Source organism: Streptosporangium oxazolinicum (assembly GCF_039537505.1).
Lineage (GTDB): Bacteria > Actinomycetota > Actinomycetes > Streptosporangiales > Streptosporangiaceae > Streptosporangium > Streptosporangium oxazolinicum.
Genome location: NZ_BAABAQ010000012.1, coordinates 229,388 through 344,730 on the forward strand (window position 1 = coordinate 229,388; position 115,343 = coordinate 344,730).

General features: G+C 70.8%; 103 protein-coding genes and 2 tRNA genes (2 of these 105 running past the window's edge). 47 read left to right on the plus strand and 58 right to left on the minus strand.

The genetic code is table 11. From position 1 onward, the window contains the following. The 3 genes from ABD817_RS29050 to ABD817_RS29060 form a co-directional block, all read right to left on the minus strand. Positions 1-591 carry the 5' end (the start) of a C40 family peptidase gene (locus ABD817_RS29050; protein ID WP_344921384.1) on the minus strand. It extends 711 nt beyond the left edge of the window, so only the first 591 of its 1,302 coding nucleotides appear in the window; the start codon lies at positions 589-591; its stop codon lies off the left edge, out of view. A 199-nt stretch (positions 592-790) separates the two neighbouring features. Beyond that, positions 791-1,291, minus strand: coding sequence for a transcription elongation factor GreA (gene greA / locus ABD817_RS29055; RefSeq protein ID WP_344750139.1), 501 nt, complete (start codon positions 1,289-1,291; stop codon positions 791-793). Positions 1,292-1,402: 111 nt separating this feature from the next. Then, positions 1,403-1,831: a DUF4307 domain-containing protein gene (locus ABD817_RS29060; protein WP_344921385.1), complete on the minus strand. Its 429-nt coding sequence runs from the start codon at positions 1,829-1,831 to the stop codon at positions 1,403-1,405. A 223-nt stretch (positions 1,832-2,054) separates the two neighbouring features. Here ABD817_RS29060 and mca point away from each other — a divergent pair, with 223 nt between their 5' ends. The 3 genes from mca (at position 2,055) to ABD817_RS29075 (ending at position 3,677) form a co-directional block, all read left to right on the plus strand. Beyond that, on the plus strand, positions 2,055-2,951 hold the full coding sequence (gene mca, locus ABD817_RS29065) for a mycothiol conjugate amidase Mca (RefSeq protein WP_344921386.1): 897 nt from the start codon (positions 2,055-2,057) through the stop codon (positions 2,949-2,951). A gap of 34 nt (positions 2,952-2,985) precedes the next feature. Further along, positions 2,986-3,216, plus strand: coding sequence for a hypothetical protein (locus ABD817_RS29070; RefSeq protein ID WP_344921387.1), 231 nt, complete (start codon positions 2,986-2,988; stop codon positions 3,214-3,216). A gap of 143 nt (positions 3,217-3,359) precedes the next feature. Next, positions 3,360-3,677: a GNAT family N-acetyltransferase gene (locus ABD817_RS29075; RefSeq protein WP_344921388.1), complete on the plus strand. Its 318-nt coding sequence runs from the start codon at positions 3,360-3,362 to the stop codon at positions 3,675-3,677. Positions 3,678-3,846: 169 nt separating this feature from the next. On the opposite strand, the gene ABD817_RS29080 is transcribed toward ABD817_RS29075, so the two are convergent. The 3 genes from ABD817_RS29080 to ABD817_RS29090 all read right to left on the minus strand — a co-directional run bounded on the left by ABD817_RS29080 (position 3,847) and on the right by ABD817_RS29090 (position 6,512). Beyond that, entirely contained in the window at positions 3,847-5,007 is a 1,161-nt protein-coding gene (locus tag ABD817_RS29080; RefSeq protein ID WP_344921389.1) for a hypothetical protein, read from the minus strand. 93 nt (positions 5,008-5,100) lie between these two features. Beyond that, a complete protein-coding gene (locus ABD817_RS29085; protein WP_344921390.1) occupies positions 5,101-5,949 on the minus strand; it encodes a cytochrome c oxidase assembly protein in 849 nt (282 codons plus the stop codon). Beyond that, entirely contained in the window at positions 5,946-6,512 is a 567-nt protein-coding gene (locus tag ABD817_RS29090) for a DUF2243 domain-containing protein (protein ID WP_344921391.1), read from the minus strand. Before ABD817_RS29090 ends, ABD817_RS29085 begins: the two co-directional genes overlap by 4 nt. Positions 6,513-6,875: 363 nt before the next feature. Between ABD817_RS29090 and ABD817_RS29095 the strand changes: the two genes are divergently transcribed. Next, entirely contained in the window at positions 6,876-9,050 is a 2,175-nt protein-coding gene (locus tag ABD817_RS29095; protein WP_344921392.1) for a thioredoxin domain-containing protein, read from the plus strand. A gap of 34 nt (positions 9,051-9,084) precedes the next feature. Here ABD817_RS29095 and ABD817_RS29100 read toward each other — a convergent pair whose 3' ends face one another. Together ABD817_RS29100 and ABD817_RS29105 are read right to left on the minus strand one after the other, a co-directional pair. Next, positions 9,085-11,271 carry a transglycosylase domain-containing protein gene (locus tag ABD817_RS29100; RefSeq protein WP_344921393.1) on the minus strand — a complete coding sequence of 729 codons (2,187 nt, stop codon included), beginning with the start codon at positions 11,269-11,271 and terminating at the stop codon, positions 9,085-9,087. A gap of 102 nt (positions 11,272-11,373) precedes the next feature. Further along, positions 11,374-11,853, minus strand: coding sequence for an Lrp/AsnC family transcriptional regulator (locus ABD817_RS29105; protein WP_344921494.1), 480 nt, complete (start codon positions 11,851-11,853; stop codon positions 11,374-11,376). A gap of 102 nt (positions 11,854-11,955) precedes the next feature. On the opposite strand from ABD817_RS29105, the gene hppD reads away from it, so the two are divergent. The 5 genes from hppD to ABD817_RS29130 all read left to right on the plus strand — a co-directional run bounded on the left by hppD (position 11,956) and on the right by ABD817_RS29130 (position 17,031). Continuing rightward, positions 11,956-13,065, plus strand: coding sequence for a 4-hydroxyphenylpyruvate dioxygenase (gene hppD / locus ABD817_RS29110; protein ID WP_344921394.1), 1,110 nt, complete (start codon positions 11,956-11,958; stop codon positions 13,063-13,065). 190 nt (positions 13,066-13,255) lie between these two features. Continuing rightward, the gene (locus ABD817_RS29115; RefSeq protein ID WP_344921395.1) at positions 13,256-13,987 is read left to right on the plus strand and encodes an RDD family protein; all 732 of its coding nucleotides are present in this window, start codon (positions 13,256-13,258) and stop codon (positions 13,985-13,987) included. Positions 13,988-14,059: 72 nt separating this feature from the next. Beyond that, the gene (locus ABD817_RS29120) at positions 14,060-15,559 is read left to right on the plus strand and encodes a M1 family metallopeptidase (protein ID WP_344921396.1); all 1,500 of its coding nucleotides are present in this window, start codon (positions 14,060-14,062) and stop codon (positions 15,557-15,559) included. A 216-nt stretch (positions 15,560-15,775) separates the two neighbouring features. Further along, complete coding sequence (locus ABD817_RS29125) at positions 15,776-16,117, plus strand: PadR family transcriptional regulator (RefSeq protein WP_344921398.1); 342 nt, start codon at positions 15,776-15,778, stop codon at positions 16,115-16,117. Next, entirely contained in the window at positions 16,114-17,031 is a 918-nt protein-coding gene (locus tag ABD817_RS29130; protein WP_344921399.1) for a hypothetical protein, read from the plus strand. Before ABD817_RS29125 ends, ABD817_RS29130 begins: the two co-directional genes overlap by 4 nt. Positions 17,032-17,108: 77 nt before the next feature. On the opposite strand, the gene ABD817_RS29135 is transcribed toward ABD817_RS29130, so the two are convergent. Next, positions 17,109-17,609 (minus strand): MarR family winged helix-turn-helix transcriptional regulator, encoded by a 501-nt coding sequence (locus ABD817_RS29135; RefSeq protein ID WP_344921401.1) that lies wholly within the window; start codon positions 17,607-17,609, stop codon positions 17,109-17,111. Positions 17,610-17,701: 92 nt separating this feature from the next. On the opposite strand from ABD817_RS29135, the gene ABD817_RS29140 reads away from it, so the two are divergent. After that, positions 17,702-18,160: a Rid family hydrolase gene (locus ABD817_RS29140; RefSeq protein WP_344921402.1), complete on the plus strand. Its 459-nt coding sequence runs from the start codon at positions 17,702-17,704 to the stop codon at positions 18,158-18,160. Between the two features lie 2 nt (positions 18,161-18,162). Here the strand turns inward: ABD817_RS29140 and ABD817_RS29145 are convergent, their stop codons facing one another. Beyond that, the gene (locus ABD817_RS29145; RefSeq protein ID WP_344921495.1) at positions 18,163-19,344 is read right to left on the minus strand and encodes an FIST signal transduction protein; all 1,182 of its coding nucleotides are present in this window, start codon (positions 19,342-19,344) and stop codon (positions 18,163-18,165) included. A gap of 349 nt (positions 19,345-19,693) precedes the next feature. Between ABD817_RS29145 and ABD817_RS29150 the strand changes: the two genes are divergently transcribed. Together ABD817_RS29150 and ABD817_RS29155 are read left to right on the plus strand one after the other, a co-directional pair. Beyond that, positions 19,694-21,091, plus strand: coding sequence for a sigma 54-interacting transcriptional regulator (locus ABD817_RS29150; RefSeq protein WP_344921403.1), 1,398 nt, complete (start codon positions 19,694-19,696; stop codon positions 21,089-21,091). Between the two features lie 9 nt (positions 21,092-21,100). Next, positions 21,101-23,047 (plus strand): vWA domain-containing protein, encoded by a 1,947-nt coding sequence (locus tag ABD817_RS29155; RefSeq protein WP_344921404.1) that lies wholly within the window; start codon positions 21,101-21,103, stop codon positions 23,045-23,047. Between the two features lie 12 nt (positions 23,048-23,059). On the opposite strand, the gene ABD817_RS29160 is transcribed toward ABD817_RS29155, so the two are convergent. Then, positions 23,060-23,482 carry a DUF6292 family protein gene (locus tag ABD817_RS29160; protein ID WP_344921405.1) on the minus strand — a complete coding sequence of 141 codons (423 nt, stop codon included), beginning with the start codon at positions 23,480-23,482 and terminating at the stop codon, positions 23,060-23,062. A gap of 610 nt (positions 23,483-24,092) precedes the next feature. Between ABD817_RS29160 and ABD817_RS29165 the strand changes: the two genes are divergently transcribed. Next, positions 24,093-24,518: a hypothetical protein gene (locus tag ABD817_RS29165; protein ID WP_344921406.1), complete on the plus strand. Its 426-nt coding sequence runs from the start codon at positions 24,093-24,095 to the stop codon at positions 24,516-24,518. A 142-nt stretch (positions 24,519-24,660) separates the two neighbouring features. On the opposite strand, the gene ABD817_RS29170 is transcribed toward ABD817_RS29165, so the two are convergent. Then, positions 24,661-25,800, minus strand: a complete 1,140-nt coding sequence (locus ABD817_RS29170) for a cystathionine gamma-synthase (protein ID WP_344921407.1) — start codon at positions 25,798-25,800, stop codon at positions 24,661-24,663. Between the two features lie 98 nt (positions 25,801-25,898). Further along, positions 25,899-26,057, minus strand: a complete 159-nt coding sequence (locus tag ABD817_RS29175) for a hypothetical protein (RefSeq protein WP_344921408.1) — start codon at positions 26,055-26,057, stop codon at positions 25,899-25,901. 48 nt (positions 26,058-26,105) lie between these two features. Between ABD817_RS29175 and ABD817_RS29180 the strand changes: the two genes are divergently transcribed. After that, positions 26,106-27,329, plus strand: coding sequence for an RNA-guided endonuclease InsQ/TnpB family protein (locus ABD817_RS29180; protein WP_344921409.1), 1,224 nt, complete (start codon positions 26,106-26,108; stop codon positions 27,327-27,329). 13 nt (positions 27,330-27,342) lie between these two features. Here the strand turns inward: ABD817_RS29180 and ABD817_RS29185 are convergent, their stop codons facing one another. Then, a complete protein-coding gene (locus ABD817_RS29185; protein ID WP_344921411.1) occupies positions 27,343-27,513 on the minus strand; it encodes a hypothetical protein in 171 nt (56 codons plus the stop codon). Positions 27,514-27,661: 148 nt separating this feature from the next. On the opposite strand from ABD817_RS29185, the gene ABD817_RS29190 reads away from it, so the two are divergent. Beyond that, the gene (locus ABD817_RS29190) at positions 27,662-28,948 is read left to right on the plus strand and encodes a sensor histidine kinase (protein WP_344921412.1); all 1,287 of its coding nucleotides are present in this window, start codon (positions 27,662-27,664) and stop codon (positions 28,946-28,948) included. Positions 28,949-29,029: 81 nt separating this feature from the next. Here the strand turns inward: ABD817_RS29190 and ABD817_RS29195 are convergent, their stop codons facing one another. Beyond that, positions 29,030-30,400 carry a cystathionine beta-synthase gene (locus ABD817_RS29195; protein WP_344921413.1) on the minus strand — a complete coding sequence of 457 codons (1,371 nt, stop codon included), beginning with the start codon at positions 30,398-30,400 and terminating at the stop codon, positions 29,030-29,032. Between the two features lie 133 nt (positions 30,401-30,533). On the opposite strand from ABD817_RS29195, the gene ABD817_RS29200 reads away from it, so the two are divergent. From ABD817_RS29200 to ABD817_RS29210, 3 genes are all read left to right on the plus strand, one after another. Continuing rightward, the gene (locus ABD817_RS29200) at positions 30,534-31,508 is read left to right on the plus strand and encodes an SGNH/GDSL hydrolase family protein (protein ID WP_344921414.1); all 975 of its coding nucleotides are present in this window, start codon (positions 30,534-30,536) and stop codon (positions 31,506-31,508) included. A 59-nt stretch (positions 31,509-31,567) separates the two neighbouring features. Continuing rightward, positions 31,568-32,911 (plus strand): outer membrane protein assembly factor BamB family protein, encoded by a 1,344-nt coding sequence (locus ABD817_RS29205; protein ID WP_344921415.1) that lies wholly within the window; start codon positions 31,568-31,570, stop codon positions 32,909-32,911. 144 nt (positions 32,912-33,055) lie between these two features. Beyond that, positions 33,056-34,276 (plus strand): acetyl-CoA C-acetyltransferase, encoded by a 1,221-nt coding sequence (locus tag ABD817_RS29210; RefSeq protein WP_344921416.1) that lies wholly within the window; start codon positions 33,056-33,058, stop codon positions 34,274-34,276. 95 nt (positions 34,277-34,371) lie between these two features. On the opposite strand, the gene ABD817_RS29215 is transcribed toward ABD817_RS29210, so the two are convergent. The 15 genes from ABD817_RS29215 to mfd all read right to left on the minus strand — a co-directional run bounded on the left by ABD817_RS29215 (position 34,372) and on the right by mfd (position 49,946). Next, positions 34,372-34,782, minus strand: coding sequence for a PPOX class F420-dependent oxidoreductase (locus tag ABD817_RS29215; RefSeq protein WP_344921417.1), 411 nt, complete (start codon positions 34,780-34,782; stop codon positions 34,372-34,374). A 70-nt stretch (positions 34,783-34,852) separates the two neighbouring features. Then, positions 34,853-35,080: a DUF4287 domain-containing protein gene (locus ABD817_RS29220; protein ID WP_329093696.1), complete on the minus strand. Its 228-nt coding sequence runs from the start codon at positions 35,078-35,080 to the stop codon at positions 34,853-34,855. Between the two features lie 186 nt (positions 35,081-35,266). Further along, entirely contained in the window at positions 35,267-36,052 is a 786-nt protein-coding gene (locus ABD817_RS29225; RefSeq protein WP_344921418.1) for a Bax inhibitor-1/YccA family protein, read from the minus strand. 148 nt (positions 36,053-36,200) lie between these two features. Continuing rightward, positions 36,201-36,584: a winged helix-turn-helix transcriptional regulator gene (locus ABD817_RS29230; protein WP_344921419.1), complete on the minus strand. Its 384-nt coding sequence runs from the start codon at positions 36,582-36,584 to the stop codon at positions 36,201-36,203. A gap of 516 nt (positions 36,585-37,100) precedes the next feature. After that, positions 37,101-37,173: transfer RNA gene (locus ABD817_RS29235), tRNA-Leu, on the minus strand. 202 nt (positions 37,174-37,375) lie between these two features. Then, complete coding sequence (locus ABD817_RS29240) at positions 37,376-38,716, minus strand: NAD(P)/FAD-dependent oxidoreductase (protein WP_344921420.1); 1,341 nt, start codon at positions 38,714-38,716, stop codon at positions 37,376-37,378. A 147-nt stretch (positions 38,717-38,863) separates the two neighbouring features. Further along, complete coding sequence (locus ABD817_RS29245; protein ID WP_344921421.1) at positions 38,864-39,664, minus strand: uracil-DNA glycosylase; 801 nt, start codon at positions 39,662-39,664, stop codon at positions 38,864-38,866. Between the two features lie 173 nt (positions 39,665-39,837). Then, entirely contained in the window at positions 39,838-40,923 is a 1,086-nt protein-coding gene (locus ABD817_RS29250) for a hypothetical protein (RefSeq protein WP_344921422.1), read from the minus strand. A 231-nt stretch (positions 40,924-41,154) separates the two neighbouring features. Then, positions 41,155-42,114: a Ppx/GppA phosphatase family protein gene (locus tag ABD817_RS29255; protein ID WP_344921423.1), complete on the minus strand. Its 960-nt coding sequence runs from the start codon at positions 42,112-42,114 to the stop codon at positions 41,155-41,157. Then, positions 42,111-42,683: a DUF501 domain-containing protein gene (locus ABD817_RS29260; RefSeq protein ID WP_344921424.1), complete on the minus strand. Its 573-nt coding sequence runs from the start codon at positions 42,681-42,683 to the stop codon at positions 42,111-42,113. The genes ABD817_RS29255 and ABD817_RS29260 overlap by 4 nt, the downstream gene beginning before the upstream one ends. Before the next feature lie 40 nt (positions 42,684-42,723). After that, positions 42,724-43,134, minus strand: coding sequence for an FtsB family cell division protein (locus ABD817_RS29265; RefSeq protein ID WP_344921425.1), 411 nt, complete (start codon positions 43,132-43,134; stop codon positions 42,724-42,726). Positions 43,135-43,347: 213 nt separating this feature from the next. Beyond that, positions 43,348-44,625, minus strand: a complete 1,278-nt coding sequence (gene eno / locus ABD817_RS29270; RefSeq protein ID WP_344921426.1) for a phosphopyruvate hydratase — start codon at positions 44,623-44,625, stop codon at positions 43,348-43,350. Between the two features lie 152 nt (positions 44,626-44,777). Then, a complete protein-coding gene (locus ABD817_RS29275) occupies positions 44,778-45,722 on the minus strand; it encodes a nucleoside triphosphate pyrophosphohydrolase (protein ID WP_344921427.1) in 945 nt (314 codons plus the stop codon). Positions 45,723-45,731: 9 nt separating this feature from the next. Further along, on the minus strand, positions 45,732-46,376 hold the full coding sequence (locus ABD817_RS29280) for a SurA N-terminal domain-containing protein (RefSeq protein WP_344921428.1): 645 nt from the start codon (positions 46,374-46,376) through the stop codon (positions 45,732-45,734). A gap of 27 nt (positions 46,377-46,403) precedes the next feature. Beyond that, positions 46,404-49,946 carry a transcription-repair coupling factor gene (gene mfd, locus ABD817_RS29285; protein WP_344921429.1) on the minus strand — a complete coding sequence of 1,181 codons (3,543 nt, stop codon included), beginning with the start codon at positions 49,944-49,946 and terminating at the stop codon, positions 46,404-46,406. A 152-nt stretch (positions 49,947-50,098) separates the two neighbouring features. Between mfd and ABD817_RS29290 the strand changes: the two genes are divergently transcribed. Beyond that, positions 50,099-50,827: a class I SAM-dependent methyltransferase gene (locus ABD817_RS29290; protein ID WP_344921430.1), complete on the plus strand. Its 729-nt coding sequence runs from the start codon at positions 50,099-50,101 to the stop codon at positions 50,825-50,827. Between the two features lie 137 nt (positions 50,828-50,964). Then, complete coding sequence (gene cysC / locus ABD817_RS29295) at positions 50,965-52,194, plus strand: adenylyl-sulfate kinase (RefSeq protein ID WP_344921431.1); 1,230 nt, start codon at positions 50,965-50,967, stop codon at positions 52,192-52,194. Between the two features lie 89 nt (positions 52,195-52,283). On the opposite strand, the gene ABD817_RS29300 is transcribed toward cysC, so the two are convergent. Then, positions 52,284-53,438 carry a glycoside hydrolase family 26 protein gene (locus ABD817_RS29300; protein WP_344921432.1) on the minus strand — a complete coding sequence of 385 codons (1,155 nt, stop codon included), beginning with the start codon at positions 53,436-53,438 and terminating at the stop codon, positions 52,284-52,286. Between the two features lie 341 nt (positions 53,439-53,779). On the opposite strand from ABD817_RS29300, the gene ABD817_RS29305 reads away from it, so the two are divergent. Genes ABD817_RS29305 through ABD817_RS29330 form a run of 6 tightly spaced genes read left to right on the plus strand, consistent with a single transcriptional unit; the run spans position 53,780 to position 60,719 of the window. Beyond that, positions 53,780-55,240: a Wzz/FepE/Etk N-terminal domain-containing protein gene (locus ABD817_RS29305; protein WP_344921433.1), complete on the plus strand. Its 1,461-nt coding sequence runs from the start codon at positions 53,780-53,782 to the stop codon at positions 55,238-55,240. Beyond that, positions 55,237-56,529, plus strand: a complete 1,293-nt coding sequence (locus ABD817_RS29310; RefSeq protein WP_344921434.1) for a hypothetical protein — start codon at positions 55,237-55,239, stop codon at positions 56,527-56,529. Before ABD817_RS29305 ends, ABD817_RS29310 begins: the two co-directional genes overlap by 4 nt. Further along, complete coding sequence (locus ABD817_RS29315) at positions 56,526-57,590, plus strand: hypothetical protein (RefSeq protein ID WP_344921435.1); 1,065 nt, start codon at positions 56,526-56,528, stop codon at positions 57,588-57,590. The genes ABD817_RS29310 and ABD817_RS29315 overlap by 4 nt, the downstream gene beginning before the upstream one ends. Positions 57,591-57,604: 14 nt before the next feature. Then, a complete protein-coding gene (locus tag ABD817_RS29320; protein ID WP_344921496.1) occupies positions 57,605-58,462 on the plus strand; it encodes a sulfotransferase domain-containing protein in 858 nt (285 codons plus the stop codon). After that, entirely contained in the window at positions 58,429-59,748 is a 1,320-nt protein-coding gene (locus tag ABD817_RS29325) for a lipopolysaccharide biosynthesis protein (protein WP_344921436.1), read from the plus strand. Before ABD817_RS29320 ends, ABD817_RS29325 begins: the two co-directional genes overlap by 34 nt. Next, on the plus strand, positions 59,745-60,719 hold the full coding sequence (locus ABD817_RS29330) for a sulfotransferase (protein WP_344921437.1): 975 nt from the start codon (positions 59,745-59,747) through the stop codon (positions 60,717-60,719). The genes ABD817_RS29325 and ABD817_RS29330 overlap by 4 nt, the downstream gene beginning before the upstream one ends. A 60-nt stretch (positions 60,720-60,779) precedes the next feature. On the opposite strand, the gene ABD817_RS29335 is transcribed toward ABD817_RS29330, so the two are convergent. The 7 genes from ABD817_RS29335 to ABD817_RS29365 all read right to left on the minus strand — a co-directional run bounded on the left by ABD817_RS29335 (position 60,780) and on the right by ABD817_RS29365 (position 68,768). Further along, on the minus strand, positions 60,780-61,877 hold the full coding sequence (locus ABD817_RS29335) for a WecB/TagA/CpsF family glycosyltransferase (RefSeq protein ID WP_344921438.1): 1,098 nt from the start codon (positions 61,875-61,877) through the stop codon (positions 60,780-60,782). After that, positions 61,877-62,818, minus strand: a complete 942-nt coding sequence (locus tag ABD817_RS29340; protein ID WP_344921440.1) for a glycosyltransferase family 2 protein — start codon at positions 62,816-62,818, stop codon at positions 61,877-61,879. The genes ABD817_RS29335 and ABD817_RS29340 overlap by 1 nt, the downstream gene beginning before the upstream one ends. Next, positions 62,815-63,774, minus strand: a complete 960-nt coding sequence (locus ABD817_RS29345; protein WP_344921441.1) for a sulfotransferase — start codon at positions 63,772-63,774, stop codon at positions 62,815-62,817. The genes ABD817_RS29340 and ABD817_RS29345 overlap by 4 nt, the downstream gene beginning before the upstream one ends. Positions 63,775-64,252: 478 nt before the next feature. Then, positions 64,253-65,515, minus strand: a complete 1,263-nt coding sequence (gene cysN, locus ABD817_RS29350; RefSeq protein WP_344921442.1) for a sulfate adenylyltransferase subunit CysN — start codon at positions 65,513-65,515, stop codon at positions 64,253-64,255. Between the two features lie 103 nt (positions 65,516-65,618). Continuing rightward, a complete protein-coding gene (cysD, locus tag ABD817_RS29355) occupies positions 65,619-66,533 on the minus strand; it encodes a sulfate adenylyltransferase subunit CysD (protein WP_344921443.1) in 915 nt (304 codons plus the stop codon). A 19-nt stretch (positions 66,534-66,552) separates the two neighbouring features. Then, positions 66,553-67,320 (minus strand): 3'(2'),5'-bisphosphate nucleotidase CysQ, encoded by a 768-nt coding sequence (locus tag ABD817_RS29360; protein WP_344921444.1) that lies wholly within the window; start codon positions 67,318-67,320, stop codon positions 66,553-66,555. Beyond that, the gene (locus ABD817_RS29365; protein WP_425583422.1) at positions 67,320-68,768 is read right to left on the minus strand and encodes a sugar transferase; all 1,449 of its coding nucleotides are present in this window, start codon (positions 68,766-68,768) and stop codon (positions 67,320-67,322) included. Before ABD817_RS29365 ends, ABD817_RS29360 begins: the two co-directional genes overlap by 1 nt. Positions 68,769-68,972: 204 nt before the next feature. Between ABD817_RS29365 and ABD817_RS29370 the strand changes: the two genes are divergently transcribed. Further along, complete coding sequence (locus ABD817_RS29370) at positions 68,973-69,425, plus strand: 3'-5' exonuclease family protein (RefSeq protein WP_344921445.1); 453 nt, start codon at positions 68,973-68,975, stop codon at positions 69,423-69,425. Between the two features lie 84 nt (positions 69,426-69,509). Here the strand turns inward: ABD817_RS29370 and pth are convergent, their stop codons facing one another. The 5 genes from pth to ABD817_RS29395 all read right to left on the minus strand — a co-directional run bounded on the left by pth (position 69,510) and on the right by ABD817_RS29395 (position 73,901). Then, on the minus strand, positions 69,510-70,115 hold the full coding sequence (gene pth, locus ABD817_RS29375) for an aminoacyl-tRNA hydrolase (RefSeq protein WP_344921446.1): 606 nt from the start codon (positions 70,113-70,115) through the stop codon (positions 69,510-69,512). Between the two features lie 63 nt (positions 70,116-70,178). Then, complete coding sequence (locus ABD817_RS29380) at positions 70,179-70,787, minus strand: 50S ribosomal protein L25/general stress protein Ctc (RefSeq protein WP_344921447.1); 609 nt, start codon at positions 70,785-70,787, stop codon at positions 70,179-70,181. A 371-nt stretch (positions 70,788-71,158) separates the two neighbouring features. Further along, entirely contained in the window at positions 71,159-72,136 is a 978-nt protein-coding gene (locus tag ABD817_RS29385; protein ID WP_344921448.1) for a ribose-phosphate diphosphokinase, read from the minus strand. Positions 72,137-72,212: 76 nt separating this feature from the next. After that, entirely contained in the window at positions 72,213-73,664 is a 1,452-nt protein-coding gene (gene glmU, locus ABD817_RS29390; protein ID WP_344921449.1) for a bifunctional UDP-N-acetylglucosamine diphosphorylase/glucosamine-1-phosphate N-acetyltransferase GlmU, read from the minus strand. A 162-nt stretch (positions 73,665-73,826) separates the two neighbouring features. Next, positions 73,827-73,901: transfer RNA gene (locus ABD817_RS29395), tRNA-Gln, on the minus strand. A 505-nt stretch (positions 73,902-74,406) separates the two neighbouring features. On the opposite strand from ABD817_RS29395, the gene ABD817_RS29400 reads away from it, so the two are divergent. The 17 genes from ABD817_RS29400 to ABD817_RS29480 all read left to right on the plus strand — a co-directional run bounded on the left by ABD817_RS29400 (position 74,407) and on the right by ABD817_RS29480 (position 94,169). Beyond that, a complete protein-coding gene (locus ABD817_RS29400) occupies positions 74,407-75,348 on the plus strand; it encodes an acyl-CoA desaturase (protein ID WP_344921450.1) in 942 nt (313 codons plus the stop codon). 50 nt (positions 75,349-75,398) lie between these two features. Continuing rightward, positions 75,399-76,529 (plus strand): TetR family transcriptional regulator, encoded by a 1,131-nt coding sequence (locus tag ABD817_RS29405; RefSeq protein ID WP_344921451.1) that lies wholly within the window; start codon positions 75,399-75,401, stop codon positions 76,527-76,529. A 62-nt stretch (positions 76,530-76,591) separates the two neighbouring features. Beyond that, on the plus strand, positions 76,592-78,655 hold the full coding sequence (locus ABD817_RS29410) for an RNA degradosome polyphosphate kinase (protein ID WP_344921452.1): 2,064 nt from the start codon (positions 76,592-76,594) through the stop codon (positions 78,653-78,655). After that, on the plus strand, positions 78,648-79,526 hold the full coding sequence (locus ABD817_RS29415) for an NUDIX hydrolase (RefSeq protein WP_344921453.1): 879 nt from the start codon (positions 78,648-78,650) through the stop codon (positions 79,524-79,526). Before ABD817_RS29410 ends, ABD817_RS29415 begins: the two co-directional genes overlap by 8 nt. 716 nt (positions 79,527-80,242) lie before the next feature. Beyond that, a complete protein-coding gene (locus ABD817_RS29420; protein ID WP_344921454.1) occupies positions 80,243-81,286 on the plus strand; it encodes a UDP-glucuronic acid decarboxylase family protein in 1,044 nt (347 codons plus the stop codon). Positions 81,287-81,294: 8 nt separating this feature from the next. Beyond that, positions 81,295-82,848: a nucleotidyl transferase family protein gene (locus ABD817_RS29425; protein ID WP_344921455.1), complete on the plus strand. Its 1,554-nt coding sequence runs from the start codon at positions 81,295-81,297 to the stop codon at positions 82,846-82,848. After that, on the plus strand, positions 82,838-83,827 hold the full coding sequence (locus ABD817_RS29430; protein WP_344921456.1) for a hypothetical protein: 990 nt from the start codon (positions 82,838-82,840) through the stop codon (positions 83,825-83,827). Before ABD817_RS29425 ends, ABD817_RS29430 begins: the two co-directional genes overlap by 11 nt. Positions 83,828-83,847: 20 nt before the next feature. Then, a complete protein-coding gene (locus ABD817_RS29435) occupies positions 83,848-84,210 on the plus strand; it encodes a YybH family protein (protein WP_344921457.1) in 363 nt (120 codons plus the stop codon). A 41-nt stretch (positions 84,211-84,251) separates the two neighbouring features. Next, entirely contained in the window at positions 84,252-85,151 is a 900-nt protein-coding gene (locus ABD817_RS29440) for a hypothetical protein (protein ID WP_344921458.1), read from the plus strand. Between the two features lie 121 nt (positions 85,152-85,272). Next, on the plus strand, positions 85,273-86,055 hold the full coding sequence (locus ABD817_RS29445; protein WP_344921459.1) for a HalD/BesD family halogenase: 783 nt from the start codon (positions 85,273-85,275) through the stop codon (positions 86,053-86,055). Positions 86,056-86,125: 70 nt separating this feature from the next. Continuing rightward, positions 86,126-87,106 carry a glycosyltransferase family 2 protein gene (locus tag ABD817_RS29450; RefSeq protein WP_344921460.1) on the plus strand — a complete coding sequence of 327 codons (981 nt, stop codon included), beginning with the start codon at positions 86,126-86,128 and terminating at the stop codon, positions 87,104-87,106. Next, on the plus strand, positions 87,103-88,317 hold the full coding sequence (locus ABD817_RS29455) for an ATP-grasp domain-containing protein (RefSeq protein WP_344921461.1): 1,215 nt from the start codon (positions 87,103-87,105) through the stop codon (positions 88,315-88,317). Before ABD817_RS29450 ends, ABD817_RS29455 begins: the two co-directional genes overlap by 4 nt. After that, positions 88,314-89,123 (plus strand): hypothetical protein, encoded by an 810-nt coding sequence (locus ABD817_RS29460; protein WP_344921462.1) that lies wholly within the window; start codon positions 88,314-88,316, stop codon positions 89,121-89,123. Before ABD817_RS29455 ends, ABD817_RS29460 begins: the two co-directional genes overlap by 4 nt. Positions 89,124-89,126: 3 nt before the next feature. Beyond that, entirely contained in the window at positions 89,127-90,425 is a 1,299-nt protein-coding gene (locus tag ABD817_RS29465; RefSeq protein WP_344921463.1) for a phenylacetate--CoA ligase family protein, read from the plus strand. Further along, complete coding sequence (locus tag ABD817_RS29470; protein ID WP_344921464.1) at positions 90,422-91,681, plus strand: hypothetical protein; 1,260 nt, start codon at positions 90,422-90,424, stop codon at positions 91,679-91,681. The genes ABD817_RS29465 and ABD817_RS29470 overlap by 4 nt, the downstream gene beginning before the upstream one ends. A gap of 2 nt (positions 91,682-91,683) precedes the next feature. After that, on the plus strand, positions 91,684-93,156 hold the full coding sequence (locus tag ABD817_RS29475; protein WP_344921465.1) for a cation:proton antiporter: 1,473 nt from the start codon (positions 91,684-91,686) through the stop codon (positions 93,154-93,156). Beyond that, on the plus strand, positions 93,153-94,169 hold the full coding sequence (locus ABD817_RS29480) for an NAD-dependent epimerase/dehydratase family protein (protein ID WP_344921466.1): 1,017 nt from the start codon (positions 93,153-93,155) through the stop codon (positions 94,167-94,169). The genes ABD817_RS29475 and ABD817_RS29480 overlap by 4 nt, the downstream gene beginning before the upstream one ends. A gap of 201 nt (positions 94,170-94,370) precedes the next feature. Here ABD817_RS29480 and ABD817_RS29485 read toward each other — a convergent pair whose 3' ends face one another. The 11 genes from ABD817_RS29485 to ABD817_RS29535 all read right to left on the minus strand — a co-directional run bounded on the left by ABD817_RS29485 (position 94,371) and on the right by ABD817_RS29535 (position 107,423). Continuing rightward, the gene (locus ABD817_RS29485; RefSeq protein WP_344921467.1) at positions 94,371-95,849 is read right to left on the minus strand and encodes a CYTH and CHAD domain-containing protein; all 1,479 of its coding nucleotides are present in this window, start codon (positions 95,847-95,849) and stop codon (positions 94,371-94,373) included. A 137-nt stretch (positions 95,850-95,986) separates the two neighbouring features. Further along, complete coding sequence (locus tag ABD817_RS29490; protein ID WP_344921468.1) at positions 95,987-97,216, minus strand: MFS transporter; 1,230 nt, start codon at positions 97,214-97,216, stop codon at positions 95,987-95,989. 195 nt (positions 97,217-97,411) lie between these two features. After that, complete coding sequence (locus tag ABD817_RS29495; RefSeq protein WP_344921499.1) at positions 97,412-100,129, minus strand: hypothetical protein; 2,718 nt, start codon at positions 100,127-100,129, stop codon at positions 97,412-97,414. Between the two features lie 70 nt (positions 100,130-100,199). After that, positions 100,200-102,464 carry a phosphotransferase gene (locus ABD817_RS29500; protein ID WP_344921469.1) on the minus strand — a complete coding sequence of 755 codons (2,265 nt, stop codon included), beginning with the start codon at positions 102,462-102,464 and terminating at the stop codon, positions 100,200-100,202. Continuing rightward, positions 102,461-103,258, minus strand: coding sequence for a sugar phosphate isomerase/epimerase family protein (locus ABD817_RS29505; protein WP_344921470.1), 798 nt, complete (start codon positions 103,256-103,258; stop codon positions 102,461-102,463). The genes ABD817_RS29500 and ABD817_RS29505 overlap by 4 nt, the downstream gene beginning before the upstream one ends. Before the next feature lie 4 nt (positions 103,259-103,262). After that, positions 103,263-103,919: a hypothetical protein gene (locus ABD817_RS29510; protein WP_344921471.1), complete on the minus strand. Its 657-nt coding sequence runs from the start codon at positions 103,917-103,919 to the stop codon at positions 103,263-103,265. Next, positions 103,877-104,167, minus strand: coding sequence for a hypothetical protein (locus ABD817_RS29515; RefSeq protein ID WP_344921472.1), 291 nt, complete (start codon positions 104,165-104,167; stop codon positions 103,877-103,879). Before ABD817_RS29515 ends, ABD817_RS29510 begins: the two co-directional genes overlap by 43 nt. Beyond that, on the minus strand, positions 104,157-104,876 hold the full coding sequence (locus tag ABD817_RS29520; protein WP_344921500.1) for an HAD family hydrolase: 720 nt from the start codon (positions 104,874-104,876) through the stop codon (positions 104,157-104,159). Before ABD817_RS29520 ends, ABD817_RS29515 begins: the two co-directional genes overlap by 11 nt. Continuing rightward, positions 104,873-105,742, minus strand: a complete 870-nt coding sequence (locus ABD817_RS29525; RefSeq protein WP_344921473.1) for a hypothetical protein — start codon at positions 105,740-105,742, stop codon at positions 104,873-104,875. Before ABD817_RS29525 ends, ABD817_RS29520 begins: the two co-directional genes overlap by 4 nt. After that, positions 105,739-106,824: a hypothetical protein gene (locus tag ABD817_RS29530; RefSeq protein ID WP_344921474.1), complete on the minus strand. Its 1,086-nt coding sequence runs from the start codon at positions 106,822-106,824 to the stop codon at positions 105,739-105,741. Before ABD817_RS29530 ends, ABD817_RS29525 begins: the two co-directional genes overlap by 4 nt. A gap of 50 nt (positions 106,825-106,874) precedes the next feature. After that, a complete protein-coding gene (locus ABD817_RS29535; protein ID WP_344921475.1) occupies positions 106,875-107,423 on the minus strand; it encodes an ATP-binding protein in 549 nt (182 codons plus the stop codon). Positions 107,424-107,754: 331 nt separating this feature from the next. On the opposite strand from ABD817_RS29535, the gene ABD817_RS29540 reads away from it, so the two are divergent. Then, positions 107,755-108,540 (plus strand): GntR family transcriptional regulator, encoded by a 786-nt coding sequence (locus ABD817_RS29540; protein WP_344921476.1) that lies wholly within the window; start codon positions 107,755-107,757, stop codon positions 108,538-108,540. Positions 108,541-108,695: 155 nt separating this feature from the next. Here ABD817_RS29540 and ABD817_RS29545 read toward each other — a convergent pair whose 3' ends face one another. Continuing rightward, positions 108,696-109,460, minus strand: coding sequence for a trans-aconitate 2-methyltransferase (locus ABD817_RS29545; RefSeq protein WP_344921477.1), 765 nt, complete (start codon positions 109,458-109,460; stop codon positions 108,696-108,698). 56 nt (positions 109,461-109,516) lie between these two features. On the opposite strand from ABD817_RS29545, the gene ABD817_RS29550 reads away from it, so the two are divergent. After that, positions 109,517-110,116, plus strand: coding sequence for a MarR family winged helix-turn-helix transcriptional regulator (locus tag ABD817_RS29550; RefSeq protein WP_344921478.1), 600 nt, complete (start codon positions 109,517-109,519; stop codon positions 110,114-110,116). A 58-nt stretch (positions 110,117-110,174) separates the two neighbouring features. Here ABD817_RS29550 and ABD817_RS29555 read toward each other — a convergent pair whose 3' ends face one another. The 3 genes from ABD817_RS29555 to rsmA form a co-directional block, all read right to left on the minus strand. After that, positions 110,175-111,986: an ABC-F family ATP-binding cassette domain-containing protein gene (locus ABD817_RS29555; RefSeq protein ID WP_344921479.1), complete on the minus strand. Its 1,812-nt coding sequence runs from the start codon at positions 111,984-111,986 to the stop codon at positions 110,175-110,177. Between the two features lie 264 nt (positions 111,987-112,250). Next, on the minus strand, positions 112,251-113,153 hold the full coding sequence (locus tag ABD817_RS29560) for a 4-(cytidine 5'-diphospho)-2-C-methyl-D-erythritol kinase (protein ID WP_344921480.1): 903 nt from the start codon (positions 113,151-113,153) through the stop codon (positions 112,251-112,253). Positions 113,154-113,243: 90 nt separating this feature from the next. Next, entirely contained in the window at positions 113,244-114,116 is an 873-nt protein-coding gene (gene rsmA, locus ABD817_RS29565) for a 16S rRNA (adenine(1518)-N(6)/adenine(1519)-N(6))-dimethyltransferase RsmA (protein WP_344921481.1), read from the minus strand. A gap of 225 nt (positions 114,117-114,341) precedes the next feature. On the opposite strand from rsmA, the gene ABD817_RS29570 reads away from it, so the two are divergent. Continuing rightward, positions 114,342-115,343, plus strand: partial view of a protein kinase domain-containing protein gene (locus ABD817_RS29570; RefSeq protein ID WP_344921482.1) — the start only. 1,041 nt of this gene lie beyond the right edge of the window; the window shows 1,002 of its 2,043 coding nt (coding positions 1-1,002); it begins with the start codon at positions 114,342-114,344; its stop codon lies off the right edge, out of view.

Here is a 115,343-nt window from a genome sequence, read left to right on the forward strand (position 1 = left end):
CGGCATGCCCCCGTCGTTGCCCAGGACGAAGGAGACGGCGACCTCCCCCGCCGAGACGTTCCGCCAGAGCCTGTCGGAGCGCGCGGTCGGCTTGGGGGTGTACGCGCGGAACGTCGAGGGGTTCACCCCGAGCGTCTGCACCGGCTTGCCGTCCAGGACCACCTCGGCGGCGTCGGCGCGCTCCACCGCCCGTACCCCGGAGAGCTGGGCGACCTTGGCGACCACGGTCGCGCTGAGCGGCCTGTTCGCGACGACGAACAGGTGCGGCTGCCGCATCGAGGTGAGCGGCGCCACCGGCTCCGGCGCGGTCCCGCCCCGGGTGGGCGTCGCCACCTGGGTCGGCACGGTGGCGACGGACTTGCGCATCGTGACCGTCTCCGCCTCCGCCTCCGCCCCCGGGTCGGCCTTCGGCATCTGGGTGAAGACCATCAGGCCGGTGGCCAGCACGCCGACGAGCAGGACGGCCAGGATCGGTACGGCCCGCCTCATCAGGCGGGCGGTGCGGTAGCTGTAGCGGAGCCGGGGGCGGTAGGCGAGGTCATGCCGTGCCTCCCGGATCAGGTCGGAGACACGTGGCCGCCGCTCGAACACGACATCTCCCCTTCCCCACGGACTCCAGTCCTACGAGGGTGCCGTAGACCGCCCCCCGATGCACGCGAACCCACTGAAAAGCGCCCTATCTGCAATACGACCGCAAGACTTGCGAAACCCTGCCAAATCCTCTGACACACGGCGATCCGCCGGGACACCCGTCCCGGCGGATCAGCGAATCGATCGAAGTGCGCGAAGGTCAGTTGCCGATGTACGGCACCGCCTCAAGGATCTCGACCGTGTTGGAACGGCCGTTCGGCATCGTGTAGGTGGCCTTCTCCCCGATCTTCTTGCCGTTGATCGCCGCGCCGAGCGGCGACTTGGGCGAGTAGACGTCGATCGGGGCGCCGCTCTCCTCACGCGAGGCCAGCAGGAAGGCGACCTCCTCGTCGTCGCCCTCGAAGCGGACGGTGACCGTCATGCCGGGGCCGACCACGCCTTCGGTGCGGGGCGCCTCGCCGACCTTGGCGCTGTCCAGGATCTGGCGGAGGTGGAAGATGCGGGCCTCCATCTTGCCCTGCTCGTCCTTGGCGGCGTGGTAGCCGCCGTTCTCCTTCAGGTCGCCCTCTTCACGTGCGGCTTCGATCTTCTTGGCGATGTCGACGCGCCCGGGCCCCGAGAGGTGCTCAAACTCAGCCTTCAGGCGGTCGTACGCCTCCTGAGTGAGCCAGGTGACGCTCTCGCTGTGGGAGTCGGCCACGGGTTCTCCTTGCTTCCTCGGGGGCTTCGTGCTTGGTGCCTGGGGTTGCGGTCGGTTCGAATCTCGAAAGGCTAACAAGTTAGCCCCCCGACCGCCTCCCCAAATGTCTCACTATACGAGATAGCAGTACTGGACATGGCCTGAAGTGGCCGGAGCACTGGTCTCTAGCCGTTCGGTAAGCCGAACATATCCCTCACCAGCCGGAATATTGACCTCCTTGCTGCCGACCTCGACGTGGCTGACATCGGTGGCCCGCAGGCGGCAGAGCGCCGCGCGATCGGATGGTTTGTACACCTCGAAGGTGATCTGCAGAGAATCGCCGCGAGTGGCGTCGAACGCGATGACCTGGTCGATCACTTCCGTGTCCCCCTTCGCCGCCCACATCACGTAACCCCATCCCCCCGCGCACACGGCGCAGAGGATCGCGATCACGGCGTGCACGACGAAGCGCCCCCTGCGCTCCGGGCGGTCGGGAAAGTCGCCCGGGGTGCCGAGGACGGGACCGTCCTGACGGCCCTTCTCGGCTTCGCTGGTGGCCATGACGGAATCTCCCTGCACTACCTCGGTGTTATCCGAGACAATTGTCCCCTGCGGGGGCCTCGCCCTCGCGACCGCCCAAGAGAAACTAACCTCTCCCTAGAGTGACGTAAGCCGAGGGCGCGCGGGACACCCCGTCGAGCGGAGCGGAACATCCGGCCAGGCAGGCCGTCCGCGAGGCGACCGACGATCCGAAGCGCGACCGACATAAGGAGACACCGAGCCAGTGAGTGCACCGCTCAGGCTGATGGCCGTTCACGCGCATCCCGACGACGAGTCGAGCAAAGGCGCCGCCACGATGGCGCGCTACGTGGCGGAGGGCGTGGACGTGCTGGTCTGTACGCTCACCGGAGGCGAGCGCGGGTCGATCCTGAACCCCAAGATGGAGCGCCCGGAGATCCTGGAGAACATCGGCGAGGTCCGGCGCCTGGAGATGGAGCGCGCCCGCGAGATCCTCGGCGTGGAGCAGCGCTTCATGGGGTTCGTCGACTCCGGCCTGCCCGAGGACGAGAGCGAGCCGCTGCCCGAGGGCTGCTTCGCCCTGCAGCCGCTGGAGATCGCCTCGGCGCCGCTGGTGGCGGCCGTCCGCGAGTTCAGGCCGCACGTGATCCTGACCTACGACGACGACGGCGGCTACCCGCACCCCGACCACATCATGACCAACCGCGTCTCGGTCGAGGCCTTCGAGGCGGCCGGAGACCCCGACCGCTACCCGGGCACCGGCGAGCCCTGGCAGCCCCTGAAGCTCTACTACCACATGGGCTTCACCAAGGACCGGTTCGAGGCGCTGCACGAGGCGATGAACGCCCGGGGCATCGGCTCCCCGTACGCCGAGTGGATCTCCCGCTGGGAGGACCGCCCGCAGAAGTGGCCGGTGACCACCCGGATCCCCTGCGGCGACTACTTCGAGCTCCGCGACGAGGCGCTGCTCGCGCACGCCACGCAGGTCGACCCGGACGGATTCTGGTTCGTCTGCCCGCGCGACCTGCAGCGCGAGGTCTGGCCGACCGAGGACTACCACCTGGCCCGATCGCTCGTGGACGTCGAGCTTCCCGAGGACGACCTGTTCACGGGCGTCCACACGGAGGTCCCCGCCGACAAGGTCTCGCACGCCTGCCACTGACACGACCGTGGGGTGGCGGTGGCAAACTTGACATGTGATTGCTTTTGACCCCGTCACCAAGGGTGACGTCAGCCCGGGGCTCCTGGGTTTCCTCGTCGTGGCCGCCATGGGGTTCGCCCTCTACGTGCTGGTCAAGTCGATGAGGAAGCAGATCTCCAGGATCGAGGTCCCCTCGGAGGCCGAGCTGAGGGAGCGGAACGGCACCGCCGGCACCACTGGCACCACCAACACCACCGGCACCACCACGACGCCGACCGCTCCCTGACCCACCGGCCTCACCCACTCCCCCCGGCCCGCCCGGGTGGCCTGCCCATGTCACCGAACCCGCGGCCCGACCGGCTACCGCGCGACACGCGCGGGAGATCGGGACCGGCCGAGCCGAACCCCCGAGAACGAGCGAGGACGAACATGGCCGACGACATCGAGGTCTCCGACAACCCCGGAGCCTCCCGCTTCGAGATCCTGCTGAACGGCGAGGTGGCCGGGTTCGCCGCGTACCGCCTCCGCGCCGGGAAGATCATTTTCACCCACACCGAGATCCTCCCCGAGCACGAGGGCAAGGGCCTGGGCGGCAGGCTGGCCGCCGCGGCCCTCGACGCGAGCCGCTCGTCCGGCCGGTCGGTCGTGCCGCTCTGCCCGTTCGTCGCCCGCTACATCCGGCGCCACCCCGAGTACAAGGATCTGGTGCCCGAGGGCTACCTCGACCTCCTCGACGAGGAGGCCTGACCTCCAGGTCGGCCCCACGTCCAAGCCCGTCACCCTGCCCTACCTCGACCTCCTCGACGAGGAGGCTTGGCCCTGCGCCTCCCGCCGGAGGCCGCACGGGCGCGCCGCCGATCGCGGTCGTCAGTACACCTCGGCCGAGCTCCCGCCGGGAACCGTACGGGAGCGCCCGTCAGTCGCCGAGGGTGTCGGTCGAGGACCAGGCGCGCTCCAGCGCCTTGGGCAGCCCCCATCGGCCCAGCGAGGTGAGCACCTCGGTCCTGTCGACGATCCCGAGGCACGCCCAGAGGGGGGTGACCGAGCTGAAGAGCGTCTCGGCCGCCTCCAGGTCCTCCGGCTCGTCCAGATCGACGTCGATGTCCTCCGACTCGGCGATGAGCCTGGCGATCCGCTCGGGCGACGCCAGCACCCCGGGGCCGCGCCTGGCCAGGGCGGCGACCACGGCCAGCCAGTCGGCGTGGTGGATCGCGCACAGGGCGGCCAGCACCGAGTCCTCGTGGCTGAGCTCCCTGTCCAGGTCGGAGAAGACCTCCAGCCGGTCCTCCTCCTCGGGCAGGTCGGAGATCGGCCCCGCGATGCCCGCCGTGACGGTCAGCCAGAGCTCCTCGTCGTCGGCCGGCAGCGGCTCCCCCTCGTACCCGGCGCAGGCCCGCAGCACGTTACCGGGATAGCCGGGCCTGCCCAGCACCTCGCGCAGCCGGGTGGCCGCGGCCCGCAGCTCCCTGACGGGCCGCTCGGGGGCGGGCAGCTCGGCCAGGATGCGCCGCAGCTCGCCCAGGGCGAACGCCTCCTCCTCGTCCCAGGCGGCGAACAGCTCCTCGTCCTGCTCGTCGGAGACCGCGGTCCCCGGAACCCGCCCGTCGGGCAGCGGGCCGGTGAGCCAGCGCTCCTGGAGGTCCGCGTAGGCCTCCCTGGCCCCCTCGTCGCCCCGGGCGAGCGCGTCGGGGTCGATCTCCCCCGCGGCGACCCGTTCCTCCAGGTAGGCGACGAGCCCGCTGAACATCTCCTCGCCGACCGGCCCCCGCTCGTCCTCCTCCGGCCAGACGAAGAAGCTCGGGGTGAGCAGGAGCGGCTCGGTGCCCGTGGACTCCATCCAGCGCTGCACGTCCCCCACGGTCGCGGCACCGGACTCGATCGCGCTGAGCGTCGCCTTCGCGGAGTCCCAGAAGGGCGGCGACAGCGGGTTGCCCGCCGCCAGCATCGCCCGCCTCAGATCGGGCAGCGCCACCAGGGCCACCCCTGACGGCACGGCGAGCAGCGCGCGGGCAACATCACGCCGGGTCAGCTCGGAGGCCGCCCTTCCGGCGTGCACACAGACGAAGTCGAGATCCACGCCCAGTGAGCCTACGCCCGAAGCGCGGCGAACACACCTTCCCGCCCGGTGTCACCTCCCGCACCTGAGATAACGGGGCCGTCCGGGGCACGCTCACGGGAGGGAGCGGGAGAGGCCGGACGCGGTCGCCGGGGCGGGCGCCCGGCGCGGGGCGGCCCGCACCGGACGCCAGGTGCTCACCAGCGCGAACGCCAGCAGCAGCTCGGCGATGTCGCCGCCGTAGTACATGATCTCCGCGGCTCCACGCAGCTGCTCGACCGGTACCGGCACGTCGACGGCGAGCCCGGCGTACATCAGCTGCGACAACGTGGCGTGTACGGCGATCGCCACCCCCAGCACGACCAGCCGGAGGGGTACCGGCGGGCGCCGCGGCGCCGGGTCGGGACCGGCGATCACCCAGGCGAACAGGCACCCGGCCAGCAGGAAGTGCGCGTGCACCAGGTGGTGCGGCAGCGCGCCGCCGGAGACGAGCCGGTACAGCGGGGTGCAGTACAGCGCCACCATGGCTCCCACGCTGAGCAGCAGCGCGATCCACGGACCGGCCAGCAGGTGTGCCGCCCGGCAGCGCAGCACGGCGCCCACACGCCGCCGGTGGACCGGCGGCAGCGAGCGCAGCAGCAGGGTCACCGGGGCGCCCAGCACCAGGCCCAGCGGCGCCAGCATGCCGATCAGCAGGTGCTGCAGCATGTGCCCGCGAAAGTCCACCTCGGCGAACGCGGCGACCGGCCCGGTCACGGCGGCGGCGACCAGCGCGACGCCCGCGAGGAAACCAGCCGTCCGCCACCGGTTCCAGCCCCTGGGCTCGCGACCGCGCCGCGCCGCCAGCAGCGCGTATCCGCCCGCCACCACGGCCAGGGCCACCGGCGCCAGCACCGCCACCGGGTCACCGCCGTGCCCATGGACCCCGTGGACCTCGTGGACCCCGTACGTCAGGACGATCATGACATTGGCACGGCGGGGCCGCGTCCGCGTCCGCGCTCGTCCTCGTCGCACAGCTCGACCGGGCCGCCACCACGCCGCAGCAGCCACCCTCCGGCCACCAGCAGCGCGCCCAGGAGCAGGAATCCCAGATCCCACCAGGTCTGGTACGGACCGGTCCGCACGTGGTGGATGCCCAGCAGGTGGTGATCGATGACGCCCTCCACCAGGTTGAACACCCCCCATCCGAGGAGGATCCAGCCCCACAGTTCCCGCGATCTCCACACCCGCCCCCGGGAGTGCAGGACCCGCGAGTACAGCAGGCTGAGACCGATCAGCACCGCCAGCCAGGTGAACGCGTGGAACAGGCCGTCCCACAGCGTGTTCATCCGCAGCCCGGGAACGGTATCCACCGGGTAGTACCTCACCCCGATGTTGTCGGTGTTCGTGCTGGACAGCATGTGGTGCCACTGCAGGATCTGGTGCAGCAGGATGCCGTCGACGAACCCGCCCAGCCCGATGCCCAGCACCGTGCCGGGCACGGCGATCCGCCCGGCGTCGATCTTCCTCGCCGACCCGCTCGTCATCGCGGCCCCCTTCCTCCCGGCTCCGGCCCGGCGGGTCCGGCCGGTTCGGAGCCACCTGTCGCCCGCCGGTGAAAGGACGACCCCGCCGGCGGCTCTCTGCCGGGGTCCCCGGCAAACCCCACCAGAGCCACCGGCGGACGTACGGGAGCGACGCACCCTCGCGTGTCATCGGCGGCCTAAAATCTCCGGCATCCCCGTCCCCCACGGTCGCGGCGCCGAACCTCGAAGCATCCCGCCCGCGCTCGCGGCCTCGTCCCCCGCCCGGTTTAGTGTGAGAGGGATCGTGCGGAAAGAACCATGACGCGCGACCTCCGCGCACCTCACGAGGAGAACGCACGCACCGCGTACGCAGGAAAGGTCTTCATGAACCGCTTGAAGGACGCGACGAGCCCCTATCTGCTGCAGCATGCGGACAATCCCGTCGACTGGTTCGAATGGGGTGAGGAGGCGTTCGCCGAGGCCGCCCGGCGGAACGTGCCGCTGCTGATCAGCGTCGGCTACTCCGCGTGCCACTGGTGCCACGTGATGGCTCACGAGTCCTTCGAGGACCGGGCCACGGCCGCGCTGATGAACGAGCACTTCGTCAACGTGAAGGTCGACCGTGAGGAGCGGCCGGACGTCGACGCGGTGTACATGGCGGCCACCCAGGCCATGACCGGTCAGGGCGGGTGGCCGATGACGGTCTTCGCCACCCCGGAGGGCCACCCCTTCTACACCGGCACCTACTTCCCCAGGCAGCAGTTCCAGCGGCTGCTCGCCGGGGTGTCGAACGCCTGGACCGGCGAGCGGGAGGCCGTGCTGGAGCAGGGCTCGAAGATCGTGGAGGCGCTGAACGAGCGGTCGGCGCTGCCGTCCGGGCCGCTGCCCACCCCGGACACGCTCACGCGGGCCGTACACAGCCTGGCCGAGTCCTTCGACCCGGTCCGCGGCGGTTTCGGCGGGGCGCCCAAGTTCCCGCCGTCGATGGCCCTGGAGTTTTTGCTGCGGTACGGCGCGGCGGCCATCGGAGACACGGAGGACACGGAGGACACGGAGCGGCGGGCGACCGCCGCGGCGGCGACGTCCATGGCCGGGCGGACGCTGGAGGCCATGGCCCGGGGCGGCATCTACGACCAGCTCGCCGGGGGGTTCGCCCGCTACAGCGTGGACGCCGACTGGGTGGTCCCGCACTTCGAGAAGATGCTCTACGACAACGCCCTGCTCCTGCGGGTCTACGCGCACTGGTGGCGCTCCACCGGCTCCGCCCTGGGCAGGCGGGTGGCGCTGGAGACGGCCGACTGGCTGCTCGCCGAGATGCGCACCCCGGAGGGGGGCTTCGCCTCCGCCCTGGACGCCGACAGCGAGGGCGTGGAGGGCAAGTTCTACGCCTGGACCCGCGAGGAGCTCCGCGAGGTCCTCGGCGAGGAGGACGGGCTCTGGGCGATCGAGCTGTTCGAGGTGACCGGGACGTTCGAGCACGGCACCTCGGTGCTGCAGTTGCTCGCCGACCCCGACCCCGGCGAGGCCGAGCGGTTCGCCCGGGTGCGCTCCGCGCTGCTGGCCGCGCGGGCCCGCCGGGTGCGGCCGGGACGGGACGACAAGGTGGTGGCCGCCTGGAACGGCCTGGCCGTCGCCGCCCTCGCGGAGACCGGCGCCCTGTTCGAGCGGCCGGACCTCGTCGAGGCGGCGCGCGAGGCGGCCACGCTGGTCGACGAGCTCCACCTGGACGGCGACCGGCTGCTGCGCACCTCCCGCGACGGCCGGCCCGGCACCAACGCCGGAGTCCTGGAGGACTACGGCGACCTCGCCGAGGGCCTGCTCGCCCTGTACGGGGTGACCGGGGAGGCCCGCTGGTTCCGGCGGGCCGAGGCGCTGCTCGACGCCGTCCTGGAGCGGTTCTCCGACGGCTCCGGCGGGTTCTACGACACCGCCGACGACGCCGAGCCGCTCTTCCAGCGCCCCCGGGACGCGACCGACAACGCCACCCCGTCCGGCCAGTTCGCCGCCGCGGGCGCGCTGCTCTCGTACGCCGCGCTGACCGGCTCGGCCCGGCACCGCGAGGCGGCCGAGGCGGCCCTGGGCACGGTCACCGTGCTGGCCGACAGGCACGCGCGGTTCGCCGGGTGGGGGCTGGCCGTGGCCCAGGCGGCGGTGTCCGGTCCGGTCGAGGTCGCGGTCGTGGGCCCGGCGGGCGATCCGGCGACGGCCGCCCTGCTCAGGACCGCCCTGCTGTCACCCCTGCCCGGTCTGGTCCTGGCACTCGGCGAGCCCGGCCCCGCCACCGGTTCCGACGCCGCTCCCGGTTCCGCCACCACCACCGCCACCACCACCACCGGCTCCGGCTCCGGCTCCGGCTCTGGCTCCGGCTCCGGCTCCGGCTCTGGCTCCGGCTCCGGCTCCGGCTCTGGCTCCGGTTCTGGCTCCGGGGAGGTCCCGCTCCTGGTCGGCCGGGGTCTGGTGGGCGGCGAGCCCGCGGCCTACGTGTGCCGAGGCTTCACCTGCAGGATGCCCGTCACCACCCCCGAGGCCCTGCGCGCCGAACTGGCGGGCGAGGTGTAACGGACCGTCCGGGGGTCGCCGCCCCCGGACGGGGTCACTCGCGTGACAGGGGGTCGCCGAGCCTGTGTCCCAGGCCGTCGACCCCGAAGTCGCCGCCCCTGTCGCCTCTGTCGCTCCTGCCGCCCGCGCCGTCGTCGCCACCGCGCCCGCCGGGGTTCTCCTCCTGGAGGGGCCCGGGGATGTCGTCGGGGCCGCCCGGCCCCCCGTCGGCGTCCTCGGGGGCCGAGGTCTGGTCGGGAGCCGGGGTCTCCTGGCCGGGGGTGGCGCTCTGGTCGGGGCCGGGGGTGACCAACTCGTCGGGGCCGGGCGTGGCCGTCTCGTCCCCGTCGCCCTGCTCGTCGTAGTCGTATTCGTACGGGGAGTAGCCGTAGTTGGACGGCTCCTTGAACTCCTTGACCGGCTTGCCCTCCATCGCCTCGGTCATGAAGGCCCGCCAGATCTGCGCGGGGTAGGAACCGCCGTACAGGGCGCTGCCGTTCACCGTCACCGGCTTGTTGTCGTCGCGGAACATGTCGACCGCCACGGCCAGCTGCGGGGTGAACCCGGCGAACCACACGGCCGCGGACTCGTCGGTGGTGCCCGTCTTGCCCGCCACGGGACGGTCGTAGAGGCGGGCGCCGGAGCCGGTTCCCGCCTCGACGACCTGGCTCAGCGCGTAGGTGGCGTCGATGGCGGCCTGCTCACTGAAGGCGCGCTTGCCCTTGGTGGAGCTCTTGACGACCTCGCCCTCGGCGTTGGTGACCGAGCGGATCACGTGGGCCTCGCGGTGGACGCCTTCGGCGGCGAAGGAGGCGAAACCGGAGGCGTTCTGGACGGCGCTCACCGAGGCCACGCCGAGCGGGAGCGTGGCGGCGCCCCGGTGCGGGTCGAGCTGCTCGCCGGGAATGCCGACCTCCTCGGCGACCTTGACGACCTTGTTCAGGCCGACCTTCTGGGCGAGGTCGACGAACGCGGTGTTCACCGAGCTCTGGGTCGCCTTGACGAGGTTGACCTCGCCGTAGGAGTAGCCGCCCGAGTTGGGGATGTCGGCGGAGGCGATCCGCAGCGGGGAGTTGCCGTCGACCCTGGTGTCGAGGCCGAAGCCGTTGTCCAGGGCCGCGGCCAGCGTGTAGGCCTTGAACGTCGATCCGGCCTGCACCTTGGCCGAGAAGGAGTTGTCGAACTTGTTGGCGGCGTAGCTGCGGCCACCGTAGAAGGCTACGACCTCACCGGTGGCGGGGTCGACGGCGGCGAGCCCGGTGCGGACCTTCTTGGGGGTGTCGTCCGGCAGGACCGAGGTGACGGCGCGCTCGGCGGCGGCCATCAGGTTCTTGTCGAAGGTCGAGACGATCTTCAGTCCGCCCTGGTTGATGACCTCGTCGGTGTAGCCCCTGCTCTTGAGCTCGGCCGTCACCTGGTCGAGCATGTAGCCCTCCTGCCCCGTGAGGGAGAAGACCGCCTTGGGCTTGCGGAGGCTGGGGAAGGTCACCGTGGCGGCCTGCTGGGAGGTGATGGCCCCGGTGTCCACCATCCCGTCGATCACCGACCGCCAGCGGTCCCTCGCCGCGGAGAGGTCGGGGCCGCGCGGGTCGGCGAACCTGGAGGGCTGCTGGATCACCGCGGCGAGGTAGGCGCCCTCGGCGAGGGTCAGCTTGCCCACGTCCTTGCCGAAGTATGCTCCGGCCGCCGCCTGGACCCCGTCGGCGCCTCGGCCGAAGTAGATCGTGTTGAGATACTGCTCCAGCACCCAGTCCTTCGACTTCGACTGGTCCACCTTCAAGGAGATCATGACCTCCTTGAGTTTCCGGATTATGGAACGTTCCTGGCTGAGGCCGCTGTAGTAGTTGCGGACCATCTGCTGGGTGATCGTGGAGCCGCCCTGGAGCTGCTGGCCGCTGACCGTGGACCACATGGCGCGGAAGGTGCCGGAGAGGGAGACGCCCCGGTCCTCGTAGAAGGAGCGGTTCTCCGCCGCGATGACCGCGTTCCGCAGGCTCAGCGGCACCTTGTCGAGGGTGACGCTCTTGCGGTTGACACCCTGCCTGGCCAGCACGGTCTTGCCGTCGCGGTAGTAGATCACCGAACCCTGCGCGGTGGCCCTTGGTTGCGTGCTGTCGGGAATGGGGGTGATCGCCCACACCACCCCGAGCAGGCCGATCGCCGAGATGATCCCGACGCCGAAGACGATGAGTGAGATCCTCAGGAACTTCCTCCTGAGACTGCTCGTCCCGCCCTTTAACACGCGTGACCCCCCGATAGGACCCGCCGCTGACCCCCGACGGTTGCGGACCGTTAAGGGTAAACGATGGATAACGGTGTCTGGCCCCTGCTTGGCATGGTACGGCTAGCCCTTCCCCTTGCGAGGGACATCGGCCACCAAAGGCAGAACACGGTATGGCACAGGGGTGTCCAAGGCGATCACCGACGAGGTCCTGACCACGCCCCGGACGTCAACGATCAGGTCAATTACCCGCTGCAGGTCGGCATTGCTGCGCGCCACCACCCGGCAGTGCATGTCGTCGCCGCCGGTGATGGTGTGCACCTCCAGCACCTCGGGGATGGCGGCGAGCTGGTCGGCGACCGGGTCGTACCCGCTGACCTGGCGGATCTGCAGGGTCACGAACGCGGTCACGTCGTAGCCGAGCGCGGCCGGGTCGACGTCGGGGCCGAACCCGGTGACCACCCCCCGGGAGGCGAGCCGGTCGAGGCGCGCCTGCACGGTCCCCCTGGCCACCCCGAGCCGCCGCGAGCACTCCAGCACCCCGAGCCGGGGCTCCGCCGCCAGCAGGGCGATGAGCCGGGCGTCGAGCTGGTCGATCGTCATGATGTACAGATACTCCGCGATGACCGGTGAGTAGCTGCGCATAGTGCACAGTCTTTGAAGACAGTGTTGCACAAACAGTCCAGAAAAACCGACAGTATTCGCATGAGCGACATTTTCCCTGTGAACGGTATGGACTGCGTGGTCTTCGCGGTGGGCAACGCCAAGCAGGCCGCCCACTACTACTCCAGCGCGTTCGGCATGCGGCTCGTGGCCTACCGGGGCCCGGAGAACGGCAGCCGGGACGAGGTGGCGTACGTCCTCACCTCGGGCTCCGCCAGGTTCGAGTTCCGGGGAGCGGTGCGCCCCGGCACCGGCGTCGCCCGCCACGTGGCCGAGCACGGCGACGGCGTGATCGACCTCGCCATCGAGGTCCCCGACGTGGAGGCCGCCTACGCCCACGCGCTCGCCCAGGGCGCGCGGGGGCTGGCGGAGCCGCACGTCATGGAGGACGACCTCGGCAAGGTGGTGACGGCGGCGATCGCGACCTACGGCGAGACCCGGCACACCCTGGTCGACAGGTCCAACTACAGCGGCCCGTACCTGCCCGGCTACGTCGCGGCGGAGCCCCTGGTGGCGGCCCCCGACGTGCGCAACGGCCGGCTGTTCCAGGCCGTCGACCACTGCGTCGGCAACGTGGAGCTCGGCAAGATGGACGAGTGGGTGGAGTTCTACCGGCGGGTCATGGGCTTCACCAACATGGCGGAGTTCATCGGCGACGACATCGCCACCGAGTACTCGGCGCTGATGTCCAAGGTGGTCGCGGACGGCACCCGCAAGGTGAAGTTCCCGCTCAACGAGCCGGCGATCTCCAGGAAGAAGTCGCAGATCGACGAGTACCTGGAGTTCTACGGCGGCCCCGGCGTGCAGCACATCGCGCTGGCCACCAACGACATCCTCGCCACCGTCGACCACATGCGCGAGGCCGGGGTGAGCTTCCTGGACACCCCCGCCTCCTACTACGACGACCCCGAGCTGCGCGCCCGCATCGGCAAGGTCCGCGCGCCGATCGAGGAGCTGAAGAAGCGCGGGATCCTGGTCGACAGGGACGAGGACGGCTACCTGCTGCAGATCTTCACCAAGCCGGTACAGGACCGCCCGACGGTGTTCTTCGAGCTGATCGAGCGGCACGGCTCGCTCGGTTTCGGCAAGGGCAACTTCAAGGCGCTCTTCGAGGCGATCGAGCGCGAGCAGGACCTGCGGGGCAACCTGTGATCGAGGCCCGGCTCAGGGGTGACCGGTAACCGAGGACCGGCTCAGGAGCAGCCAGTAACCGAGGCCCGGCTCAGGGGCAACCAGTAATCGAGAACCGGCTCGGGAACAACCTGTGGTCGGGGACCGGCTCGGGGGCAACCCATAACCCCCCTTGGCTTTGCGGTGGCGGCCTTGTGGTGATCACCCTTGAATGGGATCAGCACCGCCACCGCCGGACGACCGGGGATCGAACCCCCGGTCCGATCCCGCACCGCCCGGACCGGGCTACGAGGGTCCGGGCCCCGGCCCCGATCCCTCGCACGGCCACGGGCCCGACCCCGATCCCGGCCCACGTCCCCGGCCCGGCCACAGGCCGAGTCCCGGCCCCGGCCCAGGTCGCGGATCGGGTCACGGGCCCGGCCCCGGTCCCGGCCCACGTCACAGCCCGGGTCACGGTCTCGTCTTCGGTCGCGCGTCCGAGGGAGAGCCGCCCGGCGGTTTTCCCTGGCCGGGCGGCATAAGGCTGGGCGGGCGCTGGCGCCGCCTCTTCGCCGGAATCCTCGACCTTCTCGTCATCGGATTCGTCTCCTCGCCCTTCACCTACCGGACCGTCACCACCGTCACGGGCGCGGAGAGTGGTCTGTCGGTGCAGGTACCCTACGCGGAGACTCTCCTGGTGGCGGTCATCGGCTTCCTGTACTACTGGCTGCTGACCACCTTTTGGAACGGTCAGACGCTCGGCAAGAAGATCTTCCGGCTGCGCGTGGCGGACATCAGCGGGAAGAAGGCCGGTGTCGGACAGGTCGCGCTCCGTGAACTGGTCACGTGGCTGATGTACTCCACCTGCTGCCTGGGCTGGATAGATGTGGCTTTCATCCTTTTCCACTCGCGCAAGCAGGCCGTACACGACATCGCGGCCAGGACGCTTGTCATAGACGCCTGATCGGCGCAGGTCAGTCGCGTAGTGTGCCATTTCACGGGCTCGGCCGTCCGGCCGGGAAAGGGGCTTTAACGTATGGCGTCCAAACGGCTGGCCACCACGGCGACCGCCGCTCTTCTCAGCACGCTCGGGACCGTCGGCACGGTCGCCTGCTCGACGTCGAGCGGGGAGAGCGTCCCGTCGGTGAGCTCCGTGAAGCCGGACACCTCCACCGTGAGCCCCCTGAAGCCGGTCGCCTCCGCCTCCGACGTCGTCGCCGGTCGCGGAGCCCTGCCCGGCGCCCCGGGGATCGGTGACGCCGACTTCCCCACCGACGGCAACGGCGGCTACGACGTCGGCCACTACGGGCTCACGCTGAGCTACGACCCGCCCTCCAAGCACCTCTCGGGAGTGACCCGGATCGAGGCGCGGGCCACCCAGGACCTGTCGCGCTTCAACCTCGACCTCTCCGGCTTCACCGTGAGCCGGATCACCGTGGACGGCAAGCCCGCGAAATTCGACAGGGCCGGGACCGAGCTCAGCGTCACCCCGGCCTCGGCCATCCCGAACGCCGCCGCGTTCAACGTCGAGGTCGCGTACGCCGGCGAACCCAAGCCGGTCCGGGGCTCCTCCAACCTGGGCACGTACGGCTTCATCCCGACCCGGGACGGCGCGTTCGTCACCTGCCAGCCCAACGGCGCCAAGACCTGGTTCCCCGGCAACGACCACCCCTCGGACAAGGCGAGCTACGACTTCGATGTCACCGTGCCCGCCGGGCTGACCGCCCTGGCCAACGGCGAGCTCGTCGGCACGCCGAAGACGGCCGGGGGCAAGACGACCTTCCGGTGGCGGGAGAGCCACCCGATGGCCAGTTACCTCGCCACCATGACGCTGGGCAAGTTCGAGATGCTCCAGGGCACGACCCCCGGCGGCCTGAAGAACATCGCGGCCGTCGACCCGAGGTTCCGCAGCTCGCTGCGGAAGCTGTACGACGTGTCGGGAAGGGTCACCGACTACTGGAGCACGATCTTCGGCCCCTACCCCTTCTCCTCCACCGGGGGCGTGGTCGACGACTTCCCCGCCGGTTACGCGCTGGAGAACCAGACCAAGCCCATGTACGGCGGGTTCGCCCCCGGCGACGACATCATCGCCCACGAGCTGGCCCACCAGTGGTTCGGTGACAGCCTCAGCATCACGCGGTGGAAGGACCTGTGGCTCAACGAGGGCTTCGCGACCTACGCCGAGTGGCTCTGGTCGGAGCACGAGGGCCAGGCCACCGCCGAGCAGCTCTTCCGCAGGCAGTACGCCGCCGCGGCCGACGACCCCATCTGGAGCTACGCCCCCGGCCGGGCGAGGCCGGACGACCTGTTCAACAACTCCGTCTACACCCGGGGCGGCATGGCGCTCCACGCGCTCAGGCAGCGGATCGGCGACCCGGCGTTCTTCAGGCTCCTGAAGGAGTGGAACTCCACGCACAGGTACGGGAACGTCACGACCCCGGAGTTCGTCGCGATGGCCGAGAAGATCTCCGGCAAGAAGCTCGGCCCCCTCTTCGACGCCTGGCTGTTCACCCCGAAGAAGCCCACCACCTGGTAGGAAGGCCGTCCGCCTGTCTGCGTGACCGGCCCCGGTGACGCGGCGGCGGCTCACGCGACGATGATCTTGTATCCCTCGACGCGCGGGGAGCCCGGTACTTCCGAGGCGGAGCACCAGTGCCCGTGGACCGGATCGGACCCGGCCGGGGTGAGCCTTCCGGGCCTCTTGGGCCTCTCGGGTTGACCATACTTCGTGTGACGAAGTATGGTTCCTCGCATGGCTAAAGGATCATCCACGGTCAGCGAGCCCACCTACTTCATCCTCGCCTCGCTACTCGACGGCCCGCTGCACGGGCACGCCATCATCAAGCAGACCCTGGAGCTGTCGGAGAACCGGGTGAGACTGCCGGTCGGCACGCTCTACGGCGCGCTGGACCGGCTCGCCACCAACGGGCTGATCTCGGTCGACCGGGAGGAGGTCGTCGAGGGACGGCCGAGGAGATACTTCGTCCTCACCGACCAGGGCCGCACCCTGGTCGGCTCCGAGGCCCTGCGGATGCAACAGGCCGCCTCGGTGGTGACGGCACGGATCCTTCGTACGGGATCGGCGTTCTCGTGACCGTCGCCCCCACGGGCCGCCGCGTCGGCGCGGGAGTCCTGGAGCGGCGATACCGGTGGCTGCTGCGGGCCTACCCCCGCGCCTACCGGAAAGGGTACGAAGGCGAGCTCGTCGCGATCCTGCTCGCCACCGCCGAGCCGGGGCGGACCGTGCCCTCGGCCCGCGAGTCCCTCGCCCTGCTCCTCGGCGGGCTGCGGGCACGGGTGATCGGCACCACGGAGCGGCCGGCCTGGGCCGACGATCGGCTCAGATCGGCGGGGGACTACCAAGCGATGATGAAATATCGCGAAAAGTACGGCTTCGGGATGTTCGCCAAGTACGTCTACCCCGATGACCCCCAGGCGCGGGCCGGAAGCACGAGCGAGCTGGTGTCCAGCCCACGTGTGCAGGCGGACCTGAAGCTCCAGAGGTCGATGTCCGAGACCCAGCGCGCGCAGTGGGTGATCGCGAACGAGACCTGCTACTCGGAGGCGATCAAGGAGCTCACCGGCAGGACGGTCACCGGCGAGCAGGACCTGTGGCGGCAGATGGGCGAGATCTCCAAGCGGTTCAGGGCCGGGGAGATCGACGGCGATCCCGAGCTCGTCCGGCTCGCTCGCGACTACGGCGACTGCCTGCGAGACAGGGGCGTCCGGGTCACCTCCCTCAAGCCGACCGAGGTCGAGATGAGCGCCCCGTCGCACTTCGAGGCCGGGCTCGGAGCCGCCGCCCAACTCCGCGACAGCGTCAAGGGCGGGATCTACACCCCCGCCTTCTCCGCCGAGGAGGCCGCGCCCCACCTCGCGAGGGAGGTGAAGGCCGCGATCGAGGACCTGGAGTGCGGCAAGGACTTCTACGCCGCCCATCGCCCGAAGGACGACGAGGTCTCGAAGAAGGTGTCGCGCGAGCTGGGCGTGAGCGAGGCACTCCTGTAAGGACCTCCACCACTTCCCGGTCGCGTTTCCGGCCGTGAGAAAAGGATCCCGACCGTCGTGCCGGAGGCGCGGAGCGTCTAGGCCAGGTCGACGGGCCGTATCCGCAGTTTGGCGGCGATGCGGGCCAGGGCCTGCCGGTCGTCGGCGGTGAGCGGGTCGAGCACGAACTTCCGCACCGAGCGTACGTGCGTGGGCGCGGCGGCGACGACCACCTCGTAGCCGGCGTCGGTGAGGGCGGCGACGGTGTATCGGCCGTCCTCGGGGTCGGGCGAACGCTCCACCCAGCCCCGCTGCTCGAACCGCTTGACGACGTTGGACAGGCGCGAGAGGGAGCCGTTGGCCAGGTAGGCCAGCTCGCTCATCCGCAGGCGGCGCTCCGGGGCCTCCGAGATGTGACTGAGGGTCAGGTACTCGAAGAGGGTCAGGCCGGCCCCCTGCTGCAGCGGCGACTCCAGCCGCCCCGGCAGCAGCAGGACCAGCGAGACGAGCCCGGTCCAGGCATCCTTCTCGTCCGCGGTCAGCCACAGCGTCTCGTCGGAGGTGTCCTCCCCGGGGTCCGGGGGCTCGGTGATGGCCATGAGGGCACCATATCGAGCGGTCATGACTTTACGTGTGAAGTGAAAACCTGATACGTTCACTTCACACGTGAAGTCAACCTGAAGGGGCCACCATGAGCAAGCCGGAGTTCTTCGCCACGCCCGGGTACGGCGAGACGCAGCTGACCAATATGCACTACAACCAGGCGGTTCGGATCGGCGACCGCGTCGAGACCTCGGGGCAGGGAGGATGGGACGACGACTGGAACTTCCCCGAGGCCCTCGAAGACGAGATCGTCCAGGCCTTCGATAACGTCGAGCGGACCCTGGCCCAGGCCGGTGCCACGTGGCGTGACGTCATCTCCGTGGACTCCTACCACGTCCCCGCCTCCACCGACTCCATCGGAGAGGCCCACAACCGCGTCATGGTGGAGCAGTTCCGAAAGCGCATGGGCGACCGCGCCCCCATCTGGACCGAGCTCGGTGTCACGGCGCTCGGTGCCCCGAAGATGCGCGTCGAGATCCGCGTCACCGCCGTCGTCGGCCACGACGGCTGGCCGGCACGCCTCAGGCCGGTCGACGTCGCCGGTTGACGTCACGGATGGCCGGCCGGCTGGTGGGAGGAGAAGACCAGGACCGAGGCGGTGAAGCCGTGGACGTGGTTGTGGCCGCCCACCGGCCCCACCTCCCCGGCGGCGAAGAACCCGGCCACCCCGATGGGGCCCAGGGTCTCGCGGACGGCGACGGCGTCGTGGTCGGCGCTGCCGAACATGGCCGAGCCCCGGCCGTTGCAGGAGAACAGCAGGGCGCCGTCCACCCGGCCGAACTCCTCGCGGTGCGCGTCCAGCAGCTCGTACAGGTCCTCGTCGGCGGTGGCGGCGTCGCGGACCTGGAAGCGGACGGTACGGCCGATCTCGACGACGTCGCCGATGGCCACGGCCTCCCGCTCGGGGTCGATGCCGAGCACGCCCCGGATCAGGAAGTCCCCGCGCTCGTGCTTCTCGGCGTACTCGTCCATCGCGATGCCGATCTGCAGGCCCGAGGCGACCAGGTCGCGGTCGTCCTCGTCCAGGGCGCTGACGATCTCCTCCAGCCGCGCCAGGGCGGGCTGCCCGGCGAGTTCGAGCAGGAGATTGTCCTCGACGGAGGTGACGGCCATCGTCGGGCCGATCGGGCGGCAGCCCTGGCTGACCACGGTGCTGACGTTGAGGGCGCCGCTGAGCATCACCCCGACGGCTCCCTCGGTGTGGATCTCCCCGTTCACGAACAGCCGGACCGCGCCGCGGCCCTGGATCGCGTTGGCCAGGCCGCCGATCAGGGGAAGGTTCCCCATGACCTCCTCGGAACGCTCGACGAAGCCGTCGGTGGGGAAGCTGTAGGGGTCGGCGAGCAGGATGGCCGCGTGGTCGTCGGGGGCGCGGTCGGGCAGGCCGACCACGACGAAGCGGTCACCGGTCCTCAGCGTGTCGAGCGCGAAGGTCGTCAGCCGGGCCCCGCCGAGGGAGGCGGCCCAGGCGCTCACCGCGGGGGTGACCTCGACCCCCTGCCCGTCGCCGATGACCCCGGTGGCGCTGCACCCGAGGACGGCGGCTCCGGGGGCCATGCTCATCGCGCGCAGCCCGGCGCGGGAGACGTCGTCGGGATCGTCCCCGCAGATGAAGAAGCAGAGCAGGTCGGCCGGTCCGGACAGGCCGGACAGGGCTTGGCGCACCGCGGACTCGGCCGCGGAGACCAGATCGGACCCCACCGCGAGGCCGTCGGCGAAACGACTCGTCATCAGCGCCACTCGTCTCGCCTCTCCTTCTTGTCCCATGTCCGGTGGCTCCAAGGGAGCGTCCGAAGCTCGCCCTGAAGCCCTGGAACCTGTCGTGAACTGCCGTGAACCGTCGTGCGGCGAGGCCGTGAGGCCCGTCGGTGCCGTGAAAGCGCGGACGCTGGAGACCCCACGTGGCGACCCCTTTCAAGATCGCCCCGGCTCCCCGGTCAGGGAGCAGTCCGATGCCTTGTCTTGGAGCGATTCTCCCCACTGCCGAGACAAGCACTCACGTTGACCGCCACGCAATAGTCAAGATCCGAAAGAGGGATGAGAGTGCCGGATCGGGCGTTGTGGACGTAGGCTCGACCCCGTGCCTCAAATCCCAGAGCCACGTACTCTGCGCGAGCTTCGCGCGAGCGGCCATATTCACCGTACGGTAAAGGCCGAGATCCGTGAGAATCTCCTGACCCGCCTGCGGGCGGGGGAGTCGCGGTTCCCCGGCATCGTGGGCTTCGACGACACCGTCCTGCCATACCTGGAGCGAGCGCTGCTCGCCGGGCACGACCTGGTCCTGCTCGGTGAGCGGGGTCAGGGCAAGACCCGGTTGATCCGCACCGTGACCGGGCTCCTCGACGAGTGGACCCCCGTCGTCGAGGGCTGTGAGATCAACGACCATCCCTACGAACCCTCGTGCGTCCGCTGCCGCCGCCTGGCCGACGAGGCGGGCGAGGAGCTGCCGATCTCCTGGAAGCACCGGGACGAGCGGTACGGCGAGAAGCTCGCCACCCCCGACACCTCCGTCGGCGACCTGATCGGCGACATCGACCCGATCAAGATCGCCGAGGGGCGCACGCTCGGCGACCCGGAGACCGTCCACTACGGCCTGGTCCCCAGGAGCAACCGAGGGGTGTTCTCCGTCAACGAGCTGCCCGACCTGGCCGAGCGCATCCAGGTCTCGCTGCTCAACGTGCTGGAGGAGCGCGACATCCAGGTCAGGGGCTACAACCTGCGCCTGCCGCTGGACATCCTGCTGATCGCGAGCGCCAACCCCGAGGACTACACCAACCGCGGCCGGATCATCACCCCGCTGAAGGACCGCTTCGGCGCCGAGATCCGCACCCACTACCCGCTCTCTATCGAGACCGAGCTGGTCCTGATCCGCCAGGAGGCCGCGCTCGGCCAGGTGGGCGCCGACCTGCCCGACCACCTGATCGAGGTGATCGCCCGCTTCACCCGGCTGGTCCGCGAGTCCACCGCGGTGGACGCGCGCTCGGGGGTCTCGGCCCGCTTCTCCATCGCCGCCGCCGAGACCGCGGCGGCCTCCGCCGTACGACGGGCGGCGCTGACCGGCGAGGACCACGCGGTGGCCAGGGTCGCCGACCTGCCGGGAATCGTGCACACGCTGCGCGGCAAGGTGGAGTTCGAGGTCAGCGAGGAGGGCCGGGAGACCGAGGTGCTCTCGCACCTGCTGCGCAGGGCGGTGGCCGAGACGTTCCGCGGCACGCTCGGCGGCATCGACCTGAACCCGCTGCTGGAGAAGTTCTCCGAGGGCATCCAGGTCGAGTCGGGGGTGGCGGTCCCCGCGGCCGAGTTGCTGCGCAGGATCGGCCCCGTTCCGGGGCTGGCAAGGATCATGTCCCAGCTCGGCATCGGCGACGAGTCCCCCGGGCACGCCGCCGCCGCGCTGGAATTCGCCATGGAGGGCCTTTACCTCCTGCGCCGGCTGTCCAAGGACGAGGTGGACGGCACGACGGTCTACCGCACCTGAGGTGTCTGCATGAGCTATCGCTATGGCGAATACCGGGACGGGCCCGACCCGCTCGCCCCGCCGTACGACGTCCGTTCGGCGCTGGACCGGATGGGCGACGCGATCCTGTCCGGTTCCAACCCCGCGCACGCCCTGCGTGACCTGCTCAAGGAGGGCCTGCCGGGGGCGGGAGACCGTCGCGGCCTTGAGGATCTCCTCCGCGAGGTGCGGCGGCGGCGCCGCGAGGTGCGCGAGCGTGGCCGTCTCGACGGCACGCTGGAGCGGGCCAGGGCACTGCTGGACAAGGCGATCGGCCAGGAGCGGGCCGAGTTGTTCCCCGACCCCTCGGACGAGGCCCGGCTGCGCGAGGCGGAGCTGGCCGCCCTCCCCGACGACACGGCGAGCGCCATCCGGGAGCTGGGCGGCTATCAGTGGCGCTCGGCCGCCGCCCAGCGGACCTTCGAGGAGCTGCGCGACCTGCTGCGCAGGGAGGTGCTCGACAGCCAGTTCCGCGGCATGCGGCAGTCCCTGGCCAACCCCGACCCGGCCGCCATGGAGCGGGTCAGGGAGATGATGTCCGATCTGAACGACATGCTCGACCGGGATTCCCGGGGGGAGCACACCCAGGCGGACTTCGAGCAGTTCATGTCGAAATATGGGGACATGTTCCCGGAGGCGCCGCAGAACCTGGAGGAGCTGGTCGACACCCTGGCCCGGCGGGCCGCGGCCACCCAGCGCCTGCTGGCCTCCCTCACCCCGGCCCAGCGCGAGGAGCTCGACCAGCTGATCGAGCAGACCCTCCGGCAGGCCGGGCTGGACGAGCAGATGCGCCGCCTGGGCGAGTCCCTCTACGCCCGCCGCCCCGACCTGGCCTGGAACACCCCGGAGCGGCTGAGCGGCGACGAGCCGATGGGGATGTCCGACGCCGTGGGCGCCCTGGACGAGCTCGCCGACCTGACCCAGCTGGAGGCCGCGCTCCGCCAGGACTACCCCGGCGCCCGGATGGACGACATCGACGAGGCGGCGATCCGGCGCGCCCTGGGCCGGTCGGCCGTCGACGACCTGGAGGCACTCAAGCAGGTCGAGCGCGAGCTGGAGCAGCAGGGCTACCTCCTCCGCCGGCGCGGCAAGCTGGAGCTCACCCCCAAGGCCGTACGGCGCCTGGGGGAGACCGCGCTGCGCCGCGTCTTCGCCTCCCTGGAGAGCGGGCGCCGCGGTGACCACGACCAGGTGGACGCGGGCTCGGCCGGTGAGCTCACCGGCTCCTCACGGCCCTGGCGGTTCGGCGACGAGCAGCCGATCGACGTGGTCCGTACGGTGATCAACGGGGTCCGGCGCGGCGGGAGCGGCGGCGCGGTCACCCTGTCGGTCGACGACTTCGAGGTGGCCGAGACCGAGCGGCGCACGGCGGCGGCGGTGTGCCTGCTGGTCGACCTCTCCTACTCGATGGCGCTGCGCGGCACCTGGGCCGCCGCCAAGCAGACGGCGATGGCGCTGCAGGCGCTGGTGGCCTCGAAGTTCCCCCAGGACTCGGTGCAGATCATCGGCTTCTCCAACTACGCCCGGGTGCTGCAGCCCGACGAGCTGGCGGGCCTGGAGTGGGACATGGTCCAGGGGACGAACCTGCACCACGCCCTGCTGATCGCCGGACGTCATCTGGACCGCCACCCCGACTTCGAACCGGTCGTGCTCGTGGTCACCGACGGCGAGCCCACCGCCCACCTGCGGCGCAACGGCTCGGCGGCCTTCGAGTGGCCGCCGACCCAGGAGACGCTGGAGCTGACCCTCGCCGAGGTCGACAAGATGACCCGGCGCCGGGCGACGCTCAACGTCTTCATGCTCGCCGACGACGAGCGCCTGAAGGAGTTCGTGAACGAGGTCGGACGGCGCAACGGCGGCCGGGTCTTCTCCCCCGGCGCCGACCGCCTGGGAGAGTACGTCGTGAGCGACTTCCTGCGGACCCGCCGCACCCGCTGAGCCCTGCGGGGCTCAGGCGTTGACGTAGGCGACGTAGCCGTCGAGCGCCAGGTCGAAGCCGTCGCGATAGTGGCGGTAGGAGCGGTAGCAGGGCCGCCACGCCGTGCTGTTGCCGACGCCCGCGCGGGCGTCGGCGATCGCGGAGGGGACCCGCTCCGGGGAGAGCAGGAGGCCGCCGCCGAGATAGCGGTCGTCGGTGAGGACCGTGGGGGTGGCGGGGTCGCCGCTCGCGTAGCGGCCACGGCGCCAGCCGCTCTCCTCGTCCCAGACCAGCGCGTCGCCGCCGGTCAGGCGGACGGTGACGGTGCGCGGGTCGCAGGGGCCCTGCCACCAGCTCTCGACCTGGTCACCCAGCGCCTCGACGACGAGGCCGACGTAGCGGCACGGCTGGTCGCGCCACTCCTCGGTATACGGCTCAACATGTTTGACACCCACGGCGGGCACTCCCTTGTGCCGTCTCAATCTGTCCGATGGAACGCCCGCCCGGCACGACCACGGCTTCACCGCCGCCGGTCTCATCACACGGGAACGAGCTCGCCCACGATCCTACTCACCTCCCGGAGGTGCTCCGAGCGGAATGCGAAGATCGACAATCTCGTACGGCCGATATCGCCGCCCCCCAAACCGTGACCTCTCTGTAACAACCGCGTTGAAGCAGGGCTCGTCTACCCAGTAAAGGAAAACACGGTCCGGGAGGGAGAGGAAGTGAGCCCGATGCTCGCGGGAATTCTCGTGGCGCTGATGCTCATCGTCTGCGTCTGTTTCGAGTTGTGCGTGATGCCGCACACCCGCGACAGGCACGACACCGTCGAAGGCGAGTGACCCGGCCCTGTCGTGAACGTCGTGAACGTCATGAACGGCGCCTCGAACAGTGCCCTGAACGGCGGCTTGAACGGTGTCTTGAACGGCGGCGGCGAAGGATCCGGAGCACGTCCGCCCGCTGTGCCGGAATGTCCTTCGAACGATCGTCAGGGAAGACCTCTCCGGAGAGTGACCCCGCGCGAGGCGTACCCAGACGAGATCACCGGATACTAATGTCTGGCGCATGACAGACCTGCTGCTCTGGCTGCACATCGGTTTTGCGATCTTCGCCCTGGGGCCGATCACCGCCGCCACGATGTCCACTCCCAGATTCATCCGCGCCAAGAACGTCGACGTCCTGCGCTATCTGCACAAGACCACGCGCATCTACGGTTTCGCGTCCGTCGGGATCTTCCTGTTCGGGCTGCTGCTGGGCCGCGAATTCCTCGGAAAGCCGTATCTGTCGGTATCCATGACGCTTTTCATCGTCGCGGCGGTGCTGCTGATCATGGTGGACCGGGACCAGAGCACCGCCATCCGGGTCCTCGCCAGCGAGAGCCCGGACGACGACGCCAAGGTGCAGGTCGGCCGGATCGCCGCGCTCTCCGGCGTGATCGTGCTGATCTGGGTGGTCATCCTGGCGCTGATGGTCTGGGGCAACCCGACCTGAGCCGCCCGGCGGCCCGGCCCCATCGTGGCCCGTCTGAAGCCACAGCACCCGGCCGCGAACTCATCGCGGCCCGCCCGGACCCGCGGCCCGGCCGAACCCACAGCGGCCCGGACGCGCCCATGGCGACGCCCGGTGCCCTCTCCTACCCCAGCGCCTGGGTGAGGTCGGCCAGCAGGTCGTCGATCGACTCGATGCCGACCGACAGGCGTACCAGGTCGCCGGGAACCTCCAGCGGCGAGCCCGCCACGGAGGCGTGGGTCATCCGGCCGGGGTGCTCGATCAGCGACTCCACGCCGCCGAGCGACTCGCCCAGGGTGAACAGCCTGGTCCTGTCGCACAGCTCGACGGCCTCGGCCTCCCCTCCGGCCATCCGGAAGGAGACCATGCCCCCGAAACGCCTCATCTGCTTGGCCGCCACCTCGTGGCCCGGGTGGTCGGCCAGGCCCGGGTAGAGCACCGAGGTCACCCGAGGATGGGCGAGCAGCAGGTCCACCACCCGCTCGGCGTTCTCGCAGTGGCGGTCCATCCTCACCCCGAGCGTCTTGAGGCCGCGCAGCGTCAGCCAGGCGTCGAACGGCCCGGCCACCGCGCCCATCGCGTTCTGGTGGTAGGCGAGCTCCTCGCCCACTCCGGCGTCCCGCGCGACGAGCGCGCCGCCGACCACGTCGGAGTGGCCGCCCACGTACTTGGTGGTGGAGTGCACGACGATGTCCGCGCCCAGTGCCAGCGGCTGCTGAAGGTACGGGGAGGCGAAGGTGTTGTCCACCACGAGCAGCGCGCCGCACTCGGTCGCGAGCTGGGCCAGGGCCGCGATGTCCGCGATGCCGAGCAGCGGGTTGGTGGGCGTCTCCACCCAGATGATCTTGGTCTTCTGGGTCACGGCGGCCGCCACCGCCGTCAGGTCGCCCAGCGGCACCGGGTCGTAGTGCAGCCCCCAGCGCTCGTGGACCTTCGCGAACAGGCGGTAGGTGCCGCCGTAGGCGTCGTTCGGGATGACCACGTGGTCACCCGGCCTGCAGATCGTGCGGAGCACCGTGTCCTCGGCCGCCAGACCGGAGGCGAAGGCGAGGCCACGGCTGCCGCCCTCGACGGCGGCCATGGCCTCCTCCAGCGCTTTCCTGGTCGGGTTGGCCGACCGGCTGTACTCATATCCGGCGCGCAGCCCGCCCACGCCGTCCTGCTTGTAGGTGGACACCGCGTAGATCGGCGGCACCACGGCCCCCGTGTGGGGGTCGGGCTCCTGACCTGCGTGGATGGCCAACGTCTCGAATCCATGGTTCATGAGGCCAACGCTACCGAAATGCGGGCCAGTGCTCCGGCCTTCAGGCCGGGGGTGAAGGCCCACGCGGGGGCCGCCAAGGTCCGAGCGTGCTTTAACGATCAGTGTTCGTCTTGTACCTGCTCGGTGGACTCGGCGACGTGCATGGACGCCACGGCAGCGATCTTTCCCCCACGGTTGGTGACGCGGGTGACACGCCCCCGCACCGCTGCGTTGTTGAGCACGTCGGTGAAGCGGCTGCGCGCTTCGGCGACGCTCATCTTTCCGGATTCCCCGCACGCTGTGGCGCCTGGACGCACAATTGATCGGTGCAGCTCAGGTACAACTTCCGCCTTTACCCGTCGCCGGGTCAGTGTCACGCTTTGGCGCGGGCGTTCGGGTGCGCGCGGACGGTGTTCAACGACGGGCTGCGCCTGAGGCAGGACGCCCGGAAGCGGGGCCTGCCGTACATCTCCGATGGAGACCTGTCCAAGCACGTCATCACACGGGCCAAGGCGACGCCGCAGCGGGCGTGGCTGGGCGAGGTGTCGGCGGTGCTCTTGCAGCAGGCGCTCGCGGATCTGAACACCGCCTACCGCAACTTCTTCGCCTCCCTGTCCGGCAAACGCAAGGGCCGCACGGTCGCCCCGCCCCGGTTCCGATCCCGCAAGGACTCCCGCCAGGCGATCCGGTTCACGAAGAACGCCCGGTTCACGGTCACGGCGGGCGGCAAACTCCGGCTGCCGAAGATCGGCGACGTGGAGGTGCGCTGGTCACGGACCCTGCCCTCGGACCCGTCATCGGTGACGGTGGTCAAGGACTCGGCGGGCCGGTACTTCGCGTCGTTCGTCGTCGAGACCTCAAACGAGCCGTTGCCCCAGACGGGTCCCGAGATCGGTATCGACCTGGGTTTAACGCACTTCGCGATCACCTCTGATGGCCGGAAGATCGCCAACCCGCGCATCCTGCGCCGGGCAGCCAAGCGGCTGCGCAAGGCACAGAAGGCGTTGAGCCGAAAGAAGAAGGGATCGGCGAACCGGGCCAAGGCCAAGTTGAAGGTCGCCAAGGTTCACGCCAAGGTGGCCGACACGCGCCGCGACTGGGCACACAAGCTCTCCACCATGGTGATCCGCGATAACCAAGCGGTGTACGTGGAGGATCTCGCCGTGTCCGGTCTCGCGCGTACGAGGCTGGCCAAGAGCGTGCACGATGCGGGCTGGTCACAGTTCGTCGCCATGCTGGAGTACAAGGCCGTCCGATATGGCCGCCACTTCGGCAGGATCGACCGCTGGTTTCCGTCGTCGAAGCTGTGCTCGGCCTGCGGGACCATCGCCACCTCGATGCCGTTGAACGTCCGGTCCTGGACCTGCCCGTGCGGGGCCGGCAACGACCGGGACGTCAACGCCGCGATCAACATCCTCGCCGCCGGGCAGGCGGAGAGACCAAACGACTGTCGAGCGAGGGTAAGACCGGGAGCGATCCCGGCACCGCGCGAAGAAGCAGTAACCCACCAGGAGCCGCACATGCGGCAGACCGGAATCGCCGTCCTTTAGGACGGAGTGGATGTCAATCGTAACAGCGGGGACTCCAGGGGCGAGGGAGCCGCTCCCCACGCCCCTCCGCCCCCTCCTCGGCGCGCTCCCCGTTGATCCGCGAGAGCAGAACCGGGTCGGCGAGCGTCAAAGCCGCCCCGACCACGAGCCCGGCGACCAGTAGCACGATCCCGATGACGGTCATCTCTTTCCCCCTTCGACCTCTCCTCGACCTCTCAAGGGTCGGTGACGGGTCCCCGGTGCCGCCTCCGCTGAAGGGCCGGTTCCCCTCGGAACGGTTCGGCCGAACGGCCGATATGACATATCCCCCCCGAGGCTTAGGCTCGGGGACCGTGGGAGAGACGAACCGGCTGATCTACTGGGTCAAACGACTCAGCGAGATCGCGTTGATCGGCTGGCTCCTCCTGCTCCTGCTGATCGACGTGGTGGCGGCGGCGAGCCACCCCAACCCGGCGATACTGCTGAGCCCCGTGTGCGGCCTGGTCGGCGTCGTGGCGGTGGTGCGACGCCGTCGCCGGCGGATCGGCGGGCTCGTCACCCTGCTGACGGTGTCGTTCCTGTCCTCCCTGCTCATCGGGATCACCAAGGGCGACGGCAGTCCCGGCGCGGCCGAGATCGGGTCGCTGCTGGTCCTCACCGTCGGCGGGCTGCGCGCGATCGAGCCGGTACGGCGGGCCGCGCTGTTCTCCCTGGCGGCGATGGTCGTGCTCGAAGCCTCCGCCGCCCGCCTGAACTCCACCGGCCCGGAGCCGTCGCTGGCCGTCGGCTTCCTGCTCTTCGTCTGCTGGTCCTTCGCCACAGGTATCGGCGCCTACCTCCGCTTCCAGCTGGAGCGCCGCCGGGAGGCCGTCGACACGGTACGGCGGTCCGAGCGCCTGGAGCTGGCCAGGGAACTGCACGACCTGGTCGCCCACCACATCACCGGGATCGTGGTGCAGGCGCAGGCCGCCAAGGTCGTCGCCGAGCAGAAGCCCGAGGCCGTGGTCCCCTCCCTGGAGGCGATCGCCAACGCCGGGGCCGACGCGCTGACCTCGATGCGCCGCCTGGTCAGCGTGCTGCGCGCGGAGGACGAGGCCGCCCGCTCACCGGGCAGCACGCTCATGGACATGCGCACGATGGTCGAGCGCTTCTCCGCCGCGGGCCCCCAGGTCACCTTCGACATCGGCCAGGGCATCACCGACGGCACCGTGGCCCCGGAGGTGATGACCACCCTGCACCGGGTCCTCCAGGAGTCGCTGACCAACGTCCGCAGGCACGCCCCCGGCACCGGCTGGGTCGAGGCGGACCTGAAGCTCACCGACGGCTCCGACCTGCGCGCCTGGGCCGGGAGCGTAGGCGCGAGGACGAGAACCGGCCAGGCCCCTCGGGCCCGGCGTACCGCCTACGCCTCCGCGGGCACCTCGACCGGCGACGTCTCCGCGAACGCCTCGGCCACCGGGAGCGCCGTACGGCTGCGGGTGCGCAACTACGGCTCGACGGCCGACGTCAGGATCTCCCGCCTCGGTGGCGGGTTCGGCCTGGTGGGCATGGCCGAGCGCGTCGAGGCTCTCGGCGGCCGCCTCGTGGCCGGGCCCACTCCCTCCGGGGCCTGGGAGGTGATGGCGGAGTTTCCGCTCTGAGCCCCGCGCCGTACCCCCTCCGCACCCCTCTGCCGCGAAGAGACGACCCCGGAGACGCGGAGAACCCGTGGGTAAGCCGGGCTAGTGGCTGGCGAGGAAGGCGAGCAGGTCCTGGCGGGTGATCAGGCCGACCGGCTTGCCGTCGTCGAGGACGACCGCGGCGTCGGCCTTCTCCAGTGCCTCGACGGCGATGGAGACCGGCTCCCCCGCGCCGATCGTCGGCAGCGGCTGCGACATGTGGCCGGCCAGCGGGTCGGTCGGCCGCACCCGGCCCCGGTAGAGGGCGTCGAGCAGGTCGCGCTCCAGGATCGAGCCGACCACCTCGGCGGCCATGACCGGCGGCTCCTCCTTCATCACCGGAAGCTGCGACACCCCGTACTCGCGCATGATCGAGATGGCCGTGTCGACCGACTCGTGCGGGTGGGTGTGCACGAACTCCGGCATGCCGGACCTCTTCTGGGTCAGCACGTCCTTGACCAGGCCCTCCTCACTGGAGGTGGTCAGGAAGCCGTAGTCGGCCATCCACTCGTCGTTGAAGATCTTCGACAGGTAGCCCCGGCCGCCGTCGGGCAGCAGCACCACGATCACGTCGTCCGGCCCGGCCCGCTCGGCCACCCGCAGCGCCGCGACCGTCGCCATGCCGCAGGAGCCGCCCACCAGCAGCGCCTCCTCGCGGGCGAGGCGGCGGGTCATATTGAAGGAGTCCTTGTCGGAGATCGCGATGACCTCGTCGCAGATCGTGGTGTCGTAGTTGGCGGGCCAGATGTCCTCGCCGACGCCCTCCACCAGGTACGGCCGCCCGGTGCCGCCGGAGTAGACGGAGCCCTCGGGGTCGGCCCCGATGACCCTGACCCGGCCGCCGGAGACCTCCTTGAGGTAGCGGCCGGTGCCGCTGATCGTGCCCCCGGTGCCCACGCCCGCCACGAAGTGGGTGATCCTGCCCTCGGTCTGGTCCCAGATCTCCGGGCCCGTGGAGTGGTAGTGGCTCTCGGTGTTGCGCGGGTTGGAGTACTGGTCCGGCTTCCAGGCGTTCGGCGTCTCCCTGGCCAGCCGGTCGGAGACCGAGTAGTAGGAGTCGGGATGCTCGGGAGAGACCGCCGTCGGGCAGACCACGACCTCGGCGCCGTAGGCGCGCAGGACCGAGATCTTGTCCTGGGCCACCTTGTCGGGCACCACGAACAGGCAACGATATCCCCGCTGCTGGGCCACGATGGCGAGGCCGATCCCGGTGTTGCCCGAGGTGGGCTCCACGATCGTGCCCCCCGGCCGCAGCTCCCCCGACTGCTCGGCGGCGTCGATCATCCGGACCGCGATGCGGTCCTTCACCGACCCTCCGGGGTTGAAGTACTCCACCTTCGCCAGCACCTGGGCGGAGACTCCCTCCGTCACCCTGTTCAGCCGGACGAGAGGGGTGTTGCCCATCAGCTCGACGAGCGAGTCATGTACGCGCACCGGGATATCACCTCGAAATACCAAAGCTCGGTCAGCTTGTTGTTGCGATCGCCGTGATCCCATGGGGGTGGCGGGGACGCGGCTGTGTTACCAAAGGCAACGCTACCGCCCCGTACGGAGGGAGCGACGCCACGTGATCTGGACACCGGGGACGGCGAGGGTCGCCCGCCGCGTCGCCGCGGCGGCGGCGCTGGGCGGAGGGGGCCTCACCGCGCTCGGCGCGGCGACCTACGGCCTGCTACTGGCCGAGGCCCTGGTGGCCCGCCGCGCCGTCGGCCGCCCGCACGGCATGGACGGGCCGCCGTCGGACGGGGTGTACGGGGCCTTCGGCGGCGAGCCCGTCCGGATGGTCATGCTCGGCGACTCCACCTCCGTCGGCCTGGGCACCTCCGACCCCGCGGAGACGCCCGCCGTGCTGATCGCCAACGGGCTGGCGGTGATCGCCGAGCGGCCGGTGCGGCTGACCGTGGCGGGCAGGTCCGGGGCGACCTCCGCGGAGCTGGGCGAGCAGGTGGACGAGGCGCTGAGGGCCCGGCCCGAGATCGCGGTCGTCTTCATCGGGGCCAACGACGTCACCTCGCAGAGCAGGCCGGCCCATGCCGTACGGCACCTGCAGAAGGCGGTGAGGCGGCTGCGGGAGGCGGGGGCGCAGGTGGTCGTGGGCACCTGCCCCGACCTGGGCACGGTCCGGCCGATCGCGCAGCCGCTGCGCTGGGTGACGCGGCGGTGGAGCCGCCAGCTGGCCGCCGCGCAGACCGTCGCCGTGGTCGAGGCGGGCGGGCGGACGGTGGCCTTCGCCGACCTGCTGGGGCCGGAGTTCGACGCCAACCCCGCGGAGATGTTCGGCCTTGATCGTTATCACCCATCTGCTCAAGGTTATCTCCAGATTGCTTACGCGGTGCTACCTTCCGTATGCAGTGCGTTGGAACTCTGGCCCGAGCCCCGGGCCCGGCGCGCTGAGTCGATCTACCTCGCGGCGGCCAAGGCCGCGGAGGAGCCCGGCGCCGAGGTCTCCGCGACCCGTGTCGCCGGACGAGCGACCGGACCTCACGGACGGTGGGTGACCATGCTCGGCCGCAGGCCGTGGATGCGGCCCAACGACGCCTGAACACGGTCACCCTCCGCTGCGAAGCCGTAACGCCTCGCCCGCATTGGAGTGGAATACCCGTGATCCGGCCCCTCGCGAAACCGGCCCTGGTGCTCGCCGGAGCTTTGACCCTGGGCGGCTGCTCCGGCACTGAAGCGGCCACCCCTGACCATCCCACCTGGCACAACACCGAGGTGAACGCGGTCAGCCGCACCACCACCGCCGGTGGCGTCGCCACGACGACCTCCATGAAACCCGACGGCACGCTGGAGACGGTGGCCCTCGACCTCGCCACGGGCAGGAGGCTGTGGGCCCATCCTTCGACCATGGCGGGCCGCCTGCCGGGGATGGGGGTGCCCGCCCCCGCGATCGTCGAGACCTCCGCGGGGCAGGCCGTCGCGGTGACGATCGACCCCGCCAGGCGGGGCCGCTGGAAGGCCACGCTCGTCGGCCTGGACGCCAGGACCGGGGAGCGCAGATGGAGCCGTCCGGTGCACTCCACCTTCGGCCCGCAGCGGTGCGGGGCGTTCGTGTGCGTGTCCGAGAACACCGCGCTCGCGAGCGCCCGCGTCGTCGTCCTCGATCCGGCCACCGGCAAGGCCAGGTGGAAGATCCCCGGTATCGCCGAGGCCGAGTGGTCCGACGCCTCGCGCGTGGTGTTCCTCCGCCTTGCCCGGCACCCCGTCCTGGCGGCGCACGACCTGAGGACCGGCAAGGTCGTCTGGCGTCTCCCCGTCGAACAGCCCCTCGGCGCCGGGGTGGACCTGTCGGGGGGCTGGTCCTTCGGCGCGACGGGGGGAAACCTCGTCGGATACGTCGCCCCCTACACCAACCCGAAGACGAGCAAGGTGTCCGCCTTCGGGCTGTTCTCCGTCAAGCTGGCCGACGGCACGGTCAACTGGATGCGCCCGTCGGTGGTCCGCGTCTACCCCAGCGGCAGCCCCGGCTTCGCGCCGGTGGTCCGCCCGGTCGACCAGGAGGGCCGGTACGGCGGGTTCGCCCGGCTGGAGGCCGGCAGCGGCCGGGTGCTCGGCCAGATCTCCGCCGAGCAGGTTCCCGAGTCGGGCTGGTGGCTGGCCTTCCCGCCCCGCATGGAGAAGATCGGTTTCCTGCGGCACGACAAGCCGGGCAACGTCTTCGACCTGCCCACCGGTCGCAACGCCGACGTCAAGGACGAGCGCGCCTGGTCCTTCTGCGTGACCGACCCCAAGCCGCTCCCCCTCAAGGGCCAGAACCCCGGCTTCTACTCGGTGGCCTCGCTGTGCGAGTACAGGCTGGCCGACGGCAAGCGGGTGTCCGGCTCCGGCGCCCCGCCCCTGTGGTTCACCGGCAGCCAGAACGGCTGGCGGATGTGGCGTGACGAGAAGGGCGGCCTGCACGGGATCAAGGACGGCGACGGCACCTCTCCCGGCATGTACGGCTGACGTCCGGGCCCCGTCCCGTCCGGGGATGGGAGGGGGCCTCGCACGTCCCGTACGAAGTTCTGTCACCGTGCCCCTGTCCGCGGCGTCGGGCATACCGCGCGGTACGCTCCGCTGGAGGAGCAGACACGAACCCAGGAGAGCCACATGCCCGAGGCAGTCATCGTCGCGACCGCGCGCTCGCCCATCGGACGCGCCTTCAAGGGGTCCCTCAAGGACATCCGCCCCGACGACCTGACCGTACAGATCGTCCAGGCCGCGCTCGCCAAGGTCCCCCAGCTCGACCCGGCCACGATCGACGACCTCATGCTGGGCTGCGGCCTGCCGGGTGGCGAGCAGGGCTTCAACATGGGCCGGGTGGTCGCCACCCTGCTCGGCCTGGACGGCGTGCCGGGCACCACCGTGACCCGCTACTGCGCGTCCTCGCTGCAGACCACCCGGATGGCCCTGCACGCGATCAGGGCGGGCGAGGGTGACGTGTTCGTCTCCGCGGGCGTGGAGTGCGTCTCCCGCTTCGCCAAGGGCAGTTCCGACTCGCTGCCCGACACGACGAACCTGCTGTTCGGCGAGGCCCGCGCCCGCTCGCTCGGTGCCGCCGAGGGGGGCAAGGGGGTCTGGCACGACCCGCGCGAGGACGGCCGGGTGCCCGACGTCTACGTGGAGATGGGCCAGACGGCGGAGAACCTCGCCGGGCTGAAGGGCGTCTCCCGGCAGGAGCAGGACGAGTTCGGCGTCCGCTCCCAGAACCTGGCGGAGAAGGCCATCGCCAACGGCTTCTGGGAGCGGGACATCACCCCGGTGACCCTCCCCGACGGGACCGTGGTGAGCAGGGACGACGGTCCCCGCGCGGGAACCACCTACGAGGCGGTCTCCCAGCTCAAGCCGGCCTTCCGGCCCGACGGCACGGTCACCGCGGGCAACTGCTGCCCGCTGAACGACGGCGCCGCCGCCGTGATCGTGATGAGCGACGTCAGGGCCGCCGAACTCGGCATCACCCCGCTCGCCCGGATCGTCTCCACCGGGGTGACCGGCCTGTCTCCCGAGATCATGGGCCTGGGCCCGGTCGAGGCCTCGAAGCAGGCCCTGACCAGGGCGGGCATGGCCATCGGCGACGTGGACCTCGTCGAGATCAACGAGGCGTTCGCCGCCCAGGTGATCCCGTCCTACCGGGACCTCGGGATCGACATCGACCGGCTCAACGTCAACGGCGGCGCCATCGCGGTCGGCCACCCCTTCGGGATGACCGGTGCCCGCATCACCTCCACGCTGATCAACGGCCTCGCCTTCCACGACGGGGCGATCGGCCTGGAGACCATGTGCGTCGGCGGGGGCCAGGGCATGGCGATGGTCCTGGAGCGCCTCAGCTGAGCCCGGCCGGGCACCCGGGCACCCGGGTGCCCGGGTGCCCGGGTGCCCGGCCTCGGCGTCCCCGCGCCGGAGATGCCGGAGGTGCCGGAGTCCGGTCAGCCGTGCACGTCGGGGCCGGCGCGGGTGATCGCGATCCTCAGGACCACCCGCCGCTCCCGCTCCATGGCGGCCCGGTAGTCGTCCCAGTCGGGGTGCTCGCCGGAGATGTCGCGGTAGTAGCCGACCAGGAGATCCATCGCCTCGGGCAGGGAGACGATCTCCGCGACGCCGTCGATCTGGATCCACCCGCCGAAGAAGGCGTCGGTCGTCACGCAGAGCGAGACCTGCGGATTCCTGCGGAGATTGCGGACCTTCGCCGCGGTCTCCCGGGTGCTGACGATCGCGTTCCCCTCCGCGTCGAGCCCCACGACGACCGGGGAGAGCTGCGGGCGGCCGTCGGCGTGCGAGGTCAGCATGATCGCGCGGTGGTTGGCGCGAAGGAATTCGCGTGCCTTGTCGTGGTCCATGACCCCATCATGGCCCGCACGTCAAAGCCCGCACCACCGGGGCGGCGCGGGCTTCATGGAGATAGGCGACTTACAGGTAACGGGTACGGCGGTGCCGCTCGTGCTCGTGCACGATGGCGGCGGCGTAGCCGTGAGTCAGCCCGTGCTCGTCGGCGAGCCAGGTGGCCCGCTCATCACAGCGAAGGAACGACGGGCCGTTGTCGATTGCTTGGAACCACTCTGGGAGTGCGCGTCCCGTGATGTCCGGGACCCTTGCGATCAGCTTGCTCTGCGTCTCCAGTGAGTGGTTCAACGACATGGGCACCTCCACGGATAGGCTCCTTTGCTCGACAGTGCATCACGAAAGCCCAGATGGCAAGCCCCGAGATGCTCTCTTCCGTCGCGGTTCGTCTATCCCCCGTCGCCTCCCGTTCACTCACCTGTACGCCCAGAAAAACGGGAGGCCCCGCCGGAACGAATCCGGCGGGGCCTCCCGGCGCTGTCGTCAGTCGCTACTGGAGAAGTAGCTCAGCAGGCGCAGGATCTCCAGGTAGATCCAGACCAGGGTGACGGTCAGGCCGAAGGCCATCAGCCACGAGTACTTCTCCGGGGCGCCGTTCCGCACCCCGCGCTCGACCTCGTCGAAGTCGAGGAGCAGGAAGAAGCAGCCGATGAGGATCGCGGCGATGCTGAACACGTAGGCCAGCACGCCGCCCGAACGGATGCCGATGCCGTCCTCGATGAAGAACCCGGCGACCAGGTTGATGAGCGCGAGGCCCATCAGGCCCAGGGCCGCGGCCACGACGAACTTGGTGAACTTCGGCGTCACGCGGATGATGCGCAGGGAGTAAACGGTCAGCATGGCGGCGAAGGCCAGAGCCGTACCGACCACCGCCTGGAAGACGATGCCGCTGTACAGATCGTTGTAGACGTGGCTGATCACACCGACGGCGACACCGTAGGCGACCGAGTAGCCGAGGATCAGCACGGGGTTGGTGCTGGACTTGAACGAGATGACCAAGGCGAGAATCAGGCCGACGATGACGCCGGCGATCGCCGCGACCATGCCGAGGTTGAGCACCCAGGCGACCGCCGCCGAGACGACAAGCGTGCCAAGCGTGATGAAACCACGCACGACCACGTCGTCAATCGTCATCGTCCGCTGCGCGGGCGGCGCGTATGACGGCGTGTTGTACATGCCCTGAAGCTGGTCAGGGGTGGGGGTCGGCACGCCCCAGCCTTGCTGCTGGCCCTTGGCCTGCCGACTGAATACGGGGTTCTTGCTCTCCATCGCTGCCTCCACGCTGCGACCTACGCGATCAGCGTATTAGATCGGTTGTCACACGGCCGTATCGTGCTGATATCTATGTTGTCCAAGTGACCGTACGGCTACCGCCGATATTGCCAACGAACGGGTGGCCGGGCCGGTTCCCCGGGTCTCACATCTGTTTCGCCGACCGCTCGTCGAAGAGCCGCTGCGACGCCTCGACCTCGTCGAGGTTGCGGCGCGCCCACTCGCAGATGCCGGTCACGGCCACCGACAGGTCGCGTCCCATCCGGGTGAGCACGTACTCCACCCTGGGCGGCGAGGTCGGATGGACGGTGCGCTCGACGATGCCGTCGCGCTCCAGGGCCCGCAGCGTCCGGGTCAGCATGCGCTGGTTGATCCCCTCGATCCGCGCCTTGAGCCGGGAGAACCGCTGGGCCCCGTGCCCCAGTGCCGCGATCACCAGCAGGGACCACTTGTCCCCGATATGGCCGATCACCTGCCGGGCGATCCCGTTCGCCCGGAGCACGAGCTCCAGGTTCCCCTCGTCCCTCATGGTTACTATTTTATACCGGGGAGCCGCCGAATCCCAGGGAGTGAGACAACTCGTCCCGCGACCGCATTCGCACCGGTCACGGAACGATTGCCGGTGCGACGTGATTGGGGAGGGGCGACCGTGGCGCGTTGGCGCGGCCACCTGATCCGCGACAAAGAGTCGCGGCCGAGGGATTCTTACCGACCGCATCACCGAGTTACGGCCAGGTCTTTCGGGAGAGGATGCCTAGCGAGCCGGACGGGCGGGGTACGGCGCCCCCGGCGCCCTCCCTTCAGCCCGTTCAGCCGACACCCCGCGCGAAGTGCGCCGGAGGGCGGGGAAGCCCCGCCCGGCGGCGAATCCCGAACGTCCCCCAAGGCGACTCATTACATTTAGGTAACTCCGAAAGTTCCGCGGGCGCATTTGGGATGGACAGCCGTGGCCGTTCGGCGCCGACCGTGCGCGGCCGGATAACGCGGAAAGGCCCATGACCGCGTTTTCACTGGTCACAGGCCTTGTTTGGCAAAGCACCATAGGTGCCCCCGGAGGGACTCGAACCCTCACTCGAACCCTTTTAAGGGGTTTGCCTCTGCCATTGGGCTACGGGGGCGCCGTAATCATACGTAACGGATCACTCATACGTAACTGCTCAAGGCAACCGTCGCATCACTTCCGCTGAGAATCAATGGATCGTTCTCCCTTCGGGGAACCCGGTCAAGGAATAGCACACCGCCGGGAACGGCGAACCCGGAGGTGGGCCTCGTCGCCCACCCCCGGGTTCGGAAGTTCGGTTCGCCTCCGGGACCGGAGGTTCAGTTCCCCGCGGCGGCACGGAACTCCGTGCGCGGCTCCTCGATCTCTCCCAGGGAGACGGTCTCGCGCTTGAAGAAGAGCGCCAGGGTCCAGTCGGCCGTCACACGGACCTTGCGGTTGACGGTGGGCACCCGCGACAGGTGGTAGGTGCGGTGCATGAACCACGCCGCGAGCCCGCGGAGCTTGATCCCGTAGACGTTGGCGACGCCCTTGTGAAGGCCGAGCCCGGCGACGGAGCCGACGTACTTGTGCCGGTAGTCGGTGAGTTCCCGCCCGTGCAGGCTCCGGGTGATGTTGTCGGCGAGGACCTTGGCCTGCCGTACGGCGTGCTGTGCGTTGGGGGCGCAGTACTCGCCGGGGTTGGTCAGGTCGGGCACCCCGGCCACGTCTCCGGCCGAGTAGGCGTCCTCGACGCCGGCCACGGTCAGGCGGGCGGTCGTCTTGATCCGGCCACGCTCGTCGAGGGGCAGGTCTCCGGCGTTCACCACCGGGCTGGGCTTCACCCCGGCGGTCCAGACGATCGTGGCGGCCTCGAACTCGTCGCCGTCGGAGAGCTTGACCCGCCCGCCCACGCAGGATTCGAGGCGGGTGTTCATCTTGACCTCGATGCCGCGCTCGCGCAGCTGCTCGGCGGTCCACGCGCCCATCTCGGGGCCGACCTCGGGGAGGATGCGGTCGGTGGCCTCGACGAGGATCCAGCGCATGTCCGCGCGGGAGATGTTGCGGTAGTAGCGGGTGGCGTCGACCGCCATGTCCTCCAGCTCGGCGAGGGCCTCGACCCCCGCGAAGCCCCCGCCGACCACGACGAACGTCAGGGCACGCCTGCGCAGGGCCTCGTCCTCGTCGCTCTCGGCCCGGTCGAGGAGCTCCAGCACCCGGTTGCGCAGCGCGATCGCCTCGCCGACCGTCTTGAAACCGATCGCGGAGTCGGCCAGGCCGGGGATGGGGAGCGTACGGGAGATCGATCCGGCGGCCATGACCACGATGTCGTAGTCGATCTCGTGCGGCGTGCCGACGTTGGGCGCGAAGGTGACGGACTTGGCCGCGTGGTTGACCTTGGAGACCTTGCCGTTGAGGATCGTCGCCTTCGAGAGGACGCGGCGGAGGGGGACGACCACGTGCCGGGGCGAGAGGTTTCCGGCGGCGGCCTCGGGGAGGAAGGGCTGGTAGGTCATGTGGGATTCGGGGGTCAGGACGGTGATGCGCACGCTTCCTTCGCGGAGTTCCCTGCGGAGGGTGTGCTGCAGGCGCAGCACGGTGTAGAGGCCGACGTAGCCTCCACCGACGACCACGATGTGCTTGGAGTTGCGGTTCACTTCGACGCCATCCTTAAGTTTCATAGCTTGTGAAACCTTTCACAAGCATACGCGGGGCGCCCCGATCGCGCCAGCCGCCCATCCGGCAAACCGGGCAGAATTTCCGCTATCGGCTAGAAACACTCGCTCTTCTCGGCAGAATTCCGAGAGATCTTCTCTTTGTGATCGAGTTCACAAGACGCGGAGCGCGTTCGCCCTGGTGAAGAGATCGTCGAGCATCCGCGCGGTCACCCGGCCGGTGAAGGTGTTCTGCTGGCTGGGGTGGTAGCAGCCGAGAAGACGCGCGGAACTTCCCCGGGGAGAGGTGATCTCCACCTCGGCGCCGTGCCCGAAGGGCGGTCTCGGCCGTGGCAGGGCGTACCCGGCGTCCTTCAGCGCGGGCCAGATCGCCTGCCAGGCGAACCCGCCGAGCGCGACGACCACCCGTACGTCCACCGAGATCAGGGCCACCTCGCGAGACAGCCAGGGCAGGCAGGCGGCCCGCTCGGCGGGCTCGGGCTTGTTGGCGGGCGGCGCGCACCGGACCGCCGCCACCATCCGCGCGCCGATGAGCCGCTGGCCGTCGTCCGCGCGGAGGCTGGTCTCCCGCGCGGCCAGGCCCGTCCGGTACAGCGAGGCGAACAGCCAGTCGCCGCTGCGGTCTCCGGTGAAGATCCTCCCGGTCCTGTTGCCGCCGTGCGCCGCCGGGGCCAGCCCGACGATGAGGACCTCGGGCCTCTCGTCGCCCCACCCGGCGATGGGCCTGCCCCAGTAGGTCTCCTCGGCGAACGCCCGCCTCTTGACCGTCGCCACCTCCTCGCGCCACCCCACCAGGCGCGGGCAGGCCCGGCAGACCGACTGCGCGGCCGTGAGCTCCGCGAGGGTACGGCTCTCCCTCGCGAGTTCCCGCACTTCGGCGGGGTCGTGGGCGACGGGGGTGCCGGGCCGGGCGGGATCACCGGGCCAGCCGGATCCGGGAGGAACGTAGGTCATGCCCTTGATGGTGCCCGACGCGGGAGAGTACGAGGTCCACACCCCGCAAGACGCGGGCCTGGGAAAGCGAGAAGCGGCGCCCGCCGGGTGCGGGCGCCGCCTGTCTCACTCGGGACGCGGCCCGGCGTGGCCGCCGGGCGCGCTACCTCGACCTACCGTGACCTACCGTGCCCTCAGGGGGCGAGGGTCACGGTGGGAGTGGGGGTCGGGGTGGGGGTGGGGGTAGGCGTGGGAGTCGGGGTCGGCGTCGGGGCGGGCTTGCAGAAGACCTTGCCCACCACGGTGCTGGTGGTCGGGCCACCGTAGATCTCGATCGCGCGCTTGGACTCACCGGAGGCCGAGGCGGTCCAGCTGTCGGACACGCTCTGACGCTGCGAGCCGTAACCGCTGAAGTGGGCGTACTTCCAGTCGCCCGCCACACCGTTGGTGAGCCAGCGGTACTTCACGGTGGTACGGCCGGTCGCGCTGATCGTGCCGGTGAACGTCCGGGTCGTCGGGCAGGTGCCGGCGTAGAAGGACGGGCCGTCGACGGACGCCCAGACCTTCGGCGCCTCGTCCTTGCAGTGGATCTTGAAGTAGGCGCGGTTGGAGGAGGCCTCCAGCGGGCCGACGATCTGCAGCGAGGCCCAGCCCCTGAAGTCGTCACGGGGCTTGATCACGTGGAAGACCTTGCGCGAGCCGTTGACACGGACGGCGTCACGCTCGACGACGCGGCCGTTCACGACCCAGCGGTAGTGCACCCAGCGGGTACCGGAAACGTTGATGCGGCCGATCAGGGTGGCCTTGCAGTTGCCCTCGTCGACCCACACCTGGGCGCTGGCGCGGGGGACCTTGATCTCCTCCTTGTCCCCACTGGAACCACAGGAGACCGAGAAGTAGCCCTTCGAGGAGGTCACGCCGCGCGGGGACAGGACCTGGATGGCCTGCCAGCCCTTGACATTGCCCTTGAAGGTGGCCTTCTCCTTGACCGTGAAGCTCTTGACGCCCTTGCCGCGGAAGGTGAAGGACTTCACCTTGCTCTTGGAGCCGTCTCCGTGCAGCCACCGGTAGGCGACCTTGGTCTTGCTCTTGACGGCCTTCACCTTGATCTTCGAGGAGAAGGTCACGTTGACGGGGCACTCACCCGCGTACTTCGCGGGCGACGCCTTGGGGGTTCCGGCAGAGACGGCGGGCCTCGGCTTGGCGACGGCCGAGGCCACCCCCGCCTGGCTCGACCCGCTGGCCGCCGCTGCGGGCGTGGCCAGCATTCCTACTGCCATGGTCGCCAGCATGGCCGAGCTGGCTCCTACCGCGGCTAGCTTTCTGGCTAGTCCGGACTTCATGAGGGGATGCTCCGTTCGTTGGGAGGCAAAATCGCTCAGGAGACGGTTGCCGCCCCGGCAACAGCTGTGCCGGGCCCCACGGCAAAGCCTCACTAAAGCTTCTTTACCTAACCATAAACAGGAAGCTTTCCTCAATACTCCCTAAACAGGTGAATTGTCTAGGTCTTGTTATGAGTCGGCGATCGACCACGCGATGCCGTCGAGGATGTCGTGCTCACTGGCGACCACATCGCCGAAGCCGTAGCGGGTCACTATCCGGTCCAGGATGAGCGCGCCCGCCCCGATCACATCGACCCTGCCGGGATGCATGATGGGAATCGCCGCTCGCCGTTCAACGGTCATTCCAAGCAAGCGCTCGGCGACACCATGCACTTGACCTGCCGAAATTCGCGAGTGGTGAATTTTCTTCGGATCGTATTCCGGCAGCTCAAGCGCTATTCCGGCGACGGTGGTGACAGATCCCGCGAGCCCGACCATCGTGAGCGCCCGCTCCACGGGCACCTCGGCCGCGACCCGGTCGAGGGCGTCGTCGATGTCGGCGGTCATCGCCTCGATCGCCTCCGCCGACGGAGGGTCGCCCGCGTCGCGCAGGTGACGCTCGGTCAGCCGGACGCACCCGATGTCGACCGACAGCGCGGCCTCCACGTGCGTCGAGCCGAGCACGAACTCGGTCGAGCCGCCGCCGATGTCGACCACGAGGTACGGGGGGCGGGTGCCGTCGGGGGCGGGCAGGCCCGTCTCGTGCGAGAACCGCACCAGATCGCGGGTGGCCCCGGAGAACGACAGCTCCGCCTCCTCCGCACCGGTGATCACCTCGGGCTCCACGCCGAAGATGTCGCGTACGCCGTCCACGAAGTCCTGCCGGTTGGCGGCGTCCCTCGTCGCGCTGGTGGCGACCACGCGGACCGAGGAGGCCCCGTGCCCGTCGATGAGCCCGGCGTAGCCGCGCATGGCGGTGAACGTGCGCTCCAGGGCCTCCGGCGCCAGCCTGCCGGTCCTGTCGACCCCCTGGCCCAGCCGGACGATCTCCATGCGGCGTTCCAGGTCGATCAGCCTGTCCCTGCCGACGTCCGCGACGAGCAGGCGGACGGAGTTGGTGCCACAGTCGATCGCGGCGACGCGGATCACTCGGTCTCCTTCGTGGTCGGTGCCACGGACTGGGCACACGGTGCTGTGGACTGGGCCGTGGACTGGGCTGTGGGCTGGGCGACGCAGGGCCCGGCGGACCACCAGTCGCCGAGCGCGTCGAGGGCCTCGCGGCCGAAGGGGTTGCCGCCCGGGACCGCGAGCTCGTGCCCGACCAGGGCGTGCAGGCACTTCACCCGGTTGGGCATGCCCCCGGTGCTCTGCATGTCGCGGGGCAGCGGCTCCAGGCCGTCCTCGGCGGCCGCCCGGTCGCGGCGCGCCACGTAGTCGTCGTGGGCGGCCCGGTACGCCTCGGCCAGCTCCGGATCGGCGGCGAGCCTGGCCTGCATGTCCCGCATCATCCCCGAGGTCTCCAGCGTGCCGATGGCCGAGGCGGCCCTGGGGCACGTGAGGTAGAACAGGGTCGGGAAGGGCGACCCGTCGGGCAGCCTCGGGGCGGTCTCGACGACGTCGGGAAGCCCGCACGGGCAGCGGTGCGCCACCCCCCGCAGTCCTCGTGGCGTCCGGCCGAGCTGTCGCTCCACCGCCGCCACGTCGCGGTCATCAACCATTCGTGACACCCCCTGAAAGACGACAACCAGGGTATCGGCGTCACCCGGCGGCCTTGGCCGCCTTCTGCCCCCCGCCGCTGTCGGCGGCCTTGACCGAGTCCCACAGCGTCTCGTACCACGGCGGCTTGGCGACGGCCTTCCGCTCACCGGTCGTGCCCCTGCCCGACGAGGGCGACTCCCCCATCACGACGTAGCACTTCTGCCCGGGATCGCAGTAGAAGAGCCGCTCCCTGCCCTGCCGCTTGATGAAACCGGGGTCGAGGAGCTGCTTGGAGCGGTCGTCCAGGGCCTTGATCGCGGCGATCTCCCTGGCCTTCTCCTGCTCCAGCTGGGCGATCTGGCGGCGCTGGGCGACGTACTCCCTGATGGGGTAGGCGAGGCTCATCGCGATCGCGCACACCACGATCGCGAGCACCGCGGCCCGTCCCGTCAGCTGCGGCCGTGCCGCCATGCGCCCTCCTCCGTCTCCACGCTCTCGTGGCGTCGTCCACCTGCCCCGCGCGGTGGTCGCGACACCGGCGGGGGCCGATCTCTCCGCGTCGGTCCGGCGCCGGTCCTCGCCGGTCTCCTCGATCGGGACCGGGGCGGGGTATCGGCGTTCGCCCGCGGGTGTGGCTCGCGGTGGGGCTCGCGCCCGGATCCGGGCGCGAGCCGCCAGACGAAACTACCGCCGGAAGCGCGGGAAGGCGGCGCGACCCGCGTAACGGGCCGCGTCGTCCAGAAGCTCCTCGATGCGGAGCAACTGGTTGTACTTGGCCACCCGGTCGGAGCGGGCCGGGGCGCCGGTCTTGATCTGGCCGCAGTTGGTGGCCACGGCGAGGTCGGCGATCGTGGTGTCCTCGGTCTCGCCGGAGCGGTGGCTCATCATGCAGCGGTAGCCGCTGCGGTGGGCCAGGTCCACGGCGTCGAGGGTCTCGGTGAGGGTGCCGATCTGGTTGACCTTGACCAGCAGCGCGTTGGCGGTGCCCTCGGCGATGCCTCGGCCCAGACGCTCGGGGTTGGTCACGAACAGGTCGTCGCCGACCAGCTGGACCTTGTCGCCCAGGGCGCGGGTGATGGCGTTCCAGCCCTCCCAGTCGCTCTCGTCCAGCGGGTCCTCGATGGAGACCAGCGGGTAGCTCGCGACCAGGTCCTCGTAGAAGGAGATCAGCTCGGCGGAGGACAGGCCCTTGCCGTCGATGGTGTAGACGCCGCCCGAGTGGAACTCCGAGGCGGCCACGTCGAGGGCGAGCCCGATGTCCTCACCCGCGACGTATCCGGCCTTCTCGATGGCGACCAGGATCAGGTCGAGCGCGTCGCGGTTGGAGGGCAGGCTCGGCGCGAAGCCGCCCTCGTCGCCGAGGCCGGTGGCGTAGCCCTTCTCCTTCAGCACGGCCTTGAGGGCGTGGTAGACCTCGGTGCCCATCCGCACGGCCTCGCGGAACGTCTCCGCCCCGATCGGGGCGATCATGAATTCCTGGATGTCGACGTTGCTGTCGGCGTGCGCGCCGCCGTTCAGGATGTTCATCATCGGCACCGGCAGCACGTGCGCGTTCGGCCCGCCGAGGTAGCGGAAGAGCGGCAGCTCGGCGCTCTCCGCGGCGGCCTTGGCCACGGCGAGCGAGACACCCAGGATCGCGTTGGCGCCCAGGCGTTCCTTGTTGGGCGTGCCGTCCAGGTCGATCATGACCTGGTCGACGCTGCGCTGCTCGGCGGCGTCGAACCCGAGGATCTCGTCGGCGATCTCGTCGGTCACGCCGAGAACGGCCTTCTCCACACCCTTGCCGCCGTAGCGCCCGTCGCCGTCACGCAGCTCGACGGCCTCGAACTGGCCGGTGGACGCGCCGCTGGGAACCGCGGCGCGCCCCTGGCTGCCGTCGTCCAGGAGGATGTCGACCTCAACCGTCGGGTTGCCCCGGGAGTCAAGGATCTCTCGGGCGGTAACGCCCTCGATGGAAGCCACGAAGCGCTCCTAAAGTCGCAAGACAGTTTGCCTCAGAAGCCTACCGAGACCTACTGGCGGGTACGGCGCCCAGGACGCTTCCCGGCGATGTTCGTGAAGGACTTGTGGCCGGGGGCCGGAGGGCGGAGACGACCGGGCGCGCAGGGCCGCCCTCAGAGCCGCTGGGCGCGGACCTGGTCGCGGTAGGCGCGGGCGACGGCACGCAGCTCGGCCTCCGGGTCGAGACCGGCCGCCTGCCCCTGCCGTACGAGCTCGAAGAGCCTGGCGCCCAGGCCGTCGGCGGGAACCCCCTCGGGGAGGGCGGTGGGGGCTCCGGCGCGCTCGGCGCGGCGCAGGAGCTGGGCGGCGAGGGAGAGCGCGGGCTGGCCCATCGGGACGCCGTCGACGGCCGAACCCGGGTCGCCGCCGTTCTTGGCCGCGCGCTCGGCGGCCTTGATGGTCTCCCAGTTGGCGCTGACCTCGCCCGCGCCCGCCACCTTGGTGTCGGCGAAGACGTGCGGGTGGCGGCGGACGAGCTTGGCGACGATGCCCTCGGCCACGTCGTCGACGTCGAACCCGTCGGGCCGCTCACCGGCGACCCGCGCGTGGAAGGCCACCTGCAAGAGCAGATCGCCCAGCTCCTCGCGCAGCGCCGCGTGGTCGCCCTCCTCGATGGTCTCCAGCACCTCGTACGCCTCCTCGATGAGGTACGGGGCGAGGGACTCGTGGGTCTGGCGGGCGTCCCACGGGCACTCGACCCGGAGCCGGTCCATCACCGCGACCAGGTCGAGCAGCCGCGCGCCCGGCAGGTCGTACGAGCCCGGCACGACCTCGATCACCGGCGGCTCGTCGAGCGCCACGGCGGCGTAGCCGATGGAGCGCATCAGCGCCTCGTCGGCCTCCAGCCACACGACGGTCGCCGACCCGGCCTCGCGGACCAGCGCGGCCGGGTCGGGCACGACCACCTCGACCTCGACCCCGGCCTCCACCAGATAGGGCAGGTGCGGGTGGTCCGCGGAGCCGGTGCGCACCGGCCCCTCCTGGAGGACCTGCCACGCGCGGCGGCTGAGCAGCCCCGGGGCGACCCGGGGCGAGGTGGTGACGACGATCAGCGGCATGCCCGGAGGCTACTGCTGCGGTGGCGCGGGCGGCGCCTCGGCGGGGCCGGGGGCGGCGGGGGCGCCGAAACGGCCGGCGTCGACGAAGACGCTCGGCTGCTGCTCGCTCCGCTGCTGGTTCAGCGTGCCGTACCGGGGGTTCCAGGTGATCGGCATGGCCTGCAGGTCCTTGATCGCCTGCTCCTGGCCGCGCTGGATGGCGGCCTCGTCCGTGCCGCCGCCGTACTTGGCGATGAGCTTGCTGATCATCACCTGCGACTTCATGAACTCGCGCGCGTGCGAGGGCGCCACGGCCTGCTGGAGCATCTGCTGCTCGAACTTCTCCTGGCCGCCCTGGCCCGCGATCACCTGGTCGACCTCGCCCTCGGTGACCGTGATGCCCTTGCTCGCCGCGACCTGCGCGTGCTGCTTGGCGTTGGCCAGCTGGAAGAGCACGAGCTGCGGGACGCTGTCCTTGAACTGCAGCTGGGAGGCGGAGACGTTGGCCTTGGCCAGCGCCGCCTCGTACTCGCGCACGTTCCTGTCCAGCTCAGCGGAGCTGATGCGCTCCCCGCCCACGACGGCGGCGGCACCGGCCTGGTTCGGAGAGCAGGCGGTCAGCGCGACACCGGCGGCGGCGACCGCCAGGATGACGCGAACTCGAGTCGACTTCACATGCGTTCCCTTCACGACAAACGCCGCTTACTCTACCCGCACGGTTTCGAGGAACATCGCCTCGACGAGATCACCGCACCACTTGAGCAGGTCCAGGTCGCGCAGCGGCTGGCCACCGAGGGGTCTGGTCTTGGGCACCGGCACCAGCAACGTACCGGCCGCCTGCTTCAGCAGTGCCTTCGGGTAGAGCCTTTGCAGCCTGACCTGCTGGGAGTCCTTCAGGTCCACCGGCGCGAACTTGATGTTCTGCCCCTGCAGGGTGACGTCGGTGAGCCCGGCGCGACGGGCGCGGACGCGGAAGCGGGCGACCTCCAGCAGGTTCTCCACCTGCTGGGGCGGCCGTCCGTACCGGTCGACGAGCTCGTCGCGCACCGCGCCGATGTCGGAGTCGGAGCCGATCGCGGCGATCCGCTTGTACGCCTCCAGGCGCAGCCGCTCGGAGGTGACGTAGTCGTGCGGGATGTGGGCGTTGATCGGCAGCTCGACCTTGACGTCGGGCCGCTCGTCCTCCCGGTAGGTGCCCGCCAGCTTGGCCTTCTGCTCCTGCACGGCCTCGGCCATCATCCGCACGTACAGGTCGAAGCCGACGCCCGCGATGAAGCCCGACTGCTCGGCGCCCAGGATGTTGCCCGCGCCGCGGATCTCCAGGTCCTTCATCGCCACGTACATGCCCGCGCCCATCTCGGTGTGCTGGGAGATGGTGGCCAGGCGCTCGTGGGCGGTCTCGGTGAGCGGCTTCTCCGGCGGGTACAGGAAGTAGGCGTAACCGCGCTCGCGGCCCCGGCCGACCCGGCCGCGCAGCTGGTGGAGCTGCGACAGGCCGTAGTTGTCGGCCCGGTCGACGATCAGGGTGTTGGCGTTGGGCACGTCCAGGCCCGACTCGACGATCGTGGTGCAGACGAGCACGTCGAAGTCGCGCTCCCAGAAGCCCACCATGATCTTCTCCAGCTGGTGCTCCTGCATCTGGCCGTGCGCGACGGCGATCCTGGCCTCGGGCACGAGCTCGCGCAGCATGGCCGAGACCTTGTTGATGCTGGCCACCCGGTTGTGGACGAAGAAGACCTGGCCGTCGCGCATCAGCTCGCGCCGGATCGCGGCGCCGATCTGCTTCTCGTCGTAGGGGCCGACGAAGGTGAGGATCGGGTGCCGCTCCTCCGGCGGGGTGAGGATCGTGGACATCTCCCTGATGCCGGTGAGGCCCATCTCCAGCGTGCGCGGGATCGGGGTGGCCGACATGGCCAGCACGTCGACCTGGGTGCGCAGGTGCTTCATCGCCTCCTTGTGCTCGACGCCGAACCGCTGCTCCTCGTCGATGATGATCAGGCCGAGATGCTTGAACCTGACCTCGGGCGAGAACAGCCGGTGCGTGCCGATCACGACGTCGACCGAGCCCTCCCGCAGGCCCTCCATGGTCGCCTTGACCTCGCCGTCGCTCTGGAAGCGCGACAGCGGCCTGACGTTCAGCGGGAACCCGGAGAACCGCTCGGCGAAGGTCGACATGTGCTGCTGCACCAGCAGTGTGGTCGGCACCAGGACCGCGACCTGCTTGCCGTCCTGCACCGCCTTGAACGCGGCCCGCACCGCGATCTCCGTCTTGCCGTAGCCCACGTCGCCGCAGATCAGCCGGTCCATCGGGATCGGGCGCTCCATGTCGCGCTTGACCTCGTCGATCGCCTCCAGCTGGTCGCCCGTCTCGGCGTACGGGAAGGCGTCCTCCATCTCCCGCTGCCAGGGGCTGTCGGGCGCGAAGGCGTGTCCCGGCGAGGCCATCCGGGCGGAGTAGAGGCGGATCAGCTCTCCGGCGATCTCCTTGACCGCCTTCTTCGCCTTGGTCTTGGCCTTGGCCCAGTCGGCGCCGCCCATCCGGTTGAGCGTGGGCGACTCCCCGCCGACGTAGCGGGTGACCTCGTCGAGCTGGTCGGTCGGCACGTAGAGCCGGTCGCCCTTGGCGTACTCGATCACCAGGTACTCGCGGGTGGCGCCCTGCACGGTCCGCTGCACCATCTCGACGTAGCGGCCCACGCCGTGCTGCTCGTGCACGACGTGGTCGCCGACCTTGAGCTGGAGCGGGTCGACCATGTTGCGGCGCCGGGAGGGCAGCCGCCGCATGTCCTTGGTCGACGCCTTCTGGCCGACCAGGTCGAGGTGGGTCAGCACGGCCAGCGCCGGGGTGACGAACCCGTGCTCGACCAGGCCCGTGGTGACGTGGACGACCTTCCTGTCGGGCACGGTGTCGAGGCCCGGCTCCAGGCGCGCGGGCAGGTCGACGCCCTTGAGCAGCTCGACCATGCGCTCGGCCGGGCCGTGGCCCTCGCTCAGCAGGACGACGACCCGGTCGGAGTCAAGCCAGCCCTTGATGTCGGACAGCGCCCGCTGGGTGTCGCCCCGGTAGGACTCCACCTCGCGCGCCCTCAGCGCCAGCCCCCCACCCGGGCCGGTCTCATCGGTGTCTGCGCCGAACGGCGCGAGCGACCACCAGGGCCGGCCGAGGCTTCGCGCGTGGTCGCGGACCTCCTCCAGGTCGCGGAAGGCCGCCGCGCCCAGGTCGATCGGCGCCTCGCCGCCGGACGCGGCGTTGATCCAGGACGCCTCCAGGAACTCCTGGCTGGTCCGCACCAGCTCGTCGGAGCGCCCGCGGATGCGCTCCGGGTCGCACACGAAGATCGCCGACTGGTCGGGCAGGTGGTCGACGAGCAGGTCCATCTCCCCGGCGAGCACCGGCGCGAACGCCTCCATGCCCTCCATCGGCACGCCCTCGGCCAGCTGCTCCAGGATCTCGCCCAGCGAGGGATGCGCCTCGGCGAGCTCCTTCGCCCGCTCCCTGACGTCGGCGGTGAGCAGCAGCTCCCGGCAGGGGGCGGCGAACAGACCGTCCTCGGCCACCTCCAGCGAGCGCTGGTCGGCGACCTTGAACCAGCGGATCTCCTCGACGGTGTCGCCCCAGAACTCCAGCCGGAGCGGGTGCTCCTCCGTGGGCGGGAAGACGTCGAGCAGGCCGCCCCTGACCGCGACCTCGCCGCGCTTCTCCACCATGTCGACCCGGTGGTAGCCGTTCTCCACGAGGCTGTGGACGACGTCGGCGAGATCGGCGTCGTCCCCGGCGCGCAGCCGCACCGGCCGCAGGTCGCCCAGCCCCCGGACGATCGGCTGGAGCAGCGCCCTGATCGGCGCGACGACCACGTGCAGCGGCCCCGCCGAGTGGTCGCCCTCGACCGGGTGGGCCAGCCTGCGCAGCACCGCCAGGCGCTGCCCCACGGTGTCGCTGCGCGGCGACAGGCGCTCGTGCGGGAGCGTCTCCCAGGCGGGGAAGACCGCGACGGTGCTCTCGCCCAGGAGGCTGGTGAGGGCCGAGGCGAGATCCTCGGCCTCGCGCCCGGTGGCGGTCACCGCGAGGACGGTCCTGGCCGCCCCCTCGGCTCCCTCCCTGGCCAGCGCCGCCACCGCGAAGGGGCGCAGCGCCGGCGGCGCGACCAGCGACACGTCGGACGAGTCGCCCCCGCGCACGTCCCGAAGAAGGGAAGCCAGCTCAGGCTCCCCGGCGACAAGGTCCAGAAGTCCGGAAAGACTCATCAGATTCGCCCACAGCCCCACGACGGCAACACGACAGCCCCGGGCCGGGAAGACACGGGGGTACCCGCCCAAGGCTACTTGCCCGGGCGCCCGCTCTCGCAAAGAGTGGTAAATGCGCGACTAATCGTGCTGAGATGACTACTCTCGGTTACATGTCAGAGGTGAGGTCGGTCGTCGATCGAGACGACCTGTTGAGTCAGCGGATCAGGGAGCAGTGGAGCGGCCAGCTCGGCCGGCGGCTCGACATCCTGATCGCCGGGTGCGGATGGCCCGAGCCGCTCGACCTGGCGCAGACGGAGTCCAGGGTCATCGGGATCGACGAGGACCTGCCCGTGTTGCGCACGAGCACGTCCGCCCGCAAGGACCTGGACTCCTGGGCGCTGGGCGACCTGCGCTCCGTGCCGGTGCCCCCGCGGGCTTTCGACATCGTCTACGTGCCGTTCCTGCTGGAGCGGATCGAGCACGCCGAGCTGGTGCTCGACCGGCTGCTCACCGGGCTGCGCCCCGGCGGGCTGCTGCTGGTCAGGATGCGTGACCGGGCTTCGGCGTACGGGGCGTGCGACCGGCTGACGCCGTCGAGGCTGCGACGGCTGATGTGGCGCAGGTTCGCCCCCGAGGGGACCGTGGGCCCGCTGCCCGCCGTCTACGAGCAGATCGCCTCACGCGAGGGGATGCACTCCTTCTGCCTGGTGCGCGGGCTGATGGTGACCGAGGACGTCTCCGCCGCGAGCGGTCCCGCGCTCCGCGGACCTCTCGGTAAGCTTGCCCGCGCCGCCTGCTCGGTGGTGGAGGCCCTCTCCAGGGGGAGCCGGCCCGCGTCTCACGACGAGATAACTTTGGTGATCCGCAAGCCCCAGAGTCACTTCGCCCGGTTGATCTGAGATCCACGTCGATCTGAGGTCCACCGGGCCGAGGCACCTGGGATTCACCGGGCGGCTGGATCCCAGGCTCGCCGGACAGGGGCGCCCATCGTGAGCGGGCGGGACGGGAAAGTCCGACGATCACGATGGTGGAGCAGATGACGGCGCCTTTCGAGTGGACCCCAGACGCCCGCGAGCTGGCCGACCTTGAGCTGCTGCTCTCCGGCGCCTTCAGGCCGCTGACGGGCTTCCTGAGCTCGGCCGACGCGCACGCCGTGGACGAGCGCGGCACGCTCGCCGACGGCACGCCGTGGCCCGCGCCGGTCACCCTCACCCTGCCGGACGACCACCCGGCCGCCCCGGGCGACCAGATCACCCTGCGCGACCCCGAGGGCGCGGCACTGGCCGTGCTCACCGTCACCGGGCGCGAGGACGGCTTCGTCGCCGGACCGGTCGAGGCCCTCGACGCCCCCGAGCACGGGCCGTTCGCCCGGCTCCGCCTCACCCCGGAGCGGGTCCGCGAGGAGCTGAAGGAGCGGGAGTCGGTCCTGGCCGTCACCATGCGCGGGCCGCTGGGCGACCTCGGCGAGATCGTGGCGACCGCGCGGGAGCTGGAGGCGTCGATCCTGCTGCTCCCGCTGGCGTACGGCGAGGGCGGGCCCGCGGTGGTCCGCGCCGCGCTCAGGGCCCGCGACGGACTGCCCGAGGACACGCTCGTGGCGGTGGTGCCGCTGGCGCCCAGGGAGCCCGCCATCGACCTGGAGCTGCGCGAGCGCCTGGCCGAGGCCTACGGCGCGACCGAGCACCTGGCGGGCCCCGAGCCCGTGACGCTCCCCGGTCCCCCGCACCGGCGGGGGCTGGTGGTCTTCTTCACCGGCCTGTCCGGCTCGGGCAAGTCGACCGTCGCCCGGGGGCTGCGCGACGCGCTGCTGGAGCGCGGCAGCCGCACGGTGACCTACCTCGACGGCGACGTGGTCCGCCACCTGCTGTCGGCGGGGCTGACCTTCTCCAAGAAGGACCGCGACCTCAACATCCGCCGCATCGGGTTCGTCGCCGCCGAGGCCGCCAGGCACGGCGGCCTGGCGATCTGCGCGCCCATCGCGCCCTACGCCGCCACCCGCGAGGAGGTACGCGCGATGGTCGAGGCCGTCGGCGCCGACTTCCTGCTGGTCCACGTCTCCACCCCCCTGGAGGAGTGCGAGCGCCGCGACCGCAAGGGCCTCTACGCCAAGGCCCGCGCGGGGCTCATCCCCGAGTTCACCGGCATCTCCGACCCGTACGAGGAGCCGGACGACGCCGACCTGGAGATCGACACCACCGGCATCAGCGTGGACCGGGCGGTGCACCAGGTGCTCGACCCGCTGATCCAGGGCGGCTGGATCCGCTGATCCGGATCCGGCGACACGGCGCCGTCGCTCACCGGCCCTCACTGTCCCCCGCCGCCGTACGGGACCGCTTCGGCCCGTATCGCGGAGGGTCAGCCTGCGGGGACGGCGGCGTTGAGGTGCGGGTCGCGGGCGAGCTCGCCGAAGGCCCTCCGGCCGCCGGGTGTGGTGTCGAACCGGGTGTCGCCCCGGGGGGCGCGCGGCGAGTCGAAGTAGACCAGGGCCTTGATCTGCGGGTATTCGCCGATCTCCCGGCGTACCGAGGCGAAGAACGACTCCTTGAACCCGGGCCTGTCGTGACGCTCGAAGACGCCCCACTCGGCGAGCATGACGGGTTTCTCCGGGAAGCGTTCCCGCATCCAGCGGTAGAACCCCGGCCACCGGGGAAACTCGGGGCGGGTCTTGTTGACCAGCCCGTCGAAGCTGTGGACCCTGTGGTCGACGTAGGGGTCCATCGCCACCCAGTCGACCACGTCGTCACCGGGGTAGAGCCTCTCGAACCAGGGTTCGGACGCCCAGTTGGGCGCGCCCATGTAGGTCATCACCGTGACCGCGTTGGTCACGCCCCCGTGCCGCAGGCGCGTCACCACGTGGCGGAACATGGCGGCGTAGTCGGCCGCCGTCATCCCCTTGTCGCGGGCCTCCCGCACGTCGTTCTCCGGCTCGTGGTGGATGGTGAGGAAGAACTTCTCGGGGAAGGTCCTCACGATGTGGGCGGCCAGCCGGTCGATCCGCCCGTCCAGCGCCCCGCGGGCGATCTGCTCCCAGGTGTGGTCGAGGGACGGCTTCCAGTTGACCAGCAGGAGCCTGCGGCCGTCCGGGTCGCGGGCGATGGCGCGCTCCGCGGGGGTCGGGAAGAGCTCGTCACCCCGGTGGTAGACGTGCATGATGTCGGCCGTCCGGCCCATGCGCTTCTCGGCCCTCTCCAGGGCCCGCCCGGGAGGCCGTCCCGTGAAGATCTCCGGCGCGACGCCCCACCAGGCGCCGCAGGAGGGCACGAGTTCGGCACTGACCTCGCAGGCCGCCGGGGACGGCTCGGCGGACGGACCCGGCGTGCCTTCCATGCCTGATGTGCCCGGCGCGCCCGTGTCCTCCCCCGCGGCGTCCAGGGGTCTCCCGGCGTCGGCGGCGCTGGGGGCACCCGCGGCGTTCGAGGCCCGGCCGCCCCCGCTCAGCCCCGCGACCCCCAGTGCGAGGGTGCCCAGTCCCAGCGCCAGGACGAGGCCGGAACCGGCGATTCTCACCACGCGCGGAATTACGTCTATAGCGGCATTTGTCCGATGCACCGGTTCCTCACAGCTGTCGCGCGTACGCATTCTCGGGCCGTCTTCGGCCCTCTTCGGCCACCTTCGGCCGTCACGGGGAAACACCTTCCCATCGCCCGGACGTGCCTCGTCCCTGACTTTGCCGGTCCGTGCCGTAGCCCCGGACCGGACGACAGGAAATATCGGATAAACGGCTGTTATCTCCCTGTGATTAGCGAGGCCAACGCGAAGAAAATCTTGTGTATTGGTTCGGGGAAATGGAGAGCCGACCTATAGTTCCTAGGGTTCCCAGCGTCCGCTCGCCGGAGAGGCACCCGCGACCCATGAGCCCGTCACCGGACGCCCCCGTCCGCCGCGGAGGCGAGGACCTGGCGGACTACGCGTCGCTTCTCCGCCGCCGGTGGCCGATCGTCCTCTCCCTGCTCCTCGCCGGGGCCGGTTGCGGCGTCGCCCTGCTGTGGCTCACCCCGCCCTCCTACACCGCCTCCGGGCAGGTCCTGGTGACCGCGACCGGTTCGCAGGAGCAGACCAACCAGGTCACCAGCCGCCAGCGCGAACCGCTCAACCTCGACACCGAGGCCCAGGTGGCCCGATCCGCGGTGGTCGCGGCGAAGGCACGCCGGTTGTCCGGCGGCCTCTCCTGTCCCGCGGAGGTCTCGGTGCCGCCCAACACCTCGGTCCTGGAGATCTCCTGCAGCGCCGCCGACCCGAAGGCGGCGGCCTCGGGAGCGAGCGCCTACGCCCTCGCCTACCTGGCCCAGCGCCGCGAGTCCTCCACCCAGACGCTCACGGCCCAGCTCAGGGCCGTGCTGGTCAAGCTGCGGCAGACCAACGCGGGCCTCACCAAGGTCGCCACCACGCTTCCCGGCCTGGGCAGGGGCACCACCGAGCGCGCCCTCGCCCTCCAGCGGGAGAACGTCCTCGCCCGCCAGGTGCACAGCCTCACCGCGAGATACGACGCCCTCAAGACCGTCGCCGTCACCCCCGGCTCCGTGATCAGCCAGGCGGTGGCACCGGCCGAGCCCACCACCCCCCGGCCGCCCCTCTACCTGGGCAGCGGCCTCATGGCGGGGCTGCTCTGCGGGGTCGGGGCCGCCTGGGTCCGCGACCGCCTCGACACCGCGCTGCGGACCACCGCCGACCTCAGGCGCCTGACCGGCCTCGACGCCGTCAACGGCGTCGAGACGCCCGGCCCGGCGGGCGCGGTGCTCGTGGTCGCCGTGCCCGGCACCTCCTCGCGCGAGGTGAAGGACGCCGTACGGGCACTGAACGATCGGGGGGTTCCCGTGGTCGGCGCGTTCGTCATCGGCGACGACGCCCCGGTGTCCTCCGCGTCCCCCACCGCGCGGGATCCGCGCGTCGCGCAGGTCTCCCAGGTCTCGCGGGTCCCACACGGCCCACACGTCCCGCAGGTCTCACCCGCGTCGCGGCCCGGCGGAACGCGGGACCGCGAGGGCGCCCCGAGGAGGGCCGGACGGCCCCTGGCCGGTCTGGCGAGCGGCCCGGCCGCACCGAAACCGCCCGGCGAGAGCCCGGAGGCGTCCGCCCGGCCGGGGGCGTACGGAGACGGAGCACACGGGACGAACGCGAACGGAGCGCGCGGCGCGGTCGGGAACGGAGCGGACGAGCCGAACAGGGACAGAGCGCGCGGGGCGAACAGGGACGGGGCACACGGCTCGCCCGGATCGCCCGGCGTGGCGGAGGCGCCGCTCGCGCCCGGCGCGTACGGGAACGTTCCAATCGCCCGGCAGGCGGCGGGCGGGCGGAGGGGGCGCAGGCTGTGAGGGGTCCGCGTCCGGCCGCCTGGCCGATCGCCGCGCTCCTGGTGGGATACCCGGCCTGGTGGGCGCTCGGTTTCGGAGGTCTGTCGGTGGTCGTGGTGGCTCCGGCGATGGCGCTGGTGCTGTGGCGGAGACGGCCGATCAGGGCGCCGCGCGGCTTCGGGCTCTGGCTGCTGCTCCTGGCGGGTTACCTGATCAGCGCGCTCATGCTCGGCGAGATGCCTCCCGGCACCTACGGCGAGTTCGGCGCCGGGCGGCTCCTCGGCTACCTGATGCGCCTGTGCCTCTACGTCTCACTGTTGATCATGGTGCTCTACCTGGGCAATCTCACGGAGGAGGAGCTGCCGCAGCTCACCCTGGTGCGCATGCTCGGCGTGCTGTTCCTCACGACCGTCGCGGGCGGCCTGCTGGGCGTGTTCGCCCCGCGCGCCGAGTTCACCTCGCCGGTCGAGATGGTCCTCCCCGGCTGGATCAGCGGCAACTCCTTCGTCCACAACCTGATCCACCCCACCGCGGCTCAGATGCAACGGGTCCTCGGCCACGCCTCGCCGCGCCCCGAGGCGCCGTTCGAGTGGGCCAACGCCTGGGGCGGCAACCTCTCGGTGCTGCTCGTCTGGTTCGTGGTCGGCTGGTGGGTGTACGGCGGGCCGCGCAGGCGCCTGGCCGTGATCCCGCTGGTCGCGCTGGCCGCGATCCCCGTCGTCTACTCGCTCAACCGCGGCCTGTGGATCGGGCTCGGTGTCGCCGCCGCGTACGTGCTGCTGCGCATGGGCACGCGGGCCCGCGTCGCGGCCTGCGCGGCCCTGGTCGCCGGGGCGCTGGCGTTCGCCCTCAGCCCGCTGCAGACGATGGTGGCCCAGCGGCTCGACAGCCCGCACAGCAACGACATCCGCGCCTTCACCGTCTCGGCGACCGTCGCCGCCGCGGGCACCGCGCCGCTCATCGGGTACGGCAACACCCGCAACGCCACGGGCAACCACCGGACGATCACCACCGGCAAGAGCGGCTGGTGCCCCACCTGCGGCCATCCGCCGCTGGGCGGGGACGGCCAGCTCTGGCACCTGATGATCACACAGGGGTTCACCGGGGCCGCGCTCTACGTGGCGTTCTTCGCCGGGGCCGTCCGCCGCCACTGGCGTGACCGGAGCCCGATCGGCATGGCGGGGGTCCTCGTGATGATCCTCACCCTCCTCTACATGTTCGTCTACGACGGGCTGGTCACCCCGCTCAGCCTGTACCTCGTCTCGTTCGCGCTGCTCTGGAGGAACTCGATGGCGAGCAGGGTCGCATGAACGACGCCCGCGCCCGGCTGCGCTACCTCGACCAGACCCTCGACCTGCTGTTCCCCGGTCCCGGCGACCCGAGCCCGTACACCCTGCTCCCGCACCGGCTGCTCCCCCGCAGGCTCGTCCCGCGCGCGTGGTGGCACCCCGGCGGGAGGGTCACGGTGTCGTCGGGGCGGGACGGCATCGAGAGCCACCTGAGTGAGGTGTTCGGCACCCCCGTCCGCGTCACACTGCGCGTGCGCCCGGCCCGGCGGGCCAACCGCAAGCCGATCCTGGAGGCGCGCGCCGCCGACGGGCCGATCGCCTTCGTGAAGATCGGCGACACCGACCTGACCCGGGAACTCGTCGCCCACGAGGCGCGCACGCTCGGCCTGCTCTCCGGCGTGCCGCTGAAGACCGTCGTCCCGCCCGCCGTGCTGCACCACGGATCCTGGCGCGGCCTGTCCGTGCTCGCCCTCACCCCGCTTCCCGTACGGCGAGGACGGATACCGCGCGACGTCCTCACCGACGCGATCGCCGAGATCGCCCGCATTCCCCACGGCGACCCTGCCGAAGGAAACCCGGCCCGAGGAAACCCGGCTCCGGGGGATCCGCCTCCCGGAGATCCCGCCCGTACCGGGCCGTTCCCCGGAAACCCGGCTCCGGCGGGTTCGCCTCCCGAAGACGCCGCCGCGAACCGGGGCCCCGAAGGGCCGCCCAGGGACCGGGGGTTCTCCTGGCACGGTGACCTGACGCCGTGGAACATCTCGCGCGGGCCCGACGGGCGGCTGCTGGTCTGGGACTGGGAGCGGTTCGGCACCGGGGTCCCGCTGGGTTTCGACGCCGTCCACCACTTCTTCCAGCGGGCCCTGCGCCGCGACGACCCGGCCACCGCGGCGCGGGCCTGCGTGGCGCGGGCCCTGCGGATCCTGGCCCCGTTCGGCCTGTCGGCCGCCGAGTCCCGGCTGACCGCGCTCCGCTACCTGATCGCCCTCGCCGACCGCCACGCGGCCGACGGCCACGCGCCCCTCGGACCGCCCGAGGTCTGGCTCACCCCCCTCGCCGACTCCCAGGAGACCCTGCTGTGAAGGCTGTGAACGCTGTGAAGCCCGCGCTGAAGCGTTCGGTCCACGCGGCGTCGTGGGCCGTGGGGCGCCTCACCTCCGGAAGCCGGGTGCTCCCCTCCTTCCTCGTCATCGGGGCGCAGCGCTGCGGCACCACCTCCCTGTACCGCGTCCTGTCCCAGCACCCGCTCGCCCTGAAACCCGTCCTGCGCAAGGGCGTCCACTACTTCGACACGTCGTACGACCGGGGCCTGTCCTGGTACCGGGCGCACTTCCCGCTGCGGATCTCGGCCTCCCGGCTGGCCCACCGGTACGGCCATCGGCCCCAGGCCTTCGAGTCGTCCCCCTACTACCTGTTCCACCCGCTCGCCGGTCCCAGGATCGCCCAGGATCTGCCGGGCGCCAAGCTGATCGTGCTGGTCCGCGACCCCGTCGAACGGGCCTTCTCCGCGCACGCCCATGAGCTGGCCAGGGGCTTCGAGACGGAGCGGTCCTTCGCCAGGGCGGTGAGGCTGGAGGAGGAGCGGCTGGCCGGGGCGGCGGAGGCCCTGCGCGACGCACCGCACTCGACGAGCCTGGCCCACCGCCACCACGCCTACCTCGCCAGGGGCCGCTATGCCGAGCAGCTCGCCCGGCTGGAGCCGCTGGTCGGCCGCGACCGGCTGCTCGTCATCGACAGCGGCCGGTTCTTCGCCGAACCCGACCTCGTCTACGACCGCGTGCTGGCCTTCCTCGGGCTGCCGCACCTCGGCGACCCGGTGTTCGAGCGGCACAACACCCGCACCAGGCCCGGCCCCATGTCCCGCAAGCTCCGTCGCGAGCTGACGGCCTACTTCGAGGAGCAGGACACCCTGCTGACCCCGTGGCTGGGCGCGGAACCGTCGTGGCGCCGCTGACCCCCACCCGCCTGGCGGGCCTGAGCGGGGCCGCGCGGGGCGGGGTGGCGGGGCTGGCGGGAGCGGGTACGGGGGCCGTCGCGCAGTTCCTGACGGTCGTGCTGGTCACCAGGGGGGTGGGGCGGGAGACGGCCGGTCTCTTCTTCGCGGCGACCGCCCTGTGCCTGACGGTCGCCGCGGTCCTGCGGCTGGACGCCGGGAACGGGCTGGTCTACTTCGTCGCCAGGTCCCGGCCCTCCGGCCACCGCCATACCTCCGGCCACGTCCGCGCGGCACTCGTCCCGGTCGCGTCGCTCTCGCTGGCGACCGGTGCGGCGGTCATCCTCACCACCTCCGACCCGGCGCTGCGGGTGCTGGCGGTGGCCCTGCCCGCGGTGGCGTGCTCGGGCGTCGTGGTGAGCGCGACCCGCGGGTTCGGCTCGATGCGGCCGACCGTGCTGCTGGACGGGGTGCTGCAGCCGGTGGCCCAGCTGCTCCTGGTCGGGGCGGTGGTGCTCGCGGGCCGCGATTCCGTGCCGCTGCTCGCCACGGCCTGGGCACTGCCGTACCTGCCGGTGCTGCTGCTCGCCTCGGTCTGGCTGCGCCGGCGGCTGCCCCGGACCCCCTACCTGCCGGGCACCGCGCGTGACCTGTGGCGTCACACCTGGCCCCGGTCGCTGGCGGCCGGGATCCAGGCGGTGTTCCAGCGGCTGGACGTCGTGATCGTGGCGCTGCTGGCCGGACCGGCCGAGGCGGCCGTCTACACCGCCGCCACCCGCTTCAAGATCGTGGGTCAGCTGGCCGGTCAGGGGCTGGCGCAGGCCACCCAGCCGAGGCTGGTGCGGGCCCTGGCCGAGGGCGACCTGCCGCGCGCCCGGGAGCTGTACCAGTCGGCCACCCTCTGGCTGGTCCTGCTGACCTGGCCGGTCTGGCTGGGGTACGCCGCGCTCGCGCCGTGGCTGCTCGGCGCCGTCTTCGGGGACGGCTACACCGGCGGCGCGCCGGTGGCGTTCGTGCTGGCCGCGACGATGATGCTCGCCACCGCGTGCGGGATGGCCGACGTGGTGCTGACCTCCGCCGGGCACACCGGCTCCAGCCTCGCCAACCTGGTCGCCGCCGTCGCGACGGCGGTGGCGCTGGACCTGCTGCTCATCCCCTCGATGGGCTCGCTCGGTGCCGCCCTCGGCTGGGCGGGGGGCACGGCGGTGAAGAACCTGCTGCCGCTCTGGCACATCCACCGCCTGTACGGCCTGCGGCCCTTCGGCACGCATAGCCTGACCGCCCTGAACCCTCGGCGAGTGACGTGACCCCCGTGCTGGTCACCGGGCTGCCCAGGACCGGGACGAGCTGGACGGGCAGGATGCTCGCGGCGAGCGGGGAGCTGGTCTACGTCAACGAGCCGCTCAACCCCGAGCACCCGCCGGGCCGCTCCCCGGGCGTCCTCGACGCCGTGGTCGGCCACCGCTTCCAGTACATCTGCCCGGACAACGAGCGGGCCTGGCTGCCCGCCTTCACCCGCACGGTCGCGCTGCGCTACGGGTTCCTCGCGGAGCTGCGCCGCAACCGGTCGCCGTACGACCTGGCGAGGATGGTCCGGTACGGCACCGCGTTCACGCTGGGGCGGCTGGGCGGGCGCCGGGCGCTGCTGGACGATCCGTTCGCGCTGTTCTCCGCCGGATGGTTCGCCGACCGGCTGGGCTGCCGGGTGATCGTCCTGCTGCGCGATCCGGTGGCGTTCGTCGGCAGCTGGCAGCGGCTCGGCTGGACGGTCTACTTCCACGAGCTGCTCGAACAGCCGCTGCTGATGCGTGACCAGCCCCACCTGGAGGCGTTGCGCCCGCTGATCGGTTCCCAGGACCGCGTCGCCAAGGCCGTGGCCCTGTGGCGGGCGGCCGGGACCACCGCCGCCGACCTGGCCGACCGGCACCCGGGGATCACGCTGGCCCGCTACGAGGACCTGGCCCGCGACCCTCAGGCGGGTTTTCGCCGTCTGTACGAGTGGGCGGGCCTGACCTGGTCGGCCCGCGCCGAGGAGCGCGTCCGCCGCGCGTGCACGGCCGCGCCGGGCACGGTCACGTCGGGCACGGTCACGTCGGATCCGGTCGCCTCCGGCACGACCGCGTCGGGCGGGGGCACCGGCGGTTTCACCTGGAGCGGCCTGTCCCGCACGGCCTACCGGCCGATGGACTCGCGCCGCGCTCTCGCCGAGGCCGCTGCCCGGCTGAGCCCGCAGGAGGCCCTCCGGGTCAGGGAGCTGGCCTCCACGGAACACCACTGAACACCCCTGACGACCGCCCCGGAAAGGCCGCGAGTCACGGCTTCGGGGCTTCGCGGGGCTTCAGGAGAAGAGACCGCGTACGAGGGAGACCGTGAGGAGCCTGAGCGCGTACGGCAGGTCGTCGACCAGGTAGCGGCGGGCGAGCCTGCCCGGCTCCCTCGTCAGCCGGAAAATCCATTCCAGGCCACCGCGGCGCATCCACGCCGGTGCCCGCCGTACGGTGCCCGCGGCGAAGGCGATCGCCGAGCCGCAGCCGACGAACCAGGTGCCCGGCAGGTCCCGGCGGAGCGAGGCGATGAGCCGCTCCTGCCGGGGGAAGCCGAGCCCGACGAAGACCAGCCGGGGAGCGGCGGCGATCACGGCGTCACGCACCCGGGCGTAGCTCTCCGGATCGTCCTCGAACCCGTACGGCGGGGTGCCGACCCCGGCGATCACCAGCTTCGGATGGCGGTCCACCAGCTCGCGGGCCGCCTGCGCGGCCGTGCCCCGGGGACCGCCCAGCAGGTAGACGGGATGGCGGTAAAAGGCGGCGGCCTCCGACAGGGACCAGATCAGGTCGGCGCCGGTGACCCGGCCGGGAAGGGGGGTGCCGAGCAGTCTCGCCGCCCACACCAGCGGCATGCCGTCCGCCACCGCGAGGTCGGCGCGCTCGACGAACCGGCGGGCCCGGGGATCGCGGGCGACGGTCCGGCTGATGTCGACGTTGGGGGTGACGAGGTGGCCTCCCTCACCGCGTTTCAGGGCGGCGACCACGTGGTCGACGACCTCGCTCTCGGTCATCGGGTCGATCGCGACCCCCGCCACGCGCACGCGCCTGCGCAGACGCCTGCGGGTGGCCTTGTCGGGCCGGGGCCTCCGGCGAGGGGCGGTGGGGGGCTCCCCTCGTCCGGCGACCGGCGTCCCGGCCTGCCCTGCGACGGCGGGCAGGCCGGGCGCCGGATCGTGACCGGCGGCGGGCCGGTGGTCGGCGCGGGGCGGGATCGGTGTCACGGCGTCACGGGCGGCCGGAGCCACGGCCCGCCCCAGCGCGAACGGCATGGCCGGCGAGTCGTGACGCTTGACCATCGGCGGGCGCTCAACGACCCGCCCCAGCGCGAACGGAACGATCTGGGCACCGGGACGGAGGTTCACCCGAGGGTGCTCGGTGATGGGCGCCATCAGATGCCGTGCCCTCGGTGGTGCAGAACGCTGAGCAGGGTCCGCGCGGGGACCAGGCCGGCCGCCACCGCGAGCGCGATGGGCGCGCGGGGCTCGCCGTGGCGGGCGGTGAACGCCCGCCAGGCCCAGCGGCCCGCCTCCCTCCGCTGGCCGAGGGCCGCGTGATGGAAGGCGAGCTGACCGTAGACCCGCGCCGCGCCGCGCGGATCCACGGCCAGATCAGGGTGCCGGGCGAGCATCCACTGCAGCCCGGCGATCCGGTCGGCCCAGCGGGCCACGTACGAGGAGCCGCCCCAGCGCACCCGGACCAGGGGCCGGTCGACGTGCACGATGGGGTGCTGGGCGGCGGCGCGCAGCGCCAAGTCCCAGTCCTCGTTCTGGCCTCCGGGGGCGCTCTCGTCCACCCAGAGCCCGCCGCGCCGGAACAGGAACGTCGAGGAGTGCACCATCACCATCCGCGAGCGGACCAGGTGGCGGTAGGTGACACGGCCGGTCCCGGCCAGCCGGGGGATGCGGCGCGAGCCGTACTCGACCTCGATGGCGCAGCTGGAGAAGCGCGCGTCCGGCTCCGCCTCCAGCGCGGCGACCTGGGCCTCGATCTTGCCGGGCAGCCACTGGTCGTCGTCGTCGCAGAAGGCGACCAGGTCGGTGCCGAGCGCCGCGATGCCGGTGTTGCGGGCACCGGGCAGGCCGGGGGTGAGCCGGTTGGCCATCACCCGCACGCCGCGCGAGGGCGCCCCGTACCGGCCGGGTGTCAGTGCCCGGCTGGCCAGGAGGTCGGCCACCTGGTCGGCGACCCAGGCCGGATCACCGCCGTCCACGACGACGACGACCTCGACGGGGCCGGGGTGGTCCTGGCCGAGCACGGCGAGCGTGGCCGTGCGCAGCTGGTCCGGCCGGTGTCCCCGGGTGGGGATGACGACACCCACCGATGCGTTCACGCGAGTCTCCTGTGATATCCGTACTTGATCATGAGGGGCCAGGTCAGCGCGGCGACCAGGCGCGACTGCCGGGACGACGCGACGGCGCGCCAGCTGTCGTCCCTGGTCAGCTTCGTGCGGCCGACCGTGAAGCGCACCGGGTTGCCCGAGGCCGTATGCGCCGTCGAGAGCTCCGCCCAGCTGCCCGAGAGGAAGTCGAGGCGGCAGGGGAGCCCGATCCTGGCGACCACACGCCTGAGCGTGTCGGCGGGAGCGTCGAGCAGGTCCTCGTAGCGGACCCGGGTGACCGGGACACCCCTGCGGGCGAGGAGTTCGAGGCTGAGGTTCTCGCTCAGCCAGTGCAGCGAGGTGCGGGAGGGCGACCAGTGGGTCATCGGGCGCCCGTCCTCGGGACGCGCGACCCTCCTGCGCCAGGAGTGCGCGACCGCGCGGGGGTCGCGGACCACGTGGACGACCTGGACGTCGACCCCGGCCGCCGCGAGGCAGAAGGCCAGCGAGGCGTGCTTGCTGGAGTCGACCACGACCGGGCAGTCGGCGACCTCGCCCGCCGCGTCGTACAGGCCACGGTGGGTCGCGACGTACTCGTCCAGCTCGGCGGTGCCGGGTGTCGGCCACCGGCCGGTGCCCGCCTGCTCCTCGGCGAGGAGCCTGGCCAGCGTGGGGATGCGCCGGGTGCGGTCGACGCGGGACCTGAGCGCGATCATCCGGTGGGCGAGGCCCTCGGACCAGCCGCCGAACGCGCGCTCCCCGACCTTCTCCCAGAAGGGGCACGATCCGAAGGGCTCACCGCACCCGCAGGCCTCGTCCGCGAGCGCGCTCCTGGCCCAGAGGTGGACGACCTCACCGAGCGGCGCGATGCCGGGGACCTCCCCGAGCAGGCGCTCCAGCAGCGTGGTCCCGCTGCGGCCGAGGCCACCCAGGAACACCACCCGAGCAGGTGACGGACGATCAGACACAGGCACGAATCCTTACCCGACGGATACGGAACGTGCCGAGGCTAGCGCGGAGCGTAACGGAGGGGTCAGAGAACGGACAAAGGATCTACCCAGCGGGTGTAACGCCGCCCATCTCCTGAACGGGACCCGCCGGAACCTCGAAGCCGGACGCGGGGACGGGCCCACGGTCACCACGGGCGCGGACGGCCCAGGAAGCGGGTCCACGGCCACCGGCGGGCGCGGACGGCCCAGGAAACGGGTCCGCAACCACCACGGGCGCGGACGGCCCAGGAAACAGGCTTACGACCACTGCGGGCGCCGCGCGGCCCCGGGAACGGGTCCGCAAGCCACCGCGGGCGCGCAGCCCAGGAAACAGGCCCACGGCCACCGAGGATGCCGCGCGGCCCCGGGAACGCGAACCGCCCGCGCTCTCGGGACGGCCCCCTCCCGTCGCGTACGGGGAGGAGGCCATAGCCGTGGGCGCGGACGGCGGGCGTGCCTACCTGGCGTCGACGATCATCCCGGCGCCGACGGTGTTGTTGGTGGACTCGTCCACGAGGATGAAGCCGCCGGTGAGGCGGTTGCGGGCGTAGTCGTCCACGAACAGCGGCTGGGTGATGCGAAGCGAGACCCGCCCGATCTCGTTGAGGCCGAGCGACTGGGCCGTCTCGTCCCGGTGCAGGGTGTTGACGTCCAGCCGGTAGTGCAGGTCCTTGACCAGGGCACGGGCCGTGCGGGTGGTGTGCTTGACGGTCAGCTTGGTGCGCGGGGCCAGCTTGGCGGTGTCGGCCATCCAGCAGATCATCGCCTCCAGCTCCTGGGAGACGTGCGGCTGGTTGTTCGGGCGGCAGATCATGTCACCGCGCGAGATGTCGATGTCGTCCTCCAGCCGGAGGGTGACCGACATCGGCGGGAACGCCTCGTCGACCGGCCCGTCGAAGGTGTCGATCGACGCGATGCGGGTGGCCAGGCCGGAGGGCAGGTGCACGACCTCGTCGCCCGGCTTCAGCACCCCTCCGGCGACCTGACCCGCGTAACCCCGGTAGTCGTGGAGGGAGGGGTCGGTGGCCCGCTGCGGGCGGATGACGTACTGCACGGGGAAGCGCACGTCGACCAGGTTGCGGTCGGAGGCGATGTGCACGTGCTCCAGGTGGTGGAGCAGGGAGGATCCGTTGTACCAGGGCGTGTTCTCCGAGCGGGACACCACGTTGTCGCCGTGCAGCGCCGACATCGGGATGAACGTCAGGTCCGGCGCGTTCAGCTTGGAGGCGAACGCGGTGAACTCCTCGCGGATCTCCTCGAACCGCTCCTGGGAGTAGTCGACCAGGTCCATCTTGTTGACGGCCAGCACCAGGTGCGGCACCCGCAGCAGGGTGGTGAGGAACGCGTGCCGCCGCGACTGCTCCAGCACGCCCTTGCGGGCGTCGATCAGGACGATCGCCAGGTCGGCGGTGGAGGCGCCGGTGACCATGTTCCGGGTGTACTGGATGTGCCCTGGGGTGTCGGCGATGATGAACTTGCGCTTGGGAGTGGCGAAGTAGCGGTAGGCGACGTCGATCGTGATGCCCTGCTCCCGCTCGGCCCGCAGGCCGTCGGTGAGGAGCGACAGGTCGGTGTACTCGGTGCCGCGGTCGCGGGAGGTGCGCTCGACGGCCTCCAGCTGGTCCTCGAAGATCGCCTTGGAGTCGAAGAGCAGCCGCCCGATGAGGGTCGACTTTCCGTCGTCGACACTTCCCGCCGTGGCGAAGCGAAGGATGTCCATCAGCGCTGCTCTCCAGAGGTCGTACGGTGTGCGCGGCGGGACCGCGCGGAAAGGGGCCCGCGGGGGGCCGGATGGCATGGGAAGCCGGGGAGGCGGGATCTCACTAGAAGTATCCCTCCCGCTTGCGGTCCTCCATGGAGGCCTCTGAGGCGCGGTCGTCGGCGCGGGTGGCGCCGCGCTCGGTGATCCGGGTGACGGCGATCTCCTCGATGATCGCCTCGACCGTCGCGGCGCCCGACTGGACGGCGCCGGTGCAGGTGATGTCACCGACCGTCCGGTAGCGGACCGTCATGTCCTGGAGCGGCTCGTCGTCGTCGCGGGTGATGAACTCGCTGTCGGCCAGCAGCATGCCGTCGCGCTCGAACACCTTGCGGGTGTGGGCGAAGTAGATCGAGGGAATCTCGATCTCCTCGCGCCGGATGTAGTCCCAGATGTCGAGCTCGGTCCAGTTGGACAGCGGGAACACGCGGATGTGCTCGCCCTTGCGGATCCTGGCGTTGTAGAGGTTCCACAGCTCGGGGCGCTGGTTCTTGGGGTCCCACTGGCCGAAGTCGTCGCGGAAGGAGAACACGCGCTCCTTGGCACGGGCCTTCTCCTCGTCGCGGCGGGCACCGCCGAACACCGCGTCGTACTCGTTCTCCTCGATCGCGTCCAGCAGCGTCGTGGTCTGCAGCCGGTTGCGCGAGGCCCTGCGGCCGGTCTCCTCGACGACGCGTCCGGCGTCGATGGAGTCCTGGACGCTGGCGACGACCAGGCGGGCGCCCAGCTCGGCGGCTCGGCGGTCGCGGAACTCGATGACCTCGGCGAAGTTGTGCCCGGTGTCCACATGCATCAGGGGGAAGGGAATCGGCGCCGGCCAGAACGCCTTCTCCGCGATGCGGAGCATGACGATGGAGTCCTTGCCCCCCGAGAAGAGCAGACAGGGACGCTCGAACTCCGCCGCGACCTCGCGCATGATGTGAACAGCCTCTGCCTCGAGGACGTCGAGCTGCGACGTGGTGTAGTCGCGCTGAAGCATCAGACTCTCCTAGCGGGGATTAGCGGTGCAGATCCCGGATTCCAGCGAGCAACGTTGGCGCCAGTCCCGGTAGGGATACAAGAATATCCGGCAGTGAGGGGTCGGGCTGGTTGTAGACCAGCGGCGAGCCGTCGACGCGGCTCGCGTGGACCCCGGAGGCGAGGGCCACCGCGACGGGCGCGGCGGAGTCCCACTCGTACTGGCCCCCGGCGTGTACGTACGCCTCGACCTGGCCGGTGAGCACGGCGGAGATCTTGGCACCCGCCGAGCCGATCGGCACCAGATCGGCGCCGGCGAGGCGGGCCAGGTTCTGGACGAACTCCGGCGGGCGGGTCCGGCTGACCGCGATCCTCGGCCTGGCGCCCGCCTCGGGGGCGGGCGGCACGGGGGGTTCGAGGGTGGAGAGCGTACGGCCCTGGGCGGGCAGCGCGACGGCTCCGGCCGTCAGCGTGCCGCGCTCCCAGAGCGCCACGTGGACCGCCCAGTCCGTACGGCCCTCCTCGGCGAACTCGCGGGTGCCGTCCAGCGGGTCGACGATCCAGACCCGCTCGGCGCGCAGCCTGCGCGGGTCGAGACGCTCCTCGCTGGTCGCCTCCTCGGACAGCACGCTGTCGTCCGGGCGCGACCGCGACAGGGCCTCCATCAGGAACGCGTGGGAGGCGGCGTCGCCCTCCCTGCGAAGCTCGGACGGGTCGCCGAAGCCCCGCTCCGCGCGCAGCGCCGCCAGCTTCTCGCCGGCCGTCGTCGCCAGCTCCGCGGCGAGTGTGTGATCGTCGCGAACGGTCATCAGTATGCTCCAGCTCCTCGCGCGACAGCCGACCAAGTCTTCCACAGGATCTGCAGGTCCAGCATGAGGGACCAGCTCTCCACGTAACGCAGGTCCAACCGTACGGATTCCTCCCAGGAGAGGTCAGAACGGCCACTCACCTGCCAGAGGCCCGTCATGCCCGGTTTGACGAGTAATCGGCGGCGGACGTCGTCACCGTACCCGGCGACCTCCTCGGGCAGCGGCGGCCGGGGGCCGACCAGGGACATGTGGCCCAGGAGCACGTTGATCAACTGGGGTAACTCGTCCAGCGAGTGGCGGCGCAGCCGGGCGCCCAGCGGGGTCACCCTCGGATCGTCACGGATCTTGAAGAGCATGCCGGGACCGTCACTGGACAGGGTGATCTTCCGGCGCTCGGCGTCGGCGCGCATCGTCCGGAACTTGTAGATCGTGAACTCGACGCCGTCGCGGCCCACCCTCGTCTGCCGGAAGAGCGCGGGACCCGGCCCCGAGGCCCGTACGGCCACCGCCACCCCCGCCAGCAGCGGCAGCAGCACCGCCAGCAGCAGCCCTGCCCCCACCCGGTCGAACAGGTTCTTGAGCACCTGACGCAGACCGGAGATCTCGGGGTGGTCCACGTGCAGCAGCGGCAGCCCCGCCGCCGGGCGGATGGTGATGCGAGGCCCGGCCACCTCCATCAGCGCGGGGGCCACGATCAGGTCGGTGTGGGTCTCCTCCAGCCGCCAGGCCAGCCGCCGCAGCGCCACCCCGTCCATCTCCGGGCAGGCGAGCACGGCCACGGTGTCGGCCGAGGCCCGCCCGGCCGCGAGCGCGACGTCGGAGAGGTCGCCCATGACCGGCACGCCCTCCACCTCGCCCATCCCGCCGTGCGGCACGCACGCCGCCACGACCTCCATGCCGTGGTAGCGCTCCCGGCGGAACCTGCGGACCAGATCGGCGATCGCCACCCGGTGGCCCACCGCCACGACCCGTCGCATGCACCCGCCCCGCGCCCGCCTGCGGTGCAGGGAACGGCGCAGGCCGTACCGGGTGAGGAGGGTGAGCAGCGTCGTCAGCGGGAGGGCCAGCACCACGTAGCCCCGGGCCACCTCGATCTTGGTGAGGTAGGCGCAGACGGCGAAGGCGGCGGTGAGCATGAAACCGCACTGGAGGATCCGCTGGAACTCCTCCGAGCCCAGGCCGATGAGCCGGGGCTCGTAGGCGCGGTTCAGCGCGACCACGCAGACCCAGACGGCGGGCAGCGCCGCGCTCAGCACGACGTACGGGAAGACGTAGGGGGTAACCTCGCCGAATCGAACGAACAGCGCGAGGGCTCCGGCCAGGGCGGCGCAGGTGGTGTCGGCGGCGACGGCCATCGCGCGGTGCTCCCGCACCCAGCCCGGCACGCGCCGCCGCGCGGCCGGGACGGCTCCGGGCCCGGTCTCCTGTGCGGTCTGGACCGCGGTCACGTCGCGCACGCGCTCCCCCTGCGTAACCGTTCACGGACAGACAGTTATGGAATGCTAGCGGCGGCGGGAGAGGCTCGAAGGTTGAAGACCGAAACGTACATCTCTGTGGATGTCGAGGCTGATGGCCCCATTCCGGGGCCGTATTCGATGGTCAGTCTTGGTATGACCGTCGCCGGGCGGATGACCGGAAAGGTCTTTGAACCGGTGGATCCGCAGACCCTCACGCTCTACGCGGAGCTGCGGCCGATCAGCGACGACCACGTGCCCGAGGCGCTCGCCGTGAGCGGGCTGGACCGGGAGACGCTGATCCGCGAGGGCCGCGACCCGGCCGAGGCGATGCGGGAGGCCGCCGCGTGGGTCCGCGAGGTGTGCGGGAACAGCTCGCCGGTGCTGGCGGCCTATCCCCTCTCCTACGACTGGATGTGGATTTACTGGTATTTCATGCGCTTCACCGGTGTCTCGCCGTTCGGGCACTCGCGCTGCATCGACCTCAAGACGCTGTACGCGGCCAAGGCGGGCGTGCCGATCGGCTGGGCGACCAAGCGGCAGATGCCCGAGCACCTGCGGTCCCCGCGGCCGCACACCCACAACGCGCTGGACGACGCGATCGAGCAGGCCGAGCTGCTGCAGAACCTGATGGCGTTCGACCCGCGATGACACCGGACGGCCCGGCCGCCTGGACCGACCCGGCTCCCTGGACGGCCCGGTTACCCGGGCGGGCCGACTACCCGGGCGCCCCGGTTACCTGGGCGGGCCGGAGACGTTCAGGTCGCCGGTGTGGAAGGCGTTCTGGGTCGGCTCCAGGCCGACCTTGATCAGCGACTCCACCACGTCGGAGGCGCGGTCGACCAGGAACGCGAGATCCTTGCGCTCGGCGGTGGCGAAGTCGCGCAGCACGTAGGCCGCGGCGTCCATCCGGCCGGGCGGGCGGCCGATACCGAACCGCACCCGCAGGTAGTCCTTGGTCGCCAGCGACTTGGTGATCGACTTCAGCCCGTTGTGGCCGTTGTCGCCGCCGCCCAGCTTCGCCCTGAGCGCGCCGTACGGGATGTCCAGCTCGTCGTGGACCACGACCACGCGGGCCGGGTCGACCTTGTAGAAGTCGGCCAGGGCCTTGACCGGCCCGCCGGAGAGGTTCATGAAGGACAGCGGCTTGGCCAGCACGGCGGGGACACCCGCGAGGCGGCCCTCCAGCACCTCCGCCCGCGACCGGTGCGCCTTGAACCGTCCCCCGGCTCGCGCGGCGAGCTCGTCCAGGACCATGAACCCCGCGTTGTGCCGGTTCCCGGCGTACTCCGGCCCGGGATTTCCCAGGCCCACGACCAACCAGCGGTCCACGATCGGCATCCCTTCACACGCGCGTCAGGGCGGCCCGGTCCCGGGCCGCCCTGACAGATCTAGCAGAGAAAACTACTCGGCGCTCTCGGTGCTCTCGGCCTCGGCGGCCGGTGCGGCCTCTTCCTCGGCGGTCTCGCCCTCGGGCTCGGCGACCGGGGTCGGGGCGACGATCAGGACCAGCGCCTCGGGGTCGGCGGCGAGGGTCGTGCCCTTGGGCAGCTTCAGGTCGGCGGCGGTGATCTGGGTGCCGACCTCCAGGCCCTCGACGTCGACCTCGACGCCCTCGGGGATGTGGGTGGCCTCGGTCTCGACGGAGACGGAGACGAGCTGCTGGTCGAGGATGCCGTCGGCGACCTCGCCGACCACGGTGACGGGGATGTCGACGGTGACCTTCTCGCCGCGGCGGACGAGGATGAGGTCGACGTGCTCCAGGAAGCCCTTGATCGGGTCACGCTGGACACCCTTGGGCAGGGCCAGCTCGGCCACCGCGCCCTCAAGACGGATCAGCACGTTCGGCGTACGCAGGGCGAGCAGCAGCTCGTGGCCCGGCAGGGACAGGTGCTGGGGGTCGGTGCCGTGCCCGTAGAGAACGACGGGGACCTTGTTCTCACGACGGATCTTGCGGGCGGCGCCCTTGCCGAACCTGTCACGGAGCTCGGTGGTGATGACCACTTCGGACATGGCTGATCTCCTAGGGATCTTGGGAATCGGAAAGGTGCGTTCTCCCTCACCCGCCCTAGCGGAAGGCGTTACGAACGCACGCGATCCCCCAACCCTACCGTGTCAACGACGCCGCGAAACGCGTCGCGATCCCTGCCACCCCTCGCAGGGGTCCGGCCGGCGCCCCTGAGGGGCCTGACCGCCTTCCGCAAAAGTCCGGCTCAAGGGGTCCGGCTCCGAGAGGGTTCGCTCCTTGGAAAGGTCCGGCTCCGGCCTCCGAGAGAAGCCCGGCCGTCCTCCGGAAGGGTTCACCCGGAAAGAGGTCCGCTCCCCGGGAACGCGCGGAGGGCGGGTTCCCGGGGAGCGGACGGAGTCTCAGGAATCTCGGGGGGTCAGCTGTCGCCTTCGAAGAGACTGGTCACCGAACCGTCGCTGAAGATCTCGGTGATCGCGCGGGCGATCAGCGGGGCGATCGACAGCACCGTGAGCTTGTCGAACCGCTTCTCCTCGGGGAGCGGCACCGTGTTGGTGACGATGACCTCGGAGATGCCGGAGTTCTTCAGACGGTCGACCGCGGGGTCGGAGAACACCGCGTGGGTGGCGGCCACGACCACGTTGGTGGCGCCCTGCTCGTACAGCGCGTCGGCCGCCTTGCAGATCGTGCCCGCAGTGTCGATCATGTCGTCGATCAGCACGCAGGTCCGGCCCTTCACCCGGCCGACGACCTCGCTCACCTTCACCTGGTTGGCCACGTCGAGGTCGCGGCGCTTGTGGATGAAGGCCAGCGGGGTGCCCAGCGTGTCGGCCCAGCGCTCCGAGAGCCGCACCCGGCCGGTGTCGGGCGAGACGACCGTGGTCGTGGCCAGGTCGATCTTGTCCTTGAGGTAGTTGACCAGGACGGGCATGGCGAACAGGTGGTCCACCGGGCCGTCGAAGAAGCCCTGGATCTGGGAGGTGTGCAGGTCTATCGACATCAGCCGGTCGGCCCCGGCCGTCTTGAACATGTCGGCGATCAGGCGGGCGGTGATGGGCTCGCGGCCCCTGCCCTTCTTGTCCTGGCGGGCGTAGCCGTAGAACGGCATGATCACGGTGATCCGCTTGGCGGAGGCCCGCTTGAGGGCGTCCACCATGATCAGCTGTTCCATGATCCACTGGTTGATCGGGTAGGTGTGGCTCTGCATGACGAACGCGTCGCAGCCGCGGACCGACTCCTGGTAACGGGCGTAGATCTCCCCGTTGGCGAAGTCGCGCAGCGTGGTCGGCGCCGCGTCCACCCCGAGGTGGCTCGCCACCTCCTCGGCCAGCTCCGGGTGCGCCCGCCCGGAGAAGAACATCAGGTTCTTCTCACCGGTCTGCTTGATGCCGCTCACGCCGTCCTCCTCGCCTGACAGCACACCGATGCCCGCGCGACGCTGCCGTGCCCGCCGGGCCGCTCGCTTCGCTCACTCACGTCTGGCTCCCCTGCTGTTTCCCCGCCTCGGTGGCCCGTAGCGCCGCCTTGGCCGATCTGGTGCCCGCGCGCCTGCGCACGACCCACCCCTGGATGTTGCGCTGCCGCGCGCGAGCCACCCCGATGGCCCCGGGGGGGACATCGGTGTCGATGACCGAGCCCGCGGCCGTGTACGCGCCGTCGCCGATGGTGACCGGCGCGACGAGCATGGTGTCGCACCCGACGAAGGCGCCCTCGCCCACCGTCGTGCGGTGCTTGTTGACCCCGTCGTAGTTGACGAAGATCGCCGAAGCGCCGATGTTGGCACCCGCTCCGATCGTGGCGTCGCCCACGTAGCTCAGGTGGGGCACCTTGGCACCCTCCCCGACCTGCGCGTTCTTCATCTCAACGTACGTCCCCGCCTTGGCCTTGCGCGCCAGGACCGTTCCGGGGCGCAGGTAGGCGTACGGCCCGACCAGGGCCTCGGGGCCGATCACGGCGTCGACGCAGACGGCGTTGCGCACCAGCGCCCCCTCGCCGACGATCGTGTCGGTCAGGGTGCTGGCGGGGCCGATCTCGGCGCCCTCGGCGACCGTCGTGGAGCCGTGCAGCTGGGTTCCGGGGTGGATCACGACGTCCGCCTCAAGGATGACGTCGACGTCGACCCACGTGGCGGCCGGGTCGACCACGGTCACCCCGGCCCGCATGTGGGCCTCCAGCAGGCGCGTGTTGAGCACCTTGCGGGCGAACGCCAGTTGCACGCGGTCGTTGACGCCCTCCACCTCCACGTAGTCGGCCGCGATGTGCGCGCCGACCCGGTGGCCGTCCTCCCGCAGGATCGCGAGGACGTCGGTGAGGTACTCCTCGCCCTGGGCGTTGGAGGCGGACACCCGCTTGACCGCGTCGGCGAGCAGGAGGCCGTCGAAGGCGTAGACGCCGGAGTTCATCTCCCTGATCGCCCGCTGCGCGGGGTCGGCGTCCTTCTCCTCGACGATCTCCAGGACCGCCCCCGAGGCGTCGCGGACGATCCGGCCGTAGCCGTGCGGATCGGGGACCTCGGCCGTCAGCACGGTGACGGCGTTGCCGTCCTCCCCGTGCCGTTCGAGCAGGGCGGCGAGGGTCTCGGTGCGCAGCAGCGGCGTGTCGCCGTAGGTCACCAGGACGGTGCCGTCGATGGTGCCGGTCGCCTCCAGGGCGGTCCTGACGGCGTGGCCGGTGCCCTTCTGCTCGGCTTGGACGACGGTCTGCGCGTCGGGACCGGTCCCGGCGAGGTGCGCCTGGACCCGCTCCCGCTCGTGGCCGATGACGACAACGAGCCGCTCGGGCCCGAGACCGCGGGCGGCGGCGAGCACGTGGTCGACCAGGGTGCGACCGCACAGCTCGTGGAGGATCTTCGGTGTTCTTGACTTCATCCGGGTGCCCTCGCCTGCGGCGAGGACGATGACGGCTGCCGGGCGCGGCACACTCACGGACGAGGCTCCCTCGGCGTCGCGGCTGAGACATGGCGAAGCGCGGTGACGGATGGCCACCCCAGGGCGCGGCATCGTCACCTGCTCGACAACGCGAGGATACCTTCCCCCTCGGGAACCCACTCAGCCGACCAGCCGAGCGAATAAAACATATACAAGGGATGGCTCCGGCACCAGGACTCGAACCTGGACGACAAGGACCAAAACCTTGCGGGCTGCCAATTACCCAATGCCGGATCAGCCGGGCGATCGGGACGGAGCCCGCACACCCGGCACCCCTACGATACAGAGCCCGCGCCGCCGAACGCGCCCCGTTTAGGCACCCGCCTCCGCGGCCCACCCCGCACCCGCACACCCGCGACACGCCGAGGACCCGGCGAAGCCACCCGGCCGACGCCACCCCGCGCCCGCGACACGCCGAAGACCCAGCGGAACCACCCGGCCGGCGCCACCCCGCACCCGCACACCCGCGACACGCCAGGACCCAGCGGAGCCCCCGGCCGATGCCACCTCAACATCCGCGCACCCGCGACACCCGCCCGCGTGACCGTACGCGCGCGGGACCTCGCTTTAGCAGGTCGACCCGGGGTAGAACAAGTGATGGACCCGCTACGGCGCGAATTCCGAAGAGTCATGTTCCAGACATTCGGCGCTTAGGTATTCCTAACTTACGATGGCGTAGGTTACGGTTGCGTAGCCGCACATGAGTCCTTGCCTTTTCCGAGCCATCGCGAGGTAGCGCATGACCCTCATCGAAGAGCGCCCTGCTCAGGGCCCTAAACCCGACATCGACCCCGAGCGGAAGACCCTGCCCGAGATCATCACCTTCGGGGTGGTGGTCGGCGCCCCGCTGATCGCTCTGGCGGTGGCCGTCCCGTTCGCCTGGGGCTGGGGCCTCGGCTGGTCCGACATCGTCATCGCGAGCGTCTTCTACGTGGTCACCGGGCTGGGCGTCACCGTCGGCCTGCACCGCCACTTCACGCACGGTTCGTTCAAGGTCAAGCGCCCGCTGAAGATCGCACTGGGCATCGCGGGCAGCCTCTCGATGGAGATGTCGGTGCTCGACTGGGTGGCCACCCACCGCAAGCACCACAAGTTCTCCGACAAGGAGGGCGACCCGCACTCGCCGTGGCGCTTCGGCACGGGCTTCGTGGCGGTGTCCAAGGGCCTGCTCTGGGCGCACATGGGCTGGCTGTTCGAGGCCGACCGGGCCAACCGCGAGAAGTACGCGCCCGACCTGGTCAAGGACCCGGACATCATCAAGCTGCACAAGTTCTTCCCGGTGCTGGCGATCACCACGATGGTCGCCCCCGCCCTGCTGGGCGGCCTGCTGACCTGGTCGTGGTGGGGCATGGCGACCGGCTTCTTCTGGGGCACGCTGGTCCGGATCGGGCTGCTGCACCACGTGACCTGGTCGATCAACTCCATCTGCCACGTCTTCGGCGAGGAGGCCTTCGAGTCGCGCGACAAGTCGCGCAACGTGTGGTGGCTCGCCATCCCCTCCTTCGGCGAGTCCTGGCACAACCTGCACCACTCCGACCCCACCTGCGCCCGGCACGGCGCACTGAAGGGGCAGATCGACCTCAGCGCGGGTGTCATCCGCTGGTTCGAGAAGGCCGGATGGGCCTACGACGTCCGCTGGCCGACGCCCGAGCGCCTCGCCGCCAAGCGCATCACCACCTGACCCGGGGTTCGGGTCCCGTCCAGGAGCAGGGGAACGCCATTATTAGAACCGTGAGCGAACCCCGACGACGAATGTCAGGTAAGGAACGCCGGGAACAGCTGATCCAGATCAGCAGGACCCTGTTCGCGGAGAAAGGGTTCGACGGCACATCGGTCGAGGAGATCGCGGCGACCGCCAACGTCTCCAAACCGGTGGTCTACGAGCACTTCGGCGGCAAGGAGGGCGTGTACGCGGTCGTCATCGACCGGGAGATGCAGAAGCTGCTGAGCCTGGTGACCGAGGCGCTGTCCGCCTCGCACTCGCTGATCAAACTGGAGCGGGCCGCTCTCGCCCTGCTGGCCTACGTGGAGGAGAACAGCGAGGGGTTCCGCATCCTCGTCCGCGACTCGCACGCCGCCTCGGGGACCGGCACGTTCGCCAGCCTGATCAACGACATCGCCAGCCAGGTCGAGGACGTCATGGTCGACGAGTTCGTCGAGCGGGGCTACGACCCCAAGCTGGCCCCGATGTACGCCCAGATGCTGGTCGGCATGGTGGCGCTGACCGGCCAGTGGTGGCTGGACGTGCGCAGGCCGGCCCGCGAGGAGGTCGCCGCCCACCTGGTCAACCTGGCCTGGAACGGTCTCACCGGCCTGGATCCCACCCCCCGGCTGACCGCCGCCTCGCGCGCCCTGGAGCACCGGCTCGCCCATCCTCAGCAGCGGACGGCCGAGTCCCACCCGTCCGGCCCCCGGTCACGCGCCGCCGGATCAGAGCAGCAGCCGGAGCCGCCCCCGGGGGGATCGGCGCCGCGCCCCGAGTTACCGCCGCCCCCGACGGACAAGGAGATCCGGGAGCTGGAGAAGGCCCGCGAGCGCGAGCTGAAGGAGCGGGAGAGGCTGCGCGAGCGCGAGCTCAAGGAGCTGGAGAAGGCGCGCGAGCGGGAGCGACGCGAGGCCGAGAAGATCGCCAGGGACCTGGAGAAGACACGGCTTCGCGAGCAGCGGGAGCTGGAGAAGGTCCGCGAGCGGGAGCACCGGGAGCGGCAGCGGTTGCTGAAGGAGCAGGAGAAGGCGCGCGAGCGGGAGCTGAGGGAGCGGGAGAAGGCGCGGCTCAGGGAGACCAAGGCCGCCGAACGTGACGCCCTCAAGCACGCGGAGCCCGTTGGTGAAGAACGGGAAAAGCTTGAGCCAAGTGGGTAAGCAACAGCGCCCGTTGAGACTAAATTAACGTTCCGTTCAACCAAAGCGGGCATTCTGGTCATATGTCCGCTGAACTCGTTCGCCCAACCCCCGACGGGCTTCCTCTACCCCAGGAGCGTTTCCTCAACCGAGAGGAGAGCTGGCTCCAGTTCAACCAGCGAGTTCTGGAGATGGCGGAGGACCCGTCGCTGCCTCTGCTCGAACGGGTGCGGTTCCTGGCGATCTTCGCCAGCAACCTCGACGAGTTCTTCCGCGTCCGGGTGGCCGGGCTGAAACGGCGGATGGCCACCGGCCTGCTGCTGCGGACGAAGAGCGGGCTGAAACCCCGCGAGGAGCTGGCCAGGATCGCGGCGATCGCCAACGACCTCGCGCAGCGGCAGTCGACCTGCTTCTACGAGCGGATCTGCCCGCAGCTGGGCGCCGAGGGCATCGAGATCGTGCGCTGGGACGACCTGGGCCGCGACGAGCGCACCGAGATGCGCAAGCTCTTCAGGGAGCGGATCAGGCCGGTGCTGACGCCGCTGGCCGTCGACCCCGCCCACCCCTTCCCGTACATCTCGGGCCTGTCCCTGAACCTGGCCGTCACCGTCCGCAACCCCTCGACCGGCAACACGGTCTTCGCCAGGGTGAAGGTGCCCAGTCAGCTCCCCCGCTTCGTCACGGCGTCCGTGAACCGCTTCGTCCCGCTGGAGGACGTGATCGCCGCCCATCTCGGGCAGCTGTTCAAGGGCATGGAGGTCGTCGAGCACCACGTCTTCCGGGTGACCAGGAACGAGGACCTCGACGTCGACGAGGACGTCACCGAGAACCTCATGCAGGCGCTGGAGCGCGAGCTGCTCAAGCGCCGCTTCGGCCCCCCGGTCCGGCTGGAGGTCGAGGACACCATCACGCCCGAGGTGCTCGACCTGCTGGTGGACGAGCTGGGGGTGGCCGAGCACGAGATCTACCGGCTGCCGGGGCCGCTGGACCTGACCGGGCTGCACGCGATCGCCGACCTGGAACGGGGCGAGCTGAGCTTCCGCCCGTTCGTGCCCGCGGAGGTCGTGCACGTCGAGGACGACATCTTCGCGGTGCTGCGCGAGCGGGACGTGCTGCTGCACCACCCGTACGACTCGTTCTCCACGAGCGTGCAGCGGTTCATCGAGCAGGCCGCGGCCGACCCGGCCGTGCTGGCCATCAAGCAGACGCTCTACCGCACCAGCGGCGACTCGCCGATCGTGGACGCGCTGATCGACGCCGCCGAGGCGGGCAAGCAGGTCGTCGTGGTCGTGGAGATCAAGGCCAGGTTCGACGAGCACGCCAACATCACCTGGGCGCGCAAGCTGGAACGGGCCGGATGCCACGTCGTCTACGGCGTCGTGGGCCTGAAGACCCACTGCAAGCTCGCCCTGGTCGTACGCCAGGAGCCCTCGGGCGAGCTGCGCAGCTACTGCCACATCGGCACGGGGAACTACAACCCCAAGACCGCGAGGCTGTACGAGGACCTCGGCCTGCTCACCGCCGACCGGCTGGTCGGCGAGGACGTCACGGACCTGTTCATCCACCTGACCGGTTACTCCAACCACTCGGCCTACCGGCGGCTGCTGGTCGCCCCGCACTCCCTGCGCGGCGGGCTGCTCGCCAGGATCGAGCGGGAGATCTCCCACCAGGAGGCCGGACGGCCGGCCAGGATCAGGATGAAGACGAACTCCCTGGTCGACGAGCCCATCATCGACGCCCTCTACCGGGCGTCGCGGGCCGGCGTACCGGTGGACCTGTGGGTGCGGGGGGTCTGCACACTCCGCCCCGGCATCCCCGAGCTGTCGGAGAACATCAGGGTCAGGAGCGTGCTGGGCCGGTTCCTCGAACACTCGCGGATCTACGAGTTCGGCCACGGCCGGCGCCCGGAGATCTGGATCGGCAGCGGCGACATGATGCGCCGCAACATCGAGCGCCGGGTGGAGGTGCTGGTCAAGGTCTCCAGCCAGCAGCAGCGCAACTACCTCAGCGCCCTGCTGGACCGGGCCATGGCGGACGAGACCGCGACCTGGTGGCTCAACTCCGACGGCACCTGGACCCGCCACCCCGGTGAGGACCTGCAGACCCATCTCATCGGCACCCGCAGGTGGAGAGCGATCGATGACTGAGCACGACGCCCGCCCGGACGACATGATCCACGCGGCCGGGGCGGTCATCTGGCGCGGCTCCCCGGACGCGCCGGAGGTCGCCCTCGTCCACCGGCCCAAGTACGACGACTGGTCGTTCCCCAAGGGGAAGCTGAAGCGCGGCGAGCACCCCCTCGCGGGCGCGCTGCGCGAGGTGGCCGAGGAGACGGGGATCGTCGCGGAGTTCGGCCGGTCGCTGCCGTCGAGCCACTACACGAAGGGCGGGCGGCCCAAGCGCGTCGACTACTGGCTGGCCAGGATGGTCGCCGAGGACCGCCGTACCGACACGCGCGAGGTCGACGACGTGGTCTGGCTGCCGGTGGAGGAGGCCGTGCGGCGCCTGACCTACGAGTGGGACGCCGGGCTGCTCCGCGCGCTCGGCGAGACGTCACCGGCGACCACCCCGCTCGTGCTGGTACGGCACGGCCTGGCGGGCAACCGGCAGGACTGGAGGGGTGACGACGACGACCGGCCGCTCGACGGACGCGGGCGCGGGCAGTCCGAGGTGCTGGCGAGCGTGCTGGGCGCCTTCCGCCTCACGGAGCTGGTCAGCTCCCCCAGCAGGCGGTGCGTGCAGACCCTGGAGCCGTACGCGGAACGGGCCGGTCTGCCGATCCGGCTCGAACCCGTCCTGTCGGAGAACGGCTACGACTGCCGGGCCTCCCTCCGCCTGGCCTCGGAGGCGATGGCCTCGAACCGGCCCGTGGCCCTGTGCAGCCACGGCAAGGTCCTGCCCGAGCTGATCGCCGGACTCGACGAACGGGCGGGCGGCACGCGGCTGTCCAAGGGCGCCTTCATGGTGCTGCACCACGCGGGCGGCGACGTCGTGGCCGCGGACGCCTACGACGTCTGACCCGCGTGCCGCCCCCGGGCACGGACGTCCCCGGAAACGCGAGGACCTCAGAAGCAGGGGCGCCCTCAGAAGCACGGCCGCGAGACGCGGGTTCCGGGACACGGCCGGAATCCGCGTCGCCCCACCTCGCCGGTGTCCGGCGCCGTCACCCGATCCCGAAAAACAGACCACCGAATACCCCGTGAAAACCGGACCGTATTAGCGGTGGCGTCCGCCCGTACGCTCCGGGTCGAATAAAGGTATGACGCGTTGGAACGTTCGTCATCACATCCGCCGCCACCACGAACACCCACCGTGAGCGGCAGGAACGGCGGGATTCCGCCATCCGCACACATCCGGTCGGCGGTGTTTTAGATCAATATCCCCCTGACCACTTTATCCGATAAATGTGTGCTTCATGGTCAAATGGGATCGAATGTCCTACTTGATTTGACGACCGACAATCTATACGCTCCCCAAATATCGGAGTCCGGGCGACTTCCGATGAAAAGGGATTTCCACTCGGCACAAGCTCCTCACCTGGGGAAACGCACCACGGGGTAGTTGGCTGGACAATCTTCTTCACTGACCGGGGGGTCAAGATGCGCAGTTCTATTTCTGCATGTACAAAAATACCGACAATTCGGTAAGCCCTGCCACATAGGCCGAACGGCCTCCTCGAAGATTTTCGGGCTCGCCCCGCGAGCGCCACGCTCTTTATCTTCCGAGAAGGGCACATGAACCATCCCCACATAGCAATCACCGGCGGCGCCGGTTTCCTCGGGTCCTATCTGTGTGAACGCCTCCTCGGGGAGGGGTACCACGTCACCTGCGTGGACAACTTCTCCACGGGATCGATGACCAACGTCGAGCACCTCATGCCCCACACCGGATTCCGGATGCTCCGCGCCGACGTGTCCCTGCACCTCACGGTGCCCGGGGATCTGGACGCGATCCTTCATTTCGCCTCCCCCGCCTCTCCCACCGACTACCTGCGGCTACCGATCGACACCCTGCGCGTCGGTTCCAACGGGACGTTCAACGCGCTGGAACTGGCCAAGGAGAAACGGGCGCGGTTCCTGCTCGCCTCGACCTCCGAGGCCTACGGCGACCCGCTGGTCCACCCGCAGCCCGAGGGATACTGGGGCAACGTCAACCCGATCGGGCCGCGGGGAGTGTACGACGAGGCGAAACGCTTCGCGGAGGCGCTGACGATGGCCTACCGGCGTGCCGGTGACGTCGACACGGCGATCGTGCGGATCTTCAACACTTTCGGCCCGCGGATGCGTCCCTTCGACGGCAGGGCCATCCCCACCTTCATCCGGCAGGCGCTCCTCGGCGAGCCCGTCACCGTCGCCGGAGACGGCAGCCAGACCAGGTCGATCTGCTACGTGGACGACCTGATCGACGGGATCGTCCGCATGCTCAACTCCAACCTCGAAGGACCGATCAACCTCGGCAATCCGCACGAGATCTCGATGCTGGAGCTCGCCGAGTGGATCAAACGGCTCACCCGCTCGTCCTCCGAGATCGACTTCGTCCCGCGTCCACAGGACGATCCCTCGGTGCGGTGCCCCGACATCACGCTGGCCCGCACCCGGCTGGGCTGGGCTCCCCGCGTCCCCATCGAGGAGGGCCTGGAACGGACCGTGGAGTGGTTCCGCGCCCACCCGGGCCTGTGGGACGACAAGGCGCCCGCCGACGGGACGGCACCCGGGCGGCGCGGGTGGGGGCGCCCGGGTGCCGGACCGCTGGCGACCTCGGCCACGGCGGCCCAGTAGGGGGTGCGATGAAATCGGGAGCCCTCGCCGCGCGCGACGACGACTACGCCGACCTCTTCCGGCAGGACGCGTCCCAGCCGCACTGGGCGTACGACTACGCCGACCGGCTGGCCAGGCGGCATCCGCCGGAGCGGCGCATCCTGATCCAGACCAGCATGTCGCCGAGCGGGCCGTTCCACGTCGGGAACTTCCGGGACACCGCGATCGCCCACCTGGTGCACCGCGCGCTGCGGCGGATGGGCCGCCGGTCGGCGATCCTGCTGAGCTTCGACGACTTCGACCCGATCCGCGCCGGCCAGGCCGCGAGACAGCCGGAACTGGCCGGGTACGCCGCGCGTCCGCTGGGCGCGGTCCCGGCGCGGTCCACCGCCATCTGCCGCCGCTACATCGCCGAGCTGAAGCGGGCCGGTATCTGCCCCTCCGAGGCGGACCTCGACGGCCGCACCCCGCCCGGCTCGCACTGGCAGACCCACTACCAGCACGAACGGTACCTCGCGGGCACCTACGCCCGCCTGCAGGGGCGCTACCAGCGGCACGCGGGGAAACTCGCCAGGCTGCTCGGGGCGAAGGCGCCGGAGAGCCTGTTCAGCGTCTACTGCGAGCAGTGCGGCCGCGGCACCACCGCGATCCTCGACCTCGGCCCGGCGCGGGTGCGCTACGCCTGCCGGTCCTGCGGCGCGATCGCGGTGACCGGGAACATCGGCGTCGTCAAGCCGTCGTGGGCGCTGGACTGGACGCTGCGGGTCACCCACGAGCGGATCGACTGCGAGCCCGCCGGGCAGGACCACTGCAGCGCGGGCAGCACGATGGACCGCACCCGGGTGATCTACCGGCGGTTCCTCGGCTCCCGCCAGCCGGTCATCGTGCCCTACGGGCTGGTCCGCCAGTTCGGCGACCGGGGCAAGGTCTCGGGCTCGCGCGGCGGCGGCATCACGCTCGGCGACCTGCTCCCGATCATGCCTCCGGCCATGATCCTCTGGCTGTACGGCAGGACCAACTGCAAGGCCGACTTCCGGATCAGCACCGAACGCGCCGGATTCCTGGCGAGCTACGCGGCGTACGACGCGTTCCTCGACGCGGTGCGTGCCGGTGATCGGCGCGCGCGCGTGCTCCACGAGCTCACCACCGACGCGGAGGTGCCCGCTCCGGCGCCGCGAATGCGAACCGTGCTCGGTCTGCTGCACGGCCTGTGCTACGACGCCGACCTCGTCGCCGCCGCGCTGGGGGGCACCCCCGAGGCCCATGAGCGCGCGCGGTACGCGCGGGCGTGGCTGGCGGCCCACGGCCGCCGCTGGATCGACGCCGAGCGGGACGTCGTCCCGGACGCCGCCGGGCTGATCGCGGGCGGGGACCTGCCGGAACGGTGGTCCCGCGACTCGTACCGGACGCTTAGCCTGACGTTGTTCGGCACGGACGACGGCCCGCCGCTAAGGCGGCTGGAGCAGGTCTTCGGCCGGGAGGCGATCGTGGCCGCGATCCGCGCCTACGCCGACCGCGGCGAGCGTCCCCTGCGCGAGCGGGTTCTCGCCCGGTCACGGTCGGGTGATCCCGGTGCACGTTGAGATCGTCGATCCGACGACCGAGCCGGTACCCGCCGACTGGGAGATCTTCCGCAAGCAGGAGAGGCTCGCCGCCGCCTGGCAGGCCGACGCCCTCACCGCGTACGCCTGGTGCGCCCAGCGCCCGGTCCGCCTCGCCGTGGTCCGCGACGGCGGGCAGGTGGCGGGCGTGTTCCTCGGTGACGTGGGCGGCCTGCCCGCTCGTCGCGGCGACTACGCGCGGCCCGGGTCGCTGCCCCTGGCCGGATGGTTCGACTGCCGGTTGCCGCTCGGGTTCAACCCCGGCTTCGCCTTCGCGTCGAGGCTCGACCAGGTGGAGCGCCGGGCCGTGCTGAAGGCGTTCGAGGGGGCGACGCGGCGCCGGTTGGGCCGGCACTGCCTGGGCATCGTGTACCGGCAGGTCTGCGCCGGCGAGCTGCCGCTGGTGGCGGGCCGGTTCCGCCCCCGGGTGGCCACCGCGCCGAACACCCTGCTGGTCAATCGCTGGTCCGACCTTGAGGAGTACTTCGCCGGACTGCCACGCGGCCGGCGGCAGCGGTTCCGCCGGATCCACGCCGAGGCCGCGGAGACGACCGAGCCGCTGCACGCCGTCGGCACCGTGGACCCGGCCCAGGCCAGCAGGCTGGCGCACCTCACCGACCTGAAGCACGGCGGCGGCAGGCCCCCCATCCCGCTGGGCTACTTCAGCCGTCTCAACGGCGAGAGCGGGGTGTGCTACTTCGGGCACCGCGAAGGGGACCGGCTGCTCTCCTTCGACCTCGCCTTCGACACGGGCGACCGGCTGATCACCACGGTCACCGGCTCCCTGGACATCCGGGACGGCGGCCGCCGCGACCTCTACTTCGATCTCTACCTGCAGGAGATCGACCACATGATCCGGGAAGGCCGGAACGGGATCGAGTTCGGCAAGGGAATGGCCGAGCTCAAGCAGCGGTTCGGCTGCGACCTCATACCGCAGACCCTCGTGGTCGCCCCATGGTGACCCGCGGAAAGGACAGGACGATGGAGTTCGACGAGGCGCTCACCCGGCATCTCAAGGCGATCGACGAGCGGGACGTGGACGGTTATCTGGACACCGTCCACCGGGACGCGACACTGATCCTTCCCAACGGCACGCTGCTCACCGGCAAGGACGAGATCGCGAGGTTCCACCGCGAGTGGTTCGCCGACCAGGACTGGTCGATGAGCTCGGAGACCGTCCGCGTCAACGAGTCCGGGGACTCGGCCTTCGCCCTGCTCGCCGTCGCCTACGACGACGTCGACCCCGAGGGCACCCCGTACCGGAAGACCTACCACCTCACGCTGATCTTCACCCGGAGCGACGGGCGCTGGCTGCTCGTCCACGACCAGAACACCTTCAACTGACCGGACGGCGAGGCGCGACGGGGAACGACGGGGGACGGGGCATGTTCGGGGAATCGCGCGGTTACTCGCGGCACGCCGGTGAGCGGGCCTATCGGGCCGCGGTGGCGAGGGCCTTCGCGACCGTACCCCACTACCGGGAGATGTGGGCCGACGCCAGGACCGTCCTGGACGATCCCGCTCCCCTGCCCGCGTCCGACCTGGACGACCTGCTGCCCACGCTGTACCCCTTCGCCGCCCCGCACCTTCCACGTGGGGACGTGGTGCCGTGGCTCGGCGAGCCCGGCGAGCTGTACGACGCGCTGCGGCTCACCGGGGTCCACCGGAGCGACCGCCCGCTGTTCGAGGTGCGGACGGCGTTGCTGGACTGGCGGCGGCTGGGGCCCCGGCGTGGCCGCTACGCGGTGCTGCTCTGCGCGAACGCCGAGACGGCCGACCCGGGGCTGCGCTCCGCCGGGATACGGGCGTTCCACGACGCCCGCGAGCCGGGACTGCTCGGCGACCCCGGCCAGGTCGAGGAGCTCCGCGGGGACCACACCGGGGACGTGCGCGTGTTCCTGCGCCGGTCCCTCGACTCCCTCGACTCCCTCGGCCTCCCCGGCGAGCAGGGCGAGCAGGCCGTACCTCCCGGGAGTGGACCCCGCGGGCGTGACGCGGGCGCGGGCGAGCCGTGGGGGCGTGACCGGGACGGCGGCCGACCGGCCGAGGTGCTGTGGGACGCCCGCCTCGGCTATCTCGGGGCCCGGCACCGCGAGTGCGGCCGGGTCCACACGAACTGGCGGCGCGTCCACGTCCGGCCACACGCCTCGGGACCGCTGTTCACCGCGCTGCGCCGCACCCGTCCCACGCTCGTGAACATCGTCCCGCCGGGCACCGCCGGTCTGGTGCCCGGACTCTGCCCCCGGCACGGCACACCTGTGCTGGTCGCCCGCGGGGAGACCTGACGTCCCGTCCGGAGCCGGTGACCCGGCCTCGGACGCGACCCGCCAGATGAAGATCGTGAAAGTGCCGGTCCCCTCCGGGGCCGCGCCTTTCGCCGAAGAGACACCGTGAAACCGAAGCACCGTGAAACCGAAGAAAGGCGCCCAGGACACCATGGCGAACTCCACCCTGAAAGAGCAGACCGACCAGCGTATCCGCGAGCACATCGAGACCCGGTACGCCGACGGCAAGGTCGTGCGCAAGCTCTCCCAGCACTACCGGCGGGAGGGATACGTGAAGCTCCAGGGGCTGGTCCCCGACGATCTGTTCCAGGAGGTCTCCCAGGAGGTGCACCGTCTCCTCGACGAGCACGGCCAGCGGATCGACATCCACCTCAAGGAGACCGGCAACACGCCCCGGTACATGACCACCATCAGCCAGCAGGCGATCGCCAAGGGCAGCGAGCTCATCCCCGCCGTCTACGAGTCGCGGGCCCTGATGGACTTCCTCTCCAGGCTCGCCTCGCAGCCGGTGCTGGAGTGCCCGTGGGACGAGGAGAAGTACATCGCCATCCGCCAGCACAAGAAGGGGGACACCCACGGCTGGCACTGGGGCGACTTCAGCTTCACGGTCATCTGGATCATCGAGGCGCCGGACGCGAAGTACGGCGGCCAGCTCCAGTGCGTCCCGCACACCGACTGGGACAAGAACGACCCGCAGGTCGAGGAGTACCTGGTGGAGCACCCGATCAAGACCTACGGGCACGTCACCGGCGACCTCTACTTCCTGCGGTCGGACACGACCCTGCACCGGACGATCCCCCTCAACGCCGACCACACGCGCATCATCCTCAACACGTGCTGGGGAAGTGAGTCGGACCAGAAGAAGGAAGCGACCCACGAGACCATGAACGCGATGTTCGACTGACGAGACCCCTCCGCCGAACATGTCGCCGACGCACATGGCGGCCGCGGCTGCGAGCGCGGAGAGCGCTCGCATGCCGCGGCCCGGCATCACCGCCATGATCCCCTGTTACAACGAGGCCGCCTGCGTCGAGCAGGCGTACCGCGAGATACGGGCCGAGCTGCTCCAGTACGACGACGTCGAGATCCTGTTCGTCGACGACGGCAGCACCGACGGCACCCTGGAGGCGATCAAGTCCTTCGCCGCCGAGGATCCGCTGGTCAAGTACATCTCCTTCGCGCGCAACTTCGGGCTGGAGGCCGCCTTCTCCGCGGGTTTCAAGTACGCCTCCAAGCCGTGGACGGTGCAGTTCGACGCCGACCTGCAGTCGCCGCCCGAGGAGATGCACCGCCTGGTCCGTAAGGCGCTGGAAGGGTACGACGTGGTCTTCGCGGTCCGGGAGAACCGCCAGGACCCGTGGTACCGCCGCCTCGGCACCTGGGGACATCAGATGATCGCGCGCAGGTGGCTCGGGATCGAGATCCCGCAGGGCGCCTCGGTGTTCCGGATCGCCCGAACCTGCGTGGCGCGCAAGGTGGTCGACAGCCGTCTGTCCACCCCCTACTTCTCCGCCACCGCTCCGCTGCTCGGTGCGCGGTACACCACCCTGCCCACCTCGCACCGGCCCCGGCTGGCCGGCGAGGGCAAGTGGAACCTGCGCAAGCTCGCCGGACACGCCATCGAACTCTTCGTCGGCTTCTCCTTCCGGCCACTGATCTGGCTCTACGCGCTGGCCGCGACGATGCTGGCGGTCGGCGTCCTGCTTCTCGAACTCTTCTGGGTGGGCTTCGCCGGGCACGACGCGCTGGCCACGGCCGGACTCGCCACCAGCCTGATCACGCTGCTCGTCGTGGTCGTGGTGGCCCGCTATCTCGTACGGGTCATGCGGGTGCAGGCGATCGGGATGCCGCGCTACCAGATCCGCGAGGCCAACATCGTCGTCCGCGCCGACGAGGCCCTCTACGGCCAGGAGACGCCCTACCTCACCGCCGACATCTGGGAGGACGTCCGTTGAGCGTCAGGAACATCATCGTGCTCGGCGGGGGCGAGGACCAGATCCCCGCCTACCGCGAGGCCCGGCGGCTCGGCTACCACGTGATCGGGGTGGACCAGCGGCCGGACGCGCTGGGCGCCGCGGAGGCCGACCGATTCCTCTGCATGACCAGCAGGGACCCCGCGGCCATCGCGGCGACGCTCGGGCCCATCGACGTCGCGGCGGTGATCTCACCGGCCAGCGACGCCGCCCAGGAGTCCGTCGCCGAGCTGAGCAGGATCTACGGCACGGCGCACCAGCCGTCCCCCGGCGCGCTGCGCTGCTCGGTCGACAAGGGGTTCTTCCGCGCGCTGGTCGCCCGGCTCGGCCTGCCGACCTGCGAGTACGCGCAGGGCGGCGACACCGAGACGCTGCTGGCCGCCACCGCCCGGATGCGCTACCCGCTGATCGTCAAGCCCACCGACTCCTCGGGCAGCAAGGGCATCACGGCCATCGGCTCCCCGGTGGACCTGCGGGGCGCGATCGAGCACGCCTGGAAGTACTCCTTCTCGCACCAGGTGATCATCGAGGAGCTCGTGTCCGGCAGGCACTGCTCGGCGGAGTGCTTCTTCGCCGACGGCGAGCTGGGCTTCATGGCGGTGACCGACCGCACGATCACCGGCCCGCCGGAGATGATCAGCCTCGCCCACGTGGTACCGGCCGACCTCGACCCGTCCGTCCACGCGCGGCTCCGGGAGGCGATCGTCCTGCTCTGCGCGGAGGCCGGGCACGAGCGCGGCCCGGTCAACGTGGACTTCGTGCTGACGCCCGAGGGCGACATCCACTTCATCGAGATGGGCGCCAGGCTCGGGGGCAACGGCATGCCGCTGATGGTGCGGCACGCGTTCGGGCTGAACACGGTCGAGGCGGCGATCCGGCTGGCGCTGGGCGAGCCGCTGGAGATCGCCGTCCCGTTCCGGCGCACCGCCATGCTGCAGATCCTCACCTCGGAGACCGACGGCGTGCTCAGGGACGTGGTCGGCATGGACGCGCTGCTGCGGATCCCCGAGGTGGCGGACGTCCAGGTGTTCAAGTCGCCCGGCGACCGGGTGCACGCCTACAGGCAGGCCGCGCACAAGCTCGGCTACCTGATGGTGGTCGCCGACACCCGGGAGGCTCTGCGGCGGGCCCGGGACACGGCGCTGCAAACCCTGCGGTTCGTGATCGAGAACGATGAGAAAGGATCAGAATGATCCCCCCCAAGCACCGCAGATTCGCGATCTTCGCCTCGCTGGCGGTGATCGCCGCGGCGATCGTCTGGTTCGGCCTGCCACACGACCGTGAGGTGAAGTCGCTCTGGCTCTTCCTGTTCAAACTGGTCCCGTTCGTGATGGCCGCGGAGGCGGTAGCGGCGCTCGACGTGGAGTGGGCCAAGCGGATGCGGCTCCCGCTCATCCTCATCCCGCCGACCTTCCTCCTCTACTTCCTGTACTTCGTGCCGAAGATCTTCTTCTTCGGGGGGGCCAACTCCGAGGACCCGACCTCCTTCGGCAACCTCTACTACCACGTCCTCACGCTGACACCCATGATCATCCTGGCGCTGGCGCTGGCCTACCGGCTCGGCGGGGGCACGGCCGCGACCGTGCGCAGGCTCTCCTACGGGATGCTGCTGCTGATGCTCTCCGGCCTGGAGGACCTCGCCTTCCTCACGGTCAACGACCACACCGACCCGGCCTACGCCACGATTCCCGAGGTGTGGGAGTGGGCCTCGCACATCACGGTCTTCATCGGCCACCCTCCGACCAAGATCGAGGCCTACGTGTTCATCGTCGTGCACGTGATACTGGCGCTCCTGGTCTTCCTCTCCCCGCAGCGCTGGTGGGAGGCCCTGGTCCGCTCGCCGCGCTCCCGGGCGAACGGCCCGGACGCCACCGCTTCCGCCGCTCCCGGGATTTCCGAGACTCCCGAGGCTTCCAAGTCTTCCAAGTCTTCCAAGGCTCCTGAGGCTTCCGAGGCGGATACCGCCCACGCGGACAGTTCCCCCGCGAACAAGGGATGACCGGTGTTCCTCCGCGAGGCCTGCTACATCCCGATCACCGTCGCCAGGCAGTACGGCAGCCCCTCCGGCCTGCGGCGGCGGCAGCTGCGTGAGCTGAACCGGATGATCGAGTACGCCGGGACCCGTGTCCCGTACTACCGGGACGACCCCCGCTACTCCCGCGCGCCGCTCACCGCCCTCGCCGACCTGTCCGGCCTGCCGGTGCTCGACAAGGAGGTGCTGCGCGAGCGGCCACTGGAGAACCTGCTCGCCGACGGGGTCGACCCGGCGAGGTGCAGGTCCTTCCAGACCAGCGGCAGCACCGGCCGCCGGGTGCGGATCCTGCACGACGAGGCCGCCCACGACTACCACGGCGCCGCCCTGGTCCGCCGGTTCCTGGCCACCGGGCGCTACCTGCCGACCGACAGGCTCACCCACATCCGGCCGTTCGCCCCGCCCGGCCGGATCTTCGAGCGCGTCAACCTGTTCCGCAGGCACGTGATCCTGTCGCACCGCCCGATGGCGGAGATCAAGGCCGAACTGCTGGCCAACCGGCCCAAGGTCCTGATCGGCTACCCGGTTCACCTGCGCGCGCTGCTGCGCGCCCTCACCGCCGCCGAGCTGACCCGGCTGAGACGGACCCTGCGGATCGTGATGACCGAGTCCGAACTCCTGCTCCCCGAGCATCGGGCGATGTTCGCCGAGGAGTTCGGCGCGCCGGTGTTCGACGAGTACTCCGCGTTCGAGGTGCTCAACGTCGCCTACGACTGCACGCACGGCAGGGCGCACCTGAGCGAGGACCGCGTCTACTGCGAGATCGTCGACGACCGGGGACGGGCCCTCCCCGCGGGCGAGGAGGGCCACGTCGTGGTCACCTCGTTCCTGGAGCGGGCCATGCCGCTCATCCGCTACAACCTCGGGGACATCGGCCTGATCGAGCCCGGCCGGTGCGGATGCGGGCGCAGGTTCCGCGTCCTGCGGCTGACCAAGGCGCGCAGCAACGACTTCGTCACCCTTCCCACCGGGGAGCGGCTCTATCCCGACGCGTTCCTGCACCTGGCCGCCACCCACCCGGGGATCAGCGAGTGCTTCGTCCACCAGGAGGCCACCGGACTGGTCCGCCTGCACGTGGTTCCCGGCGCGGACGTTCCCGGCACGGACGTTCCCGGCGAGGCCGGGCTCTTCGAGAGCGTACGGGCCAGGCTCTTCGAGCTGGCCCGGGGCGACTTCCCGCTCGAGGTGGTGACGGCCGAGTCCGTGAAGATCACACCGGGCGGCAAGGGGAAGTTCGTCACCTCCGACTACGGAGACGCTCCCGGATGACGGGCACCGGAACGACCGGTCGCGGGGTGAGCGCCAGGAACCTGTTCACCGTCGCCCCGAAGGTCATGGCGTCGCTCGTCGGCGCGCGCATGGGCTACCGGGGAACCATCGTGCTCGCCAACATCGCCCTGGCGGGCGCGTGGGGTTCCACCGGCTACGCCGGTTACGCCGCGGCCATGGGCGGGGCGGCGTTCCTCCTCCCGATCTCCTCCCTCGGGATCGAGAAGTGCGCGCTGAAGCTGATCCCGCGGGCCCGCCACACCGTCAACCGGCTGATCGGGATCTTCGTCGCGCTCGCCGCCGCGCTGCTGCTGGCCTCGCTCGCCGTCCTGGCCGTGCTGCTCCTGGGCCGTGACGACGCGCTCCTGCCGGGCCTGGCCGGGCTGTGGGCGATCTGCGCGGGGGGCAACCAGGTGCTGGTCGGCCTGAGCCGCGCCGTCGACCGGCCGGGCAGGGACGTGGCCAACCATCTCGTCCTGGCTGTGGTACTGGCCGGGCTGACAGTGGCCGGGATGACAGGCACCCCGCCCGCCACGTTCCTGGCCCTGTACGTGCTCACCCTGATCGTGCTCAACGTGGCGCTGCTGGCCGGGTTGCGGCCCGACTTCACCGGGCTGCGCCGCAGGACGCTGGTCCGCGCCTCGGTCGGCACCTCGGCGCTCATGGCGGTCGCCGACGTGGTGGGCGGCGTCTCGGTCAGCCTGCTGTTCCTGGCCCTGTCCGTGACGGGTGCCCAGGACGAGAGCGGCGGGCTCTACCTGGCCGTCGTCGCCTCCTCGGTCCTCCTGAACGCCTTCGCCTACCTGCTGCGCATCCTGCAGCCGCAGGTGTCCCGCGAGCTGCACCAGCGCGACCTGACCTCGATGCTCGGCACGCTCGCCCGCTGGCTGCGACTGCTGGTGCTCGCCGGGGTGCCCTACCTGGCGGTCACCCTGGGCGCCTCGCTCCTGCTGCTCAGGGACCTGGGCGGGCCCGGCGTCCTCGTCCTGTACGCGGCCTGCGTGCCGATCCTCTTCGCGATGGGCAGCGTCAACTACCTGATGGAGAACGCCACCCCGGAGGCACTCCGGACGACCGCGTACGGGGCCGCCGTCTCCCTCGTCGCCATGGGGGCGCTCGCCTTCGCCATCGTGCCCTGGGCGGGCGCGCTCGGCGCGGTGACCGTACTCGGCTGCGGCGAACTCGTCCACGCGGCCGTCGTCCTGCGCCGGCTCACCCCCGGACGGTCACAACCCCAACCCACACCAGGAGTGTGACCATGCATCCGGAAACGCCGCTCGAGGAGACGGAACAGCGGCTCATGCCCGCGCCCGCGCGAGGTGTCGCGGTCGCCGTCGGCCTGACCGCGGCGGCCGTGCTGCTGCTCGTCGTCACCGGGCTCTCCGTGTCGCCGTCCACGGCCCACCAGGCGACCGCGGACGCGGCGCACGCCTCGTCCCCGATCCAGCTGGCGGCAAGGCTCTTCCTCGCGATCGCCGTGATCGGCGGCCTGGCCTCGCTCGGCGGCGTGCTGGCCAGGCGCGTCGGCCAGCCTCCGGTGATCGGCGAGATCATGGCCGGCCTGGTCCTCGGGCCGTCCGTGCTCGGGTCGCTCGCCCCGGGCGTGGTGTCCGCCGTCCTGCCGGCCACGATCCTGCCGCACCTGAACCTCATCGCCCAGGCCAGTCTCGCGCTGTTCATGTTCACCGTGGGCACCGAGTTCGACCACGGCGTGCTCGGCCGCCAGCGGGGGGTCATCGGAGCGGCGAGCCAGGCGATGATGGTCGTCCCGTTCGCCCTCGGCGTGGTCGCCGCGCTGCCGCTGTTCGACATGTTCGCGGGCGACTCGGTCGGGCTCGTCCCGTTCGCCGTCTTCGTCGGCACCGCGCTGAGCGTCACGGCGTTCCCCGTACTCGCCCGGATCGTCCAGGAGACCGGGCTGGGCGGCACCCGGCTCGGGTCGCTCGCCATGATCTGCGCGGCCGTCGCCGACGTGCTCGCCTGGTGCGCGCTGGCCGTGGTGCTCGCCATCCTCCGCGCGGAGGGCGCGTCCGGCGTGGTGGTCGCGCTCTCGCTCACCGCCGCCCTGTGCGCGGTGCTCCTCCTGGTGGTGCGACCGGCGTTGCGAACCCTCGCGCTGCGGTACGCGCACGTGAGACTGCCCGCTCCCGTCTGCCTCGGCCTGGTGCTCGGCCTCGTCTTCGCGCTGGCCTCGATCACCGACCTGATCGGCGTTCACGCGATCTTCGGCGGTTTCCTCGCCGGTATCGTGCTGCCGCGCGAAGCGAGAGCGCTGGGCACCATGCCGGCCCGCCTGGGCACGTTCAACCAGGTACTGCTGCTCCCGGTCTTCTTCGCCTCGATCGGCCTCCAGGTGGACGTCCGGTTCGCCGTCACCCATCCCGGGGTGCTGCTGGGCGGCGCGCTGCTGCTGGTGGTCGCGATCCTCGGCAAGCTCGGCAGCGCGTGGCTGGTGACCCTGGCCGGAGGCATGCCCCCCAGGCTCGCCCTCGGCCTCGGGGTGCTGATGAACGCCCGCGGCATCACCGAGATCGTCGTGCTCAGCTCGGGCCTCAGCATCGGCGTCATCAACGGCAACGCGTTCACCGTACTGGTGATCATGGCGCTCGTCACCACCGTCATGACCGTTCCCAGCCTCCGCCTGCTCGGCCTCACCCGGCTGGCGGCAGGGCGACCTCCCACCTCGGAACGCCAGGTCATCGCGACCGGCGGAAAGGAACTCCCGCTATGACGATCACTTCCCTGGTTACCGGCGGCGCCGGGTTCATCGGCTCGCACGTCGCGGCCGAGTTGCTGCGCGCGGGTCACCGGGTCGTCGTCCTCGACGACCTCTCCGGCGGCGACACGGCCAACGTGCCGGACGGCGCGCACTTCGTCGCCGGGAGCGTCTGTGACGCCGGGCTGGTCGACTCGCTGTTCGCGGAGTGGCGGTTCACCTACGTGTTCCACCTGGCCGCCTACGCCGCGGAGGGGCTGAGTCACTTCATCAAGCGGTACAACTACACCAACAACGTGATCGGCAGCGTCAATCTCATCAACGCCTCGGTCAACGCGGGGACCGTGCGGTGCTTCGTCTTCACCTCCTCGATCGCGGTCTACGGCGACGCCGAGCCGCCGATGAGCGAGGACCTCACCCCCCTGCCGATCGACTCGTACGGCATCGCCAAGTACGCCGTCGAGCAGGAGCTCAAGGTCAGCCATGAGATCTTCGACCTGCCGTACATCATCTTCCGCCCGCACAACGTGTACGGCGAACGGCAGAACATCGGCGACCGCTACCGCAACGTCATCGGTATCTTCATGAACCAGATCCTGCGCGGGGAGTCCTGCACGATCTTCGGGGACGGCGAGCAGACGCGCGCGTTCAGCTACATCGACGACGTGGCGCTGCCCATCGCCCGTTCCGTGGACAACCCGCGGGCGTACGGCCAGACCTTCAACATCGGCGGCGACACGCCCTACACCGTCAACGAGCTCGCGACCACGGTGGCCGCGGCCATGGACGCGCCCCTGCGCGTGGACCACCTTCCCGCGCGCCACGAGGTCGTGCACGCGTACTCCTCCCACGAGAAGGCGCGGGACCTCCTCGGGGTCGGTGCCGGCTCGGTGCCGCTCACGGAGGGGCTGGCCAGAATGGCCGCCTGGGCCCGGAAGCAGGGACCGCAGGAGCCCTCCGTGTTCGACGGGATCGAGGTCGACAAGAACATGCCGCCGTCGTGGCGGGCCGTGTCCAGGATCCGCTGACGACGGTCTCCTCCCCCTCGGCGCCGGAGCGGCTTCACGACCTGGCCCACCCGGACAAGGCGGACAGCGGGGAATGTCGGAGCGGCTTCACGACTGGGCCGCGTCCGGCCCCCCGGACAAGACGGACGACCAAGAACACCGGAGGAGTCTCACAATCGGGCCGCGTCCGGCCCCACCCGGACGAGGCGGACGCCGGGAACGTCAGAGGAGCTTCGCGACGGCGGCCGTGGTCTCCTCCCAGACCCGGGGGAACTCCTCCCACGCGCGCGCGGCCCCGGCCCGCTCCACTCCGGTCAGCACGCCGTAGGTGAACGTGTCCTCCCCGACCAGGCGGGCGTTCGCGGCCTCGGCCGCGAGCCGCTCCTGCGCGACGACGCCGTCCATGTGGGTGCCCAGCACCTCCTGGACGGCCTCCGCTCGCTTGGCCAGCTTGTTCATGCCAAGCACCTCGGCGGTGTAGCGGGCCCGCTTCGCCGCCTTGCGCACGTCGTGCATGGCGATCTCGCGCTCGGACTCGTTCTCGATGGCCTGGGCGGTGTCGTAGGCCCTGGTGACCCGGCGCCAGCTCTTGGCGGCGACGACGTCCAGGGTGTCGGCGGGCTTCCCGGCGGCCTTGGTGAGCACCGGGGTGCCGGTCAGGTCGTCGAGGGCGTCGAGCAGGGCGAAGTAGCGCTCCCCGCCGAGGGTGTCCCTGATCCGGTCGAGGGCCTCGTGCTCGTCGTCCAGCAGGTCGGAGCTGAGGCGTGCCCTGACGGGACCCACGATCAGCGCGTCGTCCAGGCTGTCGAGCCTGCGCGCGAACCGCTCGCGGATGACCTCCAGGTCACGGGCCTCGCCGAGGACCGTACCGAGCCACTTGAGCTCCTCCTGGAGGTTCTCGGTCCCCTCGACGACCGTCCTGAACGACTTCAGCGCGCTGCGGAGCCGCCGGGCGGCGACGCGCATCTGGTGGACGGCGTCCTCCTCCGCCCTCCTGACCCGGGGGTCCTGCGCGAGCAGCGCGCCGACCTGGGAGGTGAGGTAGTCGACGACGACCTCGCCCGCCGACCCCGGAGCGGTCTCGGCGCGGGGGTGCTCCGAGACCGCTCCGGCGCCGCCGAGCAGGCGCGCGAGCTTGCTGGCCGAGTCGGCGGGGACGGCTCCGGCCTTGCCCAGCCGCTTGCCGACCTTCCTCAGCAGCTTCTCGTCGCCCTGGAGCAGCTCCGCCTCGACCTCGCGCCAGCGCTCGACGTGGGGTTCGCCGCCGAACACGGTTCCCTTGACCCGGTCGTCGGCGATCTCGACGAGCCTCACCCCGGCACCGTTGACCAGGGTGGTGACGGCGCGGCGGGTGTCCAGCTCGGCGATGGGCCCGAGCGGGGCACCCCGGGTGTAGGCGAGCACCAGGTCCGCCAGCTCAACGGGGACGATCTTGGCGCTCCGGGTCAGCGGATGGGTGATCTCCTGCCGGACGCCCTTGGCCTTGGGAAGTTTGAGGTGCCAGCCCGGATCGGTGCCGCCCCGGCGCCTGCGCAGGGTGATCCCTCGGGCGGCGAGTCTCAGATCGGGCGTGTCGAAGTAAAGGGCGACCAGCTGGTGGGTTTTCGGCCCCACCACCTCCGTCGAGCCCGGCAGGCCCGTGAGATCCGGCAGCCGGTAGTCCACCGGCACGTCGAACTTGTCCTCAATCTCTATTGCCACAGGTCATCCCCTGATTTGCCCAGATATCTACCATGTCTTCGCAGTATTTATTGATGCCCTGTTATCCGTCCAGGAACCTCAGCCGATCGCCTCCGAGGTCACTGTGACAACGACGCCCCGACCGGGCGGGCGATGTGTCATGAATCGGGAGCCGCGTTCTCCGGGTATCTCCCGCGTACGGGAGTGAAGAGGGCGGTCACCGCGATCAGCAGGCAGCCGGCGCCCGCGAGGACGAAGACCGGGGTGGCGCCGTAATGAGCCGCGCCCCAGGTGAGGACGGCCGCGCCGACGGGCCCCATCGAGAAGTGGATGGTCCAGAACGCCGAGGTGACCCGCCCGAGCATGTGGTCGGGGGTCACCTGCTGGCGCAGGGACATGGAGCAGATCCCCGCGATGCTCACGCAGCCGAGATAGAGGGCCACGATGGCGGCCACCCCCCAGACGGAGCCCGCGAATCCGGCACCGACGATCGCGAGTCCGGCCACGGCCTGCGCGCCGATCCACGCGGGGCCGAACCCCACCCGCCTGCGCAGGCGCGCGACCAGGAGGGAGCCGATCACCGTGCCGATGGCGGCGATGCCGAGGACCACGCCGACAGCGGAGTCGGATTGACCGAGATCGTGCTTGAGCCGGTAGATCACGAGGTCGGTCAGGCCGAGCGTCAGGAAGACGAAGACCGACAGCAGGACGGTGAGAACGCGCAGCACCGGATGGCGCCACAGGAACACCGCCCCGGCCAGGATCTCGCGCCACGGCCGCTCCGGTACGGCGGGCGCCGCGGGCCCGCCGGTGCTCCGGGGGATGCGGATCAGGTAGACCCCGATCGCGGACACCGCGAAGCTCACCGCGTTGATGCCGATCGCGGCGGTCAGGCCGAACGCGCCCGCCACCGCCCCGGCCAGCATCGGGCCGAGGATCCCCGCCGCGGCGGCGGTCGCGTAGAGCTTGCCGTTGGCGTCAGTGACACGCTCCTCGCCGACGAGGTTACGCACCGCGGTCACGTAGGTGACCATGAAGACCATGCCGACGGCCTCGGCCAGCGGCAACACCACGTACAGCAGCCAGATGTGCGGCCCCGTCATCCAGGCCAGCGGGATCAGCGCGTACAGGACGAGCCTGACGAGGTCGCAGACGATGAGCAGCGTACGCCGGTCGAACCGGTCGACGAGGACCCCGGCGAACACTCCGGCGACGACCGAGGCAGCGCCCGAGACACCGGTGAGCAGGCCCATCTGCGCGACGGATCCCGTCACGTTCAGGATGAGCAGGGGAACGGCGATGAGGGCGAACGAGTCACCGGCCACGGAAAGGGTCTGCGCGCCCCAGAAGACACCGAAGTCACGATCCCGCCACAACGAACGCGGCACCTTCGCTGGTTCCTCCACCGGCCCCCCGACGCTCGCCCGACACTCTGACCGATCGCGACCGTCCCCCCACCGTGTCCCCACAGCCCCGGCCCGCATCCACCGAATCACACCGTCTACGACCGGATCAAGGCGCTTTCCGGTCCGCCGAGGCCGCTCCGGCGGAGGTGACTTGCACCTGGAACGCGAACGGCCCGTTCACCCCGCTACGGCACGGGTGTCGTCGTACGCCGTCGGCTCGGGCGGCACCGTGTGCCGTTCAGGCCGCTGTGCGCGCAGGTGTTCCGCGAGCGCTGTGATCCGCCGCAGCGGTCCCAGGTCCAGCGGTGGTAGCGGCTGAGAACCGGTCAGCGCGTCGGCGGCGGCGCGGATGGCCGCTCGCAGCGGTGAGTCCTCCACGACCTCGTCATGCAGGACGTTGCCGTCTTGCTCGACGGTGACACGGTGGTGGTTACGGTTCAGCTGCCACCCACTGGCCGTGGTGACCGGATCGAGGTGCACGGTGACCTGGGTGCGACCGGCGTGGACGGTAAGGTAACGCTGCCGGTCGTCGGCGGGGCGGATGCCGCGCCGCCACCCGCCTATCTGATCGGGAACGTTGTCCAGGACGACGGCTGGGGTCGTGATGCTGGAGTTGAGCTCCAGATGTATGACGGCGTCGCCGGTGTGGAGGGTGGAATGCTCGGTGAGGCCCGACACGAACAGCCGTGAGTCGTAGATCGCGCGGAGCGTCGCCCGCTGTGGGCGCGTCGCCAGGTAGACGGCGAAGTCATCGGGAGACAGGAAACGGCGCAGCACGGCGAGCATGTGCAGCCATTCGTAGCCGAGGACCCCGTAGGTGCGGTCGATAAACCTGCCAACGGCGATGTCATCGCTGCGGTCCTTGGTGAACGTGACCGTGATGTGGTGGGTCGGGACGCCGGGGGCGTACTCCTGGAGGAGGTCGGCGGCGAGATCGAGAGCGCGGGCGTGCCGATACTGATCGATGATCATGATGCGGGCGTTGGGGTGTTCGTCGAGCAGGCGCACGAACGCGTCGATCTCGTGTCCCTGACAGGCGGGTTTCTCCAGCAGGACCCGTGGAGCCGAATCATGGGTGAGGATCGACTGCAGTACGGGGAGGTGATCGGCGGTGGGACAGCACACCGACCACAGGCCGATGTCGGCGGCGACCTCCGCTGGTAGCTCCTCAACACCGTGACGAAAGCTTCGGTAGGACTGAGGCAGATCCTGGTGTTTGGGGTCGAGAATCGTCAGCCGGGCTCCGGCTTCGGCGAGGAGCCGAGCGTGCAGTCGGCCGGCGGCGCCATAGCCGACCACGCACGCCGCGGTGCCGGACAGAGCCGCGAGGCCGGCCTCAGCGGTCCACGTGTGCACACCGGCGGCCAAGTAGGTGTCGTAGTAGGCGTCGTACAGGCCGGAGGTGGTGATGATGTCGTCGACAAGCTCGGTGTGCACTCCGGGCGGAGTCACGTCGGCCTGGGAGCAGAGGGCTTTCGCGGCGATGAGCGTTCCGGCCCGGTAGGCGTCGTAGCCCTGATTGGGAATGGCATCCGATTCGAACAGATTGAGGGAGCGGCCGTCGCCGAGGACCGTCACCTTGGCGCCACTCCGTAGACGGTAGCGGCGGCCGATCCCGGGAATCTCAACCACCGTCTCAGTGAGCTGCGGATCGGTGGCCAGCAGGGCGAAGTCGCGGGTGGCGTACGGGGCCAGGACGACGCCGTCGGGCAGCGACCCGATCGCCTCGGCGGTGAGCGCGTCCTCCCCGGTGGCGCCGACCAGCAGGAAGGGCCGTACCGCACGCATCGCGTCAACGGCGGTGCGGTAGGTGGGATGGCCGGCCTCGGCGGCGGCGATCAGGGCGAGCGGCTCTGGGTCGACAACGTGGACCTGACAGCCCTGGGCGCGCAGCGCAGAGGCCAGGCGTGATCCGAGGGTGCCATAGCCCAGAACAAGTACCGTGCGGCCGATGACCTTCACGGCGGGCAACAGCTCCCGCAGCCGTCGCAGGCACGAATCGGCGATCTCCGGGTAGCCGAGGTTCGTCTTCAGCACTGAGCGCGCCAGGTTGAACACCGGGATGACGGGTGCCCCGGCAGCGGTGATGCGCTTGAGCCCGGAAACGGTCAGCTCCAGGACGGCGTCCACCCGGCGGGGCGCGTCGGCGTGGCCGTATCCCTGGGCGAGCAGGCCGCCGTCGTCGATGACCAGCACTCGGCGCCCAACGGAGTGGGCGGCATCGATGAACGCGTCCACCGCGGCGAGGGCTTGGGCGAGGTCGTCGGCGCGGCTCTCCGGGGCGTTGATCAAGGTGTTGTCGAGCAGACCGCTGTGGTACCCGCGCGCCAGAAGCGTGGCATGGACGCGGTCACGGTTGCGGGTGCGGTCGCCCTTGGCCAGTGCGTACATCCACTCGGCGGGTACGCCGACCCGCTGCAGGGCCAGCAGGAAGGCGAGCGTGTTCTCCACATAGTGATCGCGGAAGATCACGGCCCAGCCGTCGAGGTGGGTGTCCGGGACGGCGTAACGGGCCAGCAGTGGCATGCTCGCGGTGAGCTGAGCCAGTTCGGCCGGGTCGTAGCAGCGCAGCCGCCCTCGCAGCCACGCCCGCAGGTCTTCGGCGACATCCTGCCCGCCCGGGTGGACGTCGAGGAGGATCTCGACGGGCTGCTGGTCGGGCAGGACGTGGCTGAGCGTGTCGGGTCGATCCTGAGTGTAGGGACGCCATCGGGCGACGACGCGGAAGGCGCCGCCGTTGTCGACCATGAGGAGGCTGTCCGGGTCGGACCGGTGAACGTGCAGGCCGTGGCGTTCGGCGACCTCGGCCGCGCCAAGGACCAGAGCGTCGGGCGTGATGGGCCCACGGAGGACGTCCCAGGTCGCGCGGGTGGCGGACGTGGGAACGGTGTCCATGGTCACGGGGATCTCCCTTGGTTTCGGGGGAACTCGAAGGCATGTCGTCAGTGCGAGTGCTCAAGGCCGGTCAGGCGGTGGCCAGCTCCGCCAGGAGCGTGTCGGTCGTGGCGAGCTCGGACAACAGGGTGGTCGCCGCCCGGTGGCGTATCAGCCAGAAGGCGTCGAGGTCGTCCTGGAACAGGCCGGGCTTGAGGTAGTGCTGTTTGACGCCGTAGAGGCTTCTCAGCAGTTGCAACAGCGCGATCCGGCCACAGGTACGCACGTCCACGTCAGGCACGGCCGGATGCGCCTCCTGGTAGGCGCCAATGAGGGTCGCGGCGGCGTCCAGCCAGTCGCTGCTCTCGGTGACGGTGTTGGGGTAGAACGCCATGCGGCCCAGGTCGTAGGCGAGCAGGAACGGCTCCGGCGGCCGGAAGTCCAGCACCGCCGACAGCTCGTCGCCGGTGAACAGGAGGTTGACCGGTGAGTAGTCGCCGTGCAGGAGCTGCACGGTCAGGCCGGCGGGAAGGTCGGCGAGCAGGGCGGGAATGCGGGCGAGCAGGGCGCGGCGTTCCAGGAGCGTGCGCTGGGCGTCCATGTCGAAGGAGTCGGCGACCCCGGTGTGGACACGCTCGGCGATGATGTCGAGAAGCTGATCGATCGTCACGGCGAGGCCGTCGACGTCGATACCGCGCCACCGCTCCATCGCAGGGGCGGTGGCCGGGGTGGGGTGGTCGGCGAACAGGGCGTGGATGCGTCCCAGGGTGGTGCCGGCAGCGACGAGCTGGGCGGGTGACAGGCGGGTGACGACCTGGCCGGGCACCCACTCCCACAGCGACATCGCCAGCGGGCCGCTGGTGTCGATGACGTCTCCGTCCTCGTTGGGCAGCACCGCCGCTCCGGGAATACCAGCCCGCAGGGCGAGGCCGGCCAAGGCGATCGCTTCGCGTTCGGCGGGCAGATCGGTGCCGTCGGGGTAGCTCTTCAGGAACACCTGATGACCGCCGCCGCAGTCGGCGCGGTAGTTGACGGTGCCCTGCCCGATGGCCAGCCGCGTGATGGTACGTACCGTCAGCCCGTAGGAACCGGCCAGGGCGGCGGCGATCCGGCCTTCTGATCCGGACGTCGGGGAGCTGGTCGTGAGATCAGGCACAGCAGCCTTCTCCTTCTTCTCGGTCTTCTCGGTGTGGGGGCGGGTTGACGTGAAACGGCGTGTGTCGGGCTCGGGGGAAGCCGTCACGTTATCTCGGCTTGTTGTGACCGGTGGGTTGTCTTCGCAGGTGAGCTGCTCGAACGTCTGCCGGTAGACGGCGGTGACGGCCCGCCACCTCGCGCTGCCGTCACCCATGCGCCGGAGGCGAGGGCGAGGGCATCGGTGGGCGGCTTCGGCGGCAGCCATGGCCGGGCCGGGGCCTTCGTCCGGCGGGTAGAGCCTCGCCGGGGAGCCCATGGTCATCTCCGCGATGGCGGGGAGGTGCGGGGCGATGACCGGAGTGCCGAACGCCAGCGCGGTACCGACCGAGCCGGGATACAGCACGCCGGTGAAGAACTCCCACGGCCCGTCGACCCGGTAGGGACACAGCGCGGCATCAGCCGCCTGGTACAGGTGGTGCACATGCTCAGGCGGCACCCGCTGCGGGTGGACATGGACGCGACCGCCGCACCCCCGCGCGACCGCGACGAGGTCGGCGGCCAGGTCCTCGTCGCGGCACGGCCCGGCGATGAACAGGTGTGCGTGCCGGGTGTGCGCGGTGAACGCCTCCACGACCGCGGGCAGGCCCTTGTACGGAGTGATGTTGCCCACGGCCAGCATCGAGCAGGGGGCGGCGCGCAGCCCGCGCAGCAGGGCCCGCACCGATTCCGGCACCCCACCGGCGCCCGCCGTGGCGCTCAGTCCGCCCCACCCGGCGACGATGATCGGCGCGGTGGTGAGCCGGGCCAGGTGTAGGGCGTCGGCGTAGGTGTGGGTGAGCACCCTGTCCGCGATGCCGAGGACGCCGAGGGTGGCGTACCAGTCGGCGTCACGCGGCGAGTCGCCATCGATGGGCAGCAGGTTGTGCACCGTCCACACGATGCGCCACCCGCCGTCGCGCAGAGCCCGCAGTCGATCCAGCATGGTCCTGGCCGCAGACAGAGTGCGCTGCCCGTCCCGATCCCGGTACAGGCGCTTGAGCCGGTGCAGGTTGACCACCCCTGGCCGGGTGGGGCGGACAGGGAGGGCGGTGAGACCGGAGACGAAACCGAGCGGAAAGCCGGGTGGGACGTTCCGGTGCAGTTCGGCGAAGTACGGGCTCGGCCAGGCCGGGTAGTCGGTGACCGCCACCCACCCCCCGCCCGGCGGCGCACTACTCATCGGGGCTCCAGGGCCGAGGTCAGCCGCTCCCACCAGGTGACCGTCGCGTGATAGCGGGCCAGACACTCGTCGGGGCCGCGGTCTGCCCCGGTCCATTCCAGGGCGACCTCCAGGTTCTGACCGGCGTGGACGCGGTGGGCGGCCAGGGCGGCGATGACGGCGTGCCCAGGCGCGTCCAGGCCGGTTCCCGGATCCGACAGGTGCAGCACCTGGGTGTGGTCGAGGACCGGCGCGAGCCAGGCGGGGAACCGGTCTCGCTTCGGGAGGGCGGCGGCGAGTTGCGCGGTGTCGGCCAGCAGCCCCATCCTCGGGCAGGCGTTCACCAGGTCAACGAGGGACCGTAGCGTGGCCGGGAACACCCAGCCGGGGTGGTGCGGCTCGATCAGCAGCGGTATCACGCTGTCGGCCAGCGCGCGCAGTTTCTCTCCCCGGGCCAGCTGGTCTACGGTCAGCGGGGTGCGAGCCGGCAGCCGCACCCATCGGGCGTTGAGGATGGTCGCCGCTTCGGCGAGCTCTTCCAGGTCGTAGGCCGCCCGGCGGCGGGCGGAGGCGTCACCGGTGAGCAGGTCGGCCAGGTCGACGTCGGCGGTGACCCCGGTGATCGGAACCGTCCGCGCGGCGGCCTTACGCCACCGCCACACCGTCGCTGGCGATTGGGAGGCCAGGTCGACGCCGCGGGGGCCGCCACGCAGGTGCACGAATGGAATGTCATGGGAGGCGGCCCAGTCCAGCATGTCGGGGACGTTCAGGCCGCGCACCGAGATGCTGTACAGACCGATCCGGGGCAGGGTCATGGCTTCACTCCCATGAGAAGATCACAACGGGTTCGGCGGGGCGGTTGGGCCCGTGAAAGGCGGTGTACAGGGCGGGCGCGCCCTCGCCGAACACGATCCGGCACCAGCCTTCGATCAGGTGCGGGTCCATGTGCCAGGTCAGCCAAGTCGCCGCCGTGGTGTACGCGTCCTGGTAGCAGGCGAGACCGGCCAGGAGTTCGTGCATGCCGACGACCGTCCATCCGGAGCGGTGCAGGTCGAGCGCCGCCAGCTCCGACACCGGCTCTGGGGTGCCGAGCAGACCCAGGGTGCCGCCCTTGGTCAGCAGGGCTGCGGCGCGGCGCGGTGTTCCGGCGGCGTCCACGACCACGCTCGCGCTGCCCCGGACCACGGAGGTGACGCACTCCACTCCTGGCACGCAGCCGATCGGAGGGTCCGGCCGGGAGGTCAGCACCCGCACCCGGGCGGCGCCACGGCGGCATAGATCCAGGGCGCAGCCGAGCGCGACCGGCCCGGAGCCGACCAGCACAACGTCATCCAGGACGACTCGGTCAGGAAGCCGGTCCAGGCCCAGCACCGCCAACTGCTGGAACCGCGCCAGGGCGGCGACCTGAAGACAGGTGCCGGGCGGCACGGTGATCACGCCATCGGCGCAGGCGTCGAACGCGGCGCCGTGCGGCACGCCGCCAGTTTCCATCCGGCCGTCGGATCACCGCCGAACGTCATGTATCCGGCGTCGCGCGAGCCGACCGGCCCGTAGGTGGCACGCAGGTGGCGGCGTTCGGTGCCAGGACTGAGCACACTGAACCGGGCCGGTGTCATGCCGTCCGGGACGGTCGCGGCGGGCAGCAGGTGAGCGCGCCCTTCGGCGAGGCGGATCCGCGGCCCCGCGTACTGGCACCGCGCGGGATGGGTGCGGTCAGAAGGCATGAAGGCTCTCCAGGTAGGCGGGCAGCTCACGCAGATGAGCGATCACACCGATGCCAGGGGCCAGGCCGGGCGGCCGACCGTCCGGGCTGATCAGGACGGCGCGCATCCCGTGGGCGGCGGGACCGATGGCGTCTTTGGCCGGGGTGTCGCCGACGAACACGATCTCTTCGGCCGGGCAGCCCGCCTCCTCGATCACGGTGGCGTAGAACCGCGGATGCGGCTTGCGGACACCGATCGTGCTCGACAGCACCAGCGCGTCGAAGCAGTCGCTGATGCGGGCCTGCCGCAGGGTGGCGCGGCGCACGCTCTCGGGGCGCTGGGTGTCGCACGCCAGCACGCACACCAGGCCCGCCTCGTGCAGGGTCCATAGCGCATGGGCGGCCACCGGGTCGACCTCGGCGTCCGGTACAGCGCTGAACACCGCCTTGGCCATGGCCACCGGATCATCCAGCACCGCCCCGCTCCCCCGCGCGGCCAGGCGCAGCAGGTCTGCGAACGGCGTCTGCTCGTGCAGCGGCCGATCGACGGCGCGCGTCCCGCGCATCACCTCATCAAGGGCTGCGGCGAATCCGTCCGGGATCGACGGGCCGTCCAGGTCGCGCAGAATCCGCGCCACGGTCGCGGCATCGGGACTGGGCCCCGGATGGGCGAGGGTGCCGCCGAAATCGACCGCCACCGCGGCCACCTTGACCGGTTTCGTCTTTCTCATCTCGTCCACCGATCCTCGACCAGCTGTTCGACGCGGCGGGAGACGTCGTACGGGGTGCCACGCACCGCGTAGAAGCCGGTCGAGCCGGCCAGAGCGTGCACGTACCGGATTCGCCGCCGCTGGGCGTGCTCGTCCTCCAGCGACCGCAGCGGCTGCTCTCCGGCATCGAGGAGCCGGTCGAGCAGGTGTCCGCTGCCTCGTAGCCATGCCGTGGCCGCCGTGTGCCGGTCCACGCGCCCAAGAACGCCGCCCGCCGCGGAAGGGTCGGCGTCGAGACAGACGAGCACCGCCGCCACCACCGGCACCCGGCCCGGCCCGACGGCCGACGTGTTACTCCGGCGCAGATCGACGACAACCGGCCCGGCTTCAGGAAGGTCCAGGTCGGGAAACCAACGACGGACCGCGCCGCGTCGGCCGAGGATCGCGGTGGTGCCGCCCCGCACGAAAGGGCCGCCGTCAGCGGCGACGTCGAGCAGGGTCACGTCGCCGGCCAGCCACTGCCAGCCGCGCGCCGCGAGCGCGAGCCCGGCCAGGGTCTTGCCCGCGCCGTGACCGCCGAGCAGCAACACCGCCCCCTGGCCGGGCCGGTGCATCGCGACAGCGTGCACGCACAGGGTTCCGGAGGCCAGGTGCAGCACATGCAGGTGCGCGTTGATCACCCGGCGGGCGTCCGGCGGAGCGTCCGGGACAGCGACTGCGCGGGCCGCCAGATGCTCGTCAGGTTGCAGCAGTTCGGCGAAGGCACCGGGCACATGCGGCGCGATGTGCGGCCACGCCACGATGACGTCGTCACCGACGGCGACGGCCAGGGTGCGTCCGGCGCTGGGCACGACCACCAGCCGCCGCGACGTGGTTCCCCTCCTCACCGGGCTGTCACCTCCAGTATCTTGGCCAGCGCCTCCCACACCGGGGCGTGCGGCAGATCCCGCAGGTGGGGCACCATCAACCGGACGGCGGGCACTCCGGCCAGCACGTCCACCCAGTTCGGCGCAGGCCACTTGATCTGCCCTGGGGGTGGACCGCCGGTCACCCCGAGCAGATCGGTGGAGTACAGGCGCTGCCCGGGGACATCGGCTGCGCCCGCCAGCACCGCCTCCGCCTCCGCGGACTCCAGCTCGACGGCGCGCGGGGATCGGCCTGTTTCCTCATCAGGGCTGGGGACCACGTGTACTACGGCACCCAGCCGGGCTGGGGGCGCCCAGTCGACGATGGCCCGGTGCTCGCCAGGGGTGAACAGCACCCGGCGCCGAAGCGTGCCATCCACCATGCGTTCCTGCTCCACCCCGCCGGAGGGGGCGGCCAGTTCCGCGGGGACACCGACCCGAGTCGGCCACCCGGCGACGATCCCGTCCGTGCCGATCATCACCAGATCGTCGGCCAGGAACCGGGCTCCCAGCTCGTCGCAGGCGCGGTGCGCGAGCGTTGACTTCCCGCCCCGGCTGCCCGCCACGAACAACACCGCCGTACCGTTCACGGTCACCGCGGAGGCGTGCAGCATCCGCCACCCGCCATCCAGCATTCGGGAGGAGAAGAACAGCCTGGCCAGCCAGTCGGGCCAACGCCGGGACGAATCATCGCAAGGGACGGCGAGGCGGGTGACACGTTGGACCCGGTCGACCTCCAGCAGCGCCGCGGCGCTTCCCGGCCGGTACAGGCCCAGCAGGCGCAGCACCCCGTTCCCCGTGCCGGTCACGGCCAAGCGGGACCCGCTGTGCGGGGAGACCAGGACGGGCCGGTCGGCGAGCAGCGCGTCAACGTCACCCGGTACCTGGTCGAGTTCGTCGCGATCGACGCGGATCGTCCAGTCCGCGCCGGGGCCGGCGGCACTCACCGTGCACGGCGGCACCATCACCGTGATCACCCCCGCCACCAGGGACGGATTACCGGCGACCCGCAGCCGCCACGGGCCCAGCAGCAGGTCCACCACCCGTTCCGAAGTGACAGCCACCGCGTCCGGTGCTTGTTCCGGGTTTTCAGCGGCTGTCGCGACGCGTCGAGTCATATGAACCTCGGCTGGGAGATTGGAACCGCCACACAGGCCCAGGTGAGGGTTCCGCCGCCGTGCCGTCTGTAGCCCCAGCGCAGGGCCAGTGCGTTCACCAACAGGAGCCCCCTGCCGTTCTCGGCCTCCAGGTCGGACGGCCTCGCTCGCAGTCGCCGCGCGGCACCTCCATTCTCATCTCCCAGGCCGGGCAGGCTCGTCCGCAGGCGCCAGGCGGGGCCTCCGTCGTGCACCTCGACGAACAGCAGGCGGCCACGCAACCGGACCCACACCTGGACGTGATCTCCCGCGGTGTGGCACACCGAGTTGGTGACCAGTTCGGAGATCAGCAACTCGACCGTGGCGGTCGTGTCCTTGCCAACGGCCCAGTCCAGCGCCGCGCGACGGACGAACTCTCGCGCCCGTCCCACCATCTCGGGAATCCTCGGCAGCCCGAGATACCGGACGTCCGCCTCTTCCCATCGTCGTTGCGGATCAGAACCGGACATGGCCGGTGCCCGCTCCACGGGCACGAGCACCTCTCGCGCGGAAGGCAGATCGTCCATGACGACGCTCACCTCGTCACCACGTGCGACACCGCTACGAATAAGGGTTCTCCTCGTTCTTCCCGACTCTCCGAAAGGCGAGTTTGACCGGAGTCGAAGGTCATGGGTCGCTACCTCCTACCAGTGTCTGAGCGGTCGGGGTCTCGATGTTCCGGCACCGGGACCGCACCTGTTTGGACCGAATCGGACGCCGCGTCATCGCGGAGCACTCGACTCAAGTGTCATATGACAAAGTGTCCTACGACACCCGACGATAGGCTCTGGACCCCAGGAGGTCAATAGTGTCCTACGACACTTAGTGTCATAGGACACTTGGCGGTATGGTGTAGGTGTGTCGAAAGAGCCGCGTACATCACCACCTTCGAGACGGATCGCCGACGATCTGCGAGCCGACATCAGTGCCGGGCGCCTGCTTCCCGGTACGAAGCTGCCCGCGCTGCGTGATCTCGCCGAGCGTTACGGCGTCACCCGGAACACCGCGAACAAGGCCCTCGGTCTGCTTCAGGCGGAGGGCTTGGTCGTCACTCGGCATGGATCAGGCGCATATGTCCGCGAATCGCATCCCATCCGGCGCCTGGGCCCCGACCGCTACGCCCGTCATCGCTGGCAGGTCACCACTGTCACGGCACACGCCTGCGACCGGCTCGACATCGAGCCCACCCAGCAACAGGGGCACCAGACACAGGATGTCTCCCTCGTCGCCGCCGACGATCACACAGCGGTGGCGCTTGGCCTCGATGTTGGAGCGTCGGTGTACGAGCGGGCCCGCCTCATAACCCGCGACGGCGCTCCCACGCACACGATGACCTCCTACTATCGACCGGCCGACGTGGAGGGCACGCCACTGGTCGACCAGTCACCCGGGATCGCCGGACGAGGTGGCGGTTTCCAGGTGCTCACCGAGCAGGGACTGGAGCCGCATGAGATCACCGAAGATCTGTCCGCGCGGATGCCCACCACGGAGGAGGCCCTCCTGCTGGAGCTGCCGACGGGCGAGCCCGTCGTCGAAGTTCGCCGTGTCACCCGTACGGCTGACGGTCAGGCGATCGAGTACGCCCGTGGCGTGCACGCGGCGAGCCGGTTTGTCTGGTCGTACACCTACGACATCCCCGACTAACGCGAAATACCGCCCATTCGCCGACAGGCCATGAGAATGATCAGGATTTTCCATGATCGGGATATCGGTCCTTTGTGGGACCGCAACATCCCTGGAGGTTCACCCGACTTCTCCCGATGCCACAGCCCCACGAAACCGCACGTCTTTACGGACGGTCACCTCTGGGCGACCGTGAAGATCCTGCGGAAGGGGAAGACCGTGCCGTACGGCTCGCGGGGGTAGGCGTCGCGGAGCAGGGCGGCGCAGTCGGCGAGGAAGGCGGTGGCCTCGGCGGGGTGCAGGCGGTCGAGCATGGGGCGCAGGGCGGTGCCGGTGATCCAGGCGAGTACGGCGTCGTCGCCGGGCAGGACGTGCAGGTAGGTGGTCTCCCACGCGTCCACCCGGCAGCCCAGGCCGGTGAGCAGGTCGAGGTAGGCGGCCGGGTCGTCGACCGGGGAGGGACGGACCAGGTCGCCCAGCCGGTCGCGCCACGTCGTACGGCACAGCTCGCGGACCAGGGCGTGGCTGGGGGCGTCGAAGTTGCCCGGGACCTGGAAGGCGAGCCAGCCGCCGGGGTTGAGGGCCTCCACCCAGCGCGGCAGCAGCTCGCGGTGCTCGGGCACCCACTGCAGGACGGCGTTGGACACGATCACGTCGACCGGGCGCTCGGGGCGCCACCGGGTGACGTCGTCGACGGAGAAGCTCAGCGACCCGCCCGCGGGGGCCTTCTCGATCATGGCGGGTGAGGAGTCGAAGCCGTGGACGCGGGCGCCGGGCCATCGCCTGGCGAGCTCGGCGGTGAGCTCGCCGGTGCCGCAGCCCGCGTCGACCACGTGGCCGGGGCTCTCCGCGGCTATCCTGGAAACAAGATCGAAGAATGGCCGCGAGCGCTCGTCGGCGTAGCGGCCGTAGACCAGGGGATCCCACATATCTCTTGACATCAAGATAAGTGATATCCGGCAAGGTATCTCGATGTCAAGACAGATACACTCGCGTCATGACCCTGCACCACGCGGACCACGGCTCCGGGCGTCCGCCCGCCGCGAAGAACGAGACCGTCAAGGTCAGTGCGGCCGACGCCGACGCGATCGCCAGGGACGAGGTCGATCTGCTGGTCGCCGCCTGGCGTCAGGAACGCCCCGACCTCGACGTGGAGCCGCTCCAGGTGCTCAGCCGGGTCTCCCGGCTCGCCCGCCACCTCGACCGCGCCCGCCGGGCCTCCTTCGCCGAGCACGGCCTGGAGACCTGGGAGTTCGACGTGCTCACCGCCCTGCGCCGGGCCGGGGAGCCGTACGAGATGAGCCCGGGAGCCCTGCTCCGCGCGACGCTGGTGACCTCGGGGACGATGACCAACCGGATCGACCGCCTGGCCGCGGCCGGGCTGGTCAGGCGGCGCCCCGACCCCGAGGACCGGCGCGGCGTCCTGGTCTCCCTGACCGACGCCGGGCGGACGCGCGTGGACGGCGCCTTCGCCGACCTGCTGCGCCGCGAGCGCGAACTCCTGTCGAGCCTGGGAAAACGCGAACAGCAGGCCCTTTCGGACCTGCTGCGCACGCTACTCGTCCCTTTTGACACCACCGACACCGGAGCGCGCTGACCTCTCATGCCCTCCGAGGAAGATCTAAACCTGGACCTTCCTCACCTTCGGGACAGACCTACTCGCCCAGGCGGTCGGCCAGCTCCAGCCACTCGCCCTCGATCGACTCCTTCTCCGCGAGGATCTCCTTCAGCTGCGCGTCGAGTGAGGCCAGCCGCTCGTAGTCGGCGGCGGCGTCGGCCATGGACGCGTGCAGCTTCGCCTCGCGGCCACTCAGCTTGTCGAGCTGGCGCTCCATCCGGGAGAGCTCCTTGCGGAGGTCGCGCTCGTCCTTCGCGGACAGGCCGGGAGCCGTCTCCTTCGCACCGGTGGACGAGATCGCCGAGGCCGTACCGGACACCGCGCCGGACGCCGCCCGCGCGGACAGGGCCGCCCCCGAGGCGCGACGGGCGAGGTATTCGTCCACACCGCCGGGGAGCATCGACAGCTTGCGGTCGCCGAGCAGGGCGACGATCCTGTCGGTGACCCGCTCCAGGAAGTAGCGGTCGTGGCTGACCAGGATCAGCGTGCCCGGCCAGCCGTCGAGCAGGTCCTCCAGCTCGTTGAGCGTCTCGATGTCGAGGTCGTTGGTCGGCTCGTCGAGCAGCAGCACGTTGGGGTCGTCCATGAGGAGGCGGAGCAGCTGCAGGCGGCGCCGCTCGCCACCGGACAGGTCACCGACGACCTTCCACTGCGCGTCGCCCTTGAAGCCGAGGCGCTCCAGCAGCTGGGAGGCGGTCCACTCCTTCTTGCCGACCTGGATGAACTTGCGGACCTCCTCGACGGTCTCCAGCACCCGGCGCTCCGGGTCGAGCTCGCCCAGCTCCTGCGACAGGTGCGCCAGGCGGACCGTCTTGCCGCGTACGAGCCTGCCCGAGTCGGGGTGCACCGTACCGGCGAGCAGGCGGAGCAGCGAGGACTTGCCCGACCCGTTCACGCCGATCAGGCCGATCCGGTCGCCGGGGCCGAACTGCCAGGTCGAGTGGTCGAGGACCATCGGGCCCTGGCCGGGCCCTCCGGCGTGCAGGGTGACGTCCTCCAGGTCGTAGACCGTGCGGCCCAGCCGGGCGGCGGCGAACTTCACCAGCTCGACGCTCTCCCTGGCGGGAGGCTCGTCGGCGATCAGCGCCTGGGCGGCGTCGATGCGGAACTTGGGCTTGGACGTGCGCGCGGGCGGGCCCCGGCGGAGCCAGGCGATCTCCTTGCGCATCAGGTTCTGGCGGCGGGCCTCGGCGGAGGCGGCGATCCGGGCGCGCTCGGCCTTGGCCAGCACGTACGCGGCGTACCCGCCCTCGTAGCGCTCGACCGCGCCGTCCACGACCTCCCACGTCCTGGTGGAGACCGCGTCCAGGAACCACCGGTCGTGGGTCACGACCACCAGCGCGGTCCTGCGGCCCGCCAGGTGGCGGGCGAGCCAGTCGATGGCCTCGATGTCGAGGTGGTTGGTGGGCTCGTCCAGGATGATCAGGTCGTGCTCGTCGATGAGCAGCTTGGCCAGGGCCGTACGGCGCCGCTCACCGCCCGACAGGCTCCCGGCGAGCGCCGTCAGGTCGATGTCGCCGAGCAGGTTGGCGAGGATCTCGCGAATGCCCGCGTCGCCCGCCCACTCGTGCTCGGACCTGTCACCGAGGACGATCTCGCTCACCGAGCGCGCCGGGTCGAGGTCGTCGCCCTGCGACAGCGAGCCCACCTGGAGCCCCCGGTTATGGGTGACCCGCCCGGTGTTCGGCTTGAGATCACCGGCCAGCACCGAGATGAGGGTGGTCTTGCCGCCGCCGTTGCGGCCGACCACGCCGATGCGGTCGCCCACCTCGACGCCGAGGGAGACGCCGCTGAGCAGGGGCTTGGGACCGTAGGAGTGGGAGACCGACTCAAGATTGACCAGATTCATCGCCACACAAGCGTATCCGCTCCCGACCGGCGCGACCCCCATCGGAAAAACGGTCCCACCCGTGCGACCCCTCGCCGGGGAATGACCCGTGCCGCACTATCACCGCCGGGAAAACAGCCCCGCCCGTATGACCCCACCCTGGAAAACGACCCGTGCCGCACTGTCCCCACCGGGAAAACCGCGCGATCTCCGTCGGGGAAACGGTCCATGCGACGGTCCGGCCCCGGTCGCGCCACCCGGTGACCGCGATCGGGGCACGAGCGGCTACACGATAATCGGGCCGGGGACGGGGCCGTGGGCGGTGATGACGTCGCGCGCCACCCCGGCGTCCTTCAGGGAGGCGGCCAGCTCGCCCGCGTGGGACTCGGAGCGGGCCAGGAAGGCGCAGGTGGGCCCGGAGCCGGAGACCAGCGAGCCGAGGGCCCCGTGCTCGCGTCCGGCGTCCAGGGTCCGGGCCAGGGAGCCGCGCAGCATCACGGCGGCGGGCTGCAGGTCGTTGCGGAGCTCGGTGCCGAGAGTCTCCGCGTCCCCCTCGCGGAGCGCGGCCAGCAGCGGCTCGGCGGCCTGCGGCCAGGCGACCCGCTCGCCGGTCGCCTGGCGGATGCGGTCGCACTCGGCGTAGACCGTGGCCGTGGACAGGCCGCCGTCGGCGAGCGCGAACACCCAGTGGAAGGTGCCCGCGACGTCCAGCGGGGTGAGCCGCTCGCCCCTGCCGGTGCCGACGGCCGTACCGCCGAGCAGCGCGAACGGGACGTCGCTGCCGAGGTCGGCGGCGATCTCCATCAGGTCCTCAAGCGGCAGCCCGAGGCCCCACAGCTCGTTGCAGGCGACCAGGGTCGCGGCGGCGTCGGCGCTGCCGCCCGCCATGCCGCCCGCCACCGGGATCGCCTTGCGGATGAGCAGGTTCACGCCGTACGAGCGGCCCGCGTGCCCGGCCAGCGCGAGCGCGGCCTTGATCGCGAGATTCTCGTGGCCCTCCGGCACCTGGTCGGCGGACTCGCCCTCCACCCGGACGCTCATCCCGGTCTTCGCGGTGGCCGTGACCTCGTCGAAGATCGAGACGGCGTGGAAGACGTTGACGAGGTCGTGGTAGCCGTCATCCCGCAGCGGCCCGACGGCGAGCTGCAGGTTGACCTTCGCGGGCACGCGGACGGTCACGGAGTTCATGCGTCCCCCATCGGGGCTCGCTCACTTGTCACGACCTCAGATCGTAACGGGATCCCTCCGCCGCGCACGCGAACGGACCGGCGAATCACGCTACACACCGCTTTCCGTCGTGCTTTCCGCCGTACGGTGCTCGGCGATTCGCGCGAAGTCCTCGACGGTGAGCTGCTCGCCGCGCGCGGAGGGGTCGATCCCCGCGGCCCGCAGTGCCCGCTCGGCGGCGGGGGCCGTACCCGCCCAGGAGGCGAGGGCCGCGCGCAGGGTCTTGCGGCGCTGGGCGAAGGCGGCGTCCACCACCGCGAAGACCTCCTCGCGGGTGGCGAGGGTCGTGGGCGGCTCCCGCCGGACCATCGCGACCAGGCCGGAGTCGACGTTGGGGACCGGCCAGAAGACCGTGCGGCCGACGGGACCGGCCCGGCGCACGTCGGCGTACCAGGCGGCCTTGACCGAGGGGATGCCGTACACCTTGGAACCGGGGACGGCGGCCAGCCGGTCGGCGACCTCGGCCTGAACCATGATCAGGACCTTGTTCAGCGACGGCTGTGTCTCCAGCAGGTGCAACACCACCGGCACGGACACGTTGTAGGGGAGGTTGGCGACCAGCGCGGTCGGCTTCTCCTCCGGCAGGTCCGCGGGCAGGACGCGCATGGCGTCGGCGAGCACCACGGTGAGGCGGTCGGCGAGCTCGGGGGCGTGCCCGGCGACGGTGAGCGGCAGCTGGGCGGCGAGAACGGGGTCGATCTCCACGGCGATCACGCGGCCGACCTCGGGAAGCAGCGCGAGGGTGAGCGAGCCCAGCCCTGGACCGACCTCGATGACGACGTCGTCGGGCTCAAGCTCGGCCACCCGTACGATCTTGCGGACCGTGCCCCCGTCGATCACGAAGTTCTGGCCGAGCTTCTTCGTGGGACGAATATTGAGCTTGTTCGCCAAAATACGTATTTCCGCTGGACCAAGAAGGTTCATGCTGGTTCCCCGCACGGCGGCTCGACCCCGGCATCCACCGGTCCGCTGTGGTCTTTGACTCGTTTGCCTCGATCACCCAAGGTTGCTCTCCCATGCCATCCGACCAGTTTCCCGCACCGAAGCCGATGCAAAGACTCCTGATGAAGCGCGAGGGGTTCCGTTGTGGATAACGTTGCCGTACGGGGGCCCAACGGTGAGAAGGGGAATCTTCCCGGTGAAGAGGACGTGAACCAGCCCGGTGTGGAGGGACTGCGACCCGCCGACCCCGAGCAGATCGGGAGTTACCGCCTGCTCGGACGTCTCGGCGAAGGCGGGATGGGAACCGTCTACCTGGCGCTGGCGCCGACGGGGCGACCCGTCGCGCTCAAGGTGGTGAAAGCGGAGTTCGCGATCGAGGACGGCTTCGCGGCGCGGTTCCACACGGAGGTCGAGAACGCCCGGCGGGTGGCCTCGTTCTGTACCGCGCAGGTGCTGGACAACGGCAACGGCGACGACGGCCGCCCGTACATGGTCACCGAGTACATCGCGGGCACGCCGCTGTCCCGCCAGATCACCGAGCACGGCGCCCTGGAGCAGGGGACCCTGCACGGCGTCGCCCTGGGGGTGGCGGCGGCGCTGGCCGCGATCCACGTCGCCGGGCTGGTGCACCGGGATCTCAAGCCCGCCAACGTGATCCTGTCGATGTCGGGGCCACGCGTGATCGACTTCGGCATCGCGAGGGCCCTCGACTCCACGCACAGCTTCACCCGTTCGGGCGAGGTGCTCGGCAGCCCCGGCTGGTGGGCCCCCGAGCAGGTGCGCGGCCTGGAGATCACCCCGGCCGCCGACGTCTTCGCCTGGGGCTGCATGGTCGCGTACGCGGGCAACGGCCGCCACCCCTACGGGCGGGGCGACATGATGACCATGGCCACCCGGCTGCTCACCACCCCGCCCGACCTGGGCGCGCTTCCCGCCCCGCTGAACGACCTGGTCCGCCGCGCGACCGAGATGGACCCCTACCAGCGGCCCAGCGCCCAGGACCTGCTGATCGCCCTGGTCGGCGGCGGGATCGCGGCACCGGTCGCTCCGGCTCCCGTCCGGGCCGACCCGCCGACGCTGATCGCCACGGACATGCTGAACGAGTCGTGGGAGCCGCCCGCCAACGTGGAGCCCGACTCCACCCAGACCCTCAGCGCGCTGAACCTGGAGTCGGGGTTCGCCGACCCGGCCACGGCGCCGACGCCCATC

Excerpts from the sequence above, each read along its gene's own strand:
- ABD817_RS29060 (WP_344921385.1), bottom strand. The coding sequence starts at position 1,831 with ATGGCCACCAGCGAAGCCGAGAAGGGCCGTCAGGACGGTCCCGTCCTC.
- ABD817_RS29075 (WP_344921388.1), top strand. The coding sequence starts at position 3,360 with ATGGCCGACGACATCGAGGTCTCCGACAACCCCGGAGCCTCCCGCTTC.
- ABD817_RS29085 (WP_344921390.1), bottom strand. The coding sequence starts at position 5,949 with ATGATCGTCCTGACGTACGGGGTCCACGAGGTCCACGGGGTCCATGGG.
- ABD817_RS29090 (WP_344921391.1), bottom strand. The coding sequence starts at position 6,512 with ATGACGAGCGGGTCGGCGAGGAAGATCGACGCCGGGCGGATCGCCGTG.
- ABD817_RS29095 (WP_344921392.1), top strand. The coding sequence starts at position 6,876 with ATGAACCGCTTGAAGGACGCGACGAGCCCCTATCTGCTGCAGCATGCG.
- ABD817_RS29105 (WP_344921494.1), bottom strand. The coding sequence starts at position 11,853 with ATGACGATCGACCAGCTCGACGCCCGGCTCATCGCCCTGCTGGCGGCG.
- hppD (WP_344921394.1), top strand. The coding sequence starts at position 11,956 with ATGAGCGACATTTTCCCTGTGAACGGTATGGACTGCGTGGTCTTCGCG.
- ABD817_RS29115 (WP_344921395.1), top strand. The coding sequence starts at position 13,256 with ATGGGATCAGCACCGCCACCGCCGGACGACCGGGGATCGAACCCCCGG.
- ABD817_RS29120 (WP_344921396.1), top strand. The coding sequence starts at position 14,060 with ATGGCGTCCAAACGGCTGGCCACCACGGCGACCGCCGCTCTTCTCAGC.
- ABD817_RS29125 (WP_344921398.1), top strand. The coding sequence starts at position 15,776 with ATGGCTAAAGGATCATCCACGGTCAGCGAGCCCACCTACTTCATCCTC.
- ABD817_RS29135 (WP_344921401.1), bottom strand. The coding sequence starts at position 17,609 with ATGGCCATCACCGAGCCCCCGGACCCCGGGGAGGACACCTCCGACGAG.
- ABD817_RS29140 (WP_344921402.1), top strand. The coding sequence starts at position 17,702 with ATGAGCAAGCCGGAGTTCTTCGCCACGCCCGGGTACGGCGAGACGCAG.
- ABD817_RS29145 (WP_344921495.1), bottom strand. The coding sequence starts at position 19,344 with ATGACGAGTCGTTTCGCCGACGGCCTCGCGGTGGGGTCCGATCTGGTC.
- ABD817_RS29155 (WP_344921404.1), top strand. The coding sequence starts at position 21,101 with ATGAGCTATCGCTATGGCGAATACCGGGACGGGCCCGACCCGCTCGCC.
- ABD817_RS29165 (WP_344921406.1), top strand. The coding sequence starts at position 24,093 with ATGACAGACCTGCTGCTCTGGCTGCACATCGGTTTTGCGATCTTCGCC.
- ABD817_RS29170 (WP_344921407.1), bottom strand. The coding sequence starts at position 25,800 with ATGAACCATGGATTCGAGACGTTGGCCATCCACGCAGGTCAGGAGCCC.
- ABD817_RS29175 (WP_344921408.1), bottom strand. The coding sequence starts at position 26,057 with ATGAGCGTCGCCGAAGCGCGCAGCCGCTTCACCGACGTGCTCAACAAC.
- ABD817_RS29185 (WP_344921411.1), bottom strand. The coding sequence starts at position 27,513 with ATGACCGTCATCGGGATCGTGCTACTGGTCGCCGGGCTCGTGGTCGGG.
- ABD817_RS29210 (WP_344921416.1), top strand. The coding sequence starts at position 33,056 with ATGCCCGAGGCAGTCATCGTCGCGACCGCGCGCTCGCCCATCGGACGC.
- ABD817_RS29215 (WP_344921417.1), bottom strand. The coding sequence starts at position 34,782 with ATGGACCACGACAAGGCACGCGAATTCCTTCGCGCCAACCACCGCGCG.
- ABD817_RS29220 (WP_329093696.1), bottom strand. The coding sequence starts at position 35,080 with ATGTCGTTGAACCACTCACTGGAGACGCAGAGCAAGCTGATCGCAAGG.
- ABD817_RS29225 (WP_344921418.1), bottom strand. The coding sequence starts at position 36,052 with ATGGAGAGCAAGAACCCCGTATTCAGTCGGCAGGCCAAGGGCCAGCAG.
- ABD817_RS29230 (WP_344921419.1), bottom strand. The coding sequence starts at position 36,584 with ATGAGGGACGAGGGGAACCTGGAGCTCGTGCTCCGGGCGAACGGGATC.
- ABD817_RS29240 (WP_344921420.1), bottom strand. The coding sequence starts at position 38,716 with ATGAAACTTAAGGATGGCGTCGAAGTGAACCGCAACTCCAAGCACATC.
- ABD817_RS29245 (WP_344921421.1), bottom strand. The coding sequence starts at position 39,664 with ATGACCTACGTTCCTCCCGGATCCGGCTGGCCCGGTGATCCCGCCCGG.
- ABD817_RS29250 (WP_344921422.1), bottom strand. The coding sequence starts at position 40,923 with ATGGCAGTAGGAATGCTGGCCACGCCCGCAGCGGCGGCCAGCGGGTCG.
- ABD817_RS29260 (WP_344921424.1), bottom strand. The coding sequence starts at position 42,683 with ATGGTTGATGACCGCGACGTGGCGGCGGTGGAGCGACAGCTCGGCCGG.
- ABD817_RS29265 (WP_344921425.1), bottom strand. The coding sequence starts at position 43,134 with ATGGCGGCACGGCCGCAGCTGACGGGACGGGCCGCGGTGCTCGCGATC.
- ABD817_RS29275 (WP_344921427.1), bottom strand. The coding sequence starts at position 45,722 with ATGCCGCTGATCGTCGTCACCACCTCGCCCCGGGTCGCCCCGGGGCTG.
- mfd (WP_344921429.1), bottom strand. The coding sequence starts at position 49,946 with ATGAGTCTTTCCGGACTTCTGGACCTTGTCGCCGGGGAGCCTGAGCTG.
- ABD817_RS29290 (WP_344921430.1), top strand. The coding sequence starts at position 50,099 with ATGTCAGAGGTGAGGTCGGTCGTCGATCGAGACGACCTGTTGAGTCAG.
- cysC (WP_344921431.1), top strand. The coding sequence starts at position 50,965 with ATGACGGCGCCTTTCGAGTGGACCCCAGACGCCCGCGAGCTGGCCGAC.
- ABD817_RS29305 (WP_344921433.1), top strand. The coding sequence starts at position 53,780 with ATGAGCCCGTCACCGGACGCCCCCGTCCGCCGCGGAGGCGAGGACCTG.
- ABD817_RS29315 (WP_344921435.1), top strand. The coding sequence starts at position 56,526 with ATGAACGACGCCCGCGCCCGGCTGCGCTACCTCGACCAGACCCTCGAC.
- ABD817_RS29335 (WP_344921438.1), bottom strand. The coding sequence starts at position 61,877 with ATGGCGCCCATCACCGAGCACCCTCGGGTGAACCTCCGTCCCGGTGCC.
- cysN (WP_344921442.1), bottom strand. The coding sequence starts at position 65,515 with ATGGACATCCTTCGCTTCGCCACGGCGGGAAGTGTCGACGACGGAAAG.
- cysD (WP_344921443.1), bottom strand. The coding sequence starts at position 66,533 with ATGCTTCAGCGCGACTACACCACGTCGCAGCTCGACGTCCTCGAGGCA.
- ABD817_RS29360 (WP_344921444.1), bottom strand. The coding sequence starts at position 67,320 with ATGACCGTTCGCGACGATCACACACTCGCCGCGGAGCTGGCGACGACG.
- pth (WP_344921446.1), bottom strand. The coding sequence starts at position 70,115 with ATGCCGATCGTGGACCGCTGGTTGGTCGTGGGCCTGGGAAATCCCGGG.
- ABD817_RS29380 (WP_344921447.1), bottom strand. The coding sequence starts at position 70,787 with ATGTCCGAAGTGGTCATCACCACCGAGCTCCGTGACAGGTTCGGCAAG.
- ABD817_RS29400 (WP_344921450.1), top strand. The coding sequence starts at position 74,407 with ATGACCCTCATCGAAGAGCGCCCTGCTCAGGGCCCTAAACCCGACATC.
- ABD817_RS29410 (WP_344921452.1), top strand. The coding sequence starts at position 76,592 with ATGTCCGCTGAACTCGTTCGCCCAACCCCCGACGGGCTTCCTCTACCC.
- ABD817_RS29415 (WP_344921453.1), top strand. The coding sequence starts at position 78,648 with ATGACTGAGCACGACGCCCGCCCGGACGACATGATCCACGCGGCCGGG.
- ABD817_RS29420 (WP_344921454.1), top strand. The coding sequence starts at position 80,243 with ATGAACCATCCCCACATAGCAATCACCGGCGGCGCCGGTTTCCTCGGG.
- ABD817_RS29425 (WP_344921455.1), top strand. The coding sequence starts at position 81,295 with ATGAAATCGGGAGCCCTCGCCGCGCGCGACGACGACTACGCCGACCTC.
- ABD817_RS29435 (WP_344921457.1), top strand. The coding sequence starts at position 83,848 with ATGGAGTTCGACGAGGCGCTCACCCGGCATCTCAAGGCGATCGACGAG.
- ABD817_RS29440 (WP_344921458.1), top strand. The coding sequence starts at position 84,252 with ATGTTCGGGGAATCGCGCGGTTACTCGCGGCACGCCGGTGAGCGGGCC.
- ABD817_RS29450 (WP_344921460.1), top strand. The coding sequence starts at position 86,126 with ATGCCGCGGCCCGGCATCACCGCCATGATCCCCTGTTACAACGAGGCC.
- ABD817_RS29460 (WP_344921462.1), top strand. The coding sequence starts at position 88,314 with ATGATCCCCCCCAAGCACCGCAGATTCGCGATCTTCGCCTCGCTGGCG.
- ABD817_RS29470 (WP_344921464.1), top strand. The coding sequence starts at position 90,422 with ATGACGGGCACCGGAACGACCGGTCGCGGGGTGAGCGCCAGGAACCTG.
- ABD817_RS29475 (WP_344921465.1), top strand. The coding sequence starts at position 91,684 with ATGCATCCGGAAACGCCGCTCGAGGAGACGGAACAGCGGCTCATGCCC.
- ABD817_RS29480 (WP_344921466.1), top strand. The coding sequence starts at position 93,153 with ATGACGATCACTTCCCTGGTTACCGGCGGCGCCGGGTTCATCGGCTCG.
- ABD817_RS29495 (WP_344921499.1), bottom strand. The coding sequence starts at position 100,129 with ATGGACACCGTTCCCACGTCCGCCACCCGCGCGACCTGGGACGTCCTC.
- ABD817_RS29500 (WP_344921469.1), bottom strand. The coding sequence starts at position 102,464 with ATGAGTAGTGCGCCGCCGGGCGGGGGGTGGGTGGCGGTCACCGACTAC.
- ABD817_RS29505 (WP_344921470.1), bottom strand. The coding sequence starts at position 103,258 with ATGACCCTGCCCCGGATCGGTCTGTACAGCATCTCGGTGCGCGGCCTG.
- ABD817_RS29515 (WP_344921472.1), bottom strand. The coding sequence starts at position 104,167 with ATGCCTTCTGACCGCACCCATCCCGCGCGGTGCCAGTACGCGGGGCCG.
- ABD817_RS29520 (WP_344921500.1), bottom strand. The coding sequence starts at position 104,876 with ATGAGAAAGACGAAACCGGTCAAGGTGGCCGCGGTGGCGGTCGATTTC.
- ABD817_RS29535 (WP_344921475.1), bottom strand. The coding sequence starts at position 107,423 with ATGGACGATCTGCCTTCCGCGCGAGAGGTGCTCGTGCCCGTGGAGCGG.
- ABD817_RS29545 (WP_344921477.1), bottom strand. The coding sequence starts at position 109,460 with ATGTCAAGAGATATGTGGGATCCCCTGGTCTACGGCCGCTACGCCGAC.
- ABD817_RS29550 (WP_344921478.1), top strand. The coding sequence starts at position 109,517 with ATGACCCTGCACCACGCGGACCACGGCTCCGGGCGTCCGCCCGCCGCG.
- ABD817_RS29555 (WP_344921479.1), bottom strand. The coding sequence starts at position 111,986 with ATGAATCTGGTCAATCTTGAGTCGGTCTCCCACTCCTACGGTCCCAAG.
- ABD817_RS29560 (WP_344921480.1), bottom strand. The coding sequence starts at position 113,153 with ATGAACTCCGTGACCGTCCGCGTGCCCGCGAAGGTCAACCTGCAGCTC.
- rsmA (WP_344921481.1), bottom strand. The coding sequence starts at position 114,116 with ATGAACCTTCTTGGTCCAGCGGAAATACGTATTTTGGCGAACAAGCTC.